General features: G+C 54.3%; 103 protein-coding genes, 6 tRNA genes and 1 pseudogene (1 of these 110 only partly in view). 64 read left to right on the plus strand and 46 right to left on the minus strand.

Annotation, left to right across the window (positions count from 1 at the left end; translation table 11 throughout):
- The 12 genes from GY169_RS16650 to cydA all read right to left on the minus strand — a co-directional run bounded on the left by GY169_RS16650 (position 1) and on the right by cydA (position 9,200).
- Positions 1-76: transfer RNA gene (locus GY169_RS16650), tRNA-Lys, on the minus strand.
- Between the two features lie 165 nt (positions 77-241).
- A complete protein-coding gene (gene cpoB / locus GY169_RS16655) occupies positions 242-1,039 on the minus strand; it encodes a cell division protein CpoB (RefSeq protein ID WP_163449185.1) in 798 nt (265 codons plus the stop codon).
- Positions 1,040-1,048: 9 nt separating this feature from the next.
- Positions 1,049-1,570: a peptidoglycan-associated lipoprotein Pal gene (pal, locus tag GY169_RS16660; RefSeq protein WP_064548357.1), complete on the minus strand. Its 522-nt coding sequence runs from the start codon at positions 1,568-1,570 to the stop codon at positions 1,049-1,051.
- Between the two features lie 34 nt (positions 1,571-1,604).
- Positions 1,605-2,897: a Tol-Pal system beta propeller repeat protein TolB gene (gene tolB, locus GY169_RS16665; RefSeq protein ID WP_064548356.1), complete on the minus strand. Its 1,293-nt coding sequence runs from the start codon at positions 2,895-2,897 to the stop codon at positions 1,605-1,607.
- A 132-nt stretch (positions 2,898-3,029) separates the two neighbouring features.
- Positions 3,030-4,277 (minus strand): cell envelope integrity protein TolA, encoded by a 1,248-nt coding sequence (gene tolA / locus GY169_RS16670; protein WP_167576383.1) that lies wholly within the window; start codon positions 4,275-4,277, stop codon positions 3,030-3,032.
- Between the two features lie 94 nt (positions 4,278-4,371).
- Entirely contained in the window at positions 4,372-4,800 is a 429-nt protein-coding gene (gene tolR / locus GY169_RS16675; protein WP_064548352.1) for a colicin uptake protein TolR, read from the minus strand.
- A gap of 3 nt (positions 4,801-4,803) precedes the next feature.
- Complete coding sequence (tolQ, locus tag GY169_RS16680) at positions 4,804-5,505, minus strand: Tol-Pal system protein TolQ (RefSeq protein ID WP_074398837.1); 702 nt, start codon at positions 5,503-5,505, stop codon at positions 4,804-4,806.
- Positions 5,502-5,906, minus strand: coding sequence for a tol-pal system-associated acyl-CoA thioesterase (gene ybgC / locus GY169_RS16685; RefSeq protein ID WP_035892730.1), 405 nt, complete (start codon positions 5,904-5,906; stop codon positions 5,502-5,504). Before ybgC ends, tolQ begins: the two co-directional genes overlap by 4 nt.
- Positions 5,907-6,052: 146 nt before the next feature.
- Positions 6,053-6,349: a cyd operon protein YbgE gene (gene ybgE / locus GY169_RS16690; protein WP_065355542.1), complete on the minus strand. Its 297-nt coding sequence runs from the start codon at positions 6,347-6,349 to the stop codon at positions 6,053-6,055.
- Positions 6,349-6,462, minus strand: coding sequence for a cytochrome bd-I oxidase subunit CydX (gene cydX, locus GY169_RS16695; protein ID WP_062775086.1), 114 nt, complete (start codon positions 6,460-6,462; stop codon positions 6,349-6,351). The genes ybgE and cydX overlap by 1 nt, the downstream gene beginning before the upstream one ends.
- Positions 6,463-6,476: 14 nt before the next feature.
- Positions 6,477-7,616 carry a cytochrome d ubiquinol oxidase subunit II gene (gene cydB, locus GY169_RS16700; protein WP_065355541.1) on the minus strand — a complete coding sequence of 380 codons (1,140 nt, stop codon included), beginning with the start codon at positions 7,614-7,616 and terminating at the stop codon, positions 6,477-6,479.
- A gap of 15 nt (positions 7,617-7,631) precedes the next feature.
- Entirely contained in the window at positions 7,632-9,200 is a 1,569-nt protein-coding gene (gene cydA, locus GY169_RS16705; RefSeq protein WP_163449182.1) for a cytochrome ubiquinol oxidase subunit I, read from the minus strand.
- A gap of 790 nt (positions 9,201-9,990) precedes the next feature.
- On the opposite strand from cydA, the gene GY169_RS16710 reads away from it, so the two are divergent.
- Positions 9,991-10,773: a hypothetical protein gene (locus tag GY169_RS16710; protein WP_167576384.1), complete on the plus strand. Its 783-nt coding sequence runs from the start codon at positions 9,991-9,993 to the stop codon at positions 10,771-10,773.
- Positions 10,774-10,811: 38 nt separating this feature from the next.
- Here GY169_RS16710 and mngB read toward each other — a convergent pair whose 3' ends face one another.
- On the minus strand, positions 10,812-13,445 hold the full coding sequence (gene mngB, locus GY169_RS16715) for a mannosylglycerate hydrolase (RefSeq protein WP_167576385.1): 2,634 nt from the start codon (positions 13,443-13,445) through the stop codon (positions 10,812-10,814).
- A gap of 24 nt (positions 13,446-13,469) precedes the next feature.
- Positions 13,470-15,386: a PTS 2-O-a-mannosyl-D-glycerate transporter subunit IIABC gene (gene mngA / locus GY169_RS16720; protein ID WP_167577324.1), complete on the minus strand. Its 1,917-nt coding sequence runs from the start codon at positions 15,384-15,386 to the stop codon at positions 13,470-13,472.
- 183 nt (positions 15,387-15,569) lie between these two features.
- On the opposite strand from mngA, the gene GY169_RS16725 reads away from it, so the two are divergent.
- The gene (locus tag GY169_RS16725; RefSeq protein ID WP_167576386.1) at positions 15,570-16,286 is read left to right on the plus strand and encodes a GntR family transcriptional regulator; all 717 of its coding nucleotides are present in this window, start codon (positions 15,570-15,572) and stop codon (positions 16,284-16,286) included.
- Positions 16,287-16,385: 99 nt separating this feature from the next.
- Here the strand turns inward: GY169_RS16725 and sucD are convergent, their stop codons facing one another.
- The 8 genes from sucD to sdhC all read right to left on the minus strand — a co-directional run bounded on the left by sucD (position 16,386) and on the right by sdhC (position 26,078).
- A complete protein-coding gene (gene sucD / locus GY169_RS16730; RefSeq protein WP_008501094.1) occupies positions 16,386-17,255 on the minus strand; it encodes a succinate--CoA ligase subunit alpha in 870 nt (289 codons plus the stop codon).
- The gene (sucC, locus tag GY169_RS16735; protein WP_003022927.1) at positions 17,255-18,421 is read right to left on the minus strand and encodes an ADP-forming succinate--CoA ligase subunit beta; all 1,167 of its coding nucleotides are present in this window, start codon (positions 18,419-18,421) and stop codon (positions 17,255-17,257) included. Before sucC ends, sucD begins: the two co-directional genes overlap by 1 nt.
- Positions 18,422-18,531: 110 nt before the next feature.
- Positions 18,532-19,749 (minus strand): 2-oxoglutarate dehydrogenase complex dihydrolipoyllysine-residue succinyltransferase, encoded by a 1,218-nt coding sequence (gene odhB / locus GY169_RS16740; protein ID WP_163449178.1) that lies wholly within the window; start codon positions 19,747-19,749, stop codon positions 18,532-18,534.
- Positions 19,750-19,762: 13 nt separating this feature from the next.
- A complete protein-coding gene (gene sucA / locus GY169_RS16745; protein ID WP_065355538.1) occupies positions 19,763-22,564 on the minus strand; it encodes a 2-oxoglutarate dehydrogenase E1 component in 2,802 nt (933 codons plus the stop codon).
- Between the two features lie 270 nt (positions 22,565-22,834).
- A complete protein-coding gene (gene sdhB / locus GY169_RS16750; protein ID WP_064548333.1) occupies positions 22,835-23,551 on the minus strand; it encodes a succinate dehydrogenase iron-sulfur subunit SdhB in 717 nt (238 codons plus the stop codon).
- Between the two features lie 15 nt (positions 23,552-23,566).
- A complete protein-coding gene (gene sdhA / locus GY169_RS16755; protein ID WP_064548330.1) occupies positions 23,567-25,333 on the minus strand; it encodes a succinate dehydrogenase flavoprotein subunit in 1,767 nt (588 codons plus the stop codon).
- The gene (gene sdhD / locus GY169_RS16760) at positions 25,333-25,680 is read right to left on the minus strand and encodes a succinate dehydrogenase membrane anchor subunit (protein WP_064548328.1); all 348 of its coding nucleotides are present in this window, start codon (positions 25,678-25,680) and stop codon (positions 25,333-25,335) included. Before sdhD ends, sdhA begins: the two co-directional genes overlap by 1 nt.
- The gene (gene sdhC, locus GY169_RS16765) at positions 25,674-26,078 is read right to left on the minus strand and encodes a succinate dehydrogenase cytochrome b556 subunit (RefSeq protein ID WP_035892718.1); all 405 of its coding nucleotides are present in this window, start codon (positions 26,076-26,078) and stop codon (positions 25,674-25,676) included. The genes sdhD and sdhC overlap by 7 nt, the downstream gene beginning before the upstream one ends.
- 637 nt (positions 26,079-26,715) lie before the next feature.
- Here sdhC and gltA point away from each other — a divergent pair.
- The gene (gltA, locus tag GY169_RS16770) at positions 26,716-27,999 is read left to right on the plus strand and encodes a citrate synthase (RefSeq protein ID WP_064548326.1); all 1,284 of its coding nucleotides are present in this window, start codon (positions 26,716-26,718) and stop codon (positions 27,997-27,999) included.
- Between the two features lie 126 nt (positions 28,000-28,125).
- On the opposite strand, the gene nei is transcribed toward gltA, so the two are convergent.
- Positions 28,126-28,917, minus strand: coding sequence for an endonuclease VIII (gene nei, locus GY169_RS16775; protein WP_167576387.1), 792 nt, complete (start codon positions 28,915-28,917; stop codon positions 28,126-28,128).
- Positions 28,918-29,022: 105 nt separating this feature from the next.
- The gene (locus GY169_RS16780; RefSeq protein WP_167576388.1) at positions 29,023-29,766 is read right to left on the minus strand and encodes a type 2 GTP cyclohydrolase I; all 744 of its coding nucleotides are present in this window, start codon (positions 29,764-29,766) and stop codon (positions 29,023-29,025) included.
- A 281-nt stretch (positions 29,767-30,047) separates the two neighbouring features.
- On the opposite strand from GY169_RS16780, the gene dtpD reads away from it, so the two are divergent.
- On the plus strand, positions 30,048-31,529 hold the full coding sequence (dtpD, locus tag GY169_RS16785; protein WP_167576389.1) for a dipeptide permease DtpD: 1,482 nt from the start codon (positions 30,048-30,050) through the stop codon (positions 31,527-31,529).
- 24 nt (positions 31,530-31,553) lie between these two features.
- On the opposite strand, the gene phrB is transcribed toward dtpD, so the two are convergent.
- Both phrB and GY169_RS16795 read right to left on the minus strand, forming a co-directional pair.
- A complete protein-coding gene (gene phrB, locus GY169_RS16790) occupies positions 31,554-32,975 on the minus strand; it encodes a deoxyribodipyrimidine photo-lyase (RefSeq protein ID WP_167576390.1) in 1,422 nt (473 codons plus the stop codon).
- A gap of 142 nt (positions 32,976-33,117) precedes the next feature.
- Positions 33,118-33,324: a YbfA family protein gene (locus GY169_RS16795; protein WP_163449173.1), complete on the minus strand. Its 207-nt coding sequence runs from the start codon at positions 33,322-33,324 to the stop codon at positions 33,118-33,120.
- Between the two features lie 305 nt (positions 33,325-33,629).
- Between GY169_RS16795 and kdpF the strand changes: the two genes are divergently transcribed.
- The 10 genes from kdpF to GY169_RS16845 all read left to right on the plus strand — a co-directional run bounded on the left by kdpF (position 33,630) and on the right by GY169_RS16845 (position 46,100).
- Complete coding sequence (gene kdpF / locus GY169_RS16800) at positions 33,630-33,719, plus strand: K(+)-transporting ATPase subunit F (RefSeq protein ID WP_077625464.1); 90 nt, start codon at positions 33,630-33,632, stop codon at positions 33,717-33,719.
- Positions 33,719-35,398, plus strand: a complete 1,680-nt coding sequence (gene kdpA, locus GY169_RS16805) for a potassium-transporting ATPase subunit KdpA (protein ID WP_167576391.1) — start codon at positions 33,719-33,721, stop codon at positions 35,396-35,398. Before kdpF ends, kdpA begins: the two co-directional genes overlap by 1 nt.
- A 20-nt stretch (positions 35,399-35,418) precedes the next feature.
- Complete coding sequence (gene kdpB / locus GY169_RS16810; protein ID WP_163449171.1) at positions 35,419-37,467, plus strand: potassium-transporting ATPase subunit KdpB; 2,049 nt, start codon at positions 35,419-35,421, stop codon at positions 37,465-37,467.
- Positions 37,468-37,477: 10 nt separating this feature from the next.
- Positions 37,478-38,053: a potassium-transporting ATPase subunit KdpC gene (kdpC, locus tag GY169_RS16815; RefSeq protein WP_167576392.1), complete on the plus strand. Its 576-nt coding sequence runs from the start codon at positions 37,478-37,480 to the stop codon at positions 38,051-38,053.
- A gap of 2 nt (positions 38,054-38,055) precedes the next feature.
- Positions 38,056-40,743 carry a two-component system sensor histidine kinase KdpD gene (gene kdpD / locus GY169_RS16820; RefSeq protein WP_167577325.1) on the plus strand — a complete coding sequence of 896 codons (2,688 nt, stop codon included), beginning with the start codon at positions 38,056-38,058 and terminating at the stop codon, positions 40,741-40,743.
- Complete coding sequence (gene kdpE, locus GY169_RS16825) at positions 40,740-41,417, plus strand: two-component system response regulator KdpE (protein WP_167576393.1); 678 nt, start codon at positions 40,740-40,742, stop codon at positions 41,415-41,417. Before kdpD ends, kdpE begins: the two co-directional genes overlap by 4 nt.
- Positions 41,418-41,694: 277 nt before the next feature.
- The gene (gene speFL / locus GY169_RS16830; protein ID WP_106875989.1) at positions 41,695-41,799 is read left to right on the plus strand and encodes a leader peptide SpeFL; all 105 of its coding nucleotides are present in this window, start codon (positions 41,695-41,697) and stop codon (positions 41,797-41,799) included.
- 245 nt (positions 41,800-42,044) lie between these two features.
- Entirely contained in the window at positions 42,045-44,240 is a 2,196-nt protein-coding gene (speF, locus tag GY169_RS16835) for an ornithine decarboxylase SpeF (protein ID WP_167576394.1), read from the plus strand.
- Positions 44,237-45,553 (plus strand): putrescine-ornithine antiporter, encoded by a 1,317-nt coding sequence (potE, locus tag GY169_RS16840; protein ID WP_163449167.1) that lies wholly within the window; start codon positions 44,237-44,239, stop codon positions 45,551-45,553. Before speF ends, potE begins: the two co-directional genes overlap by 4 nt.
- 70 nt (positions 45,554-45,623) lie before the next feature.
- Positions 45,624-46,100 (plus strand): pyridoxamine 5'-phosphate oxidase family protein, encoded by a 477-nt coding sequence (locus tag GY169_RS16845; RefSeq protein ID WP_167576395.1) that lies wholly within the window; start codon positions 45,624-45,626, stop codon positions 46,098-46,100.
- A gap of 41 nt (positions 46,101-46,141) precedes the next feature.
- Here the strand turns inward: GY169_RS16845 and pgm are convergent, their stop codons facing one another.
- Together pgm and seqA are read right to left on the minus strand one after the other, a co-directional pair.
- On the minus strand, positions 46,142-47,782 hold the full coding sequence (pgm, locus tag GY169_RS16850; RefSeq protein WP_167576396.1) for a phosphoglucomutase (alpha-D-glucose-1,6-bisphosphate-dependent): 1,641 nt from the start codon (positions 47,780-47,782) through the stop codon (positions 46,142-46,144).
- Between the two features lie 38 nt (positions 47,783-47,820).
- Positions 47,821-48,393, minus strand: a complete 573-nt coding sequence (gene seqA / locus GY169_RS16855; protein ID WP_163449164.1) for a replication initiation negative regulator SeqA — start codon at positions 48,391-48,393, stop codon at positions 47,821-47,823.
- Positions 48,394-48,575: 182 nt separating this feature from the next.
- On the opposite strand from seqA, the gene ybfF reads away from it, so the two are divergent.
- The 4 genes from ybfF to fur all read left to right on the plus strand — a co-directional run bounded on the left by ybfF (position 48,576) and on the right by fur (position 51,190).
- Positions 48,576-49,340, plus strand: coding sequence for an esterase (ybfF, locus tag GY169_RS16860; RefSeq protein WP_167576397.1), 765 nt, complete (start codon positions 48,576-48,578; stop codon positions 49,338-49,340).
- 129 nt (positions 49,341-49,469) lie between these two features.
- On the plus strand, positions 49,470-49,763 hold the full coding sequence (gene ybfE / locus GY169_RS16865) for a LexA regulated protein (protein ID WP_065355529.1): 294 nt from the start codon (positions 49,470-49,472) through the stop codon (positions 49,761-49,763).
- A gap of 151 nt (positions 49,764-49,914) precedes the next feature.
- Complete coding sequence (gene fldA, locus GY169_RS16870; RefSeq protein ID WP_064548295.1) at positions 49,915-50,445, plus strand: flavodoxin FldA; 531 nt, start codon at positions 49,915-49,917, stop codon at positions 50,443-50,445.
- A 292-nt stretch (positions 50,446-50,737) separates the two neighbouring features.
- Positions 50,738-51,190 carry a ferric iron uptake transcriptional regulator gene (fur, locus tag GY169_RS16875; protein ID WP_064548293.1) on the plus strand — a complete coding sequence of 151 codons (453 nt, stop codon included), beginning with the start codon at positions 50,738-50,740 and terminating at the stop codon, positions 51,188-51,190.
- Between the two features lie 275 nt (positions 51,191-51,465).
- Here fur and chiQ read toward each other — a convergent pair whose 3' ends face one another.
- The 4 genes from chiQ to nagE all read right to left on the minus strand — a co-directional run bounded on the left by chiQ (position 51,466) and on the right by nagE (position 57,533).
- The gene (gene chiQ, locus GY169_RS16880; RefSeq protein ID WP_167576398.1) at positions 51,466-51,801 is read right to left on the minus strand and encodes a ChiQ/YbfN family lipoprotein; all 336 of its coding nucleotides are present in this window, start codon (positions 51,799-51,801) and stop codon (positions 51,466-51,468) included.
- 50 nt (positions 51,802-51,851) lie between these two features.
- Positions 51,852-53,258, minus strand: a complete 1,407-nt coding sequence (gene chiP / locus GY169_RS16885) for a chitoporin ChiP (RefSeq protein WP_163449160.1) — start codon at positions 53,256-53,258, stop codon at positions 51,852-51,854.
- 482 nt (positions 53,259-53,740) lie between these two features.
- A complete protein-coding gene (glnS, locus tag GY169_RS16890; RefSeq protein ID WP_163449159.1) occupies positions 53,741-55,399 on the minus strand; it encodes a glutamine--tRNA ligase in 1,659 nt (552 codons plus the stop codon).
- A gap of 184 nt (positions 55,400-55,583) precedes the next feature.
- Positions 55,584-57,533, minus strand: coding sequence for a PTS N-acetyl glucosamine transporter subunit IIABC (nagE, locus tag GY169_RS16895; protein ID WP_163449158.1), 1,950 nt, complete (start codon positions 57,531-57,533; stop codon positions 55,584-55,586).
- Between the two features lie 346 nt (positions 57,534-57,879).
- On the opposite strand from nagE, the gene nagB reads away from it, so the two are divergent.
- The 13 genes from nagB to GY169_RS16960 all read left to right on the plus strand — a co-directional run bounded on the left by nagB (position 57,880) and on the right by GY169_RS16960 (position 69,318).
- On the plus strand, positions 57,880-58,680 hold the full coding sequence (gene nagB, locus GY169_RS16900; RefSeq protein WP_167576399.1) for a glucosamine-6-phosphate deaminase: 801 nt from the start codon (positions 57,880-57,882) through the stop codon (positions 58,678-58,680).
- A 59-nt stretch (positions 58,681-58,739) separates the two neighbouring features.
- A complete protein-coding gene (nagA, locus tag GY169_RS16905) occupies positions 58,740-59,888 on the plus strand; it encodes an N-acetylglucosamine-6-phosphate deacetylase (protein ID WP_163449157.1) in 1,149 nt (382 codons plus the stop codon).
- A gap of 8 nt (positions 59,889-59,896) precedes the next feature.
- Complete coding sequence (gene nagC / locus GY169_RS16910; RefSeq protein WP_167576400.1) at positions 59,897-61,117, plus strand: DNA-binding transcriptional regulator NagC; 1,221 nt, start codon at positions 59,897-59,899, stop codon at positions 61,115-61,117.
- 68 nt (positions 61,118-61,185) lie between these two features.
- On the plus strand, positions 61,186-61,938 hold the full coding sequence (locus GY169_RS16915; protein WP_035892682.1) for an HAD-IIA family hydrolase: 753 nt from the start codon (positions 61,186-61,188) through the stop codon (positions 61,936-61,938).
- A 528-nt stretch (positions 61,939-62,466) separates the two neighbouring features.
- Positions 62,467-64,230 carry an alpha-glucuronidase gene (locus GY169_RS16920; protein WP_223882113.1) on the plus strand — a complete coding sequence of 588 codons (1,764 nt, stop codon included), beginning with the start codon at positions 62,467-62,469 and terminating at the stop codon, positions 64,228-64,230.
- Between the two features lie 84 nt (positions 64,231-64,314).
- Positions 64,315-65,784: an MFS transporter gene (locus GY169_RS16925; RefSeq protein ID WP_167576401.1), complete on the plus strand. Its 1,470-nt coding sequence runs from the start codon at positions 64,315-64,317 to the stop codon at positions 65,782-65,784.
- A 129-nt stretch (positions 65,785-65,913) separates the two neighbouring features.
- Positions 65,914-66,552, plus strand: coding sequence for an oligogalacturonate-specific porin KdgM family protein (locus GY169_RS16930; RefSeq protein WP_167576402.1), 639 nt, complete (start codon positions 65,914-65,916; stop codon positions 66,550-66,552).
- 299 nt (positions 66,553-66,851) lie between these two features.
- Positions 66,852-68,516 carry an asparagine synthase B gene (asnB, locus tag GY169_RS16935; RefSeq protein ID WP_167576403.1) on the plus strand — a complete coding sequence of 555 codons (1,665 nt, stop codon included), beginning with the start codon at positions 66,852-66,854 and terminating at the stop codon, positions 68,514-68,516.
- 321 nt (positions 68,517-68,837) lie between these two features.
- Positions 68,838-68,914 (plus strand) — tRNA-Met (locus GY169_RS16940).
- Between the two features lie 8 nt (positions 68,915-68,922).
- Positions 68,923-69,007: transfer RNA gene (locus GY169_RS16945), tRNA-Leu, on the plus strand.
- A 23-nt stretch (positions 69,008-69,030) separates the two neighbouring features.
- Positions 69,031-69,105 (plus strand) — tRNA-Gln (locus GY169_RS16950).
- 16 nt (positions 69,106-69,121) lie between these two features.
- Positions 69,122-69,198 (plus strand) — tRNA-Met (locus GY169_RS16955).
- Between the two features lie 45 nt (positions 69,199-69,243).
- Positions 69,244-69,318 (plus strand) — tRNA-Gln (locus tag GY169_RS16960).
- A gap of 124 nt (positions 69,319-69,442) precedes the next feature.
- On the opposite strand, the gene ubiF is transcribed toward GY169_RS16960, so the two are convergent.
- Positions 69,443-70,606, minus strand: coding sequence for a 3-demethoxyubiquinol 3-hydroxylase (ubiF, locus tag GY169_RS16965; protein ID WP_167577327.1), 1,164 nt, complete (start codon positions 70,604-70,606; stop codon positions 69,443-69,445).
- Between the two features lie 149 nt (positions 70,607-70,755).
- Between ubiF and miaB the strand changes: the two genes are divergently transcribed.
- The 9 genes from miaB (at position 70,756) to GY169_RS17010 (ending at position 80,001) form a co-directional block, all read left to right on the plus strand.
- Positions 70,756-72,180 (plus strand): tRNA (N6-isopentenyl adenosine(37)-C2)-methylthiotransferase MiaB, encoded by a 1,425-nt coding sequence (gene miaB, locus GY169_RS16970; protein WP_065355523.1) that lies wholly within the window; start codon positions 70,756-70,758, stop codon positions 72,178-72,180.
- 153 nt (positions 72,181-72,333) lie between these two features.
- Complete coding sequence (locus GY169_RS16975) at positions 72,334-73,380, plus strand: PhoH family protein (protein WP_064548269.1); 1,047 nt, start codon at positions 72,334-72,336, stop codon at positions 73,378-73,380.
- Positions 73,377-73,844 carry an rRNA maturation RNase YbeY gene (gene ybeY, locus GY169_RS16980; RefSeq protein WP_163446137.1) on the plus strand — a complete coding sequence of 156 codons (468 nt, stop codon included), beginning with the start codon at positions 73,377-73,379 and terminating at the stop codon, positions 73,842-73,844. Before GY169_RS16975 ends, ybeY begins: the two co-directional genes overlap by 4 nt.
- A 98-nt stretch (positions 73,845-73,942) precedes the next feature.
- Entirely contained in the window at positions 73,943-74,821 is an 879-nt protein-coding gene (gene corC, locus GY169_RS16985) for a CNNM family magnesium/cobalt transport protein CorC (RefSeq protein WP_064548409.1), read from the plus strand.
- A gap of 5 nt (positions 74,822-74,826) precedes the next feature.
- Positions 74,827-76,365, plus strand: a complete 1,539-nt coding sequence (gene lnt / locus GY169_RS16990) for an apolipoprotein N-acyltransferase (protein ID WP_163446138.1) — start codon at positions 74,827-74,829, stop codon at positions 76,363-76,365.
- A 421-nt stretch (positions 76,366-76,786) separates the two neighbouring features.
- A complete protein-coding gene (locus tag GY169_RS16995; RefSeq protein WP_167576404.1) occupies positions 76,787-77,695 on the plus strand; it encodes an amino acid ABC transporter substrate-binding protein in 909 nt (302 codons plus the stop codon).
- 166 nt (positions 77,696-77,861) lie between these two features.
- Entirely contained in the window at positions 77,862-78,602 is a 741-nt protein-coding gene (locus tag GY169_RS17000) for an amino acid ABC transporter permease (protein WP_163446139.1), read from the plus strand.
- On the plus strand, positions 78,602-79,276 hold the full coding sequence (gltK, locus tag GY169_RS17005; protein ID WP_065355520.1) for a glutamate/aspartate ABC transporter permease GltK: 675 nt from the start codon (positions 78,602-78,604) through the stop codon (positions 79,274-79,276). Before GY169_RS17000 ends, gltK begins: the two co-directional genes overlap by 1 nt.
- On the plus strand, positions 79,276-80,001 hold the full coding sequence (locus GY169_RS17010) for an amino acid ABC transporter ATP-binding protein (RefSeq protein WP_163446140.1): 726 nt from the start codon (positions 79,276-79,278) through the stop codon (positions 79,999-80,001). Before gltK ends, GY169_RS17010 begins: the two co-directional genes overlap by 1 nt.
- Positions 80,002-80,077: 76 nt before the next feature.
- Here GY169_RS17010 and GY169_RS23640 read toward each other — a convergent pair.
- A pseudogene (locus tag GY169_RS23640) lies at positions 80,078-80,158 on the minus strand (hypothetical protein); the annotation flags it as partial.
- On the opposite strand from GY169_RS23640, the gene rihA reads away from it, so the two are divergent.
- Positions 80,120-81,055: a pyrimidine-specific ribonucleoside hydrolase RihA gene (gene rihA / locus GY169_RS17015; RefSeq protein ID WP_167576405.1), complete on the plus strand. Its 936-nt coding sequence runs from the start codon at positions 80,120-80,122 to the stop codon at positions 81,053-81,055. The pseudogene GY169_RS23640 and the gene rihA overlap by 39 nt on opposite strands.
- A 101-nt stretch (positions 81,056-81,156) precedes the next feature.
- Here rihA and GY169_RS17020 read toward each other — a convergent pair whose 3' ends face one another.
- Entirely contained in the window at positions 81,157-81,639 is a 483-nt protein-coding gene (locus GY169_RS17020; protein WP_163446142.1) for a zinc ribbon-containing protein, read from the minus strand.
- A gap of 225 nt (positions 81,640-81,864) precedes the next feature.
- Between GY169_RS17020 and leuS the strand changes: the two genes are divergently transcribed.
- From leuS to lipA, 15 genes are all read left to right on the plus strand, one after another.
- Complete coding sequence (gene leuS, locus GY169_RS17025) at positions 81,865-84,447, plus strand: leucine--tRNA ligase (RefSeq protein ID WP_167576406.1); 2,583 nt, start codon at positions 81,865-81,867, stop codon at positions 84,445-84,447.
- A gap of 14 nt (positions 84,448-84,461) precedes the next feature.
- Positions 84,462-85,034, plus strand: coding sequence for an LPS assembly lipoprotein LptE (gene lptE, locus GY169_RS17030; RefSeq protein ID WP_163446144.1), 573 nt, complete (start codon positions 84,462-84,464; stop codon positions 85,032-85,034).
- A complete protein-coding gene (holA, locus tag GY169_RS17035) occupies positions 85,034-86,065 on the plus strand; it encodes a DNA polymerase III subunit delta (protein ID WP_167576407.1) in 1,032 nt (343 codons plus the stop codon). The genes lptE and holA overlap by 1 nt, the downstream gene beginning before the upstream one ends.
- Positions 86,058-86,717, plus strand: coding sequence for a nicotinate-nucleotide adenylyltransferase (gene nadD, locus GY169_RS17040; protein ID WP_191091008.1), 660 nt, complete (start codon positions 86,058-86,060; stop codon positions 86,715-86,717). Before holA ends, nadD begins: the two co-directional genes overlap by 8 nt.
- A 10-nt stretch (positions 86,718-86,727) precedes the next feature.
- A complete protein-coding gene (locus tag GY169_RS17045; RefSeq protein ID WP_167576408.1) occupies positions 86,728-87,336 on the plus strand; it encodes an adenosylcobalamin/alpha-ribazole phosphatase in 609 nt (202 codons plus the stop codon).
- A 263-nt stretch (positions 87,337-87,599) separates the two neighbouring features.
- Positions 87,600-87,917 carry a ribosome silencing factor gene (gene rsfS / locus GY169_RS17050; RefSeq protein ID WP_064548405.1) on the plus strand — a complete coding sequence of 106 codons (318 nt, stop codon included), beginning with the start codon at positions 87,600-87,602 and terminating at the stop codon, positions 87,915-87,917.
- A 3-nt stretch (positions 87,918-87,920) separates the two neighbouring features.
- Entirely contained in the window at positions 87,921-88,388 is a 468-nt protein-coding gene (rlmH, locus tag GY169_RS17055) for a 23S rRNA (pseudouridine(1915)-N(3))-methyltransferase RlmH (protein ID WP_064548242.1), read from the plus strand.
- A 26-nt stretch (positions 88,389-88,414) separates the two neighbouring features.
- Positions 88,415-90,316 carry a peptidoglycan DD-transpeptidase MrdA gene (gene mrdA, locus GY169_RS17060; RefSeq protein WP_163446148.1) on the plus strand — a complete coding sequence of 634 codons (1,902 nt, stop codon included), beginning with the start codon at positions 88,415-88,417 and terminating at the stop codon, positions 90,314-90,316.
- Positions 90,317-90,318: 2 nt separating this feature from the next.
- Positions 90,319-91,431 (plus strand): peptidoglycan glycosyltransferase MrdB, encoded by a 1,113-nt coding sequence (gene mrdB / locus GY169_RS17065; protein WP_163446149.1) that lies wholly within the window; start codon positions 90,319-90,321, stop codon positions 91,429-91,431.
- Positions 91,432-91,441: 10 nt separating this feature from the next.
- On the plus strand, positions 91,442-92,548 hold the full coding sequence (gene rlpA, locus GY169_RS17070) for an endolytic peptidoglycan transglycosylase RlpA (protein ID WP_163446150.1): 1,107 nt from the start codon (positions 91,442-91,444) through the stop codon (positions 92,546-92,548).
- A gap of 138 nt (positions 92,549-92,686) precedes the next feature.
- Positions 92,687-93,886: a D-alanyl-D-alanine carboxypeptidase DacA gene (dacA, locus tag GY169_RS17075; protein ID WP_163446151.1), complete on the plus strand. Its 1,200-nt coding sequence runs from the start codon at positions 92,687-92,689 to the stop codon at positions 93,884-93,886.
- A gap of 106 nt (positions 93,887-93,992) precedes the next feature.
- Positions 93,993-94,256, plus strand: coding sequence for a DUF493 family protein YbeD (gene ybeD, locus GY169_RS17080; protein ID WP_035894333.1), 264 nt, complete (start codon positions 93,993-93,995; stop codon positions 94,254-94,256).
- A gap of 97 nt (positions 94,257-94,353) precedes the next feature.
- Positions 94,354-94,995 carry a lipoyl(octanoyl) transferase LipB gene (gene lipB / locus GY169_RS17085; RefSeq protein ID WP_065355505.1) on the plus strand — a complete coding sequence of 214 codons (642 nt, stop codon included), beginning with the start codon at positions 94,354-94,356 and terminating at the stop codon, positions 94,993-94,995.
- 304 nt (positions 94,996-95,299) lie between these two features.
- On the plus strand, positions 95,300-96,256 hold the full coding sequence (locus GY169_RS17090) for a YbeF family transcriptional regulator (protein WP_223802166.1): 957 nt from the start codon (positions 95,300-95,302) through the stop codon (positions 96,254-96,256).
- Between the two features lie 200 nt (positions 96,257-96,456).
- Complete coding sequence (gene lipA / locus GY169_RS17095) at positions 96,457-97,422, plus strand: lipoyl synthase (protein WP_064548228.1); 966 nt, start codon at positions 96,457-96,459, stop codon at positions 97,420-97,422.
- A gap of 210 nt (positions 97,423-97,632) precedes the next feature.
- On the opposite strand, the gene tatE is transcribed toward lipA, so the two are convergent.
- Both tatE and GY169_RS17105 read right to left on the minus strand, forming a co-directional pair.
- On the minus strand, positions 97,633-97,833 hold the full coding sequence (gene tatE / locus GY169_RS17100; RefSeq protein WP_052284794.1) for a twin-arginine translocase subunit TatE: 201 nt from the start codon (positions 97,831-97,833) through the stop codon (positions 97,633-97,635).
- A 126-nt stretch (positions 97,834-97,959) separates the two neighbouring features.
- On the minus strand, positions 97,960-98,748 hold the full coding sequence (locus tag GY169_RS17105) for a deaminated glutathione amidase (RefSeq protein ID WP_167576409.1): 789 nt from the start codon (positions 98,746-98,748) through the stop codon (positions 97,960-97,962).
- Positions 98,749-98,864: 116 nt separating this feature from the next.
- Between GY169_RS17105 and crcB the strand changes: the two genes are divergently transcribed.
- Complete coding sequence (gene crcB / locus GY169_RS17110; protein WP_163446154.1) at positions 98,865-99,248, plus strand: fluoride efflux transporter CrcB; 384 nt, start codon at positions 98,865-98,867, stop codon at positions 99,246-99,248.
- A gap of 60 nt (positions 99,249-99,308) precedes the next feature.
- On the opposite strand, the gene cspE is transcribed toward crcB, so the two are convergent.
- Entirely contained in the window at positions 99,309-99,518 is a 210-nt protein-coding gene (gene cspE, locus GY169_RS17115; RefSeq protein ID WP_000034825.1) for a transcription antiterminator/RNA stability regulator CspE, read from the minus strand.
- A gap of 162 nt (positions 99,519-99,680) precedes the next feature.
- A complete protein-coding gene (gene pagP / locus GY169_RS17120; protein WP_347291255.1) occupies positions 99,681-100,238 on the minus strand; it encodes a lipid IV(A) palmitoyltransferase PagP in 558 nt (185 codons plus the stop codon).
- A 666-nt stretch (positions 100,239-100,904) separates the two neighbouring features.
- Here pagP and dcuC point away from each other — a divergent pair.
- Both dcuC and rna read left to right on the plus strand, forming a co-directional pair.
- Positions 100,905-102,275: an anaerobic C4-dicarboxylate transporter DcuC gene (gene dcuC, locus GY169_RS17125; protein WP_167576410.1), complete on the plus strand. Its 1,371-nt coding sequence runs from the start codon at positions 100,905-100,907 to the stop codon at positions 102,273-102,275.
- Positions 102,276-102,368: 93 nt separating this feature from the next.
- Complete coding sequence (gene rna, locus GY169_RS17130; RefSeq protein WP_167576411.1) at positions 102,369-103,169, plus strand: ribonuclease I; 801 nt, start codon at positions 102,369-102,371, stop codon at positions 103,167-103,169.
- Positions 103,170-103,202: 33 nt separating this feature from the next.
- On the opposite strand, the gene GY169_RS17135 is transcribed toward rna, so the two are convergent.
- Complete coding sequence (locus tag GY169_RS17135; protein ID WP_163449642.1) at positions 103,203-104,033, minus strand: alpha/beta fold hydrolase; 831 nt, start codon at positions 104,031-104,033, stop codon at positions 103,203-103,205.
- Between the two features lie 234 nt (positions 104,034-104,267).
- On the opposite strand from GY169_RS17135, the gene rnk reads away from it, so the two are divergent.
- Entirely contained in the window at positions 104,268-104,678 is a 411-nt protein-coding gene (rnk, locus tag GY169_RS17140; protein ID WP_065355501.1) for a nucleoside diphosphate kinase regulator, read from the plus strand.
- A 163-nt stretch (positions 104,679-104,841) separates the two neighbouring features.
- Complete coding sequence (gene uspG / locus GY169_RS17145) at positions 104,842-105,270, plus strand: universal stress protein UspG (RefSeq protein WP_064548214.1); 429 nt, start codon at positions 104,842-104,844, stop codon at positions 105,268-105,270.
- Between the two features lie 74 nt (positions 105,271-105,344).
- On the opposite strand, the gene ahpF is transcribed toward uspG, so the two are convergent.
- A complete protein-coding gene (ahpF, locus tag GY169_RS17150) occupies positions 105,345-106,910 on the minus strand; it encodes an alkyl hydroperoxide reductase subunit F (RefSeq protein WP_167576412.1) in 1,566 nt (521 codons plus the stop codon).
- Positions 106,911-107,089: 179 nt separating this feature from the next.
- Positions 107,090-107,653, minus strand: a complete 564-nt coding sequence (ahpC, locus tag GY169_RS17155) for an alkyl hydroperoxide reductase subunit C (RefSeq protein WP_004859485.1) — start codon at positions 107,651-107,653, stop codon at positions 107,090-107,092.
- A gap of 756 nt (positions 107,654-108,409) precedes the next feature.
- Between ahpC and citR the strand changes: the two genes are divergently transcribed.
- From citR to GY169_RS17170, 3 genes are all read left to right on the plus strand, one after another.
- Positions 108,410-109,306, plus strand: coding sequence for a DNA-binding transcriptional repressor CitR (gene citR, locus GY169_RS17160; protein WP_167576413.1), 897 nt, complete (start codon positions 108,410-108,412; stop codon positions 109,304-109,306).
- A 140-nt stretch (positions 109,307-109,446) separates the two neighbouring features.
- The gene (locus tag GY169_RS17165; protein ID WP_163447677.1) at positions 109,447-110,670 is read left to right on the plus strand and encodes a phosphoadenosine phosphosulfate reductase; all 1,224 of its coding nucleotides are present in this window, start codon (positions 109,447-109,449) and stop codon (positions 110,668-110,670) included.
- Positions 110,655-111,281, plus strand: a complete 627-nt coding sequence (locus tag GY169_RS17170) for an IbrB-like domain-containing protein (protein WP_167576414.1) — start codon at positions 110,655-110,657, stop codon at positions 111,279-111,281. Before GY169_RS17165 ends, GY169_RS17170 begins: the two co-directional genes overlap by 16 nt.
- Here the strand turns inward: GY169_RS17170 and GY169_RS17175 are convergent, their stop codons facing one another.
- The 4 genes from GY169_RS17175 to entH all read right to left on the minus strand — a co-directional run.
- Positions 111,282-112,442, minus strand: coding sequence for a pyridoxal phosphate-dependent aminotransferase (locus GY169_RS17175; RefSeq protein WP_167576415.1), 1,161 nt, complete (start codon positions 112,440-112,442; stop codon positions 111,282-111,284).
- Between the two features lie 89 nt (positions 112,443-112,531).
- A complete protein-coding gene (locus GY169_RS17180) occupies positions 112,532-112,729 on the minus strand; it encodes a YbdD/YjiX family protein (RefSeq protein ID WP_014169079.1) in 198 nt (65 codons plus the stop codon).
- Between the two features lie 60 nt (positions 112,730-112,789).
- A complete protein-coding gene (gene cstA, locus GY169_RS17185) occupies positions 112,790-114,895 on the minus strand; it encodes a pyruvate/proton symporter CstA (RefSeq protein WP_163447680.1) in 2,106 nt (701 codons plus the stop codon).
- Between the two features lie 294 nt (positions 114,896-115,189).
- Positions 115,190-115,343, minus strand: partial view of a proofreading thioesterase EntH gene (gene entH, locus GY169_RS17190; protein ID WP_064548199.1) — the end only. It continues 260 nt past the right edge of the window; 154 of the gene's 414 nt are visible here — the last part of the coding sequence; the start codon falls outside the window, past its right edge — the gene reads right to left on this strand; the stop codon is at positions 115,190-115,192.

The raw sequence follows: 115,343 nt of genomic DNA on the forward strand, positions 1-115,343 counted from the left end.
TGGTGGGTCGTGCAGGATTCGAACCTGCGACCAATTGATTAAAAGTCAACTGCTCTACCAACTGAGCTAACGACCCACTTTTTTCGCCACTTTCAGGATGTTTGATATCCCTTGGCAACGGCGGCATATATTACTGAATTCAGAATTCTGCGCAACAAAAATTTCGACAAAGATCACTTAACTGCTTATGTTTCATGCGGCAAGACCAGAAATAACACGATTTCTGGTCTTACTTCACGCATCACAGCCCGCTAAGACGTTTTTGCGCCTGCTTCGCACCGTCGGTACCTGGGTATTTGCTGACAACCTGCTGATATACCGCTTTCGCTTTTGCGGTATCGCCTTTGTCCTGCATGATCACCCCGACCTTAAACATCGCATCCGCCGCCTTAGGCGACTTCGGGTAGTTTTTCACCACCGACGCAAAGTAGTACGCCGCATCATCTTTTTTACCCTTGTTGTAATTCAGCTGACCCAGCCAGTAGTTGGCATTGGGCTGATAGGTAGAATCAGGGTATTTTTTGATGAAATTCTGAAACGCCACAATCGCATCATCCTGGCGAGAACTGTCCTTCACCAGCGCGATCGCCGCGTTGTAATCGGTATTCGCATCGCCCGTTTGCGCCGGAACGCCAGACGAAGCGGTATTTCCGCCCGCTGGCGCTGACGTCGCCGCTGCCGCATTGCTTTGGTCACCCGAAGCTGGCTGCGCCGGTGTCGCACCGCTGCCGCCGTTCAGGCTATCAATTTGCAGCATGATCTGCTTTTGACGATCCATCACCTGATTCAGCTGGTACTGACTTTCCTGGATCTGTCCACGGAGGGCATCAATATCAGACTGGTTATCGGAGAGTTGTTGCTGGAGTTGGGTCAAAAGTTGACTGTGAGCATTGGAAATACGCTCGAGTTGAGTGACGCGGTCTTCGACCGAGCCTGAGCCGACACTACTGATTGGCGCCTGAGCAAAAGCGGCCCAGGGGGCCGCTATGCCAACCAGTAACGACAGACTCATTAAATGATGTCTGAAGTTACTGCTCATGCAATTCTCTTAGTAAACCAGTACGGCACGACGGTTTTTGGAGTAAGCCGCTTCGTCGTGACCCAGTACTGCAGGTTTTTCTTTACCGTAAGAAACGATGGAGATCTGGTCAGCAGAAACGCCTTTACCCTGCAGGTACATTTTAACAGCGTTAGCACGACGTTCACCCAGGGAGATGTTGTACTCCGGAGTACCACGTTCGTCCGCGTGACCTTCTACGGTGACTTTGTAAGACGGGTTGCTACGCAGGAAGTTAGCGTGTGCATCCAGCATTGCAGCGAAGTCAGAACGGATATCGTACTTGTCGAGATCGAAGTAAACGATGTTGTTCTGCTGCAGCTGCTGCATCTGAAGACGCGCTTGCTCTTCAGAAGACATATTGCCGCTACCGTTCGCATCCATACCAGTGCCGGCACCGTTCAGCATGCCTTCGCTGCCGTCATTGCTGGCGTTCTTGTTGGAAGAACATGCCGCGATTGCCATTACAGGCAGAGCAATCAACAGCCCTTTCAGCACTTTGTTCAGTTGCATTTCAATGATTCCTTTACTAATCAATTAATTATTATCACAGATACGGCGACCAGGCAGGGAATTTAACCTGTCCATCAGTTGCCGGAAGACGCGCTTTGAAACGCCCATCTGTAGAAACCAAATTCAGCACGGATCCCATCCCCTGAGAAGAGCTGTAGATTACCATAGTGCCGTTAGGTGCCAGACTTGGCGTTTCGTCTAAAAACGTTGATGACAGAACCTGTACACCACCCGCTTCCAGATCTTGCTTAGCAATGTGCTGCTGACCGTTGGCCGAGCTAACCATTACCATAAACTTGCCGTCGCTGCTGACGTCAGCATCCTGGTTCTGCGAACCTTCCCAGGTAATACGCTGCGGAGCACCGCCGTTAACATTCACTTTATACACCTGCGGACGACCGGCCTGGTCAGAGGTGAAGGCCAGGTTCTGACTGTCCGGGAACCAGGTTGGTTCAGTGTTGTTGCTGCGACCGTTGGTCACCTGACGAATCTGGCCGGAGCCAAGGTCCATCACGTACAGGTTCAGGCTACCGGTTTTCGACAGGGCGAACGCCAGTTTAGAACCGTCCGGCGAGAATGCCGGCGCACCGTTGTGCTGCGGGAACGACGCAATCTGACGCACCGCGCCGTTTGCCAGCGTCTGCACGACCAGCGCTGAACGACCGCTTTCGAAGGTCACATAGGCCAGTTTAGAGCCGTCCGGAGACCATGCCGGAGACATCAGCGGCTGCGGAGAACGGTGGACCACAAACTGGTTGTAGCCATCGTAGTCAGAAACGCGCAGTTCATACGGGAACTGGCCGCCATTGGTCTGCACCACGTAGGCGATACGGGTACGGAACGCGCCTTTAATGCTGGTCAGTTTCTCGAACACTTCGTCACTGGCAGTATGGCCCGCGTAACGCAGCCACTGCTTGTTCACCTTATAGGTGTTCTGTGCCAGAACGGTACCTGGCGCACCGCCGGTATCAACCAGCTGATAGGAAACGTTATAGCTACCGTCGGCGTTCGGGCTAACCTGACCGACAACCACGGCATCAATACCCAGCGCAGACCACGCGGCCGGCTGAACTTCCTGCGCGCTGCCCGGCTGCTGCGGCAGACGAGAGCGGTCTAATGGGTTGAATTTCCCGCTGTTACGCAGGTCGGCGCCAACAATACCGCCGATATCTTCAGGCGCGGCACCCGGTCCGGCCCACTGGAACGGAACGACGCCAATCGGACGCGCCGAGTCCACCCCTTGGGTGATCTCGATACGTACTTCTGCGTGCAGCACCGCTGCCCACAGCATCAGAAAACCAAATGCTACTCGTAATGCCTGCTTCATCATTTCTCCCTTATCCAGGCGGAAAGCCCACGATAATTTAGCAGAATGTTAACAAACTAAAATACACAAAACTACCAAAACCCTGCGACGATCCCGCCTTTATTTTTCGCGTACTGCGGCGAAAAATAATCTTTATGGCTTGAAGTCCAGCGGCGCATTTTTAAAGGTCTGCCAGACCGCTTGTGACGGCGGTTTCGGGAACTTGGTCATTCGGTTAGTTGCCGCCAGCATCTGCTGACAGAACGCCGCATCACCACCTTCCTGCTTCACGCTCAGCACCGTACCATCTTCTGCCAGGTTCACGCGCAGCGTACAGGTCTTCCCTTTATAGGTATCCCAGTCGTACAGGTGACCTTTAATCGCCGCCTGAACCTGCGCAATATAGGACGCAATTTCAGCCTGCGATGCCCCACCCTGCCCAGCTTTGTTACCTTTAGCAGGAGAAGAGCCACCGGCGCTACCGCTGGTGCTGCCTTTCGGCGCATTCTTACCTGAGCTTAAGTCGCCTAACAGATCGTCAACGCCAGAAGCGGCGGCTGCTTTTTCCGCGGCGGCCTTTTTGGCAGCGGCGGCTTTTTCCGCAGCAGCTTTCTTGTCTGCTGCCGCTTTAGCCGCTGCTGCTGCCTTATCGGCAGCCGCTTTTTCCGCAGCGGCGGCAGCTTTCTCTGCGGCTGCTTTTTCAGCAGCAGCGGCCTTCTCGGCGGCGGCTTTTTCTGCGGCAGCCTTTTTCGCGGCTTCCGCAGCGGCTTTCTTCTCCGCATCGGCAGCGGCTTTCGCAGCGGCCGCTTCAGCAACTTTCTTCGCATCAGCTGCGGCTTTAGCGGCCTCGGCTTCCGCTTTCTTCTGCGCGTCAGCGGCGGCTTTCTTCGCCGCTTCCGCAGCCGCTTTCGCCTGCGCATCGGCTTTTGCTTTCGCATCCGCAGCGGCTTTCACTGCCGCTTCCGCCTGCGCGTCGGCTTTCGCTTTGGCATCAGCGGCGGCTTTGGCTGCCGCTTCTTCCGCCTGTTTTTGCTGTTCCTGAGCTTGCTTCGCCGCTTCCTGGGCCTGTAAACGCTCTTTTTCCAGCGCTTTTAAACGTTCCTGTTCGGCTGCCTGTTTCTCTCGCAGCTCTTCAGCCTGCTGCTGGGCCTGTTTCTCACGCTGCTCTTGCGCGCGTTTCGAACTGGCCTGCTGCTGCTGTTGACGATTATAGTTGTCGACGACCGCACCCGGATCGACCATGACTGCGTCGATGGACGAACCGCCGCCACCGCCAGCCGCAGCGTCTAAATGCTCATCGAACGAACTCCAGATCAGCGCTGCAAACAAAATCACGTGCAGCACTGCTGAAATAATTATCGCTCGTTTAAGCTTGTCGTTTTGTTCGGTTGCCTTTGACACTCTCGGTTCCCAAAAACTGTTCCCCCGTTACTCTACAACACACGATGTGGGCCGTTGCCGACCCACACCCTGCGCTGGTGCGGCATGTCGGCGGTTAAATGGGTTGAGTCATCAACCCGACCGATTTCACCCCGGCGCTGTGTAACAGGTTAAGCGCTTTAATTATTTCATCGTAAGGCACGTCTTTCGCGCCCCCAATTAAGAAGACCGTCTTCGGATTCGCCTGCAAACGACGCTGCGCTTCCGCGACCACCTGTTCAGGCGGCAGCTGCGGCATCTTCTCCGGGCCAACGTTCACGCTGTATTGCCCCACGCCGGACACTTCAACAATGACCGGGGGTTCATCATTACTGCTGACAGCCTGTGATTCGGTGGCATCAGGAAGATCCACTTCCACGCTCTGCGTAATGATCGGCGCTGTCGCCATAAAGATCAGCAGCAGCACCAACAACACATCCAGCAGCGGAACGATGTTAATTTCGGACTTCAGTTCGCGACGCCCGCGTCCACGTGCTCTGGCCATGGCTTACCCCTTGTTGCTCTCGCTGGCGGTACTGGCGGTAAAAGCCTGACGGTGCAGAATCGCGGTGAACTCTTCCATAAAGTTGTCGTAGTTCAGTTCCAGTTTGTTCACGCGCTGGTTCAGGCGGTTGTACGCCATAACCGCCGGAATAGCGGCGAACAGACCGATCGCGGTGGCGATCAACGCTTCGGCGATGCCTGGAGCAACCATCTGCAGCGTGGCCTGTTTTACCGCGCCCAGCGCGATAAAGGCGTGCATGATCCCCCAAACGGTACCGAACAGACCGATATACGGGCTGATGGAGCCAACTGTGCCAAGGAACGGAATATGCGTTTCCAGCGTTTCCAGCTCGCGGTTCATGGAAATACGCATCGCACGCGATGCCCCTTCCACAATCGCTTCCGGCGCATGACTGTTCGCGCGATGCAAGCGGGCAAACTCTTTAAAACCGCTGTAGAAGATCTGCTCGGATCCCGCCAAATTTTCACGACGCCCCTGGCTCTCCTGATACAGGCGAGACAGCTCGATGCCGGACCAGAACTTATCTTCAAACGCTTCTGCTTCGCGGCTTGCCGCGTTAAGGATGCGCGTTCTCTGGATAATGATGGCCCAGGATGCGATTGAAAAACCAATCAAAATCAACATGATAAGTTTAACCAGAAGGCTTGCCTTCAGGAACAAATCAAGGATGTTCATGTCAGTCACTGCTTAAACTCCGCGACAATAGACTTGGGAAGCGCACGAGGCTTCATGATGAGTGGATCAACACAGACAATCAGGACTTCTGCTTCGTTCAGAACCTTATTCTCAGCGTTGACTATTCGCTGCGTAAACACCATTGAGGTACCACGCATTGATGTAATTTCTGTCTGGACTTCGAGCATATCGTCGAGTCGGGCAGCCGCAAAATACTCCAGCGTCATTTTACGCACGACAAAGGCCACGCGTTCAGCCAACAGCACCTGCTGACTGAAGTGATGGTGACGCAGCATCTCAGTGCGTGCTCTTTCATAGAAAGCGACATAGCTGGCGTGATAAACCACACCACCGGCGTCGGTATCTTCATAGTAGACACGAACCGGCCATCGAAACAGCGTTGTATTCACTTTACGTCCCAGTAATGCAAAAAATTTTTTGGGTTTTTGAACTTCGCTACTATACGCGCGGGAATGATGGTTTGGAATGGGGAGAAGTAAACGGAGAGTAAATTTTTATGGGCTCGTGCAAGCCCATTGTCTTCGGATGAAAATTTTCAGCGGTAAAAGAAGAAAATCAGCCCTGCAAATAACACCAGATCGGCGATAAGCGGACAAAAAATCCCCTGCCAGTGAATCGACCGCAGGCGGAAGCCCACCCCGTGAATCACGCCCGCGCACACGGACCACATCAGCAGAAACCCATGCCAGATTTCCAGCTCGCTGGTCTTCGCCGCAAAACGCGACGGATCCCAGAAAATGCAGCCTGCCAGCAGCAGGGCCATAACAAGGGAAAGCGCCCGCAGGGGGCGCTTGTCCATTATCGCGTACAACATTGCGATAACATTTTTCATCAGTGCTTTTCTTCACCCGCGTTGGTCGCTTCGACGTGCTCTAACGCCAGCGCGGTGATCACGCCGAATGCACAGGCAAGAAGCGTTCCCAAAATCCATGCGAAATACCACATATTCAGCTCCTTACTTAGTACAGAGAGTGGGTGTTACGTTCGATGTCTTCTTTGGTAATGCGACCGAACATTTTCCAGTAACACCAGGTGGTGTAGGCCAGAATAATCGGTACGAAGACAATCGCAACATAGGTCATCAGGTTCAGCGTCAACTGGCTGGAAGTCGCGTCCCACATGGTCAGGCTCGCGTTCATCATTGTGCTGGAAGGCATAATGAACGGGAACATAGCAATACCCGCGGTCAGGATGATGCACGCCAGCGTCAGTGAGGAGAACAGGAACGCCCATGCCCCTTTGTCCGCTTTGGTGCTAACAATCGTCAGCAGCGGCAGCACTACGCCCAGAGCAGGAATGGCCCACAGCGCCGGCATGTTGTTGAAGTTCACCATCCATGCACCCGCTTCACGCGCCACTTCTTTGGTCAGCGGGTTAGACGGGCCGGTATGATCCAGCACCGATTTCACCACATAACCATCAATGCCGTAGTAAACCCACACGCCTGCCAGTGCAAAGCAGACCAACGTGACCAGCGCTGCCACCATTGAGACGGAGCGGGTACGCAGGTGCAGTTCGCCCACGGTACGCATTTGCAGATAGGTTGCACCTTGCGTCAGGATCATCCCCACGCTGACGATACCTGCCAGCAGACCAAACGGGTTCAGCAGCTGGAAGAAGTTACCGGTGTAGTACAGACGCAGGTACTCATCAATGTGGAACGGTACGCCCTGCAGCAGGTTACCAAATGCCACGCCAATCACCAGCGGCGGCACGAAGCTGCCGACAAAGATGCCCCAGTCCCACATGTTGCGCCAGCGGGTATCTTCAATCTTCGAACGGTAGTCAAAGCCAACCGGACGGAAGAACAAAGAGGCCAGCACCAGAATCATCGCCACGTAGAAACCGGAGAACGCAGCCGCATACACCATCGGCCAGGCGGCGAACAGCGCGCCACCCGCGGTGATGAGCCACACCTGGTTTCCGTCCCAGTGCGGGGCAATGGCGTTAATCATTATTCGACGCTCGGTGTCGTTACGACCGAGGAAGCGGGTGAGCATGCCCACCCCCATATCGAAACCATCGGCGACGGCAAAACCAATCAGCAGAATGCCAATCAGTAGCCACCAGATAAAACGCAATACTTCATAATCGATCATTTGACGACTCCTGTCTTAGCGTGCCGACTGAATAGCCGCAGAGGACTGTTCAAAGTGATAGCGACCGGTTTTCAGGCTGCTTGGTCCTTTACGGGCAAATTTGAACATCAGGAACAGTTCAGCCACCAGGAACAGCGTATACAAACCACAGATCAGCACCATCGAGAAGATCAGGTCGCCAGCAGTCAGCGACGAGTTGGCAACCGCCGTTGGCAATACTTCACCGATTGCCCACGGCTGACGGCCATATTCGGCAACAAACCAGCCCGCTTCAACGGCAATCCATGGCAGAGGCAAGCCGTAGAACGCCGCGCGCAGCAGCCATTTTTTCTCGCCGATACGGTTACGAATCACCGTCCAGAAGGAAGCGCCGATAATCAACAGCATCAGCACACCGCACGCCACCATGATACGGAAGGCGAAGTACAGCGGCGCAACGCGTGGAATAGAGTCTTTAGTCGCTTTCTGGATCTGCTCTTCCGTCGCATCAGCCACGTTCGGCGTATAGCGTTTCAGCAGCAGGCCATAACCCAGATCTTTTTTCACGTCGTTGAATTGCGCGCGTACCGCCGGATCGGTTGCGCCAGAGCGCAGCTGTTCAAGCAGGGAGTACGCTTTCATCCCGTTACGGATACGCTCTTCGTGCTGCACCAGCAGATCTTTCAGGCCGGTAACCTGCTTGTCGACGGAACGTGTCGCGATGATGCCCAGCGCATAAGGAATTTGAATGGAGAAATGGTTCTCCTGCGCATCCTGGTCCGGAATACCAAACAGCGTAAAGGCAGCGGGTGCCGGCTGGGTTTCCCACTCGGCTTCAATCGCGGCGAGTTTGGTTTTCTGTACGTCGCCCATTTCGTAGCCGGATTCATCACCCAGTACGATAACGGAGAGGATGGCGGCCATACCAAAGCTGGCGGCAATCGCAAAGGAGCGTTTTGCAAAGGCGAAATCACGGCCTTTGAGCATGTACCAGGAGCTGATGGCAAGGATAAACATCGCGCCGGTGACGTAGCCAGACGCCACGGTGTGAACGAATTTCACCTGTGCGACCGGGTTCAGGACCAGCTCGGAGAAGCTGACCATTTCCATGCGCATGGTTTCGAAGTTGAAGTCCGAAGCAATCGGGTTCTGCATCCAGCCGTTGGCGACCAGAATCCACAGCGCGGAGAGGTTGGAGCCAAGCGCCACCAGCCAGGTGACGGCCATGTGCTGAACTTTACCCAGACGATCCCAACCGAAGAAGAACAGACCTACAAAGGTAGATTCGAGGAAGAAGGCCATCAGACCTTCGATGGCCAGCGGCGCACCGAAGATATCGCCCACGTAGTGGGAGTAATAAGACCAGTTGGTCCCGAACTGGAACTCCATGGTCAGACCGGTAGCCACACCCAGCGCAAAGTTGATACCAAACAACTTGCCCCAGAACTTGGTCATATCTTTATAAATCTGTTTGCCGGAAAGGACGTAGACCGTTTCCATGATTGCCAGCAGGAACGCCATACCCAGCGTCAGCGGTACAAACAGGAAGTGGTACATCGCGGTCAAGGCAAACTGTAAGCGCGACAGTTCGACTATATCTAACATCATGACTCCTTGCTCATCGCATGAAGACTCCGAGAATGAACCCGTTACCCGGGATTCAAACACATGCCCCAATACAAATTTATTTGTTACCCGCCAGGTTGCGATTTCATCCTGAGAGGAAATCATCATCAGCAAAGGTTACAAATACGTTAATAAAAAACCCAAATTGATCCCTCGAATATATTACGCCGTAATAACCCTACAATAAACAGGTTTTTGCTGAACTGTCTTTACGTTTTACGGCGTTGATCAATATATAGCGGAAGGGGTACTTTTCATCCAGTTTGATGCCGAGCAATTAAACGCTTTTTTGCCAATATTTCCAAGCTCCGAGCATTGATATAAATCAATATTTACGCTCAATGTTGAATATATGTTTCCACGATTAAACCATGTAGATTGAATGTTAAATTAATGTTTTATTAATGAGCTCTGTGGTTAGCCAAAAGATTTATATGAGAATTATAGGTAATAATATTTAACTTCATCGGCCTCGATAAAAAAATGCTGCCAAACCATGATAATGTTAGTCGGTTCACAGTAATTTTTCGCTAGCACATATTTCGGTATTTCCTGGCGAATGCGTTCTTTTTTCCCCTTCCCGCTTACCCGATCGCCCATCAATCCAATCTATTAATTCAGATATGCTTCAAATGATTGTTAAAAATAATTGAGTTAAAAATAATAACCCACAAAAACTATTTCAGGCAGACCACAGTTTTCCTCACAGACGATGTCAGAATAGATGCCAACTTGCTGATACTCCACTTACTTTTGCCAAGGAACGCTCATGCCGTCTCGACTGACTACCGCCCTACTCGCCTGCTTTGCGATCTTGCCCGTTACCCTGCACGCCTACGCCGAAGATGCTGTCGATAAAGCCAATAACCCCCTGCACCTTGCCAGCTCTTTTGCGGTGCAGGATTACTACACGCCTGAAATCGATGGCACCAACCAGCACACCAACGATGTGCTGCTCCGCGCGACTATCCCCATCGACAGTAACGACCTTATTGCGGTACCGCAAATTATGCGCGTAACGGTGCCGATGGCGACTCGCCCGCAAAGCAGCGGCGGCTACGACAGCGGCATTGGCGATATCAATCTGTTCGATATTTTTTTGCTCAAGCAGGATGGCGTCAAGCTGGGCGTTGGGCCGCTGCTAACGGCCAACAGCGCGGCAAAGGAGGAATTGGGTACCGGGCAATGGCAGGCCGGGCTGTCAGCGGTGGCGGTCAATACCTCGCCGCGCTGGCTGACCGGCGCGCTGGTACAGTGGCAAAAAAGTTTTACCGGCGATAGCGATCGCGCCCATGTTGAGACGGCGACGCTGCAACCGTTCCTTATCTACAAAATGTCCCGCGGCTGGTTTTTACGCTCCACCGCGATCTGGAGCTACAACGTCAAAAATGATGACTATGTGATCCCACTTGGGCTAGGCGGCGGGCGGGCGATACTGGTCGGAGACTATATTGTTAACAGTTTTATCGAGCCGCAGTGGACGGTAGCGCACAGAGGGGACTATCAGCCGGAGTTCACGCTGTATGCGGGGTTCAGCATCATGCTGAAATAGGCCCGCAATAAGCGCCGGAAGGCGCTTATTGCGTAGTATCAAGCTAGCTTAAGGCTGAAGGTGCGGGACTGACACGGCCGGAATACGGTGGTGCTGTCCGGGGTCGCCTCCTGCTCGCCGTAAGGTTTTTCATCCATTCCCGTTTCATGACACTGGATAACGCGGCGGCTATACGAAACCGCCGCCTCGCAGGATACGCTATCGGAAGGGTTGAACAGCCGCAAAATAAGCTCATCGCGATCTTCCGCTTTTTTCAATGCGCTAAGCTGGCAGCCAACCGGTGACATGCTTAACAGGCTATAGCTATCGGGTACGGTGAAATCGGCTTTGTTCAGCTTCATCGCATCCCATGGAATTTTGTTATAGCACTGAATAGGGGTAAGCCAGGCCCGCGCCTGCTGTGCCACCCCGGCATTAAGTGGGGTCCCGCTGTAGCTGAACAGGCTGAAGCGACAATGTAACGCGCCGTGCATCTGGGAATCAGGGACCGGTAGTTTGATCCCTGAAGGGCGGCCAGGGCGCAGTAATAAATCCTCTTTGCCCAGTAAACCCACGCCGCGCATCAGCGTTAAAGCGAAGGTTTTTTTCTCCTCGCCAATCACTTCAAATTCCCGTAGCCCCTCGCTAAACAGTGCAAGACCGTTACGTCCTTCCTGCAAGGCCGCGTAATTCAGCAGGTTCCAGACCGGCACTGGCGCTTCCTTCCAGCCCTCCGCCTGCCAGTTCGCCATCGCGTCATCGCGTACCGGACGCACGACGCTGCCAAACTGGGTGTCGGCCAGCACCTCCTCGGTACAGAACGGCGTTGGGATCAGCACGCGCACGCGGTGGTCGTCGGCCTGATTATCGAGGCGGACTTCCACGTCAATACGACGGGTGTTATGGCTGAGCGTGACCGCTATTTCTACCCCCAGCTCACCATTGCGCTGACGCGCCGTGCGTTCGCTCAGGTTAGCAGGGACCGACATACGATAACGAATCACGGCGCGGCTTTGCCAGGCGTCGTGAATGACCTCATGTTCAAACGCTGTCCCGGCCGAAGTAAGCAGCCACTCTTCCCGTGAGGGCGAGTAATCATACTCATCGCCGTCATCAGCGCCCTCTTCTATCTCCAGCACGCGTTGATAAACAATGCCCAAGTCTTTATCGCGTAGCTGCAAGGTCCCGTCGTCGTTGAGGTCAATCTGCCAGAAGGCATTTTCCAGCAGCGCCTCGGTTGGGGCGACGGCCGGCACCTGGTTACCCGCCGCATGCGGCTCGATATACAACGTGCAATAGCCCATCGATGGCAGAATCTGTTTAAGCTGGATGTCGTACTCCATAAACGGCTCATAGTTACCGTAATGGACAATCTGGCGATCAATCAGCCCTGGGTCGAGTTCCCGCGCCGCGCAAATAAAGTAGGGGATCTCATGCCCTTTATTGTCCAGCAGCCGGAACTGGCTCGCACGCAGGCGAATCGTGGTGTTGATCACCTCTTCGCGCGGCCACGGCATCAGGTTAAACATCACCAATTTGTCCGCGTCGCTGTGGGCCATGTTGTCGGTGATTTTGCGCAGGTAGAAACGAATCAGGTTATCGGCCATGTCTTCAGCGAGGATAAAGCGCGAGACAATTTCACGATGAACCTTGTCGCTACAGCAGCAGCCAATACTGTCGTGAGCGTGGTTTTTTAAGATCTCTTTCCACATTTTCTCCAGCAGGCCATGGTGATATTCAAAGCCCAGGCTCCAGGCAAGCGTCGCCAGCGGCTCCAGCAGGTTGATGATTTTATTCTCAATGCGCGCATGGGCGATTTTGATATCCATACGCGTGGAACCGATAGTGCGGTGTACGCGCATGTATTTGCCGTCGATGAATTCGCCGTGGAGCGTCGCCAGCTCATCACGATGAGCCTCGATTTGCTCAAACACCTCTTCGAAACGGCTCATCACAAACTGTCGCTGCGGGTAGATCTCCCGCAGTTTATCCATCACCGCAAAGATGTTTTGCTGTAACGGCATCTGGTCATGGCCGTTCGGGAGCAAAATCTCTTTGGTCACCGAGGCTTTTTCCAGCACCTCAAAGTAGTTGTCGAGGCGTTTACGCAGCCCGGCTTCATCCTCCGGTAAGTACTTACCAATCGCGTAGCCCAACGGCAGCACCTGAGCGGCAACTTCACTGCCGTCCTGGCTTTGCCATAAAAACTCGGTCTTATCGGTACCGTGGCGCTCTGAACATCCACGCCAGAACATCGCGCGGGTGATGCCAAAGCCGTTATAAATGTGCGGTAGCTGCCCGGACATACCAAACGAGTCGGGAAGGTAACCAATCTTCATCGGTTCGCCAAATGCCATACAGTCGCGGATGCCGTACATCAGATTACGGACAATAGATTCACCCGAAACGATAGTGGTATCCGTTTGCGTATACCATGGCCCAATAATCAGTTTTCCGGCCTGGACAAGCGACTTAACGCGCTGCCGATTTTCCGGTTTAACGGCAAAATAGTCCTCCAGTACCGCCGTTTGCCCATCCAGGACGTAGTATTTATAGTCGGCATCCTGCTCAAGACGCGTGAGGATCTCTTCCATATTGTTGACCAGTAAAATACGCGACTCTTCCGTCGTGAAATACCACTCTCGATCCCAGTGCATATGCGGCGTTATGTGAACGCGAGATACTGCTTTCATCTTCGTTTCCTGTTTAATCAGTGCTTACGGCATCACGCTGTCGGTGACGTATTTCCCTTTTCTGACCGCCTGACGTCGCCAGAGCAGCAGTACCACGGTGGAAATCACTGTCCCAACCAGCGCAGCACCAAACCAACCTGCCGCGGCGACATAAGCGCTTATTCCGCCATGCTGCAGTAAAAATAAGGAGAAAATCCCGGCGCCAGGCGTTGAGAGGCCAATCCCCATGGCGCCGACAATCGCTCCGGTCGCCATCGATCCCAGGACAAAAGAGCCAATCACGCGGACCGGATCTTCAATCGCCATCGGAATCGCCCCTTCGGTGATCCCCGCCAGCCCCAGCAGCCAGGTGGATTTTCCGGTCTCAATTTCAAACTGTTTAAACAGATTCGGCGCCAGCATGGTGGACGCGGTGACGGTAAAGGCAGATACCATTTTCACCGACGCGAAGATGGCATAAGGGCCATACACGCCGTTGGCCATCGCCCCCAGGCAAAACGCATAGGCCGCTTTGTTCACCGGGCCGCCGAGATCGAACGAACACATAAAGCCGAGAATCACGCCCAGCAATAGCGCATTCGCCCCCGAGAGTCCGTTAAGCCAGGCGGTAAGCGAGTTGTTGACCCAGGCGACGGGTTCGCCAATGACAAACAGCATCAGGCTGCCTGCGGCCAACGTCCCGATGACCGGGTAGAGGTAGAAGGTCATGAAACCGTTAAAGCGGTTGCTAAGGCGAATATGCTGTTTCACCCAACGCATGAGGTACCCCGCGATTAAGCCGCCGGCCACCGCGCCTAAAAATCCCGCGCCGATCATATTGGCGGCGAGACCCGCGGCAAAACCCGGCGCCAGCGCGGGTTTATCCGCCAGTGAATAGGCGGTATAAGCAGCCAGAACGGGGACCATCAACGTGCCAAGCATGCCGCCGCCCAGCTTGCGGTACATCCACAGCCAGGAGTTTTCAAGGTCAAAGAGATGCTGCAGGCCAAAGATTTGCGCCAGCAGTACCGCCACCGCCAGCACCGTCCCGCCGGCGACGATCAGCGGCACCGCAAATGAAATCCCGCTAAGCAGCGCTTGCTTCAGTTCGGCTTTTACGCTTTTTTTCACCGCCTCTTGCGGCTGAGCGATTCTATTGCCTTGCGTCGGTTTCAACGCCAGCGCGCGTTCAATCAGCGCCTCGGCATGGCGCAGCGGTTCGGCGACCGGGACTGAAATAGCCGGAATGCCGTTAAAACGCTCGCTCTCTTTAATCGCCACTTCCGCCGCAAAAATACAGGCTCGCGCAGCATTCAGCTGTTGCGCGGTAAGGCGGCCTTCAATGCCGTTGGCCCCCTGCTTTTCCACCACCACGTTAACGCCCATCCGGCGTCCGGCTTTTTCCAGATACTCCGCTGCCATATAGGTGTGGGCGATACCTGCCGGGCAAGCGGTGACACAAACAATTGTCGGTGCGTCATCGCTGAGCGCTGCGACGCTTTTTTCTGGCTCAGCATCCAGCGCCGCCAGTAGTGCCTCGGGGCTATCGGCAGCCATCACCCGCTGTCGTACCTCATCATCGGCCAGACGGGTAGTCAGATCGGTCAGAATCTGGATATGCGTCGATCCTGCTTCTGCCGGCGGGATGGCCAGCAAGAAAATCAACTCGACCGGTTCAGGGCCATCCACCCCTTCCCAGGCCAGCGGTTCACGTAGCATCGCCACCGCAAACGCCGCTTCTTTCACCGCCGCGGTTTTACCATGTGGTACCGCCAGTCCTTCACCAAGGGCTGTGGGCCCCAGGGATTCCCGCTCGAATACTTCCGCAAGATAAGCGTCCGCATCGGTAATTTTTCCCAGTTCAACCAGCCGCTGCGCAAGCTGGCGAATCGCGTCGTCGCGATCGGTAAAGTGGGCGTTTAGGCAAACCGCACGAGGGTGGGACAGGGTCGTCAGGTTCATCATGATCCTCACTGAATTGTCGTTATAGTGTGCAGCGATTGTGTCAGACAACATAATACATTTTAGTGATCAATTTCACTAACTGGCAATAATTTGTATTTAATTTGTATTATTTACTATTGCGGAGATGTCGGCATAATTTGCCTGAAAGGTATTAACCACTTCATAGCAAAGCGAAAACTGATGAGTAAAAAACCGATGTATCGCCAGATAGCCGATGAACTGCGGGCGCAAATCACACGCGGCGAGCTAAAGCCGGGTGATGCCCTGCCAACCGAGTCTGCGCTACAGGCGGCCTTTCAGGTCAGCCGCGTCACCGTCAGGCAGGCGCTAAAGCTGCTCACCGATCAGGAGATTATTGAGAGCATCCAGGGCAGCGGATCCTATGTCAAAGAAGAGCGCGTCAATTACGACATTTATCAGCTCACCAGCTTTTATGAAAAGCTGGCCGATCGTCAGGTTGAGACACATAGCGAAGTGAAAGTGTTTGAAGTTATTCCGGCAGGAGAGACGCTGGCGGAACACCTCCAGCTCGCCGCCACGGATAAGGTCTGGCACGTCAAGCGGGTGCGATTTATCAAGCAAAAAGCGGTCACCCTTGAAGAGACGTGGATGCCCCTCGCCCTGTTTGCCGATCTCACCTGGGAGGTCATGGAAAACTCAAAATATCACTATATTGAAACGATCAAAAAGATGGTTATCGATCGCAGCGAGCAGGAGCTTATCCCGGTGATCCCAAACGAGGAGACGGTCGCAATGCTGGGGATTGCGCCGGGGAAACCGGTGCTGGAGAAAATTTCTCGCGGATTCCTGCAGGATGGGCGGGTGTTTGAATATAGCCGCAATACCTTCAAAAGCGACGACTATAAATTTACGCTGGTGGCCAAACGACGCCATTAAAAAAGGCCGCCCATGGGCGGCCAACCATGTCGAAACAAGACATATAAGGCTCCCTCTTTCCCTGTATGCAGCGGGAATTCGGTGAGGGAGCAGAGAGGATTACTTAATGATGGACTTCAGCGCTTCGCCAATGTCAGCCAGGCTGCGAACCGTCTTCACGCCAGCAGCTTCCAGAGCAGCGAATTTCTCATCAGCGGTACCTTTACCACCGGCAATGATGGCGCCAGCGTGGCCCATACGTTTGCCTTTCGGCGCGGTAACGCCCGCGATATAGCCAACAACTGGCTTGGTCACGTGTTCTTTAATATAAGCAGCCGCTTCTTCTTCTGCGCTACCGCCGATCTCGCCGATCATCACGATCGCTTCAGTCTGCGGATCTTCCTGGAACAGCTTCAGGATGTCGATGAAGTTAGAGCCCGGGATCGGGTCGCCGCCGATACCGACACAGGTAGACTGGCCGAAACCGTAGTCGGTGGTCTGCTTAACCGCTTCATAGGTCAGGGTACCGGAACGGGAAACGATGCCCACTTTACCCGGCTTGTGAATGTGACCCGGCATGATGCCGATTTTGCATTCGCCCGGGGTGATAACGCCTGGACAGTTCGGGCCAATCATGCGCACGCCGGCTTCGTCCAGCTTCACCTTCACGGTCAGCATATCCAGCGTCGGGATACCTTCGGTGATGGTGATAATCAGTTTGATGCCTGCATCAATCGCTTCCAGGATGGAGTCTTTGCAGAACGGCGCTGGAACGTAGATAACGGTGGCGGTAGCGCCGGTCGCTTCTACGGCTTCACGAACGGTGTTGAACACCGGCAGACCGAGGTGAGTGGTGCCGCCTTTACCTGGCGTTACGCCGCCAACCATCTGCGTACCGTATGCAATCGCCTGTTCGGAGTGGAAAGTCCCCTGGCTACCGGTGAAGCCCTGACAGATAACCTTGGTATCTTTATTAATTAAAACTGACATTATTTCCCCTCCACTGCGGCAACAACCTGCTGAGCTGCATCCGTCAGACTTTTCGCTGCAATAATATTCAGGCCGCTATCAGCCAGTTTTTTCGCGCCGAGCTCGGCGTTGTTGCCTTCCAGACGTACGACAACCGGGACGTTAACGCCCACTTCGGCTACCGCGCCGATGATACCGTCAGCGATCAGGTCGCAACGTACGATACCGCCGAAGATGTTAACCAGTACGGCTTTAACATTGTCATCGGAAAGGATGATTTTGAACGCTTCGGTCACGCGCTCTTTGGTCGCGCCGCCGCCCACGTCGAGGAAGTTAGCCGGTTCGCCGCCGTGCAGTTTAACGATATCCATGGTGCCCATTGCCAGGCCCGCGCCGTTAACCATACAGCCGATGTTGCCGTCCAGCGCAACGTAGTTCAGTTCCCACTGTGCCGCCTGCGCTTCACGCGGATCTTCCTGAGACTGGTCGCGCATTTCGCGCAGGTCAGCCTGGCGGAACAGCGCGTTGCCGTCAGCGCCCAGTTTACCGTCGAGGCAGATCAGGTCGCCCTGCTTGGTCACCACCAGCGGGTTGATTTCGATCAGCGCCAGGTCGCGCTCCAGGAAGATAGTCGCCAGACCCATGAAGATCTTGGTGAACTGCTGAACCTGTTTACCTTCCAGACCCAGTTTGAACGCCAGCTCACGCCCCTGGTAAGGCATCGGGCCCGCCAGCGGATCCAGCGCCACTTTGTGGATCAGGTGCGGGGTTTCTTCCGCCACTTTTTCAATTTCTACGCCGCCTTCAGTCGAGGCCATAAAGACCACGCGACGGGAGCTACGGTCAACTACCGCGCCCAGGTACAGCTCTTTACCGATGTCGGTAGCAGCTTCAACCAGAATCTGGTTAACCGGCTGACCGTGTGCGTCCGTTTGGTAAGTGACCAGACGTTTGCCCAGCCAATGTTCAGCGAAAGCGCGAATGTCTTCTTTGGAGTTAACGACCTTCACACCGCCCGCTTTACCGCGGCCACCAGCGTGAACCTGACATTTCACTACCCACGGGCCAGCGCCGATTTTTGAAGCGGCTTCTTCTGCTTCGCGCGGAGTAGTACAGGCATAACCCACCGGAGCCGGTAAGCCATAGCGGGCAAAGAGTTGTTTTGCCTGATATTCATGTAAGTTCATGTGTTCTATCCATCCTATAAAATGTTGTTGAGTTGTGGTCTGGATCTTTTAGTTCTGCATAGCACAGAGTGGGCCTCCTCCCCGCACGGGGAGAGAGGCCGCTAACATCACTACACGTCCAGCAGCAGACGGGTTGGATCTTCCAGCAACTCTTTAATTGCCACCAGGAAGCCTACAGACTCGCGCCCATCGATCAGACGGTGGTCATAGGACAGTGCCAGGTACATCATCGGCAGAATTTCTACTTTGCCATCCACCGCCATCGGGCGGTCTTTAATGGCATGCATACCCAGAATCGCGCTCTGAGGCGGGTTGATGATCGGGGTAGACATCAGGGAACCAAAGACGCCGCCGTTGGTAATGGTGAAGTTACCGCCGGTCAGATCTTCTACGGTCAGCTTACCGTCACGGCCTTTAACAGCCAGCTCTTTGATGTTCTTCTCGATGTCAGCCATGCCCAGAGCATCCACATCACGCAGGACCGGCGTCACCAGGCCGCGTGGCGTCGAAACGGCCATGCTCACATCGAAGTAGTTGTGGTAAACCACGTCATCGCCATCAATAGAAGCGTTCACTTCCGGATAGCGTTTCAGCGCTTCAACCACCGCCTTCACGTAGAAGGACATGAAGCCCAGACGAATACCGTGGCGTTTTTCAAACGCGTCACCGTACTGCTTACGCAGGTCCATGATCGGTTTCATGTTCACTTCGTTGAAGGTGGTCAGCATCGCGGTGGAGTTTTTCGCTTCCAGCAGACGCTCGGCCACGCGCTTACGCAGACGGGTCATCGGAACACGTTTTTCGGAGCGACCAGCCAGCGGCGCAACCGGCGCAGCGGCCGGAGCTGGTGCTGCAGCGGCTTTCGCCGGTGCTTTTGCCAGGTGCTTCTCAACGTCTTCACGGGTCAGACGGCCACCGACGCCAGTGCCTTTAATGGCGTTGGCATCGAGGTTGTGCTCGGCCAGCAGGCGACGGATCGCCGGGCTGAGCGCTTCGTTATTTTGCTCTTCCAGCGACGCCTGCTGGCGCTGAGCCGGGGTAGACTCTTTGCTGTCAGCCTTGACGCTGGTTTCTTTACCGGCGCTGTTGCCTTCACGCAGGCGACCGAGGATCTGACGGGAAGTGACGGTGGTGCCTTCATCTTCCAGAACGGCATCAAGGATACCATCTGCCGACGCCGGTACTTCCAGTACCACTTTGTCAGTTTCGATTTCTACCAGCACTTCATCACGCACTACCGCATCGCCCGGTTTTTTATGCCAGGTGGCCACGGTCGCATCTGCTACGGATTCAGGCAGGTCAGGGACCAGAATATCTACGCTACTCATTATGTATCCTTAATTAATCGACGTTCAGCGCGTCATTGACCAGATCTTGTTGCTGCTTCTGGTGAACGGACATATACCCTACCGCCGGTGAGGCGGAGGCCGGGCGACCTGCGTAACGCAGAGCGGCCCCAAATGGAACTACTTCACGGAAATGATGCTGGCTGCAGTACCAGGCGCCCTGGTTCAGCGGCTCTTCCTGGCACCAAACAAAATCATGCACGTGAGCAAATGGTTTCAGTGCTTCCTGTACCGCCTGGTGCGGGAACGGATACAGCTGTTCGATACGCACAATAGCGACATCTTTCTGGTCGTTTTTGCGACGCTGTTCCAGCAGGTCGTAGTACACCTTACCAGAGCACAGCACCACGCGTTTCACCGCTTTCGGATCCAGTTCGTCAATCTCGCCGATGGCCGGCATAAAGGTGCCATTCGCCAGTTCGTCGAGCGAAGAGACCGCCAGCGGGTGACGTAGCAGCGACTTCGGTGACATCACCACCAGCGGACGACGCATCCCGCGCAGCGCCTGACGACGCAGCATGTGATACACCTGAGCCGGGGTAGACGGCACGCAAACCTGCATGTTCTGCTGAGCGCAAAGCTGCAGATAACGTTCCAGACGCGCGGAGGAGTGCTCCGGCCCCTGGCCTTCATAACCGTGCGGCAGCAGCATCGCCAGACCGCACATACGGCCCCATTTCTGCTCGCCGGAGGAGATGAACTGGTCAATCACCACCTGCGCACCGTTGGCGAAGTCGCCGAACTGCGCTTCCCAGATGGTCAGCGTGCGCGGCTCAGCCGTCGCGTAGCCATATTCGAACGCCAGTACCGCCTCTTCAGACAGCACGGAGTCCCACACTTTAAAGTCGCCCTGGCCGTTGTGTACGTGCTGCAGCGGGGTATAGGTGGAACCGTTAGTCTGGTTGTGAATCACCGCATGACGGTGGAAGAAGGTACCGCGACCGGCATCTTCACCGGACAGACGCACCGGAACGCCTTCATCAACCAGCGTGGCGTACGCCAGGTTCTCCGCGCCGCCCCAGTCAAACAGCTTCTCGCCCGCCGCCATCGCCTGACGGTCGCCATAGATTTTCGCGACACGAGACTGCATTTCCACGCCTTCCGGCACGGTACTGATACGGTTAGCCAACTCCTGCAGACGCTTCATGTCAACCTTGTTCGGGTAGCTTTCGTCCCATTCATGGTTGAGGTACGGCGACCAGGTAAAGGAGTGCAGGTTCATCGGACGCCACTCTTTCACCACGCATTCGCCCGCGTCCAGCGCGTCGCGATACAGGTTGACCATCTCGGTGGCATCTTCCAGCGTCGCGACTTTGTCCGCTTCCAGCTTGTCAGCATAGATTTTGCGCGGGGTCGGATGCTTTTTGATTTTCTGGTACATCAGCGGCTGGGTTGCGCTCGGCTCGTCGGCTTCGTTGTGGCCGTGACGGCGGTAGCACACCAGATCGATGAACACATCGCGTTTGAAGGTATTACGGAAGTCCAGCGCCAGACGGGTAACGAAAGCGACCGCTTCCGGGTCATCCGCGTTAACGTGGAAAATCGGCGCCTGCACCATCTTACCGATATCGGTACAGTACGGGGTAGAACGTGCATCCAACGGGTTCGAGGTGGTGAAGCCCACCTGGTTGTTGATAACGATGCGAACGGTACCGCCCACTTCATAACCACGCGCTTTGGACATGTTCAGGGTTTCCTGAACCACGCCCTGACCGGTGACGGCTGCGTCACCGTGAATGGTGATTGGCAGAACCATGTTACTGCTCGGCTCGTCGAGGCGATCCAGACGCGCACGCACGGAACCCATCACCACCGGGCTAACGATTTCAAGGTGCGACGGGTTAAACGCCAGCGCCAGGTGCACAAGGCCGCCTTCGGTTTCGATGTCGGAGGAGAAGCCCATGTGGTACTTCACGTCACCGGTGCCGAGATGTTCTTTATGTTTGCCGGAGAATTCGTCGAACAGCTCCTGGGACTGTTTACCCAGTACGTTGATCAACACGTTCAGACGACCACGGTGCGCCATACCCAGCACCACTTCACGCGTGCCGCTCTTGCCCGCATGACGGATCATCTCTTTGAGCATCGGCACCAGCGCGTCGCCGCCTTCCAGCGAGAAGCGTTTGGCTCCCGGGAACTTCGCGCCCAGGTAGCGTTCCAGACCTTCCGCGGCGGTCAACTCGCTCAGGAAGCGTTTTTTCTCTTCCGCGGTAAAGGTGGCATGCCCCGCTTCAAAACGCTGCTGAATCCAACGTTTTTCTTCGGTGCTGGTAATGTGCATATATTCCGCGCCGATGTGGCCGCAGTAGGTCTGCTTGAGCGCGTCAATCAGATCGCCGAGCTTCATCGTCTCTTTGCCGATGGCAAAAGAACCTACGTTAAAGCTCTCCTGGAAGTCGGCCTCAGTCAGATCGTGGAAAGCGGGATCTAAATCAGCGACTCTATCCTGCTGCCACAGTCCCAGCGGATCGAGATTCGCATGCTGGTGACCACGGAAGCGGTAAGCGTTGATAAGCTGCAGGACTTTAACCTGCTTCGCATTCGTGTCAGGGTCGGAAATCGAAGAGGAGTAACGTGAGGCATCCTTCGCCAGACGACGGAAATAATCACGCGTTTTGGAATGAAATTGATCCGGTTTGACTCCGGTACCAGGTAACTGCTGGAACATTGAACGCCAGTGAGCGTCGACAGAGTCAGGATCGGTTAAGAAGTCTTCATAGAGCTGTTCTATCCAGCTCTGGTTAGCACCAGAGAGGTAAGAAGAGTCCAGCCAGGCTTTCATTGCGCCGTTCTGCATCGTGATCCCTTAAGCATTTTATGCTTATTTCGCCGTGGATAACTACGACGTACGCCGGTAAAGCACACGTCCCAGGGTTCACTTGCGAGCTCTTGTATCTGCACTGGCCCGCGAAGGAACCTTTAGAAACTGTCTTAAGAGTTTTTTACTCTCACCCTTCCCCTCTCTCAGAGGAAGTGCATGTGGCAGTTTTTAAAGGTTTCCTGCATTTTATCCCCTCTCCCTGTGGGAGAGGGGCAGGGTGAGGGGAACAGCGCTCCCCTCTATTACTTACGCGCTACGTTGCAGCAGCATCGACTTAATATGGCCGATGGCGCGCGTCGGGTTCAGCCCCTTAGGACATACACTGACGCAGTTCATGATGCTATGGCAGCGGAATACGCTGAAAGCGTCACTTAATCCTTCCAGACGGCTGTCGGTTTCGGTATCGCGGCTGTCAATCAGGAAACGATACGCCGCCAACAGACCTGCCGGGCCGATAAACTTGTCCGGATTCCACCAGAACGACGGGCAAGAAGTTGAACAACATGCGCAGAGAATACACTCGTACAGACCGTCGAGTTTCTCACGCTGCTCCGGCATCTGCAGATGCTCACGAGCCGGAGGATTTTGCCCATTATTCAATAAGTAAGGCTTAATCTTCTCATATTGTGCGTAGAATTGCCCCATGTCTACCACCAAATCGCGGATCACCGGCAGACCTGGCAGAGGACGGATAACAATTTTCTTGCCCGGCTGATTCAGCGCGGAGATCGGCGTGATGCACGCCAGACCATTTTTACCGTTCATGTTCAGACCGTCAGAACCGCATACCCCTTCACGGCAGGAGCGGCGGAACGACAGAGACGGATCTTTTTCTTTCAGCTGGATTAACGCATCCAGCAGCATCATGTCGCGACCTTCTTCCGCTTCCAGGGTGTAATCCTGCATGCGCGGAGCATCGTCTACGTCCGGGTTATAACGATAAACTGAAAACTCGAGTTTCATTTTCCTGTCTCCGCATTAATAAGTACGAATCTTCGGCGGGAATGCCGGACGCAGTTTCGGTTCCATATTGACGCTACGACGCGTCATAGACTCCGACTCTGGCAGATACAGGGAATGGCACAGCCAGTTTTCATCATCACGCTCCGGGAAGTCGAAGCGGCTATGCGCGCCACGGCTCTCGGTACGGAAGTTGGCGGACATCGCGGTGGCGAAAGCCGTTTCCATCAGGTTATCCAACTCCAGGCACTCAACGCGCTGGGTATTGAACTCGCTGGAGGTATCATCCAGACGGGCATTTTTCAGGCGCTCGCGGATGGCTTTCAACTGCTCAAGGCCTTTGGCCATCGCATCACCTTCACGGAATACCGAGAAGTTATGCTGCATACATTCCTGCAGCGCTTTGCGAATTTCGACCGGGTCTTCACCGTTACGGTTACCGTTCCAACGGTTCAGACGTTCCAGAGAAGCGTCAATCTCTTCTTCGGTAGCGTCACGCAGTACGCCCTGCTCCGCGATAGATTCCTGCAGATGCAGACCCACCGCGCGACCAAACACCACCAGATCCAGCAGCGAGTTACCGCCCAGACGGTTAGCACCGTGTACCGATACGCAGGCGATTTCACCGACCGCGAACAGGCCAGGAATGACCACGTCTTCGCCCTGCTCGTTCACCGTCAACGCCTGGCCGCTCACTTTGGTCGGAATGCCGCCCATCATGTAGTGGCAGGTTGGGATAACCGGAATCGGTTCTTTAACCGGGTCAACGTGCGCGAAGGTACGAGACAGTTCCAGGATACCCGGCAGACGGGATTCCAGCACCTCTTTACCCAGGTGATCCAGCTTCAGCTTGGCGTGTGGGCCCCACGGGCCGTCACAGCCGCGACCTTCACGGATTTCGATCATGATGGAACGCGCCACCACGTCACGACCCGCCAGGTCTTTCGCGTTCGGCGCATAACGCTCCATGAAGCGCTCGCCATGTTTGTTCAGCAGGTAACCGCCTTCACCACGGCAGCCTTCGGTGACCAGCACGCCCGCGCCGGCGATACCGGTCGGGTGGAACTGCCACATTTCCATATCCTGCACCGGTACGCCAGCGCGGATAGCCATACCCACGCCGTCACCGGTATTGATGTGGGCGTTGGTGGTGGACTGGTAAATACGGCCTGCGCCGCCGGTCGCCAGCACGGTTGCGCGGGCTTTGAAGTACACCACTTCACCGGTTTCGATACACAGCGCGGTACAACCGACGATGGCGCCATCGGCGTTTTTCACCAGGTCCAGCGCGTACCACTCGGAGAAAATCGTGGTGTGGTTTTTCAAATTCTGTTGATACAGCGTGTGCAGCAGAGCGTGACCGGTACGGTCAGCCGCCGCCGCGGTACGTGCCGCCTGCTCGCCGCCGAAGTTCTTCGACTGGCCGCCAAACGGACGTTGGTAGATGGTGCCATTTTCCAGACGGGAGAATGGCAGGCCCATATGATCCAGCTCCAGAATCGCTTCCGGGCCGGTCTTACACATATATTCAATCGCGTCCTGGTCGCCAATATAGTCCGACCCTTTAACGGTGTCGTACATGTGCCATTCCCAGTTATCTTCATGGGTATTACCGAGCGCCACGGTGATGCCACCCTGCGCGGATACGGTATGGGAACGGGTTGGGAACACTTTAGACAGCAGCGCACAAGTCTGGCCGCTCTGGGAAATTTGCAGCGCCGCGCGCATACCTGCGCCGCCGGCACCAATCACTACAGCATCAAATTCTCTGACTGGCAGTTTCATCACACACCCCACACCACAACAAATCCATAGATAACGTAAACCAGCAGCGCCACAACAATCACCAGTTGCAGCGTCAGGCGCAGGGCCAGCGGTTTAACGTAGTCGGTCAACACCTGCCACATGCCGATCCAGGCATGAATCAAGATTGAGAACAGAGCCAGCAGGGTGAACACTTTAGTGAACGCAGAGGCAAAGAAACCGCTCCAGATTTCCCAGGTCACTTCACCGTGCGTCGCAAAAAAGCCCACCATGTAGATGATGTACAGAGTCAGGACAATGGCGGTGGCGCGGACGAGGATGAAGTCATGTACGCCGTTGCGTCCTAATGCTGAGGCGTTGCTTACCATACGAGGACTCCTGCAAGAATTGAAAGCACGACTGTAATAACGAAAGAGATTTTGGCTGAACGCTGACCGGCTTCGAGGGTTTCTTCGATATAACCGAAATCCATTAACACGTGACGGATACCCACAACGGCGTGGTAGGCCAGCGCAGTGAGGATGCCCCACATAATGAATTTAACGAAGAAACTGCTCATGATGGAGGAAGCGGTCAGGAAGCCTTCCGGGGAGGAGAGACTGGTGCCCAACAGCCATAGCAGAATGCCCACCGCCACAAACGTAATCACGCCGGAAACGCGATGAAGAATGGACGCTATCGCTGTTATAGGGAACCGGATTGTTGTCAAATCCAGATTGACAGGTCTTTGTTTTTTCACATTTCTTATCATGAATAACGCCCACATGCTGTTCTTATTATTTCCTTCCTCCGGTCTGCAGGCGGGTCAAGCAGCGTCCTTTCTATAACTTCGCGTCATGGTTAAATCTGCTTCCAGATGCTAAAACGACACGTTACAACGCTGGGTGGCTCGGGATTGCAGGGAGTTCCGGAGACCTGGCGGCAGTATAGGCCGTTCACAAAATCATTACAATTAACCTACATATAGTTTGTCTGGTTTTATGCAGAACAGTGATCACGCTCACGATTAAAACAATTTTTTAAAAATTAATCACGTGATTTGACAAATATTAAACATTATTGTTACAACCATCACCTGTAAAAGCATATAATGCTCAAAAGTTATGGGGGCACTCTTTCACCTGATAATAAGTTATGTAACAGTGTGATTGGGTTGACCTGGCCTGGCTGTAACGTTATTAGTGTTTGTTCAGGTTTGAATCATTGGATTGCTAAGACCCTGATTTGCTGTTGTTTCACTGTAGATTAGACGTGCACCGTCAAGCGCCCTTGCTCTGTACCCTTGCTTCATCTCTACAGCAGAGCCGTGAGCCAAATAACAAACTGGCACCGTCGAAATATTTTATGAATTGCAAATCCGGCATCCGGCAGTCTTAAGCAAAAAGGCGCTAAGGAGACCGTAAATGGCTGATACAAAGGCAAAAATCACTCTATCCGGTGATACTGCTATTGAACTTGATGTGCTGAAAGGCACGCTCGGTCAGGATGTTATTGATATCCGTACTCTCGGTTCAAAAGGCATTTTTACTTTTGACCCTGGTTTTACCTCTACCGCATCTTGCGAGTCTAAGATTACTTTTATTGATGGCGACGAAGGGATCCTGCTGCATCGCGGCTTCCCGATCGATCAGTTAGCCACCGAATCTAATTACCTCGAAGTTTGCTACATTCTGCTGTACGGCGAAAAACCGAGCCAGGCCGAATTCGACGAGTTCACCACTACCGTCACTCGCCACACCATGATTCACGAGCAGATCACCCGTCTGTTCCACGCGTTCCGCCGCGACTCTCACCCGATGGCGGTGATGTGCGGGATTACCGGCGCGCTGGCGGCGTTCTACCACGACTCTCTGGACGTGAATAACCCGCGTCACCGCGAAATCGCCGCCTTCCGTCTGCTGTCCAAAATGCCGACCATGGCGGCCATGTGTTACAAATATTCGATTGGCCAGCCGTTCATTTATCCGCGCAACGACCTGTCCTATGCCGGTAACTTCCTGCGTATGATGTTCGCCACGCCGTGTGAAGATTACGAAGTGAACCCGGTGCTGGAACGTGCGATGGACCGTATTCTGATCCTGCACGCTGACCACGAGCAGAACGCTTCCACCTCTACCGTGCGTACCGCAGGCTCCAGCGGGGCCAACCCGTTTGCTTGTATCGCGGCCGGTATTGCTTCCCTGTGGGGGCCGGCACACGGCGGCGCCAACGAAGCCGCGCTGAAAATGCTGGAAGAGATCAGCTCCGTTGAGCACATTCCAGAATTCGTGCGTCGCGCGAAAGACAAGAATGACTCTTTCCGCCTGATGGGCTTCGGCCACCGCGTGTACAAAAATTACGATCCACGTGCGACCGTCATGCGCGAAACCTGCCACGAAGTGCTGAAAGAGCTGGGCACCAAAGATGATCTGCTGGAAGTGGCGATGGAGCTTGAGCACATTGCGCTTAACGACCCGTACTTCATCGAGAAGAAACTGTACCCGAACGTCGATTTCTACTCCGGTATCATCCTGAAAGCGATGGGTATTCCGTCCTCCATGTTCACCGTTATCTTCGCGATGGCGCGTACTATCGGCTGGATTGCTCACTGGAACGAAATGCACACCGACGGCATGAAAATCGCGCGTCCGCGTCAGCTGTACACCGGCTACGAGCAGCGCGACTTCAAATCAGACCTCAAGAAGTAAGCGATGGTCTGCACAAAAAAAGCGCCTGCGGGCGCTTTTTTTATTCCCGTAGGCCTGATAAGCAAAGCGCCATCAGGCAATATCGGCGCACATTGCCTGATGGCGGCTACGCCTTATCCGTCCTACTTAACGCTGACACCCCGGGCACCAATAAAACGGCCTTGACGACAACATGGTCTTCTCAATGATCCCGCCGCAGCGCTCACAGGCTTCACCGTCGCGATGAAAAACCTTAAAGCGAAACAACGCGCCGTGATGCTTGTTATCATCCACTTTGCCGCGGGTGTTGTAGGAGAGCCGGGGGATATCCAACAGCGCCTGCGCCAGCGCGTCAAGCTGCGGTTCAGTCAGCTTCGACGCCTTGTGGTGACCCGTTAGCCCCACCTGCCAAAGAATTTCAACCCGCAGATAGTTGCCCAGCCCGGCAAGAAACGCCTGATCCAATAGCAGGCCTGAAAACTGACGGTTGCGAAACGGCGCCGACAGCAGCCGCGCTTTTACCGCCTGCGGCGTCAGCGTCATATCCAGCACGTCTGGCCCGACGCGCAGCAAAAACGGATGCGTTTTCAACGTTTCCGCCGTCAGCATCTCAATATCGGAAGCGCTATACAGCAGGATGGCTTTATCATCCGTTTGTAGCTTCACGCGCAGCACTCGCGTGGTCTCGGGTATTTCGCCGGCCTTCACCACCCGCCATACGCCGTACAGCTGATTATGGCTGTAGAGCGTCAGACCGCCTGAAAAATGCGTCAGCAGCGCCTTACCCCGCGTTTCCACCCGCGTCACATGCTGCCCCACCAGCTCCGCTGCATAGGGCGCAAGTTCGGGAAACGCAAACCACACCTCTGTTAAAGTTTTATCTTTTATCGCCGCTTCCAGGCTATCCGCCGCACGACGGATCTCTGGGCCTTCAGGCATGACCATTTCCTTCTACTAAAGCAACACGCTGATATCGTGTTCGCCCCGCCGCGTCGACGCAAGCGGCTATTTCAATATCTCAGGAGGCGTAACGCGCTCACGACCTCAAGCCGGGTTCGGGATATCCACAAATGAAACCTCCAGATCGGTGGTTTCATTGAGCCATTCGCTCAGCGCACGGATCCCGCCGCGTTCGGTGGCATGGTGGCCCGCAGCATAGAAGTGCAGCCCCTGTTCACGCGCTGAATGGATGGTTTGTTCCGACACTTCGCCAGTAATAAACGCGTCGACGCCAAAGCGCGCGGCGCTATCGATAAAGCCCTGACCACCGCCGGTACACCAGGCCACACGAGAAACTTTATCCGGCCCGGTATCGCCGCTCCATAGCGGTTTACGCCCCAGACGCGCTTCGATCCATGAGGCCAGTTCCAGACCGGACACCGGCATCGACAGCTCTCCCCACGGCACCAGCGATTCGATCTCCCCCTGGACGTTAATCCCCAGCAGTTGCGCCAGCTGAACGTTGTTACCCAGCTCCGGATGCGCATCCAGCGGCAGGTGCCAACCGTAAAGATTGATATCATTTGTCAGCAGCGCCTTCAGGCGATTGCGCTTCATGCCGCGCACGACCGGCGACTCCCCCTTCCAGAAATAGCCGTGATGGACAATCACCGCATCGGCCTGCTGGCGAATGGCTTCATCAATCAGCGCCTGACTGGCGGTGACGCCAGTAATAATCTTCTGCACCGTTTCACGCCCCTCAACCTGCAGGCCGTTAGGCGCGTAATCGCTAAAGGCGGCGCTATTGAGTTTTTCGTTAATCAGTTGTTCTAGCTCGGTATTTTTCATCGTCGCTCCCTTAGCCGTTGATGCTGTTAAGCAGAATAAAATAGCGCCCTCGCGCGGCTACGTCGATACACAATTCCTTACCTCTGTCATGACACCGCTTAACTACGCGAAAAAAATGCGTAAATAACACGATATGTCTGTTTTTATGTGATGGACTTCATGTATATTTATGCAACCATACCGCATATTACAAAGATAATACGCTTTTCTACGTATTATTACATAAATGAAACAAAGCCTTACGCAGCATGCCGTTGCCGGGTTTCGAGGTTAAATGTGCAATGAATAAATCACAATCGCAGCCTAAGGCGATTTACTACGTCGTCGCTCTGCAAATCTGGGAATACTTCAGTTTCTATGGCATGCGCGCGCTGCTGATCCTGTATCTCACCAACCAGTTGAAATACAACGATACCCACGCGTACGAATTATTCAGCGCCTATTGTTCGCTGGTGTACGTTACGCCCATCCTTGGCGGCTATCTGGCGGATAAAGTGCTCGGCAACCGCGTGGCGGTCATGCTCGGCGCACTGTTGATGGTCGTCGGCCATATGGTGCTTGGCGCCAGCGAAGTCGCGCCGATGTTCTTGTACCTGTCGCTGGCGATTATCGTCTGCGGCTATGGGCTATTTAAGTCCAACGTCAGCTGCCTGCTGGGCGAACTGTACGAACCCACCGATCCGCGTCGTGACGGCGGCTTCTCGCTGATGTACGCGGCGGGCAACGTCGGCTCTATTATTGCGCCAATCGCCTGCGGCTTCGCGCAAGAGCAGTATAGCTGGGCAATGGGCTTTACGCTGGCAGCCGTCGGCATGCTGGCCGGGCTGGTCATTTTCATTAGCGGTCGCCGCCATTTTGCCCACACCCGTGGGGTAAACAAAGAGGTGCTGTGCGCCCGCAACTTCCTGCTGCCGAACTGGGGCTGGCTGCTGGTGCTGCTGGTGGTTGCGCCGCTGTTCATCACCGTGCTGTTCTGGCAGGAGTGGTCAGTGTATGCGCTGATCGCCGCATCAGTGATTGGCCTTGCGGTTCTGGCGAAAATTTATCGCCGTGCCGAAACCGCCGAGCAGCGTAAAGACCTGCGTCTGATCGTGGTACTGACCTTCTTCAGCCTGCTGTTCTGGGCCTTTGCTCAGCAGGGCGGCAGTTCAATCAGCCTGTATATCGACCGCTTTGTAAACCGTGATGTACTCGGCTATGAAGTGCCTACCGCCATGTTCCAGTCGGTCAACGCCTTTGCGGTCATGCTGTGCGGCGTGGTGCTGGCGTGGCTGATTAAAGAACAGGTCACCAATAACCGCGATCTGCGCATCTGGGGCAAATACGCGCTGGGTCTGGGCCTGATGAGCGCGGGGTTCTGTATTCTGACCCTTAGCGCCCGCTGGTCAGCCACCTATGGCCACTCCTCCATGCCGCTGATGCTGCTGGGGCTGTCGGTGATGGGCTTCGCTGAACTGTTTATCGACCCGGTCGCCATGTCGCAAATCACCCGCATCCAGATCCCGGGCGTGACCGGCGTACTGACCGGCATTTACATGCTGCTTTCCGGTGCGGTAGCCAACTATGTGGCGGGGATTATTGCCGACCAGACGTCGCAGGCATCGTTCGATTCTGCGGGCGCGGCAGACTACTCGATTAACGCTTATATCGACGTATTCAGTCAAATCACCTGGGGCGCGCTGGCCTGTGTCGGCGTGGTGCTGGTTATCTGGTTGTATCACACGGTGAAAGTGCGTAGCCGTCGCCTCGCGGTTGACGTCTAACCCGCTCTGACGAGGCCTGAATGTTCAGGCCTCGCTCTTTTTCGCTGCTTCATAAGCGGCCAACGTCGCCACCCTCGCCTGCGCGTGATCGACTATCGGTCGCGGATACGCCAGCGTTCTCCCCTGTTTATCGGCCCATACCCACGGTTGATGAATTGCCTTCTCGGGTACCGCCGCCAGTTCCGGCAGCCAGCGGCGGATAAATTCACCGTTTTTATCAAAGCGCTCGCCCTGGGTCGTCGGATTGAAGATGCGAAAATAAGGCGCGGCGTCCGTACCGGTTGACGCGGCCCACTGCCAACCGCCATTGTTAGCGGCCAGACAGCCATCCACCAGCTGCGACATAAAATAACGCTCACCCTCTCGCCAATTGATCAACAGATCTTTCACCAGGAAACTGGCGACGATCATTCTCAGGCGATTATGCATCCACCCGGTTTCATTAAGCTGGCGCATCGCCGCATCGACAATCGGGTAGCCGGTCTCGCCTTTCTGCCAGGCAATAAACGCCTTCTGTGCCGGGTTCCAGCGTACGCGATCGGTCCACGCGATAAACGGCCGATGCTTGCATAAGGCAGGATAATAGGTCAGCAGATGGCGGTAAAACTCGCGCCAGATAAGCTCATTCAGCCAGACGCTCCCCGCGCCGCCGTTAAGCGCCTCCGGCTGTTCTGCCAACAGGCGATGCAGACACTGGCGCGGTGAAAGCACGCCGACGGCGAGGCAGGCCGACAAACGGCTGGTTCCCTCCATAGCCGGGAAATCGCGCTGGGCTTCGTACTCTGCCGCCTGCTGCTGGCAAAAATGGCGCAACTGCGCAATGGCCGCCTTTTCATCGGCGGGAAACAGCATCGCGTCGAACGGCTGCTGAGGATAGGTAAAGTTGAGCGTTTCCCCTGCCGTCACCGTGGGCGCATCGCGTCGCTCCGGCGCGCGGACGCACTCCGGCATATGCGCCTGCAGGCGGCGCAGCCAGGCATTTTTATACGGCGTAAACACTTTATACATTTCCTGGCTACCGGTCATGACCGCGCCGGGCGCCAGGATAACGCTGTCATCAAAACCCTGGCAAACCGTGTTGGTAAGCCGGCGTTCTACGGCGGCGTCACGCTGGCGCTCGTTAAATTCATACTGATAGTTGTAAAAAAGATGCGTTACGCCATGAGTCTGGCAAACGTCGTGCACCACCTCGACGCTGGCCGCAAAATCGGCCACTTCGTGAAACACCAGCGGGATATTTTTCTCCGCCAGCGCCTGGCGGAGCGCGTTCAACTGCGCGGCAATATAGGCCGCCTGACGGGGAGCCATGGCATGCGCAGCCCACTGCTGAGGCGTGGCGATAAACAACGCCAGCACCTGCGCACGCGGATCGCGGCAGGCAGCGGCAAGGGCGAGGTTGTCATGCAGGCGTAAATCGGCGCGGAACCAGACCAGATGAGTGGACATAAAAACCCTGAATATATTTAACTAATACATTCATATTACACCAATTATTTCACCACACGCGGCTGGCCCGGCAACACAAGGCGAAAAAAAACCGCCCCCGTTATAGCAGGAGCGGTTTGTCTCGTTCTTTTACGCCACAACATTAATAAAAGTCGCAGGCGGCCTCTTCAGCTTGTTCCATCCATACCGGTTTCTCACTGGTTTTCGACCAGACGCGGTGCAGATAGCTATAAAAGCGGGCGCGGTCTTTCCAGAACAGCATCACCGGCAGCGCGACTATCCCCGCCACCACGGCGAAAGTACGGCGCATTAATATGACGTGTGCAGGATATTTTTTATACAGTTCCATATTCTCTCCCCTAAGTTGGCCGGCAACGCACGCCGGAAAATGAAGCTCAGTAATCTGACTAAAAGAGTACCGCTTTTTGTGTAATTTTACTACTCATCCGACCACTAATTTAAGGCCGTTTTGTCTTTATTTACATTCAAAACGTAATTCAGTTACACGATTGTTAAATTAATACTAACCATTAGTTAAATTGTGGTCTTGTCCATTTTTATACTTTTTTTACACCCCGCCCGCTGATTTTTGCGAAATCTTTGCACCCAAAATCCTACGCTTACCGGCATAACTCAACCATCCGGAGGTGGATTGTGACTACAGGTGTAATAGCTGGCGTGGTGCTGGTGTTCCTGTTACTGGCGTATCTGGTTTATGCCCTTTTGAAGGCGGAGGCGCTGTGATGGCTGCTCAGGGATTTTTACTCATTGCCAGCTTCCTGCTGGTGTTGTTTATTCTCGCCCGCCCGCTCGGCAAAATGCTGGCGACAATGATCGGCAATGTGCCGCTGCCGGGTCTGGCGCGTGTGGAAAACGGGCTGTGGCGCGTACTCGGGATTTCCGGCCAGGAGATGAGTTGGAGACGTTATGCTATCGCTATTTTGCTGCTCAACCTGTGCGGCCTGGTCGTCCTGTTCGCGATGCTGATGCTGCAAGGCTATCTGCCGCTGAACCCGCAGCAATTACCAGGACTCTCCTGGCATCTGGCGCTCAATACCGCTGTCAGCTTTGTCAGTAATACCAACTGGCAGTCCTACAGCGGCGAAACAACCCTGAGCTACTTTAGCCAGATGGCTGGGTTGACGGTGCAGAACTTCCTTTCCGCGGCCACCGGTATTGCCGTGCTGTTTGCGCTGGTGCGCGCTTTTGCTCGTCACAACGTCAGCACACTGGGCAATGCGTGGGTTGATATCACCCGCATTACCCTGTGGCTGCTGCTGCCGATTTCGCTGCTACTGGCCCTGTTCTTTATTCAGCAAGGCGCCTTGCAGAATCTCCTACCCTATCAGCCATTTACCACGCTGGAAGGCGCGCATCAGCTCCTGCCAATGGGGCCAGTCGCTTCGCAGGAAGCGATCAAAATGCTGGGCACCAACGGCGGCGGTTTCTTTAACGCTAACTCCTCACATCCGTTTGAGAACCCCACGGCGTTGACCAACTTCGTGCAGATGTTGGCGATCTTCCTGATCCCGGCGGCGCTGTGCTTCGTCTTCGGCGAGGCGGTGAGCGATAACCGTCAGGGCCGGGCAATTTTGTGGGCCATGACGATCATCTTCGTGGTCTGCGTGGCGGTGGTGATGTGGGCGGAAACCCGCGGTAACCCGCATCTGCTGGCCTTTGGCGCAGACAGCAGCATCAACATGGAAGGGAAAGAGAGCCGCTTCGGCATCCTCGCCAGCAGCCTGTACGCGGTGGTGACCACGGCGGCCTCCTGCGGGGCGGTGAACGCCATGCATGACTCCTTTACCGCGCTGGGCGGCATGATCCCGCTTTGGCTGATGCAGATTGGCGAAGTGGTCTTCGGCGGCGTCGGATCGGGCCTCTACGGCATGCTGCTGTTCGTGCTGCTGGCGGTCTTTATCGCCGGGCTGATGATTGGCCGCACACCGGAGTATCTCGGCAAAAAAATCGACGTGCCGGAGATGAAAATGACCGCGCTGGCGATTCTGGTGACCCCAACGCTGGTATTGCTGGGTACCGCGCTGGCGATGATGACCGACGCAGGCCGTAGCGCAATGGCCAACCCCGGCTCGCACGGTTTTAGCGAAGTGCTCTATGCCGTCTCTTCCGCCGCCAACAACAACGGTAGCGCCTTCGCCGGCCTGAGCGCCAATACGCCGTTCTGGAACTGCCTGCTGGCGGTGTGCATGTTCGTTGGCCGCTTCGGCGTCATCATCCCGGTGATGGCGATTGCCGGTTCACTGGTGAATAAAAAGATCCAGCCCGCGACGCCGGGGACGCTTGCCACCCACGATGCACTGTTTATTGGCCTGCTGATTGGCACCGTGTTGCTGGTTGGCGCCCTGACCTTTATTCCCGCCCTGGCGATTGGCCCGGTGGCGGAACATCTTTCCCTGTTTTGAGTGATGCGGAGCTATTGGTTATGAGTCGTAAACAACTGGGCCTGTTTGAACCTTCGCTGGTTCGCCAGGCGCTGATCGACGCCGTGAAGAAACTCAGCCCTACCGTCCAGTGGCGCAATCCGGTGATGTTTATCGTCTGGATTGGTAGCGTGCTGACCAGCGCGCTGGCCATTGCCATGGCCGTGGGCGCTCTGCCGGGCAACGTGGGTTTCAGCAGCGCTATCGCGCTGTGGCTGTGGTTTACCGTGCTGTTCGCCAACTTTGCCGAAGCCATGGCGGAGGGCCGCAGCAAGGCGCAGGCCAACAGCCTGAAAGGGGTCAAGAAAACCGCTTTTGCCCGCAAACTGCGCGAAGCCCGCTACGGGGCGGAAATGGATCATATTCCGGCCGATGACCTGCGCAAAGGCGACGTGGTGCTGGTGGAAGCCGGTGACATTATCCCCTGCGATGGTGAAGTGATTGAGGGGGGCGCATCGGTGGATGAAAGCGCCATTACCGGGGAATCCGCCCCGGTCATTCGTGAATCCGGCGGCGACTTCGCCTCGGTTACCGGCGGGACGCGTATTCTCTCTGACTGGCTGGTGGTGCGCTGTAGCGTTAACCCGGGTGAGACCTTCCTCGACCGCATGATCGCCATGGTCGAAGGCGCCCAGCGACGTAAAACGCCAAATGAAATCGCGCTGACGATTCTACTGGTGGCGCTGACTATTGTCTTCTTGCTGGCAACGGCGACCATCTGGCCGTTTTCCGCCTGGAGCGGCGCGCCCATTAGCGTCACCGTGCTGGTCGCCCTGCTGGTGTGCCTGATTCCCACCACCATCGGCGGCCTGCTGTCGGCCATCGGCGTGGCGGGGATGAGCCGCATGCTCGGCGCAAACGTGATTGCCACCAGCGGCCGCGCGGTAGAAGCGGCAGGCGATGTTGACGTGCTGCTGCTGGATAAGACCGGCACCATTACCCTGGGGAACCGTCAGGCCTCGCAGTTCCTGCCGGCTCAAGGCGTGGATGAGAAAACGTTGGCCGATGCCGCGCAGCTTTCGTCGCTTGCTGATGAAACGCCGGAAGGCCGCAGCATCGTGGTACTGGCAAAACAGCGCTTCAACCTGCGCGAACGTGATGTCCAGGCGCTACACGCCACCTTCGTGCCGTTTACCGCCCAAAGCCGAATGAGCGGCATCAATATTGATAACCGCATGATCCGTAAAGGTTCGGTCGATGCTATTCGCCGCCATATTGAGAGCAACGGCGGTCACTTCCCGCTGGATGTCGAGCAGAAGGTCGAAAGTGTTGCCAGTCTGGGCGCCACGCCGCTGGTGGTGGCCGAAGGCGCACGGGTGCTCGGCGTCATCGCGCTGAAAGACATCGTCAAAGGCGGCATTAAAGAGCGCTTTGCCCAGTTACGCAAAATGGGCATTAAAACGGTGATGATCACCGGTGACAACCGGCTGACCGCCGCCGCCATTGCTGCGGAAGCGGGCGTTGATGACTTCCTCGCCGAAGCCACGCCGGAAGCCAAACTGGCGTTAATTCGTCAGTATCAGTCCGAAGGCCGGATGGTGGCGATGACCGGCGACGGTACCAACGACGCTCCCGCGCTGGCACAGGCCGACGTGGCGGTCGCGATGAACTCAGGTACGCAGGCGGCGAAGGAAGCCGGCAACATGGTGGATCTGGACTCTAACCCGACCAAGCTGATTGAGGTGGTGCATATCGGTAAACAGATGCTGATGACGCGCGGCTCGCTGACCACGTTCAGTATCGCTAACGACGTGGCGAAATATTTCGCCATTATCCCGGCAGCCTTTGCCGCCACCTGGCCGCAGTTGGGCGTGCTCAACATTATGCACCTGCACTCACCGAACTCGGCCATTCTCAGCGCGGTGATTTTTAACGCGCTTATCATCGTCTTCCTGCTGCCGCTGGCGCTGAAAGGCGTGAGCTACCGCCCGCTGTCGGCATCGGCGATGCTGCGCCGCAACCTGTGGATTTACGGCGCGGGCGGGCTGGTGGTGCCGTTTATCGGTATTAAAGTGATTGATTTACTGTTAACCCTGCTGGGTCTGGTGTGAGGAAATAACCATGTCTGCATTACGTCCTGCCATTGTCATTTTTCTATTCCTGGCGGTGATTACCGGCGGCGTCTATCCGTTGCTGACCACCGCGTTAGGGCAGTGGTTGTTCCATACTCAGGCTAACGGTTCGCTGATTTTTGAAAACCATGAGATTCGCGGATCGCAGCTTATCGGCCAGAACTTTAGCGACCCCGGCTATTTCCAGGGGCGTCCCTCCGCCACCGCCGACGCGCCGGATAACCCGATGGCCTCCGGCGGCAGCAACCTGGCGGGCAGCAACCCGGCGCTGGATAAACTGTTTACGGACCGTATTGCCGCGCTGCGCGCCGCTAACCCGGACGCCAGCCGCACGGTACCGGTTGAACTGGTGACCGCTTCCGCCAGCGGTCTGGATGCCAACCTGTCCCCTGCCGCCGCACTGTGGCAGGTGCCGCGTATCGCCAAAGCGCGCGGGTTCTCGCCGCAATGGTTAACGCAACAGGTACAGGCGGCAACCCATACGCCGCTACTCGGCTTTCTCGGCCAACCTGTGGTAAATATTATTGAGCTGAATATGGCGCTGGATGCCCACAAGGATAATTGATGATGACCAACGAGCCGCTGCGTCCTAACCCGGATCGCCTGCTGGAACAAACCGCCGACGCGCACCGCGGAAAGCTGAAGATATTCTTCGGCGCCTGCGCCGGGGTAGGTAAAACCTGGGCGATGCTGGCAGAGGCGCAGCGGCTGCGTGCGCAGGGGTTGGACGTGCTGGCGGGCGTGGTAGAAACCCATGGTCGCAAAGAGACCGCTGCGATGCTGAATGGCCTGAGCATTTTGCCGCCAAAGCGCAGCGCCTACCGCGGCCGCTATGTGATGGAGTTCGACCTGGATGCCGCCCTCGCCCGTCGCCCGGCGCTGGTGTTAATGGATGAGCTGGCCCACAGCAACGCGCCCGGCTCCCGCCATCCCAAACGCTGGCAGGACATCGATGAGCTGCTGGAAGCGGGCATCGACGTCTTCACCACCGTTAACGTGCAGCATCTGGAGAGCCTGAACGATGTCGTCAGCGGCGTCACCGGTATTCAGGTGCGGGAAACCGTGCCCGATCCTTTTTTTGACGCCGCTGATGAGGTGGTGCTGGTGGATCTGCCGCCGGACGACCTCCGTCAGCGCCTGAACGAAGGCAAAGTTTATCTGGCCGGCCAGGCAGAACGCGCGATCGAAAATTTCTTTCGTAAAGGTAACCTGATCGCCCTGCGCGAACTGGCTCTACGCCGTACCGCCGAGCGGGTGGACGATCAAATGCGCGCCTGGCGCGACGGTCAGGGGCAGGAAAAAGTGTGGCATACTCAGGACGCGATCCTGCTGTGTATTGGCCATCATGCCGGCAGCGAAAAGCTGGTGCGCACCGCCGCGCGTCTGGCCGCCCGGCTGGGCAGCGTCTGGCACGCCGTTTACGTTGAAACCCCTACGCTGCACCGTCTGCCCGAACCGCAGCGCCGCGCTATCCTTAACGCACTGCGACTGGCGCAGGAGCTGGGCGCAGAGACCGCGACGTTGTCGGAGCCGTCCGAGGAAGCGGCGGTGATCCGTTATGCGCGTGAACACAATCTGGGCAAAATTGTCATTGGCCGTCAGCAGAAGCGTCGCTGGTGGCGCGGTGAACGCTTCGGCGACCGGTTGACTCGCCACGCGCCGGAGCTGGACCTGCTGGTGATAGGCGTAGATGAGACGCCCCTGCCGCTGCCCGAGCGCTCAAGCGACCGCCGCCCGTTTATCGACAAATGGCGCGTCCAGATCCGTGGCTGCCTGGTGGCGCTTGGGCTGTGCGCCGCCATTACGTGGGTGGCCGCTCAGTGGCTCATGACATTTGACGCCGCCAACCTGGTCATGCTCTATCTGCTGGGCGTGGTGATCGTCGCGCTGTTCTATGGCCGCTGGCCGTCGGTACTGGCGACGGTGATCAACGTGGTCAGTTTTGATCTCTTCTTTATCGCCCCACGCGGCACGCTGGCCGTCTCCGATGTCCAGTACCTGCTCACCTTCGGCGTGATGCTCACCGTCGGTCTGGTCATCGGTAATCTGACCGCTGGCGTGCGCTATCAGGCGCGTGTGGCCCGCTATCGCGAGCAACGAACACGGCACCTGTATGAAATGTCGAAAACACTCGCGGTGGGTCGCAACGCCCGCGATATCGCCCTCACCTGCGAGCAATATATTCGCTCGACCTTCCACGCCCGCAGCCAGGTCCTGCTGCCGGACGAAAACGGGAAGCTGGCGGCGCTGAATCATCAGGAAGGTATGACGCCGTGGGATGAAGCCATCGCCCACTGGAGCTTTGACAAAGGGCTACCCGCCGGAGCGGGAACCGACACGCTCCCCGGCGTCCCCTATCTGATTCTGCCGCTACGCAGCGCGGATAAAACCCACGGACTGGTCGTCGTCGAGCCCAATAATCTGCGTCAGCTGATGGTGCCGGAACAACAGCGACTGCTGGAAACCTTTACCCTTCTGGTCTCCAGCGCGCTGGAGCGGCTGGCATTGACGGCCAGCGAAGAGCAATCAAGGCTTATCAGCGAACGCGAAAGCCTGCGTAACTCGCTGCTCGCCGCGCTGTCGCACGACCTGCGCACACCGTTGACCGTGCTGTTTGGCCAGGCCGAAATTCTGACGCTCGATCTCGCCAGCAGCGGTTCGCCCTACGCGCCGCAGGCGAACGAAATTCGCCAGCACGTGCTTAACACTACGCGTCTGGTAAACAATCTGCTGGATATGGCGCGGATTCAGTCCGGTGGCTTTAATCTCAATAAGGAGTGGCTGACGCTCGAAGAGGTCGTGGGCAGCGCACTGCGTACGCTGGAACCCACGCTTGGCGGGCGGAAAATCCTTCTTACCCTGCCCGACCCGCTGATGCTGGTGCACCTCGACGGCCCGCTGTTTGAGCGAGTGCTCAACAACCTGCTGGAGAACGCCGTGAAGTACGCGGGCAGCGAGGCGCAAATTGGTATTCGCGCGGCAACGGAAAACAACCGCCTGCTGTTGGACGTTTGGGACAGTGGGCCAGGAATTCCAGGCGGCCAGGAACAGCATATTTTTGCCAAATTCGCCCGTGGCCACAAAGAGTCGGCCATTCCCGGCGTGGGGCTAGGTCTGGCCATTTGTCAGGCCATCGTTGAGATTCATGGCGGGACGCTGTCTGTCAGTAACCGCCCGGAAGGCGGCGCCTGTTTTCGTGTTACACTGCCACTGGAACAACCGCCTGAACTTGAAGAGGGATACGAAGAGCTGTGACCAGCGTTTTGATTGTTGAAGACGAACACGCCATTCGCCGTTTTCTGCGTACCGCGCTGGAAGCCGAAGACCTGCGCGTTTTTGATGCCGAAACCCTCCAGCGTGGGTTGCTGGAAGCGGCGACGCGCAAACCAGACCTGGTGATCCTCGATCTCGGCCTGCCGGACGGTGATGGCCTCGATTTTATTCGCGATATCCGCCAGTGGAGCCCGGTGCCGATTATTGTGCTGTCGGCGCGCAGTGAAGAGAGTGACAAGATAGCGGCGCTGGATGCAGGCGCCGACGATTATCTGAGTAAACCATTTGGCATCGGCGAGCTTCAGGCGCGCTTACGCGTCGCGCTACGTCGCCATGCCGGTGCCCAGCCCAATGAACCCGTCGTCTCCTTTGCTGATATCACCGTTGACCTCGCCTCACGGCGAATTACCCGTGGCAGTGCAGAAATCCATCTCACCCCGATTGAATTCCGTCTGCTGGCGGTACTGCTCAATAATGCCGGTAAAGTGCTCACCCAACGCCAACTGCTCAGCCAGGTATGGGGACCTAATGCCGTAGAACATAGTCACTATTTGCGCATTTATATGGGGCATCTTCGCCAGAAACTGGAAATAGATCCCGCGCGTCCTCAGCATTTATTAACCGAAACCGGAATTGGCTATCGTTTCATGTTGTGAATAGTTATTCATATTTACAACATAGCCAACTTTTATTTTTAATCAGAAATAACTTAATCTGAAAAATATTAAAATACGGTTTTAAAACCCTTTCAAATATATAATTAACACAATTTATTTACATTACTTAAACAATCCAGCATTTTATCCTGGCTCGTCGCTCATCAATAATGAATAATTTTATAAATGATCTCTTATTGTTGATCACCCTCACAGTTTTAAGCCCACCCGGAGATAAAATGGCTGCGCTTTAGGATATTCATCTGAGGTATACGAAATGGAAAACAATAACCGATTGATGCCCCACATACGGCGGACAACACATATTATGATGTTTGCTCACCGTAATAGTTTCGACTTTCACTTCTTTAACGCCCGATAAGTCTCCCGACTTCGGGCGCCTCGCAGTTATTCCTTGCTAATTCAGGCTTCTAGCCTGCTGCCAGCGCTCGCCATGACAAACCTGTATCTGCCGGCCACCGGACCGAGTTGGGTTTGCTACATTCTGAAAAAAGCAATGTTCTGATTTTATTGTCAGCGAGATCTTATTGCTTTTTTTCCGGCGATATCAATTTCTCCATTGAGAAATTGAGGGACTGCTATTACCTAAAATAAAGAGTCGAAAAAATGTCTGAATTAAAAATTGCCGTTAGTCGTTCATGTCCTGACTGCTTCACTACCCAGCGTAGTATTATCAATACCTGCGACACCCACTTTATTGATGTCGCGGCTGCCGTATTATCTATTGAAGACGTTGAGTGCGGTAAACTCGACGAAATAGATGCGACGGGTTATAACCTGCCAGTATTTATTGCTATTAATAAAGATCAGATCGTTCCGGCTGAATATCTTGCCCGCATTCAAGGGGTATTCGAGCACGATGAAACCCGCAACGATTTCTATGGCCGCCAGTTAGAGGCCGCCGCCCACAAGTACGAAGTCAATCTGCGCCCGCCGTTCTTCAGTGCGTTAGTGGATTATGTCGCCCAGGGCAACAGTGCCTTTGATTGCCCGGGGCATCAGGGCGGCGAATTCTTCCGCCGTCATCCAGCAGGGAATCAGTTTGTCGAGTACTTTGGCGAAACGCTTTTCCGTTCCGACCTGTGCAACGCCGACGTGGCAATGGGTGACCTGTTAATCCACGAAGGCGCGCCGTGCATCGCTCAGCAACACGCGGCGAAGGTGTTTAACGCCGACAAAACCTACTTCGTGCTCAACGGCACCTCCTCCTCTAACAAAGTGGTGCTCAACGCGCTGCTGACTCCGGGGGATTTAGTGCTGTTTGACCGTAACAACCACAAATCCAACCACCACGGCGCGCTGTTGCAGGCTGGAGCCACACCGGTCTACCTGGAAACCGCACGTAACCCGTATGGCTTTATCGGCGGCATCGATGCCCACTGCTTTGAAGAAGGCTATCTGCGTGAACTGGTGGCAGAAGTGGCGCCAAACCGCGCACGTAACGAACGCCCGTTCCGTCTGGCGGTCATCCAGCTGGGCACCTACGATGGCACTATCTATAACGCCCGTCAGGTGGTGGATAAAATCGGTCACCTGTGCGACTACATCCTGTTTGACTCCGCATGGGTAGGCTACGAACAGTTCATTCCGATGATGGCCGACTGCTCGCCGCTGCTGCTGGAACTGAATGAAAACGATCCGGGGATTCTGGTGACTCAGTCGGTGCACAAACAGCAGGCCGGTTTCTCCCAGACTTCGCAGATCCATAAAAAAGATAGTCATATCAAAGGCCAACAGCGCTATGTGCCGCATAAACGTCTCAACAACGCCTTTATGATGCACGCGTCCACCAGCCCGTTCTACCCGCTGTTTGCCGCGCTGGACGTCAACGCGCGGATGCACGAAGGGCAAGCGGGCCGCAATATGTGGATGGACTGCGTCTCGAACGGCATTGAAGCACGTAAGCTGATTCTGGATAACTGCCACCACATTCGTCCGTTTGTCCCCGCCGAGATTGACGGTAAACCGTGGCAATCCTGGCCGACCGAGCAGATTGCCAACGACCTGCGCTTCTTCCACTTCGTCCCGGGCGAACGCTGGCACGGCTTCGAAGGCTACGCAGAGCATCAGTACTTCGTTGACCCGTGCAAACTGCTGCTGACCACCCCAGGCATTGACGCTAACGGCGAGTACGACACCTTTGGCGTGCCGGCCACCATTCTGGCCAACTACCTGCGTGAACACGGCGTGGTGCCGGAAAAATGCGACCTCAACTCAATCCTGTTCCTGCTGACGCCAGCGGAAGATATGGCCAAGCTGCAACAGCTGGTGGCGCTGCTGGTGCGCTTCGAAACGCTGCTGGAATCTGACGCGCCGCTGCAAGAGGTGCTGCCGTCGCTCTACGGTCAGCATAAAGATCGTTACGCCGGTTACACCCTGCGCCAGCTGTGCCAGGAAATGCACAACCTTTATGCCCGCCACAACGTCAAACAGCTGCAAAAAGAGATGTTCCGCAAATCGCACTTCCCGCGCGTCAACATGAACCCGCAGGAAGCGAACTTTGCCTACATCCGCGGCGAGGTCGATCTGGTGCCGCTGTCGATGGCGGAAGGCAAAATCGCCGCCGAAGGCGCCCTGCCGTATCCTCCTGGCGTGCTGTGCGTTGTCCCGGGTGAAATCTGGGGGGATTCCGTTCTGCGCTACTTCAAAGCGCTGGAAGAAGGCATCAACCTGCTGCCGGGATTTGCGCCAGAACTGCAAGGGGTTTACATCCAGGAACACAACGGTCGCAAAGAAGTGTGGTGCAACGTGATTAAACCTCAGCAGCCGCTGCCAGCGATGCTGAAAGGGGAGAAATTATGAGCAAAGCCAACAACAAAATGGGTGTTGTTCAGCTCACCATCCTGACGATGGTGAACATGATGGGCTCCGGTATCATCATGCTGCCCACCAAGCTCGCTGAAGTCGGCACCATTTCCATTATCTCCTGGCTGGTCACCGCCGTCGGTTCGATGGCGCTGGCCTGGGCCTTCGCTAAATGCGGGATGTTCAGTAAAAAATCCGGCGGCATGGGCGGCTATGCGGAGTATGCCTTTGGTAAGTCGGGCAACTTTATGGCCAACTATACCTATGGGGTATCGCTGCTGATTGCCAACGTCGCGATCGCGATTTCGGCGGTGGGTTATGGCACCGAGCTTTTCGGTGCCGCACTGAGCCCCGTGCAAATTGGGCTCGCCACCATCGGCGTGCTGTGGATCTGTACCGTTGCCAACTTCGGCGGCGCGCGCATTACCGGACAGATCAGCAGCATCACGGTATGGGGCGTCATTATCCCGGTGGTGGGTCTGTGCGTGATTGGCTGGTTCTGGTTCAGCCCGACAATGTACGTCGAGTCCTGGAACCCGCATCACGTGCCGTTCTTTAGCGCGGTCGGTTCATCCATCGCTATGACGCTGTGGGCCTTCCTCGGTCTGGAATCCGCCTGCGCCAACGCTGAAGTGGTGGAAAACCCGGAACGTAACGTACCGATCGCCGTGCTCGGCGGGACGCTGGGGGCGGCGGTGATTTACATTGTCTCCACCAACGTGATTGCCGGGATTGTACCGAATATGGACCTGGCTAACTCAACCGCCCCGTTCGGCCTGGCCTTCGCGCAAATGTTCACGCCGGAAGTCGGTAAAGTGATCATGGCGCTGATGGTCATGTCCTGCTGCGGTTCGCTGCTCGGCTGGCAGTTCACTATCGCCCAGGTATTCAAATCCTCGGCGGACGAAGGCTACTTCCCGAAAGTGTTCTCTCAGGTTAGCAAGGCGGATGCGCCAGTTAAGGGGATGCTGGTCATCGTGGTCATTCAGTCCGGGCTGTCGTTGATGACCATCAGCCCGTCGCTGAATAATCAGTTCAACGTGCTGGTGAACCTGGCGGTCGTCACCAACATTATTCCGTACATCCTGTCGATGGCAGCGCTGGTTATTATCCAGCGTATGGCTAACGTGCCGATGAACAAAGCGCGCATCGCTAACTTCGTGGCATTCGTTGGGGCAATGTATAGCTTCTATGCGCTCTACTCTTCCGGTGAAGAAGCGATGCTGTACGGTTCCATCGTGACGTTCCTCGGCTGGACGCTGTACGGCCTGGTGTCGCCGCGTTTTGAGTTGAAGAATAAACACGGTTAATTGACTTACCCGTTCGGGCTGTAGACCACTACAGCCCGCTTTCTTTTCTTTCGTTGATAAGGCAGCTAACTTGAGTAATCCAGATCGTATTGTCTCCGACCCAGAACGGATCCTCCGTCTTATTCAGACCCAGCAAATTTGCCGTATCGCACTGAACGATGAGAGCAGCCCGTACATTGTTCCGGTCAACTTTGGTTGTACCTATCAGGACGAACGCTGGACGTTCTATTTCCATGGCGCGCGCACCGGTAAAAAGATGCGTTTGTTGCGTAAAGACCCGGCAATCAGCCTGGAAATAGACGGTGATTATCGCTTAATTCCCGCCGAGGATGCCTGTGATTATAGCAGTGCGTACACCAGCATCATTGCCAATGGACAGGCGTCGATTTTGCAAGAATGCGAAGAAATGACCACCGGGCTGGACCTCATCATGCGGCAGGCCGTACCGGGTAAAACCTTCAGCTATCGTGACGATATGATGAAAGCGGTGTGCGTCGTGCGAATGGATTGCCAGACGCTAACCTGCCGCCAGCATCAGGGAATATGAAAAAGGAGCCTTACGGCTCCTTTGTCTTAACAGCGATGATATCAGGCGTTTTTCAGCACTTCGCTAACAATCTCTACCGCTTCTTTCTCAATCTGCTGACGATGCTCAGCGCCAAGGAAGCTTTCGCAGTAAATCTTGTACGCATCTTCCGTGCCGGACGGACGCGCCGCAAACCAGCCGTTATCGGTCATCACTTTCAGACCACCGATAGATGCGCCGTTACCCGGTGCAGCGGTCAGGCGTGCGGTAATCGGATCACCGGCCAGAGTGCTGGCGCTGACCATCTCAGGAGAGAGCTTAGACAGCGCCGCTTTCTGTGCGGAAGTCGCGCTCGCCTGCAGACGGTTATAGCTTGGCGCGCCGAAACGTGCGGCCAGGTCGTTGTAGTGTTCCTGCGGATTCTTACCGGTGACGGCGGTGATTTCTGCCGCCAGCAGGCACATGATGATCCCGTCTTTATCGGTTGACCACGGCGTACCGTCGAAACGCAGGAAGGAAGCGCCCGCGCTCTCTTCGCCGCCGAAGCCAAAGCTACCGTCGAACAGGCCATCAACAAACCATTTAAAGCCCACCGGCACTTCAACCAGCTTACGGCCCAGGTCATTCACCACGCGGTCAATCATTGCGGAAGAGACCAGGGTTTTACCCACGGCAACGTCTTTGCCCCACTGCGGACGATGCTGGAACAGGTAGTTGATCGCCACCGCCAGGTAGTGGTTCGGGTTCATCAGCCCGGCCGGGGTAACAATACCGTGACGGTCGTAGTCAGGATCGTTGGCAAATGCCAGGTCGAACTTATCACGCAGCGCCAGCAGGCCTGCCATCGCGCACTCGGAAGAGCAGTCCATACGGATTGCGCCATCTTTATCGAGGTGCATGAAGCGGAAAGTCTGGTCAACGTGATCGTTAACAATGGTCAGGTTCAGGTTGTAGTGCTTCGCGATACGTTTCCAGTATTCGATACCGGAACCGCCCAGCGGATCAACGCCCAGGGTCAGACCGGCTTTCTGGATCGCCGCCATATCGACGATATCCGCCAGCCCTTCAATGAACGGCTGCACCAGATCGACTTCCTTCACATGACCCGAGGCCAGGGCCGCATCGTAAGAGATGCGCTTCACGCCGTTCAGATCGGCGGCCAACAGCGCGTTAGCGCGGTCTTCAACCACTTTGGTGACGTTGGTATCAGCCGGGCCACCGTTTGGCGGGTTGTACTTGATACCACCGTCTTCCGGCGGGTTGTGGGACGGCGTAATGACAATGCCATCGGCCAGCGGGCCGCCTTTCTTGTTGTGCACCAGGATAGCGTTGGAAACCGCCGGCGTCGGCGTGAAACCATTGTTTTCCTGCACAATCACATCAACGCCATTCGCCGCTAACACTTCAAGTACGGAGATGAACGCAGGCTCAGAAAGCGCGTGCGTATCTTTTCCGACGTAGCATGGGCCCGAAATTCCATTTTTCGTGCGCTCTTCAGCAATCGCCTGAGCAATGGCCAAAATATGCTTTTCATTGAAGCTGTGACGACCTGCGCTACCGCGGTGACCGGAGGTCCCGAATTTCACCGCGTGTTCCGCATTGCTCACGTCCGGCTGCAGCACGTAGTACTGGGCCGTCAGTTGAGCGACGTTGATCAAATCACTCTGCTGTGCGGGTTGACCCGCACGGGTATGGTTTGCCATTGCCTGGTCCTTCTTATGCAAGGGTTAGATTGTCAGTATTAGATGGTACCGCAAACCTTCTCAATCAATTCCGCCGGGAATTGCATTGACTGCATGATGTGTTCGACCATGCTGCATTTACGGCCCGTATTGGTATTGGTAATGACCCAGTATGGCGTATCCGGAACCTGTTTTGGTTTCGTCTGATTGCCGTTTTTCAGCAGCGTTTGCTCGTCGGCAGCAAAGTAGACGCGGGTACGGCCATGAAGGGATTCGGTTGCCTCAGCAAACGCATTGTTGTCCAGAGAGTACAGCGTGGTCAGTACCAGCATGAAGCGGTTTACCGCTTTCTTCTGCTCTGCATACTCGTCGGAGAGCAGCAGTTCGCGCATGGCACGGACTTTATCTTTGGCGGATTTAACCGTTTTCACCTCAGCAACGGGGGCAGCAGCGGGCGCCGGAGCGGCAACCGTTTCTGCTTTGACGACCGGCGCGGCAGCGACGGCTGCGGGCTGGGAAGCGGCGGAGAATTTCAGCATACGCCGTAAAATGTCGGACGCGCTCTCGCCAATGCGCAGAGTGTGGGCTGCAATATAGCGATAGAGCTCGTCATCAACTTCGATCGTTTTCATCTTAATCCGGTGCGATAATTTTTCTGAATACAGTTTATTGGGATTATAAAGTCAAAACCCAACAGCGGGTAGCGCCAAACCAGGGGCACGGCAAAATTCGGATGAGTTCCTCACTTGCCCCTGAGCGTTAGAATGTTCAACATGATACCCTAACCCGACAATGCGAAAAAAAGAACTTTGCTATGAAATTGAATTTCCGAGCGCAAACTGCACAAAACCTGCACAATAATTCCCCCATCGTCCTGGTCCACGGTCTGTTCGGCAGCCTGGATAACCTCGGCATTCTCGCCCGCGACCTGCTTGCCGATCACGATGTCATTCAGGTCGACATGCGTAACCACGGTCTGTCGCCGCGTTCCGACGATATGAGCTATCCGGCCATGGCGCAGGATTTGCTCGATACTCTCGACGCCAACCAGATTGAGAAAGCGACATTCATCGGCCATTCAATGGGCGGAAAAGCGGTGATGGCGCTGACCGCGCTGGCCCCGGAGCGCATCGACCGCCTGGTGGCAATCGACATTGCGCCGGTGGATTACCACGTGCGTCGTCATGATGAAATTTTTGCCGCCATTAACGCCGTCACCAGCGCGGGCGTCTCCACGCGCCAGCAGGCAGCCACGGTGATGCGCGAGTATCTGCATGAAGAAGGCGTGATTCAGTTTCTGCTGAAGTCGTTTGTTGACGGTGCCTGGCGCTTTAACGTGCCGGTGCTGTGGGAGCAATATCCCCATATCGTCGGCTGGGAAACCATTCCGGCCTGGGAACACCCTGCGCTGTTTATTCCCGGCGGCAATTCACCGTATGTCACCGAAGCCTATCGTGACGATCTGCTGGCGCAATTCCCGCAGGCGAAAGCGCACGTGATTGCCGGGGCGGGTCACTGGGTTCACGCCGAAAAACCGGACGCCGTGCTGCGCGCCATTCGCCGTTACCTCGCTGAGTGATTAAAAATGCATCGACCGCGCGCCAGAATGGCCGTGGTCGTTGGCGTGCGGGTTCCACTGTTGTATGATTGCGCGCTGTCTGCACCGGGCACCGTCCGGTAGCTTGTTTCCCCGAAGTCACTCAGAACCATGGCAAAAGAACAAACGGACCGTACGACATTAGATTTGTTCGCAAATGAGCGTCGGCCGGGAAGACCCAAAACCAATCCGCTTTCGCGTGACGAACAGCTCCGCATTAATAAGCGCAATCAGCTCAAACGCGACAAAGTTCGTGGGCTTAAGCGCGTCGAGTTAAAGCTAAACAGCGACGCCGTTGATGCGCTCAACGAGCTGGCAGCTGCCCGTGAGATGAGCCGCAGCGAACTCATCGAAGAGATGCTGATGAGCCAACTGGCGCTGCTGCACGGGCAAGGGAAAGTCTGAAATCCCCCCCCAAAACGCACTTTCATGTAGCAGAGTGTGCAGTACGGCACGATAGCTGTTTCCGCCCGCTTCTCTGTTCTGCTATGATTGCCCTTATCTGTGGGCAATAAGCCACCACCATATCATTAAGTTTCAAGAGGTTATTTTACTCATGGCAATCGTTGGCATCTTCTTCGGTAGCGACACCGGGAACACCGAAAATATCGCAAAAATGATTCAAAAACAGCTTGGTAAAGATGTCGCTGACGTTCACGACATTGCCAAGAGCAGCAAAGAAGACCTGGCAGGCTACGATATCCTGCTGCTGGGTATCCCAACCTGGTACTACGGTGAAGCACAGTGCGACTGGGACGATTTCTTCCCGTCTCTGGAAGAAGTTGACTTCAACGGTAAGCTGGTCGCCCTCTTCGGCTGTGGCGATCAGGAAGATTACGCGGAGTACTTCTGCGATGCGCTGGGTACGATTCGCGACATCATCGAGCCAAACGGCGCGACCATCGTTGGTCACTGGCCAACCGCAGGCTACCACTTCGAAGCGTCGAAAGGCCTGGCCGATGACGACCACTTCGTGGGTCTGGCGATTGACGAAGACCGCCAGCCGGAGCTGACCGCTGAACGCGTTGAAAAATGGGTTAAGCAGGTTGCTGAAGAGCTGCACCTCGACGAAATCAAAAACGCCTGATGATATTGAGGCGCGATAACAAATCGCGCCTCATTAATAGGTAAAAGCAATCAAAATAATAGCTACATTTTTTTAACTTTTCAGCGCATACCTGTACAATATCTTCTGATTTAGCGTAGGTTCATCGCTCTGTTTGTCGGTGACGCCTCGTTTTTGAAAGCTTAGTTTACCCAAGCCTTGCTGTTTTCATTTATCCAGGGTCATTCTATAATGAGACGCATTAAAACGGGTGAATTCTCTGTGATACTTTCGCTGATGGAAGTTAATCGTTTAGCAACAGGACAGATTCCGCATGACTGACAATAATACCGCATTAAAGAAGGCTGGCCTGAAAGTCACACTTCCACGGTTAAAGATTCTGGAAGTTCTTCAGGAACCGGATAACCACCATGTCAGTGCGGAAGACTTATACAAACGCCTGATCGACATGGGTGAAGAAATTGGCCTGGCCACGGTTTATCGTGTTCTGAACCAGTTTGATGACGCGGGCATCGTGACCCGTCATAATTTTGAAGGCGGCAAATCCGTTTTCGAACTGACCCAGCAGCATCACCACGATCACCTTATTTGCCTCGACTGTGGCAAAGTGATCGAGTTCAGCGACGAATCTATCGAAGCTCGCCAGCGTGAAATTGCCGCCAAACACGGAATTCGTCTGACCAACCACAGCCTTTATCTTTATGGCCACTGCGCTGAAGGCGACTGCCGTGAAGATGAACATGCTCACGATGGTGTAGAGAAGTAACTTCCCCCCTCGTTAAAAAGCCAGCGCCATGCGTTGGTTTTTTTTGCCCTTCGTTCGCATTCAGCCATAAAAAAACCGCTGCAAGTGAACTGCACCCAAAAAGTTGGACACCCAACGAAGTAAGGTGCAGTTTTTTATGAGCAAGTATTCTCTCAGCTTTAGAGTCCAGTGGAATACCGAACTCAGGCCCTTATAACCGCTTAGTATAAACCGTCCAACATTATGGGGTCAGTTCACAAGCAGCGGTTTTTTCAGTTATTAGCATTCGCCTTATCTTATGGCTTCACGGTGTTATTGCTGCGAATTTCCTGCCACATCTTATCGCATTTGGCTTTTACGGCCTGGTCGTTACCGGTACGGGTTGCCTGAATACACTGCTGGTAATCCAGCACGCGTACGGATTCCTGATTAGCAAACTGTTCATGCTGTTTCTCTTTTTTCAGCACGTTCAGCACGCTCTGGCAGGCCTGGATTTTGTCCGGATTGCCTTCAGCGGTGTTAATGCACGCGCTGTAGGCATCCTTCAGCTTACTGTCTTCTTTCGGCGTGGATGGCTGAACGCAAGCGGTAAGGCCAGCGGCCATCAGGGCAACAATAATCAGTTTTTTCATACGATGAGCCTCTTAGCGGCGGCAGAGGCTTCCCCCTGCCGCATCATGCATCAGAAAATAGTGAACGGTGCGATAACCATGAATTTCACGTCACGCTCATCCTGGAAGATGTTGCCGTAACCACCGCCCCAGCTTGGGATGTCGGAGTGGTTGTCGTACTGAGTGAAGTGCAGTTTGAAGAGGGTACCCTTCGCGCGGCCTTCCTGTACGGTATACATGGCATCCAGGCTGTATGCAGATTCTCTGATCGTATTGTTTTTGTTGTAGTAGGCATCCGGGTTCATCTGCCAGGTCGCTGGTTTCGCATCCCATGCATAGACGTAGGATGCACCCACTGCCCAGCCAGGAAGATTCCAGTTCTTCAGGTCATACATACCACCGAAGAAGACCGCTTTTTCGCCGTTGGCGTTGAAGTCAGAGCGGTTATCCCACCAGATATCCAGACGACCGTTAGATGACGCGTAGGTCGGGGTCATACGCTGCAGGAAGTAGCCCTGCTGACCGTCAGCCTTAACCCAGGTCCCTTCCAGACGGAAGTCGAACACTTCGTTCAGCTTATAGCCAAATGTTAACGCCTGCAGCCACGCGGTGCCGTCGTAAATGTCGTTCACGCCGTGATCGCTCACTTTGTCACGGGTACCATAGAACTGGTAGCTGGTAGTCAGCGGGCCGCCAGGGATATCAAATTTGTAGCTTGCTTTGGCGAAGTACTGGTCGACATAACCTTCCGCCTGACCGAATGCCGCTTCCAGCACCAGGTCATTTTTAAAATCGTATTTCGCACCGATAGAGTGCAGGTAATCAACTTTGGTCTTCTTATCATTCTGATAGAAGTTATCCATCTCCAGATGCCATGGCGCCTTATACTCATTGGTCCACATGTAGGAGAAGCTCAGCGCGCCATTGTCGCCGTAGTCAAAGTTTGCACCAGCTTCAGCCCCCTGGTAAGTACCCGGCATAAAGCTCCAGTGCGGTGCCAGCAGGGTTTGACCGGTTGGTTGAATGTAACCCGCACGCGCCCAGGTTGGGCCAAGTTTAAATTTAGCTGCCGCTTTATACAGGCTGATACCGCTCTTATCGCCGCTGTAATCTTCGCTATAGCCTTTATTTTTTGACGAGAATGCAATTTCGTTCGGGTGACCGCTTTCGCTACTTTCCGCCATTTCAATCGCGGTAAAAGCAGCAATATCAATACCGAACATGTCAGCCGCATAACCCGACTGGAAGTCGAGGTTGGCGTTCCAGGTGGAGTGAGAAAGGTTGGTTTTATATTTGTCGTGGTCGGTCACATCTTTACGGTCACGCTCACGCTGCCAATAGTAGATGCCGCCGGTTAATGTTGAATCATCAATGAACCCTTCTGCCTTCGCTTCCGGAGTCATCACAAAGCCTGACATTGCTGTCACACCGGCGATAGCCAGCGCCAGCGTACTACGTTTGCCACTAAACGTACGCATAGTTATATCCTCTTTGACTTTTAAAAATGCCGCTGCAAAGCAGAAGCAAAAAAATAAAACGCTAAAAAATGAACTTCTGGAAAAAAGGTGTTTCAGTACACTGATAGACTATTTTTCGCGACGCGAATTATCAATCCTTTTCCGCAACAAGAGTGCAGGATTATGACAAAGCGCACATATTTGGTTTCAATGTGTAACGTAATGCATTGTTAACATTTGCACAGGCCAGCCCTTGCGGGGCTTGGATGAAATGTTAATGAGACCGTTTACATTGAAGATCAGGGGTGGGTAGATGTAAAAAAGTGCGAACGTACCAGATCCAGGAAAATATTATTAATTCGCATCGCGAAACTATAAAAAAGAACCGGTTTGCACATTACCGGAACAGAAAGGAACGATATGTTGCCATCGGCGCCAGGGGCATATGACCAGGCAAAAAAAACGCCGCAAAAGCGGCGTTTTTCATGTTGGATCGGCGAGTATTAGCCAACCCAGGTATCACGTAAACCAACGGTACGGTTAAAGACCAGCTTGTCTGCCGTGCTGTAGCGGCTGTCGAGGCAGAAGTAACCCTCACGCTCGAACTGGTACGCTTTACCGGCCTCAGCGGCCTGCAGAGACGGCTCGGCATAGCCCTGCTTGATAACCAGTGACTCAGGGTTCATCACCGCCAGGAAGTCTTCTGCGGCGCCTGGGTTCGGTACGCTGAACAGACGATCGTACAAGCGAATCTCTACCGGCAGCGCGTGCGCGGCGCTAACCCAGTGAATTACGCCCTTCACTTTGCGGCCATCAGCCGGATCTTTGCTCAGGGTATCAGCATCGTAGGTACAGAAGATGGTGGTGATATTGCCTTCGGCATCTTTCTCCACGCGCTCTGCTTTCACCACATAGGCGTTACGCAGACGCACTTCTTTCCCCATCACCAGACGCTTGTACTGCTTGTTCGCTTCTTCACGGAAGTCTGCGCGATCGATCCAGATTTCAGCGCTAAACGGCACTTCACGGCTGCCCATTTCCGGTTTATTCGGATGGTTAGGCATGGAAACCATTTCGCTCTCGCCCTGCGGATAGTTTTCGATCACCAGTTTTACCGGATCGATAACCGCCATCGCGCGCGGCGCGTTTTCATTCAGATCTTCACGAATGCAGGATTCCAGCGACGCCATCTCAATGGTGTTGTCCTGCTTGGTCACGCCGATGCGCTTGCAGAACTCGCGAATGGAGGCGGCGGTGTAGCCACGGCGACGCAGACCGGAGATGGTCGGCATACGCGGGTCGTCCCAGCCTTCGACATGTTTTTCCATCACCAGCTGATTCAGCTTGCGCTTGGACATCACGGTGTATTCCAGATTCAGGCGCGAGAATTCGTACTGGCGCGGGTGAACCGGAATGGTGATGTTGTCCAGCACCCAGTCGTACAGACGACGGTTGTCCTGGAACTCCAGCGTACACAGCGAGTGGGTAATGCCTTCCAGCGCATCGCTGATGCAGTGAGTGAAGTCGTACATCGGATAGATGCACCACTTGGTGCCGGTCTGGTGGTGATCGGCAAATTTAATACGGTACAGCACCGGGTCACGCATAACGATAAACGGCGAAGCCATATCGATTTTGGCGCGCAGGCACGCGGTACCTTCCGCGAAGCCGCCGGTACGCATTTTTTCGAACAGCGCCAGGTTCTCTTCTACGCTGCGATCGCGGAATGGGCTATTTTTGCCCGGCGCAGTCAGCGAGCCGCGATATTCACGGATCTGTTCCGGCGTCAGTTCGTCAACGTAGGCCAGGCCTTTGTTGATAAGTTCTACAGCGTAGGCGTGCAGCTGATCGAAGTAATCCGAGGAGTAGCGAACGTTGCCTGACCAGTGAAAACCTAACCACTCGACATCGTTTTTGATCGACTCTACGTATTCGATATCTTCTTTCACCGGGTTGGTGTCATCGAAACGCAGGTTGCACTGGCCCTGGTAGTCTTTCGCGATACCAAAGTTCAGGCAGATAGATTTCGCGTGGCCGATGTGCAGATAGCCATTCGGCTCTGGCGGAAAACGTGTATGCACCGTGTTGTGCTTACCGGTTGCCAGATCTTCATCGATGATCTGACGAATAAAGTTAGTCGGGCGGGCTTCAGCCTCACTCATCGTGGATTCCTCAAAGCGTAAACAACGTATAACGGCACATGATCTTATAAGCCGCGCCCGGAGACAACTATTAGTTGCACAAAAAGGCGTTGTACCGATGAATATGGGGGAATTTACGGCAAAAAAAAGCGGCGGAGGAATTCCCCCGCCGCTTAAGGCATTAATCTACTTTACTCAGGAGCGATTATTTACCTTTAATCTCATACAGCGGCGTCTGACCCGCAACCACGTGACCTTCGGCTTTAATCACCAGACCGCCGAAATCATCGCTGTTACTGCATACGACTGGGCTGATCATTGAGCGTGCATTCGCGTTCAGGAAGTCCAGATCCATTTCCAGGATTGGCTGACCTGCTTTGACTTCCGCCCCCTCTTCAACCAGGCGGCTGAAGCCTTTACCTTCCAGCGCTACGGTATCGATACCCATGTGGACAACGATTTCCGCGCCTTTATCTGTTTCCAGACAGAACGCATGGTTGGTGTTGAAGATTTTCACGATAGTGCCCGCAGCCGGGGAAACAACGATGTTGTCCGTTGGTTTCACCGCAATGCCGTCGCCGACCGCTTTGCTGGCGAACGCTTCGTCAGGCACCTGCTCCAGCGCCACCACATCACCGGTAATTGGCGAAACCAGCGCTTCAACGGTTGCGGCGTTAGCCACTGCCTGCGGTTTTGCCGCAGCAGGTGCCGCAGCCGGCGCGCTGTCAGCAGAAGCAGCGGCAACCGGGCCACGTGCAACCACTTTCTTCATCGCATCGCCAATCGCTTCTGCTTTCGCACCCACGATAACCTGGATGGTTTGTTTGTTCAGTTTCACCACGCCGGATGCACCCAGGCGTTTACATACTGCGTCACTCACCTTCGCGGAGTCGGCAACGGTCAGGCGCAGACGGGTAATACAGGCGTCAATCGCTTTCAGGTTGTCAGTACCACCAACGGCAGCAATGTAGCTGGTCGCCAGTTGATCCAGACCTTCTTCCGTGTTGCTGTTGGCTTCGTTGGTCACAACGTTTTCGTCTTTATCTTCGCGGCCCGGCGTTTTCAGGTTAAACATGCGAATAACCACGCTGAACAGCACGAAGTAGATAACGAAGAACACCAGACCCATCACCACCAGCATCCAGACGTTCTTACTCGCTGCCGGCAGGCTGTACATCAACACGTAGTCGATAGCACCTGCGGAGAAGGAGAAGCCCGCGTGGATACCCAGCAGCGTTGCAATGAACAGGCTCACGCCGGTCAGAATCGCGTGCAGGAGGTACAGTACCGGCGCCAGGAACATGAACAGGAATTCCAGCGGCTCGGTCACACCGGTCAGGAACGCGGTGACGGCAACAGACAGCAGCATACCGCCGACCATCGGACGACGCGCTTTTGGCGCTGCGAAGTACATCGCCAGTGCCGCACCCGGCAGACCAAACATCATGATCGGGAAGAAGCCGGACATGAACATACCCGCGGTGCCGTCACCCGCATAGAAGCGGTTGATGTCGCCGTGGAATACCGCACCCGCCGCGTTGGTGAACTCACCAATCTGGAACCAGGCGATAGTGTTCAGAACCTGATGCAGACCGGTTGGGATCAGCAGACGGTTGATGAAACCAAAGATACCGGAACCCAGCGCGCCCGCGCCGACGATCCACTCACCGCCCGCATGGATAGCGTTCTGCACCGGCGGCCATACGTAGCCGAAGATGGCAGCCAGCACCAGACAGAAGAAGCCGGTTGCGATCGGCACAAAACGTTTACCGCCGAAGAAGCTCAGGAAGTCAGGCAGTTTGATACCCGCCCAACGGTTATAAACGGCACCACCGACCAGACCGGTAATGATACCGGCCAGCACACCCATGTTAATGGCTGGGTTGATAGTCACCATTGCTTTGGTCAATACGAAATAACCTACCGCACCCGCCAGCGCTGCCGCACCCGCGCTGTCTTTTGACCAGCTGGATGCCACACCGATAGCGAAGATTAGCGCCAGGTTATCAAAGATAGACCCGCCCGCCTGTGCGATAAACGCGACGTTGAGTAGATCTGGCTGACCAAATCGCAGCAACAGCGCCGCAACTGGCAGCACGGCGATAGGGAGCTGTAACGCCCTACCGAGTCGCTGGAAAAAACCTAAAATATTCATCTTATTCCCCCTACGAGACCCCGAGACGGCTCATTTAATCTAAGCCATTTTTTTATTGTGCAAAAAAGCATGACACTGCGATGTCTTGTAAACTGCATTTACACCTGTTCAGGCATCAGAGTGTGTGAAAATTTAATTCGTATCGCAAATTAAACGCGTTCTTTTTGTGACTATAGTCACCAAATATTGTTCTCACCACTCCCTTTCACTGGCTAACTATGAAAACTTATTTTATCATTCAAAAAATCAAAACGGATTGCTCCCTATCGATGCAAACAGGTTACGCTTAGAGAGTGCACGGAGACGCCATCCGCCAACTTCTTACATTTAAATTTTGAGGTGAAGAATGAGACTGATTCCTCTCGTTAACGCTGAACAAGTCGGCAAATGGGCTGCTCGCCACATCGTTAACCGCATCAACGCGTTTAAACCTACCGCAGATCGTCCGTTTGTCCTCGGACTGCCAACCGGCGGTACCCCGCTGGCGACCTACAAAGTGTTAGTCGAAATGCATAAAGCGGGCCAGGTTAGCTTTAAACATGTTGTCACCTTTAACATGGACGAATATGTCGGCCTGCCAAAAGAGCATCCGGAAAGCTACCACAGCTTTATGCACCGTAACTTCTTCGATCATATCGACATTCCTGAAGAAAACATCAATCTGCTGAATGGCAACGCGCCAGATGTTGACGCAGAGTGCCGTCGCTATGAAGAGAAAATTCGTTCTTACGGTAAAATCCACCTGTTCATGGGCGGTGTGGGCAACGACGGCCACATTGCGTTCAACGAACCGGCATCGTCACTCTCTTCCCGTACCCGCATCAAGACGCTGACTCACGAAACCCGCGTGGCAAACTCCCGCTTCTTCGATGGCGACGTCTCTCTGGTGCCAAAATATGCGCTGACCGTTGGCGTGGGCACCCTGCTGGATGCCGAAGAAGTGATGATCCTGGTGCAGGGCGCGCCGAAAGCGCTGGCGCTACAGCAGGCGGTTGAAGGCAACGTTAACCACATGTGGACCATTACCTGTCTGCAGCTGCACCCGAAATCGCTGATCGTTTGCGACGAACCGTCCACGATGGAGCTGAAAGTTAAGACCCTGAAATATTTCAATGAATTAGAAGCTGAAAATATCAAAGGTCTGTAATGTCTTACCCGTCCCACGCCGCGGCGTGGGACAACATTTTTTGAATACCGGGGGTCGTAATGTATGCATTAACCCATGGCCGGATCTTTACCGGTCACGAAATTCTGGATGACCATGCGATTATCGTCGCCAATGGCCTTATTGAACGTATTTGCCCACTGGCTGATGTACCAGCGAACGTCGAACAGCGTTCCGTGAATGGCGCCATTCTCGCCCCTGGTTTTATCGACGTTCAGCTTAACGGCTGCGGCGGCGTACAGTTCAACGATACTGCCGAAGCGGTGACCGTTGAAACGCTGGAGATTATGCAGAAAGCCAATGAGAAATCTGGCTGCACCAGCTTCCTGCCGACGCTGATTACCACCAGCGACGACCTGATGAAACAGGGCGTACGCGTGATGCGTGAATATCTCGCCAAACACCCGAACCAGGCGCTGGGCTTGCACCTCGAAGGCCCGTGGCTGAACCTGGTGAAAAAAGGCACCCATAATCCGGAATTCGTGCGCAAGCCAGATCACGAACTGGTGCAATTCCTCTGCGACAACGCTGACGTGATCACCAAAGTGACCCTGGCGCCAGAGATGGTCGCACCGGAAGTGATTACCGCGCTGGCTAACGCCGGTATCGTGGTTTCCGCCGGGCACTCCAACGCCACGGCGAAAGAAGCGCGTATCGGTTTCCGCGCCGGCATCACCTTCGCCACCCACCTGTTTAACGCCATGCCGTACATGTCTGGCCGCGAACCAGGCCTGACCGGTGCAATTCTCGATGCGAATGAAATCTACTGCGGTATCATTGCTGATGGCCTGCATGTGGACTACATCAATATCCGTAACGCCAAACGCCTGAAAGGCGATAAGCTGTGCCTGGTCACCGACGCCACCGCACCGGCAGGCGCCAATATTGATCAGTTCATTTTTGCCGGTAAAACAATATACTACCGCAATGGTCTCTGCGTAGACGAAAACGGCACCTTGAGCGGTTCATCGCTGACGATGATCGAAGGGGTCCGCAACCTGGTCGAGCACGCTAACATTGCGCTGGACGAAGTGCTGCGTATGGCGACGCTCTACCCTGCTCGCGCGATCGGTGTTGAAAAGCACCTCGGCAGCATTGCCCCGGGTAAAGTGGCGAACCTGACCGCATTCACCCACGACTTTAAAATCATCAAGACCATCGTTAATGGCGACGAGGTCGTTACTGAGTAAGAGAAAGTATGACATCAGGCGGACAAGCTCAAATTGGTAATGTTGATCTCGTAAAACAGCTTAACAGCGCGGCCGTTTACCGCCTGATTGACCAGCATGGGCCAATCTCGCGGATTCAGATTGCCGAGCAGAGCCAGCTTGCCCCCGCCAGCGTAACCAAAATTACGCGTCAGCTTATTGAACGCGGCCTGATCAAAGAAGTCGATCAGCAGGCCTCCACCGGGGGCCGCCGCGCCATTTCTATCGTCACCGAAACCCGCAATTTCCACGCGATTGGCGTCCGTTTGGGCCGCCACGACACCACCCTGACACTGTACGATCTGAGCAGCAAGGCGGTTGCCGAAGAACACTACCCGCTGCCGGAGCGCACTCAGGAAACGCTGGAATATGCGTTGCTCAACACCATTGCCACCTTTATTGAATCGTGCCAGCGTAAAATTCGCGAGCTGATCGCCATTTCGGTGATTCTGCCCGGTCTTGTCGACCCGGAAAGCGGCATTATTCGCTATATGCCGCATATCCCGGTCGAAAACTGGCATCTGGTGGAAGCACTGGAAAAACGTTTCAAAGTCACCTGCTTTGTCGGCCACGACATCCGCAGTCTGGCGCTCGCGGAGCACTACTTTGGTGCAAGCCAGGACTGTGAAGACTCCATTCTGGTGCGCGTGCACCGCGGTACCGGCGCGGGCATCATCTCTAACGGGCGTATTTTTATTGGCCGTAATGGCAATGTGGGTGAAATCGGCCATATTCAGGTTGATCCGCTCGGCGAGCGCTGCCACTGTGGCAACTTCGGCTGTCTGGAAACCGTGGCTGCGAATGCCGCCATTGAACAGCGCGTGCGCCATCTGCTTGAACAGGGCTACCAGAGCCGGATCACGCTTGACGATTGCCACATCAAAACCATCTGTAAGGCGGCCAATAAAGGTGACCCACTTGCCACCGAAGTTATTGAGCACGTGGGACGCCATCTCGGGAAAACAATTGCCATCGCCATCAACCTGTTTAACCCACAAAAAGTGGTAATTGCCGGTGAGATCATCGAGGCTGACCGCGTGCTGTTACCCGCCATCGAAGGCTGCATCAATACTCAGGTTCTGAAGGCATTCCGCAAGAATCTGCCGGTGGTACGTTCGACCCTCGACCATCGCTCCGCGATTGGCGCTTTTGCGCTGGTTAAACGCGCCATGCTGAACGGGATTTTGCTGCAACATTTGTTGGAAGGTTAGTCCTGAGAGGTAATGCTGGGGATAACGTGTATAATTACGCCTCTTCAAAAACAAACGCCAGGTAGTCCATGACCATTCAGAATGTAATCTGTGATATTGACGGCGTGCTGATGCACGATAACGTCGCCGTGCCGGGCGCGGCAGAATTCGTCGCGCGCGTACTGGATAAAGGTATGCCGTTTCTTTGTCTGACTAACTACCCTTCACAGACGGGTCAGGATTTAGCGAACCGTTTCGCCACCGCAGGCATCGACGTGCCTGACAGCGTATTTTACACCTCCGCCATGGCTACCGCCGATTTCCTGCGCCGCCAGGAAGGCAAAAAAGCGTACGTGGTCGGCGAAGGCGCATTGATCCACGAACTTTATAAAGCCGGGTTCACCATCACCGACGTCAACCCTGACTTCGTTATCGTGGGTGAAACGCGCTCCTTTAACTGGGAGATGATGCACAAAGCGGCATTCTTCGTGGCCAATGGCGCACGCTTCATTGCAACCAACCCGGACACGCATGGCCGCGGCTATTACCCTGCCTGTGGCGCACTGTGCGCCGGCATCGAAAAAATCTCAGGCCGTAAGCCGTTTGTCGTTGGCAAGCCAAGTCCGTGGATCATCCGCGCCGCGCTTAACAAAATGCAGGCGCATTCAGAGCAAACGGTGATCGTCGGCGATAATCTCCGCACCGATATTCTGGCCGGCTTCCAGGCTGGTCTGGAAACGATTCTGGTCCTTTCTGGCGTCTCCACCGTGGATGACATCGATAATATGCCGTTCCGGCCTTCGTGGATTTATCCGTCTGTGGCGGAAATCGACATCCTCTAATAGATTCACATAAATTATTGGTAGATGGATATACAGCACCATATTCATTTACCAATAATATAAATACAAAATATAAATTCATATCAGCAATACTACCCTTTCCGTTATATAACATAAATCCTCCCATTCTATTCCCACCCTGATAAAAAATGTGATCCATCATGTGAAAAATAATTATCGTAATCCCACAAGCTATTTTTATAATAGATTTCTTTAATTTCATTATTTACCCTCGCACTCATACTTGTATGGTGATCGAGAGGATAAATAATGAGACCGCGTCAGGAAATAGCCCAGCCCCGTCACTTTTCATATTGTTGGTTGCCCTCCAGCGTGGAAGGAACATGGCTTAAACCGTATTTACAAGCGGTTCATCTCCCCCATCAGGAGGACGAGAACAACCAGACATTGCTGCTGGAGATTAAACAACTCACTGCAGACACGGTAATAGCCGCCGCTCCTCATGAAGCCTCGCTAATTTTTAAACTCGAGCCCTTCACGGACTCTCAGCCATGTCATGGCGAATATTTGATTACACGCGATGATTACGCGATAACCATTACTGCCGGAGATTATGCCGGGTTACTGTATGGCTGGTTCCATTTGCTGCGTAATATCGCTAATCCAACGGGTGTGAAGGAAATAACAAAAGAACGCCCGGCTTTTACAATCCGCATGATTAACCACTGGGATAATATGGATGGCTCGATCGAGCGCGGATATGCAGGCCGTTCACTCTTTTTCGCTGATAATAAAATAAGTTACGATGAAACTCGCCTGTGCCAATACGCACGCCTGCTGGCCAGCGTCGGCATCAACGCCCTGACGATAAACAATGTTAACGTCCACCATCATGAAACTAACCTGATTCGTCAACACCTGCTGCCTGACGTTGCCCGTATCGCGGCTATTTTCCGCCGCTACACTATCCAGCTTTTCTTGAGCGTTAACTTTGCCGCGCCTATCGAAACCGGCGAACTCGCCACGGCAGACCCCTTTGATCCGCAGGTTGTGACGTGGTGGCAGCAACGCGCCGAAGAGATTTATCAATATATTCCTGATTTTGGCGGCTACGTAGTGAAAGCGGACTCGGAGCATCGCCCTGGCCCCTTCACCTATGAGCGTACCCATGCTGACGGCGCCAATATGCTAGCGCGCTCGTTAGCTCCTTACGGGGGTCTGCTGTACTGGCGCTGCTTCGTCTACAACTGCCAGCAAAAATGGTATGACCGTAGCACCGATCGCGCCCGTGCCGCCTGGGACCACTTTGCGCCACAGGATGGGCAGTTCGATGACAACGTTATTTTGCAGATCAAAAGCGGTCCGATGGACTTCCAGGTTCGTGAACCGGTATCACCCCTGCTGGGCGCGATGCCCCACACCAACAAAGTCATGGAATTGCAAATCACCCAGGAGTATACCGGCCAGCAAATCGATCTCTGCTGGTTAGTTCCCCAGTGGAAAACCATTCTCGGCTTTGATACCCAACCGGGAAGGCACGACGCCTCGATTGCCGATATCCTCGCAGGCCGTTGTCGTCAGCACTCTATGCGCCACAGCGGCGTCACGGCGGTGGTCAACACCGGCGATCATCCCTTCTGGACGGGTCATCCGCTTGCGCAGGCCAACCTCTACGGTTATGGCCGTTTAATATGGGATCCTGAGATCGATGAACGCCTGCTGGCACAGGAGTGGTGCAAGCTCACGCTGTCTGACTCCCCCAAAACCGTCGACACCGTTAGCCAGATGCTGCTCAGCAGCTGGTTAGTTTACGAAAGCTATACCGCACCACTGGGTGTAGGCTGGATGGTACAGCCCCATCACCACTACGGTCCCGCGGTTGATGGCTACGAATACGATAGCTGGGGTACTTACCACTACGCTAACCGCTACGGTCTTGGCGTCGACCGCACCCAAAACAGCGGTACAGGATACGTAAAACAATATCATCCGCTCAACTGCCAGATGTATAACAATCCGAATCGTTGCCCGCAGGAGCTGATTTTATTCTTCCATCATCTGAAATATCGCCACGTCCTGCCTTCAGGTAAGACCGTTATCCAGCACATTTACGACAGCCACTTTAATGGCGTGGCTCAGGTTGAGGATTATATTCAAAAATGGGCTGAGCTTGCCGCTGATAAAAACATTCCAGAAGATCTATTTCACGAAGTACAAGAGCGTTTAAATAGACAACTGAATAACGCTGAAGCCTGGCGTGACCAGGTCAACACCTATTTTTATCGTAAATCAGGTATTCATGACTCACGAAACAGAAAGATTTATCCCTGATAAATAAAAACCATTAGTCGGTGGCATTTATGCCACCGCTAAATAAATTCATCTAACTTTATGGCGTATTTCTGGAGATACCCTATGAGCACCCCTGTACCGATTAAACTGCGAACCTATATTGGTTACGGCATGACGGACCTCTTTTCCAGCGGCGCATTTTCCATTATTGCGGCGTGGTTAATGTATTTTTTTACCAACTTTTCAGGTCTGACGCCCATTCAGGCAGGATCGATTCTATTTATCGCCAAAATTATCGATACCTTCGTTAGCCCCTGCGTTGGCTATCTTACCGATAATATCGGGAATACCCGGTTAGGCCGTCGTTTTGGTCGCCGACGCATCTTCCTGCTGCTGGGCGCGGTGCTGGTTTATGTCTATTCACTGTTGTGGATCCCCGGCATGCCCTATCTTTACTATCTGGTGGTCTACCTTTCCATAGAGATCATCGGTGCGCTGGTCATCATTCCCTGGGAAACCCTCGCTTCCGAAATGACCGACGACTACAAGCAGCGCAGTATTTTGTCCGCCGTTCGTCTGTTTTATGGCGGTTTCAGCACCTGGCTCGCGACCTTTTTACCGGGGCGTCTGTTTGCACATTTCGGTACGTCGGACAGCAAAGTTTTCTTCATTAACGCCGTCATTTTCTCCGTTATTTTTATGGTGGCTCTGCTGGTCACCTGGTCCACCACCTGGGAGCGTAAACAGGAAAGCACGGCAGATGCCCCTAAAGCACGCAGCTTCAGCATAAAACATATTTTTACGGATATGGCTTCTACGCTACGCGTGCGCTGCTTCCGCCAGCACCTGACCATGTACGTGCTGTCGTTTACCTCACTCGATCTGTTCTACACGGTATTTATCTATTTTATTATTTACTCGCTGAACAGCACTTCGGTGATGGCCTCAAACCTGTTGGCGGTGGGTATTTTCCTTACCGGCTGGAGTAACGCGCTGATGGCGTGGATGGTGATCCGTTATGGACAGACCTGGAGCCTGAGAATCTGTCTGACCGTCAGCATGCTGTGCTTTTTTGTCTTTTCCGGGTTCTACTTCTGGAAGCCTTTATTGATGCTTCCCATCATGTACGTCACTTCTCTTATCTATCAGTTCTTCAAGGGTGGCTACGTCTATATTATCTGGAATATTTATCCTTTTATTCCTGATGTCGATGAATTGGTCACACGCCAACGCCGCGAAGGTGTTTTTGCTGGCGTGATGACGCTTGCCAGAAAAAGCACCTCAGCGCTGGCTGGAATGTTAATTGGCATCGTACTGCAAGCCGTCCATTTCGACGCGACCAGCAGTACTCAATCCATCACCACTATTCACGGGATTACTGCCCTGTTCTTTTTTGGCAACGTCATTTTGTTACTGCTCAGCACCATTATTGCGTTCCGCTTCAAGCTGTCGAAAGAGAATCATCAGATAGTCAAAAATGAAATTGCACGTTTGAAAAATGGCGGTTCGTTAAGCGATACGGCTCCTGAAACGAAGGCGGTACTGCACACCCTGACCGGCCTGCCGCATGAAAAATTGTGGCCCGAAAAATAACCTACTCTCATCCGAATTCAGTCGTATCGGAAATATAATTTAAATTCATAATGGATGAAAAGAATGAAAAATATCACCTTACTATCGACTGCTATTAGCCTTGCTCTTATGAGTACCTCTGCATCAGCAATGAAAATTACAGATTCCTGGGTTAACTTTCGTGAAGCTTATATGTCCGGGAGCGAACAATTCCAGACAAAAATAGAATACGGAATGAAATTGGATGACGACCTCTATTTCAGCATTCAGAATACTTCCGGGCAAGGTAAGCACTTTGATGAATTTAATAACCGCTATAATGAAATTGAATCCAACTATAAGATCCCACTTGCTTCACGCCTGTTCTTCTGGCCCGGTTTCGTTTTTAACTGGGGTTCTAACGGCAGCGCCTTTGATCCCTACGTCAAACTTGGCGTGCAGGTGACTGATAACTTCATGCTCATTGCAGGCTACCGCTATAACCAGAACAATTATCAGAGCTTCGACTATAACGGCGATTACACCGAAGATTCCAACCAGGAAGTTAACATCTGGGCCGACCTCAATGTCACCGACCGAATCTGGATGGAGTACAACTTTACCTACCATAAACGTGATGAAGATTATCGCTACGGCAATGGTTCGACCGAGAACTACGAGCATACGTTAGCCTTAAGCTACAAAATTGACGACCACTTTACGCCTTATATTGATGTCGCTTATCTGGATAAAGCCAGCGACGGCGATGACGAAAACCGGGTACGTATAGGCGTGTACTATCATTTCTGACGCTCTTATCACCCGGCAGCCTGGCGCTGTCGGGTGAGGTGCACAAATGCCACATCACACGCCCGCCAGAAAACGGAATCGATAAAAAAATCCGCATAAAAATGAAGATTCATCAATAACAGGAGATTCTACGTACGTATTTTTTAGTATTCATTAAGCCCTATTGCATTATTTCTTCCAGAGGCTGAAAAAGCCTTGCACCCGTGCGCCCTTTACGGCATTTTTTTAGTCATGCAAAGGCAACGCGATAGCGCAACGCCACACAACAACACAGCACAACAGGGTTAACGGAGAAGTCTATGTGTTCTATTTTTGGTGTACTGGATATTAAAACTGACGCGGGCGAGCTGCGTAAAAAAGCGCTTGAGCTCTCCCGCCTGATGCGCCACCGTGGCCCGGACTGGTCCGGTATTTACGCATGCGATAAAACCATTCTTGCGCATGAACGTTTGTCGATTGTTGACGTGAACGCCGGCGCACAGCCGCTGTATAACGAAAAGAAAACGCACGCTCTGGCGGTCAACGGTGAAATCTACAACCATCAGGCCCTGCGTGCTGAATATGCCGATCGCTATCAGTTCCAGACCGGCTCAGACTGTGAAGTGATCCTCGCGCTGTACCAGGAAAAAGGTCCGGAATTCCTCGATGACCTGCAGGGCATGTTCGCCTTCGCACTGTACGATAGCGAGAAAGACGCGTATCTGATTGGCCGCGACCATATCGGTATTATCCCGCTGTACATGGGCCATGATGAATTCGGCAACTTCTATGTCGCCTCAGAAATGAAGGCACTAACTCCGGTTTGTCGCACCATTCAGGAGTTCCCGGCAGGCAGCTACCTGTGGAGCAAAGACGGCGAAATTCGTCAGTACTATCAGCGCGACTGGTTCGATTACGACGCGGTAAAAGACAACGTCACCGACAAAAATGAGCTTCGTCAGGCGCTGGAAGAATCCGTGAAAAGCCACCTGATGTCCGACGTTCCTTACGGCGTGCTGCTGTCCGGCGGTCTGGACTCTTCGGTTATCTCGGCTATCACCAAAAAATTCGCCGCCCGTCGCGTCGAAGATCAGGAACGCTCTGAAGCCTGGTGGCCGCAGTTGCACTCTTTCGCCGTCGGTCTGGAAGGTTCACCTGACCTGAAAGCCGCGCAGGAAGTGGCTAACCACCTCGGCACCGTGCACCATGAAATTCACTTCACCGTGCAGGAAGGCCTTGATGCCATTCGTGATGTTATCTACCACATCGAAACCTATGATGTGACCACCATCCGCGCCTCCACGCCGATGTACCTGATGTCACGTAAAATCAAAGCGATGGGCATCAAAATGGTGCTGTCTGGCGAAGGTTCTGATGAAGTGTTTGGCGGCTACCTGTACTTCCATAAAGCGCCGAACGCCAAAGAACTGCACGAAGAGACCGTACGTAAACTGCAGGCTCTGCATATGTATGACTGCGCCCGTGCCAACAAAGCGATGTCCGCCTGGGGCGTGGAAGCACGCGTGCCGTTCCTGGATAAAAAATTCCTCGATGTAGCAATGCGCATCAACCCGCAGGATAAAATGTGCGGCAACGGTAAAATGGAAAAACACGTGCTTCGCGAGTGTTTCGAATCCTATCTGCCGGCAAGCGTGGCGTGGCGCCAGAAAGAGCAGTTCTCTGACGGCGTTGGCTACAGCTGGATTGATACGCTGAAAGAAGTGGCGGCAAAACAGGTGACCGACCAGCAGCTGGAAACCGCACACTTCCGTTTCCCGTACAACACGCCGAGCTCAAAAGAAGGCTACCTGTACCGTGAAATCTTTGAAGAGCTGTTCCCGGTGCCGAGCGCTGCGGAATGCGTACCGGGTGGCCCGTCCGTAGCATGTTCCTCTGCGAAAGCCATTGAGTGGGATGAAGCATTCAAAACCATGGACGATCCATCTGGCCGTGCGGTAGGCGTGCATCAGTCTGCTTATAAGTAAGCACGATGTTTTAATAGCAGGGCCCCGATGGCGACATCGGGGCCCTGCTTCTTTCCGCTGTAGGCAAACCCACGTTTGCAGTGATAACAATCATTTCTTAAACCGGTGCCAGAACCCACTAGCCAACGCACTGTGAAGGGTCTATTTTACGTTTGGGATAACGGTAAATAGCCAATAATTGCCGAATAATGCGCCAGGCTGTTCGCAACCTAACCAAACAGTCACATTCCGGTGAATTTCATTGAAAAAGGTGTTGACGGTCCAGGGCTCAATACGCATAATGCGCCCCGCAACGCCGATAAGGTAACGCGAAAAAAAGATGGCTACGTAGCTCAGTTGGTTAGAGCACATCACTCATAATGATGGGGTCACAGGTTCGAATCCCGTCGTAGCCACCATCTTTTTTGCGGGAGTGGCGAAATTGGTAGACGCACCAGATTTAGGTTCTGGCGCCGCAAGGTGTGCGAGTTCAAGTCTCGCCTCCCGCACCATTCACCAGTAAGCGTTGCACGGATGGGGTATCGCCAAGCGGTAAGGCACCGGTTTTTGATACCGGCATTCCCTGGTTCGAATCCAGGTACCCCAGCCATCGAAGAAAACAATTTGGCTACGTAGCTCAGTTGGTTAGAGCACATCACTCATAATGATGGGGTCACAGGTTCGAATCCCGTCGTAGCCACCATATTCCGGAGTGCCGGGTTTACCCGGTTATCCAAAAACAATTTGTTGGGGTATCGCCAAGCGGTAAGGCACCGGATTCTGATTCCGGCATTCCGAGGTTCGAATCCTCGTACCCCAGCCAAATTTTAAAGCTCGCTTCGGCGAGCTTTTTTTGTTTTTGTCCTTTCCAGAATGTCATGAGCCTGATGAGCAAAGAGCCATCAGGCAACGTGCCGGATGGCAGCGCTGCCTTATCCGAACTACAACTACAATCCCAGCGCGTACTTCAGCGCCTGACGTTTCAATACGCCCGCCCGCTGTGCCGCCATTAACCCCACATTACGCAAAACCCGCAGCGGGCCGAGATCGTTGCTGAAACCGGCGTAGAACAGATCCATGCCGCTTTGCATCAGCAGATTGTCCACCCGACGGCGCGACTGATAGCGTTCGAGCACCGGCAGGCTAGCCCAGTCTTCGCCGACGCTGCGTGCGTTCGCCAGCACGTCCAGCAGCGCATCAACGTCGCGGTAGCCCAGATTCACACCCTGCCCCGCCAGCGGATGAATGGTATGCGCGGCGTCGCCTACCAGCACCAGCCCCGGCTGCACATACTGCAACGCATGGCGGCGCGTCAGGAGGAAAGCTCCTGCCGCCACCGGCGTAACATTTCCTAAACGCGCCGGAAAATGCGCACTGATTTCTCGCTGAAGCTGCGTCATCGACAGCGACTGTAGCTGGCGAATGCGCGCCGGGGTGTCGTACCACACCAGCGAAGCCCAGTTATCGTAAAGCGGTAAAAAGGCACGCGGCCCGGTCGGTGTAAACTGCTGCCAGGTACTGTCACCCGGTTCGTTTTCGGACTTCACGGTGATCAGCATACAGGATTGTGGATACTGCCAGCCATGCACGCCAATACCCGCCAGTTGCCGCACCTGCGACTGCGCCCCGTCGGCACCGACCACCAGACGAGCAACAATCTCGGTGTCATCCGCCAGATGCAGATGCTGGCCGTGTATTTCTTTTAACGCACTGCCGTGCAGCAGCGTGACCTGCGGATGCGCCTCCAGCGCCTGCCACAGCGCCAGCTGTAGAACATTGTTCTCGACCATATAGCCGAGGTTTGGCAGCTTCAGCTCGGCGGCGTCGAATACCACATGCGCAGTCTGCCACTCCCAGGTCTCAAGACGCCGCCACGGATGCGCGCGCATTGCCAGTACGGCGTCCCAGCCCCCCAGGCTGCGTAACAGCTGCACAGACGCGGCGCTGATGGCGGAAATGCGCACGTCCGGCTGAGCCGTAGGATCAAATGCCGGAGGCGGCGCTTTATCCAGCACCACAACCGAAAAACCATTCTGCGCCAGACCTAACGCTAACGCGCCGCCGACCATCCCACCGCCGATAACGGCGACGTCAGTATGTCGAATTGTCATCATTTATTATCCTTAAAGCCGAATCCCTTAAGTTTACCGGACTTTTGCCCTTTACGGCGAATATCCGCCAGGCTGGTCACAACCGCGTCAAAGCATTACAATACGCGCCCGGCAATGTTGGCTATTCATAATTGAGCAAGAGCAAGGCGATGACAAAAAAACTCCATATTAAAACCTGGGGCTGTCAGATGAACGAATACGATTCATCAAAGATGGCCGATCTGCTGGATGCCACTCATGGGTATCAACTGACTGAAAATGCAGCAGAAGCCGATGTCTTGCTGCTGAACACCTGCTCAATTCGAGAGAAAGCGCAGGAGAAAGTCTTTCACCAGTTAGGCCGCTGGAAATTAATCAAAGCCAAAAATCCAAAGGTCATTATTGGTGTCGGCGGCTGCGTTGCGTCTCAGGAAGGCAAACTCATTCGCCAACGCGCCCACTACGTAGATATTATTTTCGGGCCGCAAACGCTGCACCGTCTGCCAGAAATGATTGACGCCGTACGCAACAATCGTCGCCCGGTGATTGACGTCAGCTTCCCGGAAATCGAGAAGTTTGACCGTCTACCTGAACCGCGCGCCGAAGGCCCGACCGCATTCGTTTCCATCATGGAAGGCTGTAACAAGTACTGCACTTACTGCGTGGTGCCGTATACCCGTGGTGAAGAGGTCAGCCGCCCTTGCGACGACATCTTATTTGAGATTGCCCAACTGGCCGCTCAGGGCGTGCGTGAAGTCAACCTGCTGGGACAGAACGTTAACGCCTGGCGCGGTGAGAACTACGACGGCACCACCGGCTCCTTCGCAGAACTGCTGCGCCTGGTGGCCGCCATTGACGGGATCGACCGCGTGCGCTTCACCACCAGCCACCCGATCGAGTTCACCGACGACATCATCGAAGTCTATCGCGATACGCCGGAGCTTGTGAGCTTCCTGCACCTGCCGATTCAGAGCGGTTCCGACCGCGTGCTGAACCTGATGGGCCGCCCGCACACCGCGCTGGAGTACAAATCGATTATCCGTAAGCTGCGCGCCGCGCGTCCAGATATTCAGATAAGCTCCGACTTTATCGTCGGTTTCCCGGGAGAAACGACCCAGGACTTCGAGCAGACCATGAAGCTGATTGCCGATGTGAACTTTGACGTGAGCTTTAGCTTTGTCTTCTCCGCGCGTCCAGGCACGCCGGCAGCCGATATGGTCGACGATGTACCGGAAGAAGAGAAAAAGCAGCGCCTGTACATTCTGCAGGAGCGTATCAACCAGCAAGCGATGGCCTGGAGCCGCCGTATGCTTGGCACCGTCCAGCGTATCCTGGTGGAAGGTACCTCGCGTAAAAGCATTATGGAGCTGACCGGGCGCACTGAGAACAACCGCGTGGTCAACTTTGAAGGCACGCCGGACATGGTCGGTAAGTTTGTTGACGTGGAGATTATCGACGTCTACACCAACTCCCTGCGCGGCAAGCTGGTGCGCACCGAAGATGAGATGGGCCTGCGTGTGGTTGAAACGCCGGAGTCGGTCATTGCGCGTACCCGCAGAGAGAGCGACCTGGGCGTAGGAATCTACCAGCCTTAATCTTCATGGCCCGTCAACTCTGGCGGGCCTTGTATTTCCTCCTGCCACCCCCATATTTATCGCAATGCTTGCGCCTTTTGACTGCGGCGTGAATAATTCCTTTACGAGCCAAAGACGCGTGTCCTACGGCTATACAGACATAAGAGGAACAGTTTGAACATAGACACTCGCGAAATTACCCTGGAGCCTGCAGACAATGCCCGTCTGCTGAGCCTGTGTGGCCCGTTTGATGACAATATCAAACAGCTGGAGCGACGACTGGGCATCGAAATCAACCGCCGCGATAACCATTTCAAACTGACGGGACGCGCCATCTGCGTGACCGCCGCTGCTGATATTCTGCGTAACCTGTATGTGGACACCGCCCCGATGCGCGGCCAGATTCAGGACATTGAGCCAGAGCAGATCCACTTGGCGATTAAAGAAGCGCGCGTGCTGGAACAGAGCGCCGAGAGCGTGCCGGACTACGGCAAAGCAATCAATATCAAAACCAAGCGTGGGGTGATCAAACCGCGTACGCCTAACCAGGCGCAGTACATCGCCCACATTCTCGATCACGATATCACCTTCGGTATCGGCCCGGCAGGTACCGGTAAAACCTACCTGGCGGTGGCGGCTGCGGTCGACGCGCTGGAGCGTCAGGAAATTCGCCGTATTCTGCTGACCCGTCCGGCGGTTGAAGCGGGCGAAAAACTCGGCTTCCTGCCAGGCGATTTAAGCCAGAAGGTTGACCCGTATCTGCGCCCGCTGTACGACGCGCTGTTTGAGATGCTCGGCTTCGAGAAAGTTGAGAAGCTGATGGAACGTAACGTCATCGAAGTCGCGCCGCTGGCCTACATGCGCGGCCGTACGCTGAACGATGCGTTTATCATTCTCGATGAAAGCCAGAACACCACCATCGAACAGATGAAGATGTTCCTGACACGTATCGGGTTTAACTCTAAAGCGGTTATCACCGGCGACGTCACCCAGATTGACCTGCCGCGCAGCACCAAATCCGGCCTGCGCCATGCTATCGAAGTGCTGGCCGAAGTCGATGAAATCAGCTTTAACTTCTTCCACAGCGAAGACGTGGTGCGCCACCCGGTGGTTGCCCGCATCGTCAACGCCTATGAGGCGTGGGAAGAAGCCGATCAAAAACGTAAAGCCGAGCTGGCCGCAGAACGCAAACGCGAAGCTCAGGCGCAGGAGCAGAAATGAGTCAGGTGATCCTCGATCTCCAGTTGGCCTGTGAAAATAACACCGGTCTGCCAGAAGAAAGTCAGTTCCAGGGCTGGCTGGATGCCGTTATCCCGCAGTTCCAGGAGGAATCAGAAGTGACGATTCGCCTGGTGGATGAAGCTGAGAGCCATGAACTGAACCTCACCTATCGCGGTAAGGATAAACCGACCAACGTGCTCTCCTTCCCGTTTGAAGCGCCACCGGGTATGGAGATGCCGCTGTTGGGCGATCTGATCATCTGCCGTCAGGTGGTGGAGCAGGAAGCCGCTGAGCAAGGCAAACCGTTGGAAGCCCACTGGGCGCACATGGTTGTCCACGGCAGCCTGCATCTGCTGGGCTATGACCACATCGAAGATGAGGAAGCGGAAGAGATGGAAAGCCTCGAGACAGAGATAATGCTTGCTCTGGGCTATGAGGATCCGTACATTTCCGAGAAAGAATAAAGCGTTGGGCTGCGGCCCAATGTTTTTCCATGCCGTCCGGCGCTGAATTTACGCGCGACGAGCGACAGTTTAATCAACATGAGAACCCAAACGACGCCATGAGCGACGACAATTCACACAGTAGTGACACAGTAAACAGCAAAAAGGGATTCTTCTCCCTCTTACTCAGCCAGCTTTTCCACGGTGAACCGAAAAACCGTGACGATCTTCTGGCGCTGATCCGTGATTCCGGGCAAAACGAGCTTATCGATGAAGATACGCGCGACATGCTCGAAGGGGTAATGGATATCGCCGACCAACGCGTCCGCGACATCATGATCCCGCGCTCCCAAATGATTACCCTGAAACGCAACCAGACACTGGACGAATGTCTTGATGTGATCATCGAGTCCGCCCACTCGCGTTTCCCGGTTATCAGCGAGGACAAAGATCACATTGAAGGGATTCTGATGGCCAAGGATCTGCTGCCGTTTATGCGCAGCGATGCCGAAGCTTTCAGCATGGATAAAGTGTTACGCACCGCGGTTGTCGTACCGGAAAGCAAACGGGTTGACCGTATGCTCAAGGAATTCCGCTCCCAGCGCTACCATATGGCCATCGTTATCGATGAGTTTGGCGGCGTTTCGGGCCTGGTGACTATCGAAGATATTCTGGAGCTTATCGTCGGCGAAATCGAAGACGAGTATGACGAAGAGGACGATATCGACTTCCGTCAGCTCAGCCGCCACACCTGGACGGTGCGCGCGCTGGCCTCTATCGAAGACTTCAACGACGCCTTCAGCACCCACTTCAGCGATGAAGAGGTCGATACCATCGGCGGGCTGGTGATGCAGGCCTTTGGTCATCTGCCGGCGCGTGGGGAAACCATCGACATTGATGGTTACCAGTTTAAGGTGGCGATGGCTGACAGCCGTCGTATTATTCAGGTTCATGTTAAGATTCCGGACGATTCCCCCCAACCGAAACTGGACGAATAATCTCCATGGCATTTGCCTCATTGCTTGAACGCCAGCGCATTCGCCTGCTGCTGGCGCTACTTTTCGGAGCCAGCGGTACGCTGGCTTTTTCTCCTTATGACATCTGGCCTGCGGCGATTATCTCGCTGATGGGTCTGCAGGGGCTGACACTCAACCGTCGCCCGGTGCAGGCGGCGGCCATTGGTTATTTCTGGGGCTTTGGCCTGTTTGGCTCCGGTATCAACTGGGTTTATGTCAGTATCGCGCAGTTTGGCGGCATGCCCGGCCCGGTCAACGTCTTCCTCGTGGTGCTGCTGGCGGCTTATCTGTCGCTGTATACCGGCCTGTTTGCTGGTGTTCTGTCGCGGCTGTGGCCGAAAGCGAACTGGCTGCGCGTGGCGATTGCTGCGCCGGTTGTCTGGCAGTTGACCGAATTCCTGCGCGGCTGGGTGCTGACCGGTTTCCCGTGGCTGCAGTTTGGCTATAGCCAGATTGACGGGCCGCTGAAAGGGCTGGCGCCGCTGATGGGCGTGGAGGCGATTAACTTCCTGCTGATGATGGTAAGCGGCCTGCTGGTGCTGGCGCTGGTCACCCGTAACTGGCGTCCGCTGGTCGTCGGCGTGGTGCTCTTTGCCCTGCCCTTCCCGCTGCGCTATATCCAGTGGTACACCCTGCAAACCGACAAAACCACTCAGGTTTCGCTGGTCCAGGGGGACATTCCGCAGGCGTTGAAGTGGGACGAAAACCAGCTGCTGAATACGCTAAAAGTCTACCTCGACGCTACCGAGCAGGTGATGGGCAAATCGCAACTGATTATCTGGCCGGAGTCGGCGATTCCGGATCTGGAAATCAACCAGCAGCGCTTCCTCAGCATGATGGACGATCTCCTGCGCGCCAAAGACAGTACGCTGATTACGGGCATCGTCGATTCGCGCCTCAACAAGCAGAACCGTTACGACACCTACAACACCATTATCACGCTGGGCAAAGACAGCCCATACAGCTACGAATCCAGCAACCGCTATAACAAGAACCATCTGGTGCCGTTTGGCGAGTTTGTGCCGCTGGAGTCTATTCTGCGTCCGCTGGCGCCGTTCTTCGACCTGCCAATGTCATCCTTCAGCCGTGGGCCGTACATTCAGCCGCAGCTGCAGGCGCATAATCTGAAGCTCACCGCCGCGATCTGCTACGAAATTATTCTCGGCCAGCAGGTGCGCGACAACTTCCGCCCGGACACTAACTTCCTGCTAACCATCTCTAACGATGCGTGGTTTGGTAAGTCCATCGGCCCGTGGCAGCACTTCCAGATGGCCCGCATGCGTGCGCTCGAGCTGGCGCGCCCGCTGCTGCGCAGCACCAACAACGGCATTACCGCCGTCATTGGCCCGCGCGGTGAAATTCAGGCGATGATCCCGCAGTTTACCCGCCAGGTGCTGACCACCAAAGTCACGCCGACCACCGGCCTGACGCCGTACGCGCGAACCGGTGACTGGACGGTGTGGGTGATTACCGTACTGTTCGGCTTTGGCGCGCTGGTGATGAGCCTGCGTCAACGCCGCAAATAAAACATTGTACTATCGAATGTAGGCCGGATAAGGCGGTACGCCGCCATCCGGCTGTTGTATCGCACCGAGCCTGATGGCGCTACGCTTATCAGGCCAACAACCTCTCCCCGCTACCAAAACCTCATTCTGGCACGCCAATTGCTTAATATAATCAAGAGGCTGCACATTCCCTACCGGCGCAACTAAGTTGCACCACAACACAGCATCGGTAGCACCATTATTGTGCAAACTGCGATTTTTGCCTCAAAGCGGTGCGGCACGCTTCGCAAAAATAAACAATAAAGCAGCAAAATCTTTACATTAAGCCAAACTAAATGCTAACAAACACAGATAACGCTGCACGCTAAAGACGCAGTGATAACAACACAACATTCACAATGGGTTCAATGCGGCAACGTCGCAGAGGATGAAGGAGTTGGATATGCAATTACGTAAGCTTGCCACAGCAATGCTGGTTCTGGGGATGTCTGCCGGCCTGGCGCATGCGGAAGATACGGCACCAGCCGCGGGCGGAACGCTCGCCAAAATCGCTAAAAACGGCGTGATTGTCGTCGGTCACCGCGAATCATCCGTGCCATTCTCCTATTATGACAACCAGCAGAAAGTGGTCGGTTACTCTCAGGACTACTCCAACGCCATCGTTGATGCCGTGAAGAAAAAGCTCAACAAACCGGACCTGCAGGTAAAATTGATTCCGATCACCTCGCAGAACCGTATTCCACTGCTGCAAAACGGTACCTTCGATTTCGAATGCGGCTCCACCACTAACAACCTTGAGCGCCAGAAACAGGCCGCTTTCTCTGACACCATCTTCGTCGTCGGCACCCGCTTGCTGGTGAAAAAAGGCGGCCCGATTAAAGACTTCCCGGATCTGAAAGACAAAGCCGTTGTCGTCACCTCCGGTACCACCTCCGAGATTCTGCTGCACAAGCTGAATGACGAACAGAAAATGAATATGCGCATCATCAGCGCCAAAGATCACGGCGACTCTTTCCGTACCCTGGAAAGCGGCCGCGCAGTGGCCTTTATGATGGATGACGCGCTGCTGGCTGGCGAACGTGCAAAAGCCAAGAAGCCGGATAACTGGGAAATTGTCGGCAAGCCGCAGTCCCAGGAAGCCTACGGCTGTATGCTGCGTAAAGACGACCCTGAGTTTAAAAAGCTGATGGACGATACCATCGCTCAGGCGCAAACCTCCGGCGAAGCCACCAAATGGTTTGAAAAATGGTTTAAAAACCCGATTCCACCGAAAAACCTGAACATGAACTTTGAACTCTCAGACGAGATGAAAGCGCTGTTCAAAACGCCTAACGACAAAGCACTTAACTAATAAAAAATACGGGGCGGAAGAATCTGCCCTCTCGATTGTGGTTCAGCACGGACAGACTATATGTCAGGTGGTCGTTCCCCACCTGGCCTGAATACCGCAAAACGCTGTTCAACAATCTTCGAGGGTAGCAGGTCGAACTGCTACCCTTTTTTTTCTGGAGTTCATTATGTCAATAGACTGGAACTGGGGAATCTTTTTACAACAGGCCCCATTTGGCAACACCACCTATCTCGGCTGGCTCTGGAGTGGTTTCCAGGTCACCGTCGCGCTGTCCATTACCGCATGGATTATCGCGTTCTTCGTCGGCTCACTGTTCGGGATTCTGCGTACCGTACCGAACCGATTCTTATCGGCTATCGGTACCTGCTACGTCGAACTGTTCCGTAACGTGCCGCTGATCGTGCAGTTCTTTACCTGGTATCTCGTGGTGCCGGAATTGCTGCCGGAAAATCTCGGCATGTGGTTTAAATCCGAACTCGATCCCAACATCCAGTTCTTCCTCTCGTCGATGATCTGTCTGGGTCTGTTCACCGCCGCGCGCGTCTGCGAACAAGTGCGAGCCGCTATTCAGTCGCTGCCGCGCGGACAGAAAAACGCCGGTCTGGCGATGGGCCTGACCCTGCCGCAAACCTACCGTTACGTGCTGTTACCGAACGCCTATCGCGTGATCGTACCGCCGATGACCTCCGAAATGATGAACCTGGTGAAAAACTCGGCCATCGCGTCAACCATTGGTCTGGTCGATATGGCAGCGCAAGCGGGCAAGCTGCTCGATTACTCCGCGCACGCCTGGGAATCCTTTACGGCAATTACCCTCGCTTACGTTTTCATTAACGCCGTGATTATGCTGGTGATGGCGCTGGTGGAACGCAAAATCCGCCTGCCGGGCAACCTGGGGGGTAAATAATGTACGAGTTTGACTGGAGTTCAATTATTCCATCGATGCCTTACCTGCTGGCAGGTCTGGTTATCACCCTCAAAATTACCGTCACCGCAGTGGTGGTGGGGATTGTCTGGGGCACGCTGCTGGCGGTGATGCGCCTGTCCGCGTTCAAGCCGATTGCCTGGTTCGCCAAGGCTTACGTTAACGTTTTCCGCTCCGTCCCGCTGGTGATGGTGCTGCTGTGGTTCTATCTGATTGTGCCCGGGTTCCTGCAAAACGTGTTAGGGCTGTCGCCGAAAAGCGATATTCGCCTGATCTCAGCGATGGTGGCCTTCTCCATGTTTGAAGCCGCCTATTACTCTGAGATTATCCGTGCCGGTATCCAGAGTATTTCCCGCGGCCAGTCCAGCGCCGCGCTGGCGTTGGGGATGACCCACTGGCAGTCGATGAAGCTCATCATTCTGCCGCAGGCCTTCCGCGCCATGGTGCCGCTGCTGCTGACCCAGGGGATCGTCCTGTTCCAGGATACCTCGCTGGTGTACGTTCTGAGCCTCGCAGACTTCTTCCGTACCGCCTCAACCATTGGTGAGCGTGATGGTACCCAGGTCGAAATGATTCTGTTCGCAGGTTTTGTCTATTTTGTGATTAGCCTTAGCGCTTCGCTGCTGGTCAGCTACTTGAAGAAAAGGACCGTATAATGATTACCCTGAAAAATGTCTCTAAATGGTATGGTCACTTTCAGGTGCTGACCGACTGCTCCACGGAAGTGAAAAAAGGCGAAGTGGTGGTGGTATGCGGGCCGTCCGGCTCCGGTAAATCCACCCTGATTAAAACCGTTAACGGCCTGGAACCGGTGCAACAGGGCGAAATCCTGGTCAACGGCACGAAGGTGAACGACAAGAAAACGGATTTGGCACAGCTGCGTTCGCACGTCGGCATGGTGTTCCAGCATTTCGAACTGTTCCCGCACCTGTCGATTATCGAGAACCTGACGCTGGCGCAGGTCAAAGTGCTCAAGCGCGATAAAGCCGCAGCCCGCGATAAAGGTCTGAAGCTGCTGGAGCGCGTTGGCCTGTCTGCGCATGCCAACAAGTTCCCGGCGCAGCTCTCCGGCGGCCAGCAGCAGCGCGTGGCGATCGCTCGTGCGCTGTGCATGGATCCGGTGGCGATGCTGTTTGACGAACCAACGTCGGCGCTCGATCCGGAAATGATCAACGAGGTACTGGACGTGATGGTCGAGCTGGCGAACGAAGGGATGACCATGATGGTGGTGACCCACGAAATGGGCTTTGCCCGTAAAGTGGCGAACCGGGTTATCTTTATGGACGAAGGCAAAATCGTCGAAGATGCTGAAAAAGAAGCGTTCTTCGCCAATCCTAAGTCGGAGCGTGCCAAAGACTTCCTCGCCAAAATCCTGCACTAATCTTCCCGGCGCGCACTCGGCAGAGTGCGCGCTCCATCACGCTTTAACGCATCCCCTCTCGTTCATTCCACTAGCAAGCATTACCCTTGTCACAAAATAACGCGAACAAGGAACTGCTATGGCACTGCCGATTATTCTTGATTGCGATCCGGGTCATGATGACGCGATTGCAATCGTCCTCGCTCTGGCGTCTCCTGAGCTTGAAGTCAAAGCTATCACCTCTTCCGCGGGTAACCAGACGCCGGACAAGACTCTGCGCAACGTCCTGCGTATGCTGACGCTGCTGAAGCGCCCGGATATCCCGGTGGCTGGCGGCGCGGTGAAACCGCTCATGCGCGAACTGATTATCGCCGATAACGTTCACGGCGAAAGCGGTCTTGACGGCCCAGCGCTGCCCGAGCCGTCATTCGCCCCGCAAAGCGGCACTGCCGTTGAGCTGATGGCAAAAACCCTGCGCGAGAGCGCACAGCCGGTCACCATCGTCTCCACTGGCCCACAGACCAACGTGGCGCTGCTGCTGAATAGCCACCCGGAACTGCATACAAAAATCGCCCGCATCGTGATCATGGGCGGCGCCATGACGCTCGGCAACTGGACGCCCGCTGCCGAGTTCAACATTTTCGTCGACCCGGAAGCGGCGGAAATCGTCTTCCAGTCAGGCATTCCGGTGGTGATGGCCGGGCTGGACGTCACCCATAAGGCACAGATTCACGCCACCGATATCGAACGCTTTCGCGCCATTGGCAACCCCATTTCCACCATCGTCGCCGAGCTGCTGGACTTCTTTATGGAGTACCACAAAGACGAAAAATGGGGATTTGTCGGCGCGCCGCTGCACGATCCGTGCACCATCGCCTGGCTGCTGAAGCCCGAGATTTTCACCAGCGTTGAGTGTTGGGTTGGCGTAGAAACACAGGGGAAATACACCCAAGGGATGACGGTAGTGGATTATTATTTCCTGACGGGGAATAAGCCGAATGCGACGGTGATGGTGGATGTAGACCGTGGGGCGTTCGTTGATCTGCTGGCGGAGCGTTTGGCGTTCTACGCCTGACGCAACAAAAACGCCGGATGGCGCTCACGCTTATCCGGCTGACGATGACCTATTCTTGTCGGCCGGATAAGACGCATAGCGTCGCCATCCGGCATGCTTGATTACGGCTCGAACGGCCTGCGCTGGAACTGATCGTGGCCGCACTTCGGGCAGCGCGGCAGCACATCCGGCGTGTATACGGCGAGGTGATAATGGCACTTCTCGCAAACCAGATTTCCCAATCCCACCACTTCGCCGCTGTGATACACGCCGTGGTGATTCAAATCCTGGAATACCTCGCGCCATTCCAGCTGTGTCTTATCGGTAATATCCGCCAGTTCCTGCCAGATACTCTCTTTAATCACCCGCAGGAAGACGCTATCGGAGTCGTCTTCCTGGCTTTCGCCGTAGCTCATCGCAAACTCTTCAAGATCGCGACGCACGGCGCGCAGCAGCTCGTCAATTTCGCTGCGCGTTAACTCGCTGGTTTGCGCGACTTTCGCCCGTGCCTGAGCCACCAGCGCGTCGATATCGCGTTCGCCGTTACGCAAACGTTCGGTCAGCGTGGCGACCAGTTCACGGTAAATTTGAGCAACCTTGTTCATCATTTCCTCTCCCAGCCAGTTAACCTCTTATAATAATAGCCGTTATTTGTGGATCGCTTTGCCAGCTTCGCCACAGAGTTCAGAAATTACCCGCGCGGCTTTTCACCGCCTTAACGTGCGAAAGGCTGTTTTGACGTGCACGTTTGGGCTATGCTATGCGGATCTGAAATACCACATCTATTGGCTACATTTGTAGCTGTATTGAAAACAGGATCACTGGCTGCCATGCAAGAGCAATACCGCCCGGAAGAGATAGAATCGAAAGTCCAGCTTCACTGGGATGAGAAGCGCACATTTGAAGTTACCGAAGACGAGAGCAAAGAGAAGTATTACTGCCTGTCGATGCTTCCCTATCCTTCTGGTCGACTACACATGGGCCACGTCCGTAACTACACCATCGGCGACGTTATTGCTCGCTACCAGCGCATGCTGGGCAAAAACGTACTGCAGCCAATCGGCTGGGATGCGTTCGGCCTACCTGCTGAAGGTGCGGCGGTAAAAAACAATACCGCGCCTGCTCCGTGGACTTACGACAACATCGCGTACATGAAGAACCAGCTCAAAATGCTGGGCTTCGGCTATGACTGGAGTCGCGAGCTGGCGACCTGTACGCCGGAATACTACCGCTGGGAACAGAAGTTCTTCACCGAGCTGTATAAAAAAGGCCTAGTGTACAAGAAAACTTCTGCGGTCAACTGGTGCCCGAACGACCAGACCGTACTGGCGAACGAACAGGTTATCGACGGCTGCTGCTGGCGCTGCGACACCAAAGTTGAGCGTAAAGAGATCCCGCAGTGGTTTATCAAAATCACCGCCTACGCTGACGAACTGCTGAACGATCTGGACAACCTGGATCACTGGCCTGACACCGTAAAAACGATGCAGCGTAACTGGATCGGCCGCTCTGAAGGCGTAGAAATTACCTTCGACGTGACCGGTTATGACAATACGCTGACCGTTTACACCACCCGTCCAGACACCTTTATGGGTGCGACTTACCTGGCGGTGGCTGCAGGTCACCCGCTGGCGCAGAAAGCGGCCGAGAATAACCCAGAGCTGGCTGCTTTCATCGACGAATGCCGTAATACCAAAGTGGCCGAAGCCGATATGGCGACCATGGAGAAAAAAGGCGTCGACACCGGCTTTAAAGCGGTTCACCCGCTGACTGGCGAAGAAATCCCGGTATGGGCGGCTAACTTCGTGCTGATGGAGTACGGCACCGGCGCGGTTATGGCCGTTCCGGGTCACGACCAGCGCGATTACGAATTCGCCACCAAATACGGCCTGACCATCAAGCCGGTTATCCTGGCCGCTGATGGCTCAGAACCGGATCTCTCCGAGCAGGCGCTGACCGAGAAAGGTGTGTTGTTTAACTCCGGCGAATTCGACGGTCTGGACTTTGAAGCGGGCTTCAACGCCATTGCCGATAAGCTGGCCGCGAAAGGCGTTGGCGAGCGTAAAGTGAACTACCGTCTGCGTGACTGGGGCGTTTCCCGTCAGCGTTACTGGGGCGCACCGATCCCGATGGTGACGCTGGAAGACGGCACTGTGATGCCGACGCCGGAAGATCAACTGCCGGTAATCCTGCCGGAAGACGTGGTCATGGACGGTATCACCAGCCCAATTAAGGCCGACCCTGAGTGGGCGAAAACTACCGTTAACGGTATGCCTGCGCTGCGCGAAACCGACACCTTCGATACCTTTATGGAATCTTCCTGGTACTACGCGCGCTACACCTGCCCGCAGTACAACGAAGGCATGCTGGATCCAGAAGCCGCAAACTACTGGCTGCCGGTGGATATTTACATTGGCGGTATCGAACACGCCATCATGCACCTGCTCTACTTCCGCTTCTTCCACAAGCTGATGCGCGACGCAGGCATGGTCAACTCTGACGAACCGGCTAAACAGCTGCTGTGTCAGGGCATGGTGCTGGCTGATGCGTTCTACTACGTTGGTGCCAATGGCGAACGTAACTGGGTATCTCCGGTTGATGCTATCGTTGAGCGCGACGAAAAAGGTCGTATCGTGAAAGCGAAGGACGCGGCAGGCCATGAGCTGGTGTACACCGGCATGAGCAAAATGTCTAAGTCCAAAAATAACGGTATCGATCCGCAGGTGATGGTTGAGCGCTATGGTGCCGATACCGTACGTCTGTTCATGATGTTTGCTTCTCCAGCGGATATGACCCTGGAATGGCAGGAATCCGGCGTTGAAGGGGCAAACCGCTTCCTGAAACGTGTGTGGAAACTGGTTTACGAGCATACCGCTCGCGGCCCGGTAGCGGCACTGAACGTTGATGCGCTGAGCGAAGATCAGCAGGCGCTGCGTCGTGACGTCCACAAAACCATTGCTAAAGTGACCGATGATATCGGCCGCCGTCAGACCTTCAACACCGCGATTGCGGCGATCATGGAGCTGATGAACAAACTGGCGAAAGCGCCGCAGGAAGACGAACAGGACCGCGCACTGCTTCAGGAAGCGCTGCTGGCCGTCGTGCGTATGCTTAACCCGTTCACCCCACACGTGTGCTTCACCCTGTGGCAGGAACTGGGTGGCGAAGGCGATATCGACAATGCGCCGTGGCCGGTGGCCGACGAGAAAGCGATGGTGGAAAACACCACGCTGGTCGTTGTGCAGGTTAACGGTAAAGTGCGCGGGAAAATCACCGTTGCGGTCGATGCGACCGAAGAACAGGTGCGTGAACGCGCAGGCCAGGAACACCTGGTCGCGAAATACCTTGAGGGTGTAACCGTACGTAAAGTCATCTACGTACCGGGCAAACTGCTGAACCTGGTCGTAGGCTAAGCGCGGGAGGAAGCGTGCGATATCTGACAACGTTGTTGTTATCTTTGGCGGTGCTGGTCACCGCCGGATGCGGCTGGCACCTGCGTAGTACCACGCAGGTGCCGGACGAAATGAAAACATTGATCCTTCAGTCCGGCGATCCTAACGGTCCGCTGAGTCGTGCTGTGCGCGATCAACTAAGAAGCAATGGTATTACGCTGCTTGATCAGAGCACGCTTCGTCAGGACGTACCGTCGCTGCGTCTGGGCGCGGTTAGCCTCTCCCAGGACACGGCGTCTGTGTTCCAGAACGGTCAAACGGCAGAATACCAGATGGTCATGACGGTCAACGCTACGGTGCTGCTCCCGGGTCAGGATATCTTCCCGATTTCCACCAAGGTCTATCGTTCGTTCTTTGACAACCCACAGCAGGCGCTGGCAAAAGACAACGAACAGAGCATGATCGTTCAGGAAATGTACCAGAAAGCCGCCGAACAGCTAATCCGTAAGCTGCCAAGCGTGCACATCGCTGATGTAAAAGAGAGCAAAGAGGCTGCGGCTTCCGCATCCGATAACGGCTCTCGCGTCTCTACCACTCTGGGTAACTGATGATTCGGTTGTACCCAGAACAACTCCGCGCGCAGCTCTCTGAAGGGCTGCGCGCGGCGTATCTCCTGCTCGGTAATGACCCTCTTTTCCTTCAGGAAAGCCAGGATGCGATCCGGCATGCCGCCGTGAGCGAGGGTTTTATTGAGCACCATACCGTGACGCTGGATGCCAGCACCGACTGGAACGAGATCTTCTCTCTATGCCAGGCGATGAGTCTGTTTGCCAGTCGTCAAACCCTGCTCCTGCTGCTACCGGAAAATGGCCCGAACGCCGCCATCAATGAACAGCTAGCCACGCTGGTGAGTTTGCTTCATGGCGATCTATTGCTGATCGTTCGTGGCAACAAGCTGACCAAATCGCAGGAGAATGCCGCCTGGATCCAGGCGCTGGCGAACCGCGCGGTGCAGATTAGCTGCCAGACGCCGGAACCCGCCCAACTGCCCCGCTGGTTGGCCAACCGTGCCAAACAGAACAACCTCCTGTTGGATGAACCCGCCAGTCAACTGCTGTGCTACTGCTATGAAGGCAACCTGCTGGCGCTTTCGCAAGCGCTCGAGCGCCTGTCGCTGCTGTGGCCGGACGGGAAACTCACGCTGCCGCGCGTAGAGCAGGCGGTCAATGATGCCGCACACTTTACGCCGTTCCACTGGGTTGATGCGCTGCTGGCCGGCAAGAGTAAACGCGCGCTGCATATCCTGCAGCAACTGCGTCTTGAAGGCAGCGAGCCGGTGATCCTACTACGCACGGTACAGCGCGAACTGCTGCTGCTGGTGACGTTAAAGCGTCAGAGCGCACACACGTCGCTGCGTTCGTTATTTGATAAACACCGGGTCTGGCAAAACCGTCGGGCGATCGTCGGTGAGGCGGTTAACCGTCTGAGCGGTTCACAGCTGCGTCAGGCCGTCACCCTGCTCAGCCGCGCCGAGCTCACTTTAAAACAGGATTATGGTCAGTCCATCTGGGCTGAACTGGAAAGTTTGTCGCTATTGCTTTGTCATAAAGCGCTAGCCGACGTATTTATCGATGGATGATATGGCAAAACTACAGGCGCTTTTCGGCGGGACATTCGATCCCATCCATTACGGTCACCTGAAGCCGGTCGAGATCCTGGCCAACCAGATTGGTCTGTCCAGGGTCATCATTATGCCCAATAACGTACCCCCACATCGTCCGCAGCCTGAAGCCACCAGCGAACAGCGCAAACTGATGGTTGAGCTGGCTATCGCCGATAAGCCGCTTTTTGTGCTCGACGAGCGCGAGCTGCGCCGCGATACGCCTTCCTTTACGGCGGATACGCTCCAGGAGTGGCGAGCGGAACAGGGACCGGATCAGCCCCTGGCCTTCATTATCGGCCAGGATTCGCTGCTCACTTTCCCAAGCTGGCATCGCTACGAAACAATCCTCGACAACGCCCATCTGCTGGTGACCCGTCGCCCGGGTTACCCGCTGACCATGCAGCACGAAGAGCATCAGTACTGGCTGGACAAGCACCTCACCAGTAATATTGAAGAGCTGCACAACCAGCCGGCGGGGAAAATCTACCTGGCGGAAACGCCCTGGTTCGACGTCTCCGCCACGCTGATTCGCGAACGGCTGGAAAATAATGAACCCTGCGATGAAATGATGCCCGAAGCGGTGCTCAACTACATCATGCAACAGGGGTTGTATCACCACGGCGCATAGAGGAAGCGGCATGAAGCTCTGGTTAGTTCGCCACGGCGAAACTGAAGCCAATGTGGCTGGCCTGTACAGCGGCCACGCGCCAACGCCACTCACTGCCAAAGGGCAACAGCAGGCGCAGCGCCTTGGTGAGATGCTGCGTCAGGTTCCCTTCGATCATGCGCTGTGTAGCGGACTTGAACGCACACGGCATACTGCGCGGCTGTTACTGGGCGAACGTAACATTCCGCTTACCGCAAACCCGCTGCTCAACGAAATGTTTTTCGGTGACTGGGAAATGCGTCACCACCGTGACCTGCAGGTTGAAGACAAAGAGAATTACGCAGCCTGGTGCGCTGATTGGCAGCACGCCGTGCCGACCAACGGCGAAGGTTTTCCCGACTTTTCCCGGCGTGTGGCAGACTTCGCGAGCGAACTGGCGCACTACCCATATCAAAATTTACTGATCGTCAGCCATCAGGGTGTCCTGAGTCTGTTAACGGCGCGTCTATTGGGAATGCCGACTGCCAGTATGTGGCATTTCCGCATCGACCACGGCGCGTGGAGCGTCATTGATTTTACGCCAGAATTTACCACGCTCAGGGTGCTCAACAGCCGAGCGATTTGGCGACCCGATGAGTAATAAAACCGATTTCTGCCTCCGGGCAGGGCCAACCCATTGACACTAATTATTAGACTGTTATTCTCCGCAGCCTGAATCATCCCCCTCCAGCATTTGTGGACAGAGATTGTTTTACAAAAATGGCGATGCAATCGGCATAAAGGAATGGGATGATACCCCGCCTGAAAGGCCGTTTGGTGATTTATTGTCCCGACAATATTTTCAGTTCGGGTATACTGTCAGGCTGTTTTATATCGTTTATCTTCACACCCCAGGGGGAAAACTTGCAGGGTAAAGCACTCCAGGATTTTGTAATCGACAAAATTGATGATTTAAAAGGTCAGGATATCGTCACCATCGATGTTCAGGGTAAGTCCAGCATCACCGATTGCATGGTTATCTGCACCGGTACTTCCAGCCGTCACGTTATGTCTATCGCCGATCATGTGGTTCAGGAGTCCCGCGCTGCCGGCCTGCTGCCGCTGGGCGTTGAAGGCGAAAGCGTTGCCGACTGGATTGTCGTTGATTTAGGCGATGTCATTGTCCACGTCATGCAGGAAGAAAGCCGTCGCCTGTATGAACTGGAAAAGCTCTGGGGTTAAGTTGTGAAGCTGCAGTTGGTCGCCGTCGGCACCAAAATGCCGGATTGGGTACAAACCGGTTTTACCGAATACCTTCGCCGTTTTCCGAAAGATATGCCGTTCGAACTGGTGGAAATACCCGCCGGCAAGCGCGGTAAAAATGCGGACATCAAGCGTATTCTGGATAAAGAAGGCGAGATGATGCTCGCCGCCGCAGGAAAAAACCGCATCGTCACGCTGGATATCCCCGGCAAACCCTGGGATACGCCGCAGCTTGCGCGTGAACTGGAACGCTGGAAGGGTGACGGTCGTGATGTCAGCCTGTTAATCGGCGGCCCGGAAGGGCTTTCTCCGGCATGCAAGGCCGCAGCAGAACAAAGTTGGTCGCTCTCCACATTAACGCTCCCTCACCCGCTTGTGCGCGTGCTGGTGGCCGAAAGCCTCTATCGAGCGTGGAGCATTACCACCAACCACCCTTACCACCGCGAATAATGAGACCCAGGTAGATTAAGCAGCGAATGAAACTACAGAATTCTTTTCGCGACTATACGGCAGAGTCCGCGCTCTTTGTGCGCCGGGCGGTGGTCGCTTTTTTGGGAATTTTGCTGCTTACCGGCGTGCTGATTGCCAACCTCTATAATTTACAGATCGTTCGCTTCACCGACTATCAGACGCGTTCTAACGAAAACCGCATTAAGCTGGTGCCCATCGCGCCAAGCCGCGGCATTATTTACGATCGCAACGGCACCCCGCTGGCGCTGAACCGCACCATCTACCAGCTGGAAATCATGCCGGAAAAAGTCGATAGCGTTCAGCAGACTATCGATGGTCTGCGCGACGTCGTCGACCTGAGCGATGACGATATCGCCGCCTTTAAAAAAGAGCGCGCCCGTTCGCATCGCTTTACCTCCATCCCACTCAAAACCAACCTCACGGAAGTGCAGGTGGCGCGCTTTGCCGTCAACCAGTACCGTTTCCCCGGCGTTGAGGTAAAGGGCTATAAGCGCCGCTTTTATCCGTATGGTTCCGCCTTGACGCACGTCATCGGCTACGTCTCAAAAATTAACGATAAAGATGTCGACCGCCTGGATAAAGACGGCAAGCTGGCCAACTACGCCGCGACCCACGATATCGGTAAACTGGGTATTGAGCGTTATTACGAAGATATTCTCCACGGGCAAACCGGCTATGAAGAGGTGGAAGTCAACAACCGTGGCCGCGTTATTCGTCAGTTGAAAGAAGTGCCGCCGCAGGCCGGGCACGACATCTACCTGACGCTCGACCTCAAGCTGCAGCAGTATATCGAAACCCTGCTCGCCGGCAGCCGCGCCGCCGTGGTGGTGACTGACCCGCGCAACGGCAGCATTCTGGCGCTGGTCTCAATGCCAAGCTACGATCCTAACCTGTTCGTTGACGGTATCTCCAGCAAAGACTACAGCGGCCTGTTAAACGATCCGAACACGCCGCTGGTTAACCGCGCCACTCAGGGGGTTTACCCTCCGGCTTCCACGGTGAAACCGTATGTCGCGGTCTCCGCCATGAGTGCGGGCGTGATTAACCGCAACACCAGCCTGTTTGACCCAGGGTGGTGGCAGTTACCTGGCTCAGAAAAACGCTATCGTGACTGGAAGAAATGGGGCCACGGTCACCTGAACGTCACCAAGGCGCTGGAAGAGTCCGCGGATACCTTCTTCTACCAGGTCGCCTATGATATGGGTATTGACCGTCTGTCGGAGTGGATGAGCAAGTTTGGCTACGGGGATTATACCGGTATCGACCTTGCGGAAGAGCGCTCCGGCAACATGCCAACCCGCGAATGGAAGCTCAAACGTTTTAAAAAGCCCTGGTATCAGGGTGATACCATTCCGGTAGGGATCGGCCAGGGTTACTGGACAGCGACACCTATCCAGATGAGCAAAGCGCTGATGATTCTGATTAACGATGGCATCATCAAAACGCCTCATCTGCTGGCCAGCACCGTCGAAGAAGGCAAGAAAGTACCGTGGACACAGCCTCAGGAACCCCCGATTGGCGACATCCACTCCGGCTACTGGGAAATTGCCAAAGACGGGATGTTCGGCGTTGCCAACCGAGGCAACGGCACCGCGCATAAATATTTTGCCAGCGCGCCGTATAAGATTGCTGCCAAGTCAGGTACCGCGCAGGTCTTTGGCTTGAAGGCGAACGAAACGTACAACGCCCACCGTATTGCGGAGCGTCTGCGTGACCACAAATTAATGACCGCTTTTGCGCCGTATAACGATCCACAGGTCGCCGTGGCGATTATTCTGGAGAACGGCGGCGCAGGCCCGGCTGTCGGTACCATCATGCGTCAGATTCTTGACCACATCATGCTGGGCGACAACAACACCGAATTACCGACCGAGAACCCTGCTGCGGCCGCGTCGGAGGACCAATAATCATGACGGATAATCCGAACAAAAAATCGTTCTGGGATAAAATCCATATCGACCCCGCCATGCTGCTGATTTTGCTGGCGTTGCTGACCTACAGCGCGCTGGTTATCTGGAGCGCCAGCGGCCAGGATATGGGGATGACGGAGCGTAAAATCGGCCAGATCGCCATGGGCCTGGTCATCATGGTGGTGATGGCACAGATCCCGCCGCGCGTCTACGAAGGCTGGGCCCCCTGGCTGTATATTATCTGTATTATTCTGCTGGTGGCGGTTGACGCCTTCGGTGCCATCTCTAAAGGTGCGCAGCGCTGGCTGGATCTCGGTGTTGTGCGTTTCCAGCCGTCCGAAATTGCCAAAATCGCCGTGCCGTTGATGGTCGCGCGCTTTATTAACCGCGACGTCTGCCCGCCAACGCTGAAAAACACCGGTATCGCGCTGGTGCTGATTTTCATGCCGACGCTGCTGGTTGCCGCGCAGCCGGACCTTGGCACCTCAATTCTGGTCGCCCTCTCCGGCCTGTTCGTCCTGTTCCTCGCCGGCTTGAGCTGGCGTTTGATTCTGGTCGCTGTAGTGCTGGTCGCTTGCTTTATCCCGATACTCTGGTTCTTCCTGATGCATGACTATCAGCGACAGCGTGTGATGATGCTGATGGATCCGGAATCAGACCCACTGGGCGCGGGCTACCATATTATTCAGTCCAAAATCGCCATCGGCTCCGGCGGTCTGCGCGGTAAAGGCTGGCTCCACGGGACACAGTCGCAGTTGGAATTCCTGCCAGAACGCCATACCGACTTTATCTTCGCGGTACTGGCCGAAGAACTTGGGCTTATCGGTATTCTGATTTTGCTGGCACTGTACGTGCTGCTGATAATGCGCGGCCTGTGGATTGCCGCCCAGGCGCAAACGACCTTTGGCCGGGTGATGGCCGGTGGTTTGATGCTGATTTTATTCGTTTATGTCTTCGTAAATATTGGTATGGTAAGTGGCATCTTGCCGGTGGTTGGCGTACCGCTACCGCTGGTCAGCTACGGGGGTTCGGCCCTGATCGTACTGATGGCCGGGTTTGGTATCGTAATGTCGATACACACCCACAGGAAAATGTTGTCAAAAAGCGTCTAAGGGGTGCTCAATGCGTAAGCAATGGCTTGGGATCTGCATAGCGGCAGGGCTGCTTGCGGCTTGTTCGAGTGATGATGTTCAGCAACAAACCGTCTCCGCGCCACAACCTGCGGTATGTAATGGTCCTACGGTGGAAATCAGCGGGGCCGATCCACGCTTTGAACCTCTGAACGCGACAGCGAATCAGGATTACGAACGCGACGGCAAGAAATACAAAATCGTCCAGGATCCGGCTAACTTTAGCCAGTCTGGTCTGGCCGCCATCTATGATGCCGAGCCGGGTAGCAATCTGACGGCCATCGGCGAAACCTTTGATCCGACCCAGCTTACCGCCGCGCACCCCACGCTGCCGGTGCCGAGCTATGCGCGTATTACTAACCTGGCTAATGGCCGGATGATCGTCGTGCGCATTAACGATCGCGGGCCGTATGGCAACGATCGCGTCATTTCGCTCTCCCGCGCGGCGGCCGATCGCCTGAACACCTCCAACAATACCAAAGTTCGCATCGATCCGATTATCGTCGCCCAGGATGGTTCACTTTCCGGCCCCGGTATGGCCTGTACCACCGTGGCAAAACAGACCTACGCGCTGCCGAGCCGCCCTGACCTGAGTGGCGGGATGGGCAGCGTCTCTTCCGCGCCACAAGCCGCGGCGCCGCAAGGCGACGTACGCGCCATTAGCAACGATACGCTGACCTCCGCCGACAGCGGCGAAGGCGCACCGGTAAAAAGCAGCGGCTTCCTCGGCGCACCTACCCCGTTGAATAACGGCGTACTCGAAGAATCTGCGCCAGCGGCAACGGCCGCTCCGGTGACGGCACCGGTCACCGCGCCTGCCAGCACAGCGCCTGCCGCGACTGCGGCGGTTGCTGCACCCGCTGCGGCCGCGGCTGGTGATTATGTGGTTCAGGTTGGCGCCGTCAGCGACCAGGCTCGCGCGCAGCAGTATCAGCAGCGTCTGAGCCAGCAGTTCTCCGTTCCTGGCCGCGTAACGCAAAATGGCGCGGTCTGGCGTATTCAGCTCGGTCCATTCGCCAGCAAAAGCGAAGCCAGCACCTTACAAGGGCGTTTGCAGAATGAAGCACAGCTGCAATCGTTTATTACACACGCCAACTAGAGCACTCAGCGGTGTCCGAATCTTCGTATATGTAAAAGTCATTAACAAAGTCATATACGATGTCGGATGCCTGCCCGCGGGGCATTTGCTATAGTAAGGCACTTTTTTAACTCCATCACGGATGTCGTTGTTCTGACCATGAAGACCTCTTTTTTCGCTCGCTTACTCCTTCCGGCGCTTTCCGTCGCAGCACTGACCTCCGCTGCCCACGCCGATGACCTGAACATCAAAACTATGATTCCCGGCGTTCCGCAGATTGACGCCGAATCCTACATTCTTATTGATTACAACTCTGGCAAGGTTCTGGCCGAGCAGAACGCTGACTCCCGACGCGATCCGGCGAGCCTGACCAAAATGATGACCAGCTACGTCATCGGCCAGGCCATGAAAGCAGGCAAATTTAAAGAGTCCGATCTGGTCACTATCGGCAACGATGCCTGGGCTACCGGTAATCCGGTCTTCAAGGGCTCTTCCCTGATGTTCCTTAAGCCAGGCATGCAGGTCCCGGTTTCGCAGCTGATCCGCGGGATTAACCTGCAGTCGGGTAACGATGCCTGCGTGGCGATGGCCGACTACGTCGCCGGCAGCCAGGACGCTTTCGTTGGCCTGATGAACAGCTACGTCAACGCGCTTGGCCTGAAAAACACCCACTTCCAGACCGTACATGGCCTGGATGCTGATGGTCAGTACAGTTCCGCACGCGATATGGCGATGATTGGCCAGGCGCTGATCCGCGACGTGCCGAACGAATACACCATCTATAAAGAAAAAGAGTTCACCTTTAACGGCATCCGTCAGTTGAACCGTAATGGTCTGCTGTGGGACAACAGCCTGAATGTTGACGGTATCAAAACCGGCCACACCGATAAAGCGGGCTACAACCTGGTGGCTTCCGCAACCGAAGGCCAGATGCGCCTTGTCTCCGCCGTAATGGGCGGCCGTACCTTCAAAGGTCGTGAAACCGAGAGCAAGAAGCTGCTGACCTGGGGCTTCCGCTTCTTCGAAACGGTGAACCCGATTAAAGCCGGTAAAGAGTTCGCCTCTGAACCTGCCTGGTTTGGTGATACTGACCGCGCCTCGTTAGGCGTAGACAAAGACGTCTACCTGACCATCCCGCGTGGCCGTATGAAAGACCTCAAGGCAAGCTATGTGCTGACCACCAGCGAGCTGCACGCGCCGCTGCAGAAAAACCAAGTTGTTGGAACCATCAATTTCCAGCTCGACGGCAAAATCATCGACCAGCGTCCGCTGGTAGTGCTGCAGGAAATTCCTGAAGGCAACTTCTTTGGCAAAATCATTGATTACATTAAATTAATGTTCCATCACTGGTTTGGTTAAAAATCACCCACTTGAAAGTGTGATTTCCATCCCCATATACTATGCATAGCTAAAATAACTCCCGCTAACCATGCGGGAGTTATTCTTTTTTAACACTGGAGCTGACATGAAAACCAAACTGAACGAACTGCTTGAATTTCCTACACCGTTTACTTACAAAGTAATGGGTCTGGCGAAACCAGAGCTGGTTGACCTGGTGGTTGAAGTGGTACAGCGCCATGCGCCAGGTGACTACTCTCCGCAGATAAAACCGAGCAGCAAAGGCAATTACCACTCGGTGTCCATTACCATCAATGCTACCCACATTGAGCAGGTTGAGACGCTGTACGAAGAGCTGGGCAATATTGAAATTGTCCGTATGGTGCTGTAATCGCATCTCCGTTACCCGGCACTGCCGGGTAACGCTTCTCCCCTCCTCCCTGTGATATACTCTGCGTCCATCATTTCCCCTCTGCGGAGACGCTGTTTTGGATTTTAATACTCTCCTCATCCGTCAACTGGGCCTACAGCCTTACGAACCCATTTCTCAGGCGATGCACGACTTCACCGACAACCGCGATGAATCCACGCTGGACGAGATTTGGCTGGTTGAGCATCAGCCAGTTTTCACGCAGGGTCAGGCGGGTAAAGCTGAACATGTGCTGGTGCCCGGCGACATTCCGGTCATCCAAAGCGATCGCGGCGGCCAGGTAACCTACCACGGGCCGGGCCAGCAGGTGATGTACGTTCTGCTGAACCTGAAGCGCCGCAAGCTGGGCGTACGCGAACTGGTAACGCTGCTGGAGCAAACCGTCGTCAACACGTTAGCTGAGCTGGGTATTGAGGCACATCCGCGCGCCGATGCGCCGGGCGTCTATGTGGGCGAGAAAAAGATCTGCTCGCTGGGGCTGCGAATCCGTAAAGGCTGCTCTTTCCATGGACTGGCGCTGAATATCGCTATGGACTTATCCCCTTTCCTGCGCATTAACCCTTGTGGCTATGCCGGTATGGAGATGACCCAGGTTTCACAATGGGTGAGTGAAGCGAAACCGGAAAATATATCCCCAACGCTTGTCAGACATTTTTTAGCGTTGCTAAACAATCCTCCGCACGAATATATCTCTGCTTAATATATTATACATCGCGACCCAATATTGCATTGGGTCGTTAACTCTCTCCATTGCACGCCTTTTATAATGCCGTCAAGTTTCTCTCTTCTTTCAGCGATTCATGTTCTGAAAATGAAGACTGGTTCTCATTTTTTTGCAAAATCACAACAACGATATACACTTAATAAAGCATTAGAATCATTAATACATTGACCCATAAAGAAAATTTCCATTTCCATCTTGCAGTAAGATGGACTCACCAATCATAATAATAATGAAATCATCAACTATCATTCATGGAGTGAATGAATATGGAGTGAGCAGTGTGGATTATAACAATAAGCCTGAAAATAAAATAAATATGAATGCCGATAATGATACGCCACAAATCTTTCGCACCCTGCGTAATATAGACCTTAACTTATTGACCATATTTGAAGCAGTCTATGTGCATAAAGGCATCGTCAATGCGGCGAAAATCCTGAATCTCACGCCATCGGCCATTAGCCAATCCATCCAGAAACTTCGTCTCCTGTTTCCCGACCCGTTGTTCATTCGCAAAGGACAGGGCGTCACGCCAACGGCCTACGCAACACACCTGCATGAATACATCAGCCAGGGTCTGGAGTCGATACTGGGCGCGCTGGATCTCGACGGCAGCTATGACAAGCAGCGAGTTATCACTATCGGTACGGCGGCATCCGTTGGCGCTATCGTGATGCCGGTTATCTATCAGGTGGTAAAACAAACCTACCCACAGGTACTGCTGCGCAACGTCGCCGTGACCGATGCCAACACGCAGCTCAGCCAGTTCCAGACGGATTTGGTCATTGACAACCATGAGCATAACAACCCGCGCACGCTGGGCCGTCATGCGCTATTTAGCGATAAACTGGTGCTGGTCTGTCGCCATAACCACCCGGCGCTTAACGAAGAGACATCGGTTGATACCCTAATGCAGTATGAACATACGCTGCTGACGATGGATGGTGCGGGGCAAAACGATCAGTATAAGCGCATTCGCGACATGCTCCCCGATCGCCAGGTTAGCGTAAGCAGTTACAACCTGTTCACTATCGCGTCACTGATCGCCTCAAGCGACCTGATTGGCATTATGCCGCTACGCTTCTACCACATCTTTAAGCAGTGCTGGCCGCTGTGCACGTTGGACTTTGCCCCGCTACAGCAGGAACACGTCGACTTTTCATTGCATTACAACAAACTCAGTCTGCGGGACCCGGTCATGCAAAACATTATCAACGTTATCCAGCAAGCGTTCTGATTCACTTGCCCCCTACTTCGCCTTGCCGGCAAAAAAGCATTATTCAACAACTATTTTACAATTTGCCGGCCAGGCAGGCTGCTTTAAACCCCGTTTCAATGGTATACTGCGTGTCATTAATTCAAAAATAGTTGATAAATACAACATTCCCTTGAATTGAAACGCTTTCCCTCGATACTCGGAACTGGAACACGTACGCTATGAGTAAACCCATTGTGATGGAACGCGGTGTTAAGTACCGCGACGCCGATAAAATGGCCCTTATCCCGGTTAAAAACGTGGCAACAGAGCGCGAAGCGCTGCTGCGAAAACCGGAATGGATGAAAATTAAACTTCCGGCAGACTCTTCCCGTATCCAGGGTATCAAAGCGGCCATGCGCAAGAATGGTCTGCACTCCGTGTGTGAAGAAGCCTCCTGCCCGAACCTGGCGGAATGCTTCAACCACGGTACCGCCACCTTTATGATCCTCGGTGCTATTTGTACCCGTCGCTGCCCATTCTGCGACGTGGCCCACGGTCGCCCGGTTGCGCCTGATGCCAATGAACCGCAGAAGCTGGCGCAGACCATTGCCGATATGGCGTTGCGATATGTCGTGATCACCTCCGTGGATCGTGACGATCTGCGCGACGGCGGTGCTCAGCACTTCGCCGACTGCATCTCGGCCATTCGTGAGAAAAGCCCAAGCATTAAGATTGAAACGCTGGTGCCCGACTTCCGTGGCCGTATGGACCGCGCCTTAGAGATCCTGACCGAGACGCCACCCGACGTGTTTAACCACAACCTGGAAAACGTGCCGCGTATTTACCGTCAGGTTCGTCCAGGCGCAGATTACAACTGGTCCCTGAAGTTACTGGAACGTTTTAAAGAAGCGCACCCGGATATCCCAACCAAATCCGGCCTGATGGTCGGCCTCGGTGAAACCAACGCTGAAATCATCGAAGTCATGCGCGATCTGCGCCGCCACGGCGTCACGATGCTGACACTGGGCCAGTACCTGCAGCCAAGCCGTCACCACCTGCCGGTGCAGCGCTACGTTAGCCCGGACGAGTTTGAAGAAATGAAAGCCGAAGCGCTGGCGATGGGCTTTACCCACGCGGCATGCGGCCCGTTCGTGCGTTCATCCTACCATGCGGATCTTCAAGCTAAGGGCCTTGAAGTGAAGTAAGGTCATTGCCTGACACAAAAAAGCCGCTCTCTTTCGACAGCGGCTTTTTTATTACCCATTATTGAAATAAATTATTTCAATTGAATACATTCAGAAACCTGATTCCATAAAAAAGGGCCACAGCATCGTCATGCTGAAGCCCCTTCCACAGACCATCGGGTCCGGGCATGGCACGCGCTGATCGGCACGCCATGTTAAACGCTGCCCTGCTTACTCTTTATGAGAGAGTTTTTCTGCCGGAGTCTCGTCTGCGCTTTTCTGCGCGGTGGTTTCATCATCATTCATGGCTTTCTTAAAGCCTTTGATTGCTGAACCCAGATCTCCACCCAGAGTCCGTAATTTCTTGGTACCAAACACCAGAATAATCAGTGCTGCCACTACCAGTAGTTTGGTAATACTAATCTCACCCATAGATACCTTCTTCTCAAAAACAGGCTGCAGAATGCGCCATAACACCGTAGTTTATTAACGGTCATCTGACGCGTGCACACAATAGCAATCTGTAACAAGGTGAATCAAGCGTTGTTTAAAAAAACGTCACGTTAATTGCGGTAGCGCAAAACGTCGGTTTTGCAGCACTGGCAGCTGCTGGCGAATACGAGACAGATCGTCGCGTCGCAGGTCAGATATAATCAGCTGTGGCTCAACCGATGCGCCGGCCAGCGTCACACCAAGCGGATCAACTATCCGACTCTGACCGATATTACGCGTTCCGCACTCGCCGCTGGCCACGATGTAACAGGTGGTATCCAGCGCCCGCGCCGCCAGCAGCGTGGCCCAGTGGTGCTCTTTGAGCGGTCCTCGTACCCAGGCGGCAGGCAAGGCCAGAATCTCAGCCCCTTTGAGCGCAAGTGCCAATGCCATATCCGGGAAACGCAGGTCATAGCAGGTCATAAGTCCCACCTGAAACCCCGCCACCTCAAGCAACGGCGGTAGCGTGTTCCCGGCATCCACTCGCTTCGACTCCTGGATTGCGAAAGCGTCATAGAGGTGCAGCTTGTGATAATGGGCAATCACCTCACCGCCGCGCAGCGCCACCAGGGTATTGCAGGCTCTTCCCGCCGTCGAGGGCGTATGAATGGTCAATATCGTCGTCAGCGTATCACGGCGGCTTTGTGTTTTCAGATGCTGCATAAAACCGCCGTCCAGCGATTGCGCCGACTTCACCGACATATCCGGGTCGCTATCGCTGCGCGCCAGCAGAGCCTCTGGCAGCACCAGTAGGTCAGCATGCTGTTCCGCTGCCGCCTGCATCAGCGACACGCTGGTTTGCGCATTCTGCCGCCACTCCGACGTGACGATAAACTGCCCTGCGGCAACTCGCATAGCGTCTCCTTACGTTTTTCCAATATATCAAGATGATGAATACTGATGAGTATATAGCCAGATTCACCTGGCAGGGTTAAACTCTGCTGACGATTCGACAATGGCAGGAAATTCGCATGACGCAACTTTTGTTGGCCGTGTTTATCGGCGGCGGCACCGGCAGCGTTGCCCGCTGGCTACTCAGCTTTCGCTTTAATCCTTTGCACCATGCGCTGCCGCTGGGAACGCTGGCGGCGAATCTGCTGGGCGCATTTATTATCGGCGCGGGTCTTGCCTGGTTTAATCGGCTGCCGCATATCGATCCGGTATGGAAAGTGTTGATTACCACCGGCTTCTGCGGTGGATTGACAACCTTCTCTACCTTTTCAGCGGAAGTGGTATTTCTTTTACAGGCGGGAAAGGTCAGCTGGGCGTTGCTTAACGTGGCGGTCAACCTGTTTGGTTCTTTCGCCATGACGGCCCTGGCGTTCTGGCTGTTCAGTGCCAGCAGTCAGGGGTAAAAGAAAGATAAAAAAAACCCGCACTTAAGCGGGTTTTGAATTCTGACTGCTAATTTTCGCTTACAGAGCGATGACGTTAGCAGCAGAAGGGCCTTTGGCACCGTTAGTGATTTCGAACTCTACACGCTGACCTTCAGCCAGAGTTTTGAAACCGTTGGTCTGGATCGCAGAGAAGTGTACGAATACGTCTTTGCTGCCATCTTCCGGAGTAATGAAACCGAATCCTTTGGACTCATTAAACCACTTAACGTTACCTTTAATCTTAGACATCAAAATTACCTTTATATGAAAAAACGACACTAATCTGTGTCAGTTAACAGTACAACAATTGTCGTGCGTTTTGTCCAGCCCAAGTTCGTTAAAAAGTGATAAATGTCGCTAACTTTTATTTGCAGGTTGACATTATCCCACTCCTGGTTCCAGGCCCCGTGATCAGAACTGGAAACGTAGCCAGGCAAAGTAGACATTGCCGTTGTTATACGTGCCCGGGATGTAGGTCATCTGGAACGTCGCCGGCCCATAGCCGATGGAGGCCAGGGGCAGCACAACCGGCAGCGGAATGTAGTTCCAGTTATCGCGGGCGGTCACCCCAATGGTGTAACCCAACCCAAGGTGGAAGTTATCATCCGCCAGCGGGCGCCAGGTCTTCTCCCAGCCATAGCCGCCAATAGGCTCCCATTTATTAAAGGAATCCTTAAAAGCCATCAGGTAAATGCCGTGCCAGTTGCCCTTATCATCCCAGCGCGACACGCCCCCCCCCGCCCCCCAGGGGCGCTCATTGTACTTGTCTGTCTTTTCTTTATCGTAGGCAAAACGCGCATGCCAGGTGATGGCTGGCACGTACAGATCGTAGTGCTGCGGTTCATCCCACGTCTTTACAACATTATTGCTCAGCGTGTTATAGCCATCTTTAATGGTTTCCGTAAAAGAAGCCTCAGCAGGATACGCTGCACCAGACAGCCCCGCAAAAATCAGCGATAGCGAGAAAATTTTATTTAGTTTTAACACGATAGACTTGCCAATAAATTATCCATTAAGAATAGTCTAACAAGGATAAACTCAATAAGAGTGCAACGGTACCAATCGATAGCCGTTTTTTCACCGCTTAACAACAAATTAGAATATTCTTAGACAATCGTCAAACCAGAGTGAGACTTGAATGCGAATAATATTCTTTTATAAGAAAAAATTGTAACCGTATTTAGATCTCGTAAGGAAGAATGGCCTATGCCTTTAATATTAGCTGAATTAAAACTCGTATTATTCTCTTAATATTCCTGATATTTTCCTGGCAGATTATTTAAAATCCAGTTCGTCGCAGTTAAGCGTTTTAAATACTTCACGCCAAGAGATAAAAAACACGCTCACCTCCTCACGAGCTCGACCCCGCCATGCCACCTCCACGCCGCTACCTTGTTGAAAAAACAACATTTCATTTACCTTTGTTGTTTAATATTCGACCAGGCAACTATACTTACTGACAGGTCAATGTTCCGCTTTGTGAGTACATCGTGTAAATTGCATCGTCATGGTCTTTAATTAGTCTCTTTTTTGATTTTCATCAGCTAAATTTGCCGCTTTTTTCGGCACATTTCACCACTTACTTTTTGATGCTGTTCTGTATCAATTTTTATAACTGGGCGATAGGTGTTAATAATGTTAACGTTCTTTGAACTCCTGATTGGTGTTGTGGTTATCGTGGGCGTAGCCCGCTACATCATCAAAGGATATTCCGCAACGGGTGTCCTTTTTGTTGGTGGTCTGCTGCTACTGATTGCCAGCGCGTTGATGGGGCATAAGATTTTACCAAGCAGCGCAACCAGCACCGGCTACTCTGCAACCGACATCGTTGAATATATTAAAATTCTGCTGATGAGCCGTGGCGGCGATCTCGGCATGATGATTATGATGCTCTGCGGCTTTGCCGCCTATATGACCCATATCGGCGCTAACGATATGGTCGTCAAACTGGCATCAAAACCGCTGCAATATATTAACTCGCCATATTTACTGATGATTGCCGCTTATTTTGTGGCGTGCCTGATGTCGCTGGCGGTCTCTTCGGCAACCGGACTTGGCGTACTGCTGATGGCGACGCTGTTCCCGGTAATGGTTAACGTCGGTATTAGCCGTGGCGCCGCAGCCGCTATTTGTGCCTCTCCGGCCGCCATAATTCTCTCCCCTACCTCCGGCGACGTCGTATTGGCCGCGAAGGCCGCAGAGATGCCGTTAATCGATTTCGCTTTCAAAACCACGCTGCCTATCTCCATCGCCGCGATTATCGCAATGGCTATCGCCCATTTCTTCTGGCAGCGCTATCTGGACAAGAAAGAACATATCTCGCACGAGATGCTGGATGTCAGCGAAATTAACACCACAGCCCCGAGCTTCTACGCCATTCTGCCGTTCACGCCAATCATTGGCGTGCTGATTTTCGACGGCAAATGGGGCCCGGAACTGCATATTATCGCCATTCTGGTGATTTGCATGCTGCTGGCCGCCGTGCTGGAATTCTGTCGTGGCTTTAACACCCAGAACGTATTTGCCGGCCTCGAAGTCGCGTATCGCGGAATGGCCGACGCCTTTGCCGGCGTGGTCATGCTGTTGGTTGCAGCAGGCGTTTTCGCTCAAGGCTTGAGCACTATCGGTTTTATCAATAGCCTGATCTCCATCGCGACCTCGTTTGGGTCCGCCAGCATTATCCTGATGCTGGTACTGGTGGTGCTGACCATGTTGGCCGCGATGACCACCGGTTCCGGTAACGCGCCGTTCTACGCCTTCGTCGAGATGATTCCAAAACTGGCGCACTCATCCGGCATTAACCCGGCCTATCTCTCCATTCCGATGCTGCAGGCCTCCAACTTGGGTCGTACCATCTCCCCGGTCTCCGGCGTGGTGGTCGCGGTCGCCGGGATGGCAAAAATCTCGCCGTTCGAAGTGGTCAAACGTACCTCAGTACCGGTTCTTGTCGGCCTGTTGGTGGTCATTATCGCCACGGAAATACTGGTTCCCGGCGCTGCTGCGTAATCATTGATTGATGAAATAAATAAGGCGCCTGAGGGCGCCTTATTTTATTATGTAATAACGTCACTAAATGATTTAAAACGTGGAGTCAGGAAAATGCTAAGGAAGAATATTGTGTCAGGATGCGCGCTGTTGCTCTGCGCCGGTAGCCTACAGGCTGCCCCTCTCGCACCGACACAATATGGTGACTTCGATCGTTATGTGCTGGCGCTCTCCTGGCAAACCGGTTTTTGCCAGAGCCAGCATGACAGAAATCGCAAAGAACCACTGGAATGTCAGCAGCCAAAAGAAGCGGCCAACAAAGCCGACTACTTAACGGTTCACGGCCTATGGCCCGGCCTGCCCGCGTCGATCGCCGCACGCGGAGTCGATAATAACCGCTGGATGCGCTTCGGGTGCGCCACGCGCCCCATTCCCAATATGCCGGAAGCGAAAGCCAGCCGTAAATGCGCCGCCGAAGAGACCGGTCTGTCGCTGGAAGTGGCTAATAAGCTCAACCAGGTTATGCCCGGCAGCGGTGGAAAAAGCTGTCTTGAGCGCTATGAATACGCCAAACACGGCGTCTGTTTTGGTTTTGATCCCGACGCCTACTTCAGTACGATGGTACGTCTGAATAGCGAAGTGAAACAGAGCGCAATCGGCAAATTCCTCGCCGCCAATTACGGTAAAACCGTGACTCGCGCCAGCTTCGACAACGCAGTAGCCTCGGCCTTTGGCAAAGAGAACGTCAAAGCCGTTAAGCTCACCTGTAACGGTAATCCGGCCTATCTGACGGAAATGCAAATTGCCATTAAATCCGCCAGCATCAACGACCCGCTCACCGCCGCGTCTCTGCTGCCGCAGCCGCATCCAGGCAACTGCAGCAAACAGTTCGTGGTGGATCAAAACGGTTATTGATCCCCAGCCCCCGGAGCCGGGGGCTGCATACCGTTATTTCTGAATGAATGCCAGCAGATCGTCGTTGATCTGATGTTTGTGAGTTGTACAGATCCCGTGCGATCCGCCTTTATAAACCTTCAGCTCCGCGTTCGGTAGAATTTCCGCCGCGACCTTGCCACAGGTTTCAAACGGCACAATCTGGTCGTCATCGCCGTGAATCACCAGCGTCGGTACCGTTATCTTACGCAAGTCTTCACGTAAATCAGTCTCCGAGAACGCTTTGATACAGTCGTAAAGCGCTTTTATAGAACCTTGCAATCCTTGCTCGACAAACCCTTCACGCACCGCCTTCGACTCCTTTGCGCCCGCGCGATTATAGCCATAGAACGCCGCCGACAGCTCATAGAAGAAAGCACCACGGTCCTCTATCACGCCGTTGCGAATACCGTCAAACACTTCAAGCGGTACGCCGTTAGGGTTGAAGTCCGTTTTCACCATAATTGGCGTCACCGCGCCAATCAGCACCGCTTTTGCCACCCGACTGGTCCCATGACGACCAATGTAGTGAGCTACTTCACCGCCGCCGGTAGAGTGTCCGACGTGCACCGCATCTTTCAGATTAAGATGCGAGGTCAACTCCGCCAGATCGTCGGCGTACTGATCCATATTATGTCCGTCCCAGGGTTGTGCCGAACGTCCGTGGCCTCGTCTATCGTGGGCGATGACACGATACCCTTTCGAACCCAGATACAGCATCTGATCCTCAAAGGCATCAGACGTTAACGGCCAGCCATGGCTAAAGACAATGGGCTGTCCGCTCCCCCAATCTTTAAACCAGAGGTAACTACCATCTTTCAGGGTCAGTTTATCGAAACCGCTCATACGATCTCCTGTGTTGGAAGGACGCTGCCAGGTGCAGCCTAAAAAGAATAATCCAGATTTATAAGTTGCGATGTATTTCGCATAAAATTCACACAACAAAGATTATTGCCATCTGCGAATGTGCGTTCCATCACTTCAAACCTGACGCCAGGATCAGTATGATGGAATGAGATGAACCCTTGCCGCTGGCGGTGAGGGTTTTCTTTTGGATAATCGATAGACATGGAGTAAATAATGACCAGACCTGCCATCATTATTAATGAGTTCGATGCCGAGCGTATCGACCGCCTGCTTGAGCAACCTGCTTACGCAAATTCCCCGGTGGCGAGCGCGCTAAACGACGAACTAGATCGTGCCCAGATGTGTGCCCCAGAAGACATGCCGCACGATGTAGTCAGTATGAATAGCCAGGTCAGATTCCGCGATCTCACCACCGGCGAAGAACGCGTCCGCACGCTGGTCTTCCCGGCCCAGATGACCGACAGCAGCAGCCAGCTCTCGGTGATGGCCCCGGTTGGCGCGGCCCTGCTCGGCCTGCGCGCAGGCAGTACTATTCACTGGGAGCTACCGGGCGGTGCCTCAACGCACCTGGAAGTACTCGAACTGCTGTATCAGCCGGAAGCCGCCGGCGAATTTCATCGTTAATTCCGCGCAATAGTAGCCTAAGAGGGTGCCCGGCATCCTCTTTCTGCCCCGCCTGACCAAACTTTACAACTCCCTTCTCTTCGATAAACTATTTTGCGAACTGAATGACATATTCAAAACGCATTATGTGTTTTGATTGTTCTACAAAGACAAGGAGGAGCCTATGTACAAAACAATCATTATGCCAGTTGATGTTTTTGAGATGGAGTTGAGTGACAAAGCGATTCGTCACGCAGAGTTTTTGGCCCAGCAGGATGGCATTATCCATCTGCTGCATGTGTTGCCCGCATCGGCCAGCTACACCATGAGCCGTTTTGCCGCCGATCTACGCCGCTTTGAGGAGCATCTTCAGCAGGAAGCGGAAAGCCGCCTGACCACCATGGTCAGCCACTTTACGCTCGATCCTTCCCGCATCAAGCTACACGTTCGTCTGGGTAGCGTCCGCGACGCGGTCAACGAACTGGCGGAAGAACTGGGGGCCGATATGGTGGTGATTGGGTCACGTAACCCTTCAATCAGCACGCACCTTCTGGGTTCCAACGCCTCCAGCGTGATTCGCCACGCACACATTCCGGTACTTGTTGTTCGCTGAGCCCGGCATAATCCGCAAAACAAAAAAAGGCCACCTTTCGGTGGCCTTTGACATTGCAGGCATTGTCTTCTTTTTTATGCTGTTTTGGTGCGAATCAGATAATCGAACGCGCTCAGTGACGCTTTCGCACCTTCGCCGGCGGCGATAATAATCTGTTTGTAAGGCACGGTAGTACAGTCACCCGCGGCGAATACGCCTTTAACGTTCGTTTCGCATTTCGCATCGATGATGATTTCGCCCATGCGGTTACGCTCAACCGCGCCTTCCAGCCAGGTGGTATTCGGCAGCAGACCAATCTGTACGAAGATCCCCGCCAGCGCCACGTGGTGCTCATCGCCGCTCACACGGTCACGATACTGCAAACCGGTGACTTTGGTGCCGTCGCCTTTCACTTCGGTGGTTTGCGCATTCAGAATGATGTCTACGTTCTTCAGGCTGCGCACTTTATCCTGCAGTACCTGATCGGCTTTCATTTCCGGGGCAAACTCCAACAGCGTAACGTGTTCCACCACGCCCGCCAGGTCAATTGCCGCTTCCACACCGGAGTTGCCGCCACCGATCACCGCCACGCGTTTGCCTTTAAACAGCGGGCCGTCGCAGTGCGGGCAATAGGTTACGCCCTTAGTACGATACTGATCTTCACCCGGTACGTTCATGTTACGCCACTTAGCGCCGGTCGCGATAATGATGCTGCGCGCTTTCAGCACCGCGCCGGAGGCGGTTTCAATCTGATGCAGGCCACCTTCAACAGCGGCAGGCACCAGCTTAGCCGCGCTCTGGGAATCAATCACGTCCACATCATATTCGCTCACGTGCGCCTTCAGCGCGCCCGCCAGCTTCTGACCTTCGGTTTTTGGCACGGAGATATAGTTTTCAATATCAACGGTATCCAGCACCTGGCCGCCAAAGCGTTCGCCCATCAGACCGGTACGAATACCTTTACGTGCCGAGTAGACTGCCGCCGCCGCGCCAGACGGGCCGGAACCGACAATCAATACCTCATACGCATCACGCTTATTCAGCTCTTCCGCCGCGCGTTTTTCCGCACCGGTGTCCACTTTCGCGACGATTTCCGCCAGCGTCATACGGCCCTGACCGAACTCCTGACCGTTAACATAAACGGCTGGAACGCCCATCACGTTACGTTCGGTGATTTCGTTCTGGAAGGTGCCGCCGTCAATCGCCGTATGCTTGATACGTGGGTTCAGCACCGACATCAGGTTCAACGCCTGCACCACATCCGGACAGTTATGGCACGACAGCGAGTAATAGGTTTCAAACTCAAAATCGCCGTCGATATCGCGAATTTGCTCCAGCAGAGACTGCGTTTCTTTCGACGGGTGACCACCAGTCCACAGCAGCGCCAGCACCAGCGAGGTAAACTCGTGGCCCAGCGGGGAACCGGCAAAACGTGGTCCCTGATGAGAACCTGGGTTGGTGATCAGGAATGACGGCTTGCGTACAGCAAGGGTATTGTCTTCTTTAAAGGTGACTTTGTCTGACAGTTCAGCAATTTCAGCCAACAGTTCCTTGATCTCTGCCGATTTAGCGCTGTCATCCAGCGTGGCAATCAGCTCAACAGGTTTGGTCAGCTTCTCAAGATAGGCCTTGAGCTGGGTTTTCATGTTGGTGTCGAGCATTGTTATCTCCTGGGCTTAAAACATCATCATGCAAGCGGCCTCACGCGGCAGCCTGAATGCGCTTGCATCATGGACGCTAATAAGAAATTCGGGTGCTGGCGCACCCGTTTTTAAAGGGGGCTATTTCCTGAGTGTTTCGCGTCACAGCATGGCGCTGTGGCGCGAAAGACGACGGAAATTTAGATTTTACCGACCAGGTCCAGAGATGGAGCCAGAGTCGCTTCGCCTTCTTTCCATTTCGCCGGGCATACTTCGCCTGGGTGAGAAGCAACGTACTGAGCCGCTTTGATTTTACGCAGCAGGTCAGAAGCGTCACGGCCGATACCTTCAGCGGTAACTTCGATAGCCTGGATGATGCCCTGCGGGTCAACAACGAAGGTTGCACGGTCAGCCAGACCTTCATCTTCACGCATGTTGTCGAAGTTACGGGTCAGGGCGCCAGTCGGGTCACCGATCATCGCATATTTGATTTTTGCGATGGTGTCAGAGCTGCTGTGCCATGCTTTGTGGGTGAAGTGAGTGTCAGTAGACACAGAGTACACGTCCACGCCCAGTTTCTGCAGCTCTTCGTAATGGTCTGCAACGTCGCCCAGTTCGGTCGGGCATACGAAGGTGAAGTCAGCCGGATAGAAGAAGAAGACGCTCCAGCGGCCTTCGGTATCTTTCTCAGTGACTTCGATGAACTCACCGTTTTTGAACGCCTGGTTTTTGAAAGGTTTGATTTTAGTATTAATTAAAGACATCGAGTACTTCCTCCGTGTTTTCGTTGAGGTCTAAGTTAACGAATAATTCCTGATTCGACCAATGCGTTTACATTATCAAATCAATAAGCGTTATCTAACAACCGGAACAAGACAACTTTGTGAACCTGTGTCCGGGGATACGCACGAAACGCTCATCCCAAATGTAAAAAGGCCGCAACAAGGCGGCCCGATTACCTGAATCCCCCGCAGGTGAGTTCAGCGCCAGCCAGGCTGGCGTAGTGTTGCGCTCTACATACCCTAACAAAGGTTGTAACAGCTTTTCGATTACATCACTCTGGCCTGTAAAGGGCAATTCACTCACAGTAGGTCCTGTCTATGATTGTGATAGGTTACACCGTCAATCATTCACAATAAGCTGATTTTACGCATATTTTCCATCAAAAAGGCTTCTTTACCCTTAATGTCTCCTCCAGGCAGGGCTGAATATTCTGACGACCAACAAAAAGCGATAACGCTGTTACAGACGTCATTTCATTCATTTGCTAAACAAATAAAAGCCTACCACGATAATAATAACAGGCGGTGTTAACCTTAAGAAAAATATGTATCTTATCTATTATAAAAACAAACAAAATTGACATGCTAAATATGTCATACAATATCTTTTATGAGTGACAAACCATACAGTCATGATTTATATTTAGCGGAGTTTCATATATATTTCAGTTTTTCGAACACATGGATTGTGACAATTGGGGAAATGAATACCCCCAAATAATTTATAAAGGATACGTAATGGCAAATCTCTATGACCTGAAAAGATTCGATCTTAACCTGCTGGTTATTTTTGAGTGCATATATCAACATCTTAGCATCAGTAAAGCGGCTGAAATGCTATTTATCACCCCCTCTGCAGTGAGCCAATCGCTGCAGCGGCTACGTACGCAATTAAACGATCCGTTATTCGTCCGCGCCGGAAAAGGGATTACTCCTACCACCATTGCCGTTAATTTACATCAGCATCTGTCAAAAAATCTTAATCAGATAGAACAGACAATTAACATGATGGCAAATGCGGATCTGGATAAAAAGTTCATCATTTACGGCCCGCAGCTCTTTTCAACCCCCGAACTTTCCAGCTTTATCAATGCACTGCTGGCCGAGCCCGACCTTCATATTGAGTATCATGATTACACCAGCATTAACGATTCCGTAGAAAACCTCCTGCACTACCGCAAGGCGGATATTGTTATTACAACCTCGCAAGTCCAAAACCGCGCGCTGGCATGTGAGAAATTTTACGACACGGAAACCGTGTTAGTCTGCCGGGAAGACCACCCGCGACTGGGAACTCACGCGACAATCGAGGAGATTCTCCAGGAAAGATTCACCTACTACGATGTTGATGATTCGTGGGTAAAAAAGTACCAGTATGATAACGAGATATTTCTGGCCGAACGCAATTGCGTATTTCGCTCATCATCTTTTGTATCCACTATTAACGCGATTTACCAGACAGATTTAATTGGTATCGTACCTCGCCCTTATTACACTATGCTAAAAGCATCGCTACGCTTGAAAGAAATTACTCTTCCTGCACCACTCCCCAGAATGTCTGTTTATGTGTGCTATAACCGTGCCTCACTCAACTCAGAATTATTCACCAGAGTAATCAAAAGCATGAAAATATAATTAAAAACCATTAAAAACACAAACACCGTCGTATTAAAAACAAATCCAGAAAAGGAACGATTTGTGTTCGTGATTATTACTTATATTATTGTATGATGTGAAATTCGCTTAGTAGAACACGTTATCAAGGATGGCGATGTATGCCCATGGTCAAACTCCCGCTGCCACAATCGGTTCTGGAAGCAACCCGGGATCGTATTCTCTGGACATTAGATAACTTTTCTCGCGTTTGCGTTTCGTTTTCCGGCGGTAAAGACTCCACGGTAATGTTGCATTTAACCGCGCAGCTTGCCCGCGAGCGAGGGCTCAAAATTAGCGTCCTGTTTATTGATTGGGAAGCACAATTTTCTTATACCATTAACCATTGTGAGAAATTGCGCGAACAATACCGGGATGTGATTGAGAGCTTTTATTGGGTCGCGCTACCGCTGACCACGCAAAACTCACTGACCCAATTTAATCCGGAATGGCAGTGCTGGGAGCCGGGCGCTAAATGGGTCAGACAACCGCCAGCCGACGCGATTACCGATCCTGCTTTTTTCGCCTTTTATGAACCAGGCATGACGTTTGAACTGTTTGTGCAAAAATTTGCCGAATGGTTCTCCCAGCAGCGTCCGGCGGCGGTGATGGTCGGTATCCGTGCCGACGAATCTTATAACCGCTTTTTGACGATTGCCTCCCAGCGGAAACGTCGCTTTGCCGATGATAAACCCTGGACAACCGTCGCGCCGGGTAACCATGCCTGGTACGTCTACCCTATCTACGACTGGAAAACCGCCGATATCTGGACGTGGTTCGCCAAAACCCAGCAGCCGTATAACCCCCTCTACAATCTGATGTATCAGGCCGGAGTCCCATTGCGCTACATGCGTATCTGTGAACCCTTTGGCCCAGAGCAGCGCCAGGGGCTCTGGCTCTATCACGTACTGGAACCGGATCGTTGGGCCGATATGTGTCAGCGGGTCAGCGGCGTACACAGTGGTGGCGTGTATGCCGGGCAGGACAACCAGTTTTACGGCCACCGCAAGCTCGAGAAGCCAGCCAACCACAGCTGGCGCAGCTACGCGCATTTTCTGCTTTACAGCATGCCGGAAACCACCGCCGACCATTATCGCAACAAAATTGCCGTCTACCTTCACTGGTATCAAAAGCAGGGTTGGGAAGACATTCCTGACGAACAGGAAAAAGATCTGGGCTCGAAGGACATCCCATCATGGCGAAGAATATGCAAAGTACTGTTAAACAATGACTATTGGTGCCGGATGCTCTCCTTCAGCCCCACCAAAGCGAATCACTACCAGCGCTATCGCGCGCGTATGGAACAAAAGCGTCAGCAATGGGGAATCTTATGCGACAAACACTAATTAATCAGCTGCATGACTACCTGCAAAGCCTCGCACCGGATGACAAAATCGATGCCATTAACCAGTTCCGTCAGGCCTTACACGCTGAAAGCCCGTTTAAAGATCAGCCTATCGACTGCGTGCTGTGGGTGAAAGAAGAGCAAATTACCCCAAACGACTACAACCCGAATAATATGGCGCCGCAGGAAAAACGTCTGCTGACCAAATCACTGGAGGCCGACGGTTTCACCCAACCTATCGTAGTCGTTGAGAAAAAAGATCGTCATTACGAAATCGTCGACGGCTTCCATCGCCACCAGCTGTCACAGTCCAAAGCCACGCTGAAAAAGCGTTTTCACGGCTACCTGCCCATCACCCAGCTGGAAAAGTGCGACGATTCGCTCCCCTCACGCATGGCCGCCACCGTGCGCCATAACCGCGCACGCGGGCGACACCAGATTAGCGCCATGTCCGATATCGTGCGTGAACTGAGCCAGCTTGGCTGGAGCGATGAAAAGATGGGCCAGGAACTGGGCATGGATGCCGACGAAATTCTGCGCCTGAAGCAGATTAACGGCCTGTGCGAAATGTTTGGCAATCGCCAGTTCTCACAGGCCTGGACGGTGAAATAGCTACAATCGGCAAAGACGCTCGGCGGCGGCCAGCAGCGTCGTCTCCTGCTTGGCAAAGCACAGACGTATCAGCTTATGCGGGAACGGCGCGGCGCAAAAGACCGACAGCGGAATCGCCGCCACGCCCACCTCGGTGGTTAACCACCGGCAGAAGCTCACATCATCCAGATCGGAGATCGCGCTGTAGTCCGCCAGCAGGAAGTAGGTGCCTTCACACGGCAGCAGCTTCAGGCGGCTCTGGCTGAGAGCATCAATAAACAGGTCACGTCGCGCCTGATAAAATTCCGGCAGTTGGCGGTAGTGCTCCGGCTGCGCGCGTAGCATATCCGCCAGCGCCAGCTGTGCTGGCGTGTTCACCGCGAAGGTCAGATATTGATGCACTTTCCGCAGTTCCGCACTGACGGGCGCTGGCGCTACGCAGTAACCCACCTTCCAACCGGTCATATGATAGGTTTTACCAAACGACGACACCGCGACCGCCCGTTCGCGAAGCGCCGGATGCGCCAGCACGCTGGCGTGTCCATCTTTTGCAAAGCAGATATGCTCATACACTTCATCGCTGAGCACATAAATTTCACGTTCGGCGATAGCCTGCCACAGAGCCTCAAAATCCGCCGCCTGCCAGACGGTGGCTGACGGATTATGCGGCGTATTGAGGATCACCAGACGCGTCTTCTCGCTCAGTTGCGCGGCAAAATCCTGCCAGTTCACGCGAAAATACGGCGGCTGTAGTGCGATACGTTTCACCACGCCGCCGGACAGTTCCACCGCCGGCGCATAGCTATCGTAGCTCGGGTCAAAACAAATCACCTCGTCACCGTCGCGCACCAGCGCGGTAATGGCGGCATACAGCGCTTCCGTGGCCCCTGCTGTCACCGTAATGTCGCTGTTAACATCCGGCGTGTAACCATACAGCGCGGTGGTTTTCTCGGCGATCGCTTCTCGCAACGCCAGCGCGCCGGTCATAGGTGCGTACTGATTCGCGCCGCTCGCCACGTGATGCGCGAGCCGCTGTTGCAGATACGCTGGGCCGTCAAAATCGGGAAAACCCTGAGACAAGTTGATAGCCTGATGCTGCTGCGCCAGGGCGCTCATCTGGGTGAAAATAGTGGTGCCGAGGTTGGGGAGTTTGCTCTGGGGGATGAGTTGCGTTGTTGTCATTCGTCGTCTGCCGCTCGTAAACCGATGTCAAATGACTATAACACGGCCAACGAGCTTGGCAATCAAGACGTTTAGATGTCTAAAACTTTTTAACAGCACTTTGCTCCGCCCTTCCCGCCGTAGCGCGCATCCTGGCGGTCGCGGAAAAACGCTTCGTAGGTCATCGGCGTCTGGTCCGGGTGGTTAACGCGCATATGCTCAACGTAGTTGTCGTAATCCGGCACGCCAATCATCATTTTAGCCGCCTGACCGAGGTATTTTCCGGCTTTTGAGAGCGTATCAAACATCGTTTTTGTCCTTATCAGGTTAACCCGGCGTCGCCATGCTCGGCCGGGTTACAGATGACATTAATGCGCGCGTTTCGCCTGAGCAACCAGGTTTTCCGCATCCGCAGGCATCGGCTCATACGGCGTTTCTTTTGCCGTCGGTTTGTCCTCTTTCAGCGCCGCCAGCGCGGTTTTCAGCGAGAACAGCGCCAACACGACCACCACCACCATAAAGAAGATAGTCAGACCGGCATCAAGACGGTTGTTAAACACCAACTGCGCCAACTGCGACTCGGTGTACTGCGGCGGAATGTTACCGCTGTCGATCATCGCCTGGAACTTATTGGCAATTGCCAGGAAGCCCACGCGCGTATCCTCGCTGAACGATTTCTGCCAGCCCGCCACCAGCGTACACACCAGCAGCCACGACGTCGGCACCAGCGCAACCCACGCGTAGCGTTGGCGTTTCATCTTGAACAGTACCACCGCGCACAGCATCAGCGCCATACCCGCCAGCATCTGGTTGGCGATACCAAACAGCGGCCACAGAGTGTTGATACCGCCCAGCGGATCCACCACGCCCTGATGAAGGAAGTAACCCCAGGCCAGCACGCACAGCGCCGTCGCCAGCAGGTTAGCCGGCAGCGAATCGGTGCGTTTCAGCCCCGGATTGATCACCCCCAACAGGTCTTGCAGCATAAAGCGCGCCGCACGGGTACCGGCATCCACCGCCGTCAGGATAAACAGCGCTTCAAACAGAATCGCAAAGTGATACCAGAACGACACGTCCATCAGCCCGCCCAGCGCACCGTGGAGAATATAGGCCATCCCCACCGCCAGAGTCGGCGCGCCGCCCGCGCGGGAGATAATGGATTGTTCCCCAACTTCGTTGGCAATCTGATGTAGCAGATCAGGCGTTACCGCGAAGCCCCACGAGCTCACGACCTGCGCTGCCGAAGCCACCACGTCTGCGGTTCCTGCCGGTGCCAGCATCGCCATCGGGCTGTTCATCGCAAAATAGACGCCCGGGTCGATAATACAGGCGGAAACCAGCGCCATAATCGCCACGAAGGATTCCATCAACATCCCGCCGTAGCCAATAAAGCAGGCCTGGTTTTCGTTGGCCAGCATCTTCGGCGTGGTGCCGGAAGCGATCAGCGCGTGGAAGCCAGACACCGCGCCACAGGCGATGGTGATAAACAGGAACGGGAACAAATCGCCGGTCCAGACCGGGCCGGTGCCGTCGACAAACTTGGTCAGGGCAGGCATGGTCAAGGTAGGACGCATAATCAGAATGCCGATCGCCAGCCCAACAATGGTACCGATTTTCAGGAAGGTCGAGAGGTAGTCACGCGGCGCCAGCAGCAGCCATACCGGCAGCACCGAGGCCACAAAACCGTAACCCACCAGCATCCAGGTTAACTGCACGCCGGTATAGTCAAACCACGGAGCCCAGGTTTCGCTCTCGGCCACCCAGCCGCCGGAAATAATGGCAAAGACCAGCAGCACCAGGCCAATCACCGACACCTCGCCAATGCGCCCCGGGCGCAGATAGCGAATGTAAATCCCCATAAACAGCGCCAGTGGAATGGTAAAGGCCACGGTGTAAGTCCCCCACGGGCTGTGGGTCAGCGCTTTCACCACGATCATCGCCAGCACCGCCAGAATGATCACCATGATCATAAAGGTGGCAATCAGCGCAATGACCCCTGCCGTCGGCCCCATCTCCTCTTTTACCAGTTCCCCCAGCGAACGTCCGTCGCGACGGGTGGAGACGAACAGCACCATAAAGTCCTGAACCGCACCGGCCAACACGACCCCGGCCAGCAGCCAGATCATGCCCGGCAGATAGCCCATCTGCGCCGCCAGTACCGGGCCGACCAACGGACCGGCCCCGGCAATCGCCGCAAAGTGGTGACCAAACAGCACTTTCTTATCCGTTGGCACATAGTCAAGACCGTCGTTATGCCGCACCGATGGCGTCATACGGGTTGGGTCAACCTGCAGCACATTTTTGGCGATATACAGGCCGTAGAAACGGTAGGCGATAAGATAAACACAGACCGCCGCGACGACGATCCACAGCGCGTTTATCTGTTCCCCCCTATTGAGGGCGATATAGCCAAGGGCAAAGGCTCCGACAATGGAGAGCAATGCCCATATAAGGTATTTCCCTGAATTGTTCATAGTTATTGTCCGTATCAGTAGCAGAGGATGTTACATTTTGTGTCCGTAGCAACACGTATGATTTAACAACCTTGAAACCAATCTGAACAGGAACAGAACCCGACATTTACATCACATTGTTAACGGGATCACTTAAGTCAGAAAAACGGATGAGTGCTAGAGGGGGAAATTGAGATGAATACGGCTACGACAAGACGGAATGTAGGCCGGATAGGCGAACCGCCATCCGGCAATGTACGGCATCGTGCCGGATGGCGCTTCGCTTATCCGGCCCATTATCCGCAAAATATGACGCTACCCCAGCACCGCCGTCCCCAGCCGGCAGGTACAGCAACGCCGCCCCTGCTCGTCAAAAACGACAATTTCCCAGCTCTGGCTCTGCCGCCCCAGGTGCAACGGCTGACACACTGCGCGCACCTGCCCTTGCGATACCGGGCGATGGTGGGAA

Origin of the sequence: Kluyvera genomosp. 3, assembly GCF_011765685.1 — a bacterium.
In the GTDB taxonomy this organism is placed as follows: domain Bacteria; phylum Pseudomonadota; class Gammaproteobacteria; order Enterobacterales; family Enterobacteriaceae; genus Kluyvera; species Kluyvera georgiana_A.

What these genes read in the sequence shown, in the direction of transcription:
- cpoB (WP_163449185.1), bottom strand. Translation starts at nt 1,039, where the DNA reads ATGAGCAGTAACTTCAGACATCATTTAATGAGTCTGTCGTTACTGGTT.
- pal (WP_064548357.1), bottom strand. Translation starts at nt 1,570, where the DNA reads ATGCAACTGAACAAAGTGCTGAAAGGGCTGTTGATTGCTCTGCCTGTA.
- tolB (WP_064548356.1), bottom strand. Translation starts at nt 2,897, where the DNA reads ATGAAGCAGGCATTACGAGTAGCATTTGGTTTTCTGATGCTGTGGGCA.
- tolR (WP_064548352.1), bottom strand. Translation starts at nt 4,800, where the DNA reads ATGGCCAGAGCACGTGGACGCGGGCGTCGCGAACTGAAGTCCGAAATT.
- ybgE (WP_065355542.1), bottom strand. Translation starts at nt 6,349, where the DNA reads ATGAAAAATGTTATCGCAATGTTGTACGCGATAATGGACAAGCGCCCC.
- cydX (WP_062775086.1), bottom strand. Translation starts at nt 6,462, where the DNA reads ATGTGGTATTTCGCATGGATTTTGGGAACGCTTCTTGCCTGTGCATTC.
- cydB (WP_065355541.1), bottom strand. Translation starts at nt 7,616, where the DNA reads ATGATCGATTATGAAGTATTGCGTTTTATCTGGTGGCTACTGATTGGC.
- cydA (WP_163449182.1), bottom strand. Translation starts at nt 9,200, where the DNA reads ATGTTAGATATAGTCGAACTGTCGCGCTTACAGTTTGCCTTGACCGCG.
- GY169_RS16710 (WP_167576384.1), top strand. Translation starts at nt 9,991, where the DNA reads ATGCCGTCTCGACTGACTACCGCCCTACTCGCCTGCTTTGCGATCTTG.
- mngB (WP_167576385.1), bottom strand. Translation starts at nt 13,445, where the DNA reads ATGAAAGCAGTATCTCGCGTTCACATAACGCCGCATATGCACTGGGAT.
- mngA (WP_167577324.1), bottom strand. Translation starts at nt 15,386, where the DNA reads ATGAACCTGACGACCCTGTCCCACCCTCGTGCGGTTTGCCTAAACGCC.
- GY169_RS16725 (WP_167576386.1), top strand. Translation starts at nt 15,570, where the DNA reads ATGAGTAAAAAACCGATGTATCGCCAGATAGCCGATGAACTGCGGGCG.
- sucD (WP_008501094.1), bottom strand. Translation starts at nt 17,255, where the DNA reads ATGTCAGTTTTAATTAATAAAGATACCAAGGTTATCTGTCAGGGCTTC.
- sucC (WP_003022927.1), bottom strand. Translation starts at nt 18,421, where the DNA reads ATGAACTTACATGAATATCAGGCAAAACAACTCTTTGCCCGCTATGGC.
- odhB (WP_163449178.1), bottom strand. Translation starts at nt 19,749, where the DNA reads ATGAGTAGCGTAGATATTCTGGTCCCTGACCTGCCTGAATCCGTAGCA.
- sucA (WP_065355538.1), bottom strand. Translation starts at nt 22,564, where the DNA reads ATGCAGAACGGCGCAATGAAAGCCTGGCTGGACTCTTCTTACCTCTCT.
- sdhB (WP_064548333.1), bottom strand. Translation starts at nt 23,551, where the DNA reads ATGAAACTCGAGTTTTCAGTTTATCGTTATAACCCGGACGTAGACGAT.
- sdhA (WP_064548330.1), bottom strand. Translation starts at nt 25,333, where the DNA reads ATGAAACTGCCAGTCAGAGAATTTGATGCTGTAGTGATTGGTGCCGGC.
- sdhD (WP_064548328.1), bottom strand. Translation starts at nt 25,680, where the DNA reads ATGGTAAGCAACGCCTCAGCATTAGGACGCAACGGCGTACATGACTTC.
- sdhC (WP_035892718.1), bottom strand. Translation starts at nt 26,078, where the DNA reads ATGTGGGCGTTATTCATGATAAGAAATGTGAAAAAACAAAGACCTGTC.
- gltA (WP_064548326.1), top strand. Translation starts at nt 26,716, where the DNA reads ATGGCTGATACAAAGGCAAAAATCACTCTATCCGGTGATACTGCTATT.
- nei (WP_167576387.1), bottom strand. Translation starts at nt 28,917, where the DNA reads ATGCCTGAAGGCCCAGAGATCCGTCGTGCGGCGGATAGCCTGGAAGCG.
- GY169_RS16780 (WP_167576388.1), bottom strand. Translation starts at nt 29,766, where the DNA reads ATGAAAAATACCGAGCTAGAACAACTGATTAACGAAAAACTCAATAGC.
- dtpD (WP_167576389.1), top strand. Translation starts at nt 30,048, where the DNA reads ATGAATAAATCACAATCGCAGCCTAAGGCGATTTACTACGTCGTCGCT.
- phrB (WP_167576390.1), bottom strand. Translation starts at nt 32,975, where the DNA reads ATGTCCACTCATCTGGTCTGGTTCCGCGCCGATTTACGCCTGCATGAC.
- GY169_RS16795 (WP_163449173.1), bottom strand. Translation starts at nt 33,324, where the DNA reads ATGGAACTGTATAAAAAATATCCTGCACACGTCATATTAATGCGCCGT.
- kdpA (WP_167576391.1), top strand. Translation starts at nt 33,719, where the DNA reads ATGGCTGCTCAGGGATTTTTACTCATTGCCAGCTTCCTGCTGGTGTTG.
- kdpB (WP_163449171.1), top strand. Translation starts at nt 35,419, where the DNA reads ATGAGTCGTAAACAACTGGGCCTGTTTGAACCTTCGCTGGTTCGCCAG.
- kdpC (WP_167576392.1), top strand. Translation starts at nt 37,478, where the DNA reads ATGTCTGCATTACGTCCTGCCATTGTCATTTTTCTATTCCTGGCGGTG.
- kdpD (WP_167577325.1), top strand. Translation starts at nt 38,056, where the DNA reads ATGACCAACGAGCCGCTGCGTCCTAACCCGGATCGCCTGCTGGAACAA.
- speFL (WP_106875989.1), top strand. Translation starts at nt 41,695, where the DNA reads ATGGAAAACAATAACCGATTGATGCCCCACATACGGCGGACAACACAT.
- speF (WP_167576394.1), top strand. Translation starts at nt 42,045, where the DNA reads ATGTCTGAATTAAAAATTGCCGTTAGTCGTTCATGTCCTGACTGCTTC.
- potE (WP_163449167.1), top strand. Translation starts at nt 44,237, where the DNA reads ATGAGCAAAGCCAACAACAAAATGGGTGTTGTTCAGCTCACCATCCTG.
- pgm (WP_167576396.1), bottom strand. Translation starts at nt 47,782, where the DNA reads ATGGCAAACCATACCCGTGCGGGTCAACCCGCACAGCAGAGTGATTTG.
- seqA (WP_163449164.1), bottom strand. Translation starts at nt 48,393, where the DNA reads ATGAAAACGATCGAAGTTGATGACGAGCTCTATCGCTATATTGCAGCC.
- ybfF (WP_167576397.1), top strand. Translation starts at nt 48,576, where the DNA reads ATGAAATTGAATTTCCGAGCGCAAACTGCACAAAACCTGCACAATAAT.
- ybfE (WP_065355529.1), top strand. Translation starts at nt 49,470, where the DNA reads ATGGCAAAAGAACAAACGGACCGTACGACATTAGATTTGTTCGCAAAT.
- fldA (WP_064548295.1), top strand. Translation starts at nt 49,915, where the DNA reads ATGGCAATCGTTGGCATCTTCTTCGGTAGCGACACCGGGAACACCGAA.
- fur (WP_064548293.1), top strand. Translation starts at nt 50,738, where the DNA reads ATGACTGACAATAATACCGCATTAAAGAAGGCTGGCCTGAAAGTCACA.
- chiQ (WP_167576398.1), bottom strand. Translation starts at nt 51,801, where the DNA reads ATGAAAAAACTGATTATTGTTGCCCTGATGGCCGCTGGCCTTACCGCT.
- chiP (WP_163449160.1), bottom strand. Translation starts at nt 53,258, where the DNA reads ATGCGTACGTTTAGTGGCAAACGTAGTACGCTGGCGCTGGCTATCGCC.
- glnS (WP_163449159.1), bottom strand. Translation starts at nt 55,399, where the DNA reads ATGAGTGAGGCTGAAGCCCGCCCGACTAACTTTATTCGTCAGATCATC.
- nagE (WP_163449158.1), bottom strand. Translation starts at nt 57,533, where the DNA reads ATGAATATTTTAGGTTTTTTCCAGCGACTCGGTAGGGCGTTACAGCTC.
- nagB (WP_167576399.1), top strand. Translation starts at nt 57,880, where the DNA reads ATGAGACTGATTCCTCTCGTTAACGCTGAACAAGTCGGCAAATGGGCT.
- nagA (WP_163449157.1), top strand. Translation starts at nt 58,740, where the DNA reads ATGTATGCATTAACCCATGGCCGGATCTTTACCGGTCACGAAATTCTG.
- nagC (WP_167576400.1), top strand. Translation starts at nt 59,897, where the DNA reads ATGACATCAGGCGGACAAGCTCAAATTGGTAATGTTGATCTCGTAAAA.
- GY169_RS16915 (WP_035892682.1), top strand. Translation starts at nt 61,186, where the DNA reads ATGACCATTCAGAATGTAATCTGTGATATTGACGGCGTGCTGATGCAC.
- GY169_RS16925 (WP_167576401.1), top strand. Translation starts at nt 64,315, where the DNA reads ATGAGCACCCCTGTACCGATTAAACTGCGAACCTATATTGGTTACGGC.
- GY169_RS16930 (WP_167576402.1), top strand. Translation starts at nt 65,914, where the DNA reads ATGAAAATTACAGATTCCTGGGTTAACTTTCGTGAAGCTTATATGTCC.
- asnB (WP_167576403.1), top strand. Translation starts at nt 66,852, where the DNA reads ATGTGTTCTATTTTTGGTGTACTGGATATTAAAACTGACGCGGGCGAG.
- ubiF (WP_167577327.1), bottom strand. Translation starts at nt 70,606, where the DNA reads ATGACAATTCGACATACTGACGTCGCCGTTATCGGCGGTGGGATGGTC.
- miaB (WP_065355523.1), top strand. Translation starts at nt 70,756, where the DNA reads ATGACAAAAAAACTCCATATTAAAACCTGGGGCTGTCAGATGAACGAA.
- ybeY (WP_163446137.1), top strand. Translation starts at nt 73,377, where the DNA reads ATGAGTCAGGTGATCCTCGATCTCCAGTTGGCCTGTGAAAATAACACC.
- corC (WP_064548409.1), top strand. Translation starts at nt 73,943, where the DNA reads ATGAGCGACGACAATTCACACAGTAGTGACACAGTAAACAGCAAAAAG.
- lnt (WP_163446138.1), top strand. Translation starts at nt 74,827, where the DNA reads ATGGCATTTGCCTCATTGCTTGAACGCCAGCGCATTCGCCTGCTGCTG.
- GY169_RS16995 (WP_167576404.1), top strand. Translation starts at nt 76,787, where the DNA reads ATGCAATTACGTAAGCTTGCCACAGCAATGCTGGTTCTGGGGATGTCT.
- GY169_RS17000 (WP_163446139.1), top strand. Translation starts at nt 77,862, where the DNA reads ATGTCAATAGACTGGAACTGGGGAATCTTTTTACAACAGGCCCCATTT.
- gltK (WP_065355520.1), top strand. Translation starts at nt 78,602, where the DNA reads ATGTACGAGTTTGACTGGAGTTCAATTATTCCATCGATGCCTTACCTG.
- GY169_RS17010 (WP_163446140.1), top strand. Translation starts at nt 79,276, where the DNA reads ATGATTACCCTGAAAAATGTCTCTAAATGGTATGGTCACTTTCAGGTG.
- rihA (WP_167576405.1), top strand. Translation starts at nt 80,120, where the DNA reads ATGGCACTGCCGATTATTCTTGATTGCGATCCGGGTCATGATGACGCG.
- GY169_RS17020 (WP_163446142.1), bottom strand. Translation starts at nt 81,639, where the DNA reads ATGAACAAGGTTGCTCAAATTTACCGTGAACTGGTCGCCACGCTGACC.
- leuS (WP_167576406.1), top strand. Translation starts at nt 81,865, where the DNA reads ATGCAAGAGCAATACCGCCCGGAAGAGATAGAATCGAAAGTCCAGCTT.
- holA (WP_167576407.1), top strand. Translation starts at nt 85,034, where the DNA reads ATGATTCGGTTGTACCCAGAACAACTCCGCGCGCAGCTCTCTGAAGGG.
- nadD (WP_191091008.1), top strand. Translation starts at nt 86,058, where the DNA reads ATGGATGATATGGCAAAACTACAGGCGCTTTTCGGCGGGACATTCGAT.
- GY169_RS17045 (WP_167576408.1), top strand. Translation starts at nt 86,728, where the DNA reads ATGAAGCTCTGGTTAGTTCGCCACGGCGAAACTGAAGCCAATGTGGCT.
- mrdA (WP_163446148.1), top strand. Translation starts at nt 88,415, where the DNA reads ATGAAACTACAGAATTCTTTTCGCGACTATACGGCAGAGTCCGCGCTC.
- mrdB (WP_163446149.1), top strand. Translation starts at nt 90,319, where the DNA reads ATGACGGATAATCCGAACAAAAAATCGTTCTGGGATAAAATCCATATC.
- rlpA (WP_163446150.1), top strand. Translation starts at nt 91,442, where the DNA reads ATGCGTAAGCAATGGCTTGGGATCTGCATAGCGGCAGGGCTGCTTGCG.
- dacA (WP_163446151.1), top strand. Translation starts at nt 92,687, where the DNA reads ATGAAGACCTCTTTTTTCGCTCGCTTACTCCTTCCGGCGCTTTCCGTC.
- ybeD (WP_035894333.1), top strand. Translation starts at nt 93,993, where the DNA reads ATGAAAACCAAACTGAACGAACTGCTTGAATTTCCTACACCGTTTACT.
- lipA (WP_064548228.1), top strand. Translation starts at nt 96,457, where the DNA reads ATGAGTAAACCCATTGTGATGGAACGCGGTGTTAAGTACCGCGACGCC.
- tatE (WP_052284794.1), bottom strand. Translation starts at nt 97,833, where the DNA reads ATGGGTGAGATTAGTATTACCAAACTACTGGTAGTGGCAGCACTGATT.
- GY169_RS17105 (WP_167576409.1), bottom strand. Translation starts at nt 98,748, where the DNA reads ATGCGAGTTGCCGCAGGGCAGTTTATCGTCACGTCGGAGTGGCGGCAG.
- crcB (WP_163446154.1), top strand. Translation starts at nt 98,865, where the DNA reads ATGACGCAACTTTTGTTGGCCGTGTTTATCGGCGGCGGCACCGGCAGC.
- cspE (WP_000034825.1), bottom strand. Translation starts at nt 99,518, where the DNA reads ATGTCTAAGATTAAAGGTAACGTTAAGTGGTTTAATGAGTCCAAAGGA.
- dcuC (WP_167576410.1), top strand. Translation starts at nt 100,905, where the DNA reads ATGTTAACGTTCTTTGAACTCCTGATTGGTGTTGTGGTTATCGTGGGC.
- rna (WP_167576411.1), top strand. Translation starts at nt 102,369, where the DNA reads ATGCTAAGGAAGAATATTGTGTCAGGATGCGCGCTGTTGCTCTGCGCC.
- GY169_RS17135 (WP_163449642.1), bottom strand. Translation starts at nt 104,033, where the DNA reads ATGAGCGGTTTCGATAAACTGACCCTGAAAGATGGTAGTTACCTCTGG.
- rnk (WP_065355501.1), top strand. Translation starts at nt 104,268, where the DNA reads ATGACCAGACCTGCCATCATTATTAATGAGTTCGATGCCGAGCGTATC.
- uspG (WP_064548214.1), top strand. Translation starts at nt 104,842, where the DNA reads ATGTACAAAACAATCATTATGCCAGTTGATGTTTTTGAGATGGAGTTG.
- ahpF (WP_167576412.1), bottom strand. Translation starts at nt 106,910, where the DNA reads ATGCTCGACACCAACATGAAAACCCAGCTCAAGGCCTATCTTGAGAAG.
- ahpC (WP_004859485.1), bottom strand. Translation starts at nt 107,653, where the DNA reads ATGTCTTTAATTAATACTAAAATCAAACCTTTCAAAAACCAGGCGTTC.
- citR (WP_167576413.1), top strand. Translation starts at nt 108,410, where the DNA reads ATGGCAAATCTCTATGACCTGAAAAGATTCGATCTTAACCTGCTGGTT.
- GY169_RS17165 (WP_163447677.1), top strand. Translation starts at nt 109,447, where the DNA reads ATGCCCATGGTCAAACTCCCGCTGCCACAATCGGTTCTGGAAGCAACC.
- GY169_RS17170 (WP_167576414.1), top strand. Translation starts at nt 110,655, where the DNA reads ATGCGACAAACACTAATTAATCAGCTGCATGACTACCTGCAAAGCCTC.
- GY169_RS17175 (WP_167576415.1), bottom strand. Translation starts at nt 112,442, where the DNA reads ATGACAACAACGCAACTCATCCCCCAGAGCAAACTCCCCAACCTCGGC.
- GY169_RS17180 (WP_014169079.1), bottom strand. Translation starts at nt 112,729, where the DNA reads ATGTTTGATACGCTCTCAAAAGCCGGAAAATACCTCGGTCAGGCGGCT.
- cstA (WP_163447680.1), bottom strand. Translation starts at nt 114,895, where the DNA reads ATGAACAATTCAGGGAAATACCTTATATGGGCATTGCTCTCCATTGTC.